We start from the raw sequence: 113,320 nt of genomic DNA, 5'->3' as shown, positions 1-113,320 counted from the left end.
AGGAATCCGCCCAGGTTGGACACCGGGAGGGACACCAGCGCGAGGAGGATCGCCGCGACACCCGCGAACGTCCGTACGTGCTTCTGGAACCAGAGGCTGATCCCGAGGACGATGAGGAGTACGCCGATGATCAGGGAACCGGCGCCGGCGGTGGTGGACATCGCCAGTGTCAGGTGGCCGAGCTGAAGGTTCGCGTACGGGAAGTAGGCGATCGGAAAACCGCCGAACACGATGAACAGACCGGCCCAGAACGGGCGGTCGCTCCTCCAGTTGCGGAAGTTCCGCCGGAACACCTGAAGGTAGTGCTCATCGTTCTGGCCGGGCGCGGCAGGAGTCTCGGCGCTCATGGAAACAGCTCCCTGGAACGGCTTTGCTGTGAGAAGTACGCGTTGAGTGCTCCGCGTACGGCGTGCGGAGCGGGGCGGGCGAAGCGGCCTGAGCCTCCTCGCCCGCCCCAGGGGTGCTTAGTAGCACTCCTTGACGCCGGCCTTGACCGACATCTTCAGACCGCTGAGCTTGAACGTGCCGGCGGTGGTCGCCCACGCCGTCTGCTTCACGTCGGTCAGCGTGGCCGACTCGGCCTGCTGGGCGAACCCGTAGGGGTTGGCCTGCTCGCCGCCGCCCTTCATGCCCGGACCCTTGGCGGTGTCCTTGGCGGCGACACCGATGTCGATGCCGCGGAACGTCGCGTTGGCCTCGAGGTCCTCGACGTCGATGTACAGGTTGTCAGCCTCGACCGGCGTACCGTTGCCGCCGGCCTTCAGCACGAGGCTGACGGAACCGAAGAACGGGACGTCCGGGGTGACGACCGACTGGCACATGTTGGTGATCTTGGCGCTCTTGAACGCCGAGACCGCGACGGGGTGAGCCGTCTTGTCACCCTTGAGGGTGTAACCCGAGTCGATGGCTCCGTACTGCGCAAAGCCCGTACCGTCGAGCCGGTCGGCCGACACCTTGAACGACTGACCGGAAACGCTGAACGATGCGGCGAGAGCGCCCTGCGCGAGGGCGACACCTATCGCAGCCGTCGCGGCCACGCTGGGCACCATCACGACCGCGAACCGCTTCCATCTGGTTCCGCCACGCACCTGGGACTCCATATTTCCTCCTTCTCGGACGTACATCTCCTGGCCCTGACTGCCACGTTGCGGCGGCTCAGCCGGGCAGGGATGGGAGAAGTGCTACGTCCTCGGGAAGGAGAGCGCCTGTACCCAAAAGTGCGATTGCACCTGAATCACCGGCGATCACCCCCGAGCGACAACCACTGGTCGCGCCTGACACACATCACGCACAACCTGCTGGACAGGCTCTGCCGGACGGCAAAGACCCCCCTGCCCAAGAACCGACCGCACTGCCGTCGGCCCTACTCGGTGGGGACCCAGAAAGTCCGCCGACCCGATTGGCTGTCGGGGGTGCGGGAATGGACCGAGCGTCGCCGATCGTGGTGCATTCTCGCCGCGCGCACAAGGGGGTTCGTTACTGGCTAGTAACGGCCGGATAACCGAACAACGACCCGTCGGTATCGGGTGGCGACGCAGGGTGGTGCCACGAGGGGTGACACAACGGTTTATTGATGGACGGAACCAGACAGTTCAACGCCCTCGACTTACTACGAGTAACAGCGGCCGCGTTTACCAAGTTTTGGTAAAGCGCGGCCACTTGCCCCTCTGTCAGCCAATCTTTCACCTGGGCATCACAGGCCCTGGCGTTTAGCGACAGGTCAGAACAGGGCCCTGGCCAGCGCCCTGCGCGCCGCGACGACGCGCGGGTCGTCGGCCCCGACCACCTCGAAGAGCTCCAACAGCCGGAGCCGTACGGCGTCCCGGTCGTCGCCCGCCGTGCGCCGCACCGTGTCGATGAGCCGCCCGAAGGCGTCCTCGACGTGGCCTCCGACCAGGTCCAGGTCGGCTCCCGCGATCTGCGCCTGCACGTCACCGGGCTTCTCGGCGGCGTCCTTGCGCACCTGCTGCGGATCGAGACCCTGCACCCGCTGGAGCAACTCGGCCTGGGCCAGGCCCAGTTTGGCCTCCATGTTGCCCGGGTCGTCGGCCAGGACGTTCTTGTAGGCCTGGACGGCACCGCCGAAGTCGCCCGCGTCCAGCGCCTGTACGGCGGCCTCCAGCAGCGCGTCGTACGGTCCGGCCGGCATCTCGGGCTCGGTGACCCCGCCCGGTTCGGCGTCCCCGTCGACCGTCAGACCGGTCAGACCGAAGCGCTGCTCGGCGACCTGCACGAGCTGGTCGAGGGTCCCGCGGATCTGCGCCTCGGCGGCGGCCCCCTGGAAGAGCGGCAGGGCCTGACCGGCCACCACCGCGAAAACGGCCGGAATCCCCTGGACCCCGAACTGCTGCATCAGCATCTGATTGGCGTCGACGTCGATCTTGGCGAGCACGAACCGCCCGTTGTACTCGACGGCCAGCCGCTCGAGGACCGGGCTCAGCTGCTTGCAGGGCTCGCACCACTCGGCCCAGAAGTCGATGACGACCGGCACCTCGGTGGAGCGCTGCAGGACATCCTGCTCGAATCCCGCCTCGTCGACGTCGATGACAAGGCTCGCGGGAGTCACGGCCCCGCCTCCGCCGCCCTGCCTGGCCGCTTCGGCGCGCGACTGCTCCGCCTTCGACTTGGCCTCCTGGGCCGCCTTCACCGCGGCGAGGTCGACGACTCCGCTCATGGACATGTTCCGTGGCTGCATGAGTACATCCTCCCCCTTCCTCGCGCACGTGTGAAAAGCGTTGTGAAAGCCAGGCCCTGTCAGGCCTGTTCGGCGCCGGGTCCCCACCTGACGCCTGTGCGGTTGTCGCCGCGGTCGAGCTTTCGCTACGAGTCGTAGCGTAACTGTACGGAGACCTGCCCGTGTGCCGTCTTCCGGTGATCTCCCTCACGGCTTCACAGAACCGCCGGATATCGACGGTGAAGGGGCCGGATATGGTCACTGACATGCAATGTCGCTCCTCGGCCGCCCGCACGGGCCGCCCCCGCAGCGCCGCCGCGGACGCCGCGATCCTGGAGGCGACACGCGCCGCGCTGGTCGAACTGGGCTGGTCCAAACTGACGTTGGGGTACGTGGCGACCCTCGCCGGGGTGGCCAAAACGACCCTCTACCGCCGCTGGGCGGGCAAGAACGAGCTCGTCGTCGACGCGGTGGCCGTCCTCTTCGACGAGCTGGAACTCCCCGACCGGGGCAGTCTGGCCGCCGACATCGAGGGTGTGGTGCTCCAGTTCGCGGCGATCCTGGACCGCCCGGAGGCGAAGACGGCGCTGATGGCCGTGGTGGCGGAGTCCACCCGCGACGAACCGCTGCGCGAACGCATCCGCACCTCCATCGTCGACCGCCAGAAGCGCCTGGTCATGGAGGGCCGCGCCCGCGCCCAGGCCCGGGGCGAACTCCCCCCGGAGACGGACCCGGCGGCCGCCGCCCGCACCGCCGACCTGATCTTCGACGTGGTCGCCGGAGCGGTGGTCCATCGCACCCTGGTCAGCGCGGAACCCGCGGACGAGGAGTGGGTGCGCTCGTTCACGCGGATCCTGCTCCTCGGCCTGACCGGAGCGACCGCCGAGGGCTGAACGCGTCCGGCCCCCGCCGCCCGCGAGGGCGCCGGCTCCCGGGCGTTCGGGGCCGGTCCCGGGGCAGAGGCCCCGGACGCGGGACGGGCAGGGGCTACGGGGCCACGGGGCTACGGGGCTACGGGGCCACCAAAGACGCCCGGGCTCCCGGAGGCGCCGGCAGGGGCCCTGCGGGGCTGCGGGAGTGCGCGAGGGGCGTCTCTCGGCTCAGAAGCCCGCCGGCTCCGTGTACACCCCCCACTCGTCGCGGAGGACACCGCAGATCTCCCCCAGCGTCGCCTCGGCGCGGACCGCCTCCAGCATGGGGGCGATCATGTTCGAGCCGTCGCGCGCGGCCGCCAGCATGGCGTCCAGCGCGCCGCGCACGGCGGCCTCGTCACGGCCTTCCTTGCGCGAGGCCAGCTCCCGCACCTGCTCGCGCTCCACCTCGTGGCTGACCCGGAGGATCTCCAGATCGCCGGTCACGGACCCGTGGTGGACGTTGACGCCGACGACCCGCTTGTCGCCCTTCTCGACCGACCGCTGGTACTGGAACGCCGACTCGGCGATCTCCCCGGTGAACCACCCGTCCTCGATCCCGCGCAGGATCCCGGAGGTGATGGGACCGATGGGGTGCTGCCCGTCGGGGTGCGCCCGCAGTCCGCGCTCCCTGATCTGCTCGAAGATCTTCTCCGCGTCGGCCTCGATCCGGTCCGTGAGCTGCTCGACGTACCAGGAACCGCCGAGCGGGTCGGCGACGTTGGCGACGCCGGTCTCCTCCATGAGCACCTGCTGGGTCCGCAGGGCGATCTCCGCGGCCTGCTCGGACGGCAGGGCGAGCGTCTCGTCCAGGGCGTTGGTGTGCAGCGAGTTGGTGCCGCCGAGGACCGCCGCGAGCGCCTCCACGGCGGTACGCACGACGTTGTTGTACGGCTGCTGGGCCGTCAGCGAGACTCCGGCGGTCTGCGTGTGGAAGCGCAGCCACTGCGCCTTCTCGGAGGTGGCGCCGTACACGTCCCGCATCCAGCGGGCCCAGATGCGGCGGGCCGCACGGAACTTGGCGATCTCCTCGAAGAAGTCGACGTGCGCGTCGAAGAAGAAGGAGAGACCGGGGGCGAAGACGTTCACGTCGAGCCCGCGGGAGAGTCCCAGCTCCACGTAGCCGAAGCCGTCCGCCAGCGTGTAGGCGAGCTCCTGCGCGGCCGTGGAGCCCGCTTCGCGGATGTGGTACCCGGAGACGGACAGCGGCTTGTACGCGGGGATCTTCTCGGCGCAGTGCTCCATCAGGTCGCCGATGAGGCGCAGGTGCGGCTCGGGCTGGAAGAGCCACTCCTTCTGGGCGATGTACTCCTTGAAGATGTCGGTCTGGAGGGTGCCGTTCAGCACGGAGGGGTCGATGCCCTGGCGCTCGGCGGCCACCAGGTACATGCAGAAGACCGGCACCGCGGGCCCGCTGATGGTCATCGACGTCGTGACGTCACCGAGCGGGATGTCCTGGAAGAGGACCTCCATGTCGGCCGCCGAGTCGATCGCGACACCGCAGTGCCCGACCTCGCCGAGCGAACGGCGGTCGTCCGAGTCGCGGCCCATCAGGGTGGGCATGTCGAAGGCCACGGAGAGGCCCCCGCCGCCGTTGGCGAGGATCTTCTTGTAGCGCTCGTTGGTCTGCTCGGCGTTGCCGAATCCGGCGAACTGCCGGATGGTCCACGTACGCCCTCGGTAGCCGGTGGCGTAGAGCCCGCGCGTGTAGGGGTACTCGCCGGGCCAGCCGATCCGCTCGAAGCCGTCGTAGTTGTCCCCGGGCCGGGGACCGTACACCGGCTCCACCGGATCACCGGAGAGCGTGGTGAAGTCGGCCTCGCGCTTGCGCGAAGCGTCATAGCGGGCCTGCCAGCGTCGGCGGCCTTCCTCGATGGCGTGAGCGTCCATACCCTCGAATTTACTAGGACGTCCTAGTAAATGTCGATGGCAAACCGCCGCACGGTCCCGTACGGCGGTTTCGGGTCAGGCCTTGGCGACCGCGGGAGAACCCTCCGCGACCTGGGATTCCAGCTCCTGGCTGATGCGGCGCTCCACGAAGAAGGCGGCCGTGGGAATCGTGCCCGCCAGCAGCACCCAGAGCTGCTTGCCGACCGGCCACTTCGCCTTGGAACCCAGGTCGAAGGCGAAAATCAGGTACAGGACGTACAGCCAGCCGTGCGCGATGGCGACGACACGGGTGAAGTCCGCGGCGCCGTCGACGCCCAGGCCGTACTTGGCGATCATGCCGAGGCACAGCAGGACCAGCAGCACGCCGGTGACGTAGGCCATGACGCGGTAGCGGGTCAGCACGCTCTTCTTCATGGCTACGAGGGTAACGACCCCTTTTGCGCGATCTTCGCGCGCCCCCGCGCCCCGCCGCCCGCCCCGGGCCCGCGTCGCCCCACCGGGCGCCGGACTACTCGCTGTCGAAGTCGTGCGCGGCGACCCGCAGGGGCCGCAGCATCGCGAAGATCTCCCCGCACTCCTCGGCGTCGTAGACCCCGAGTCCGAAGTCCATCGCCATCAGGTCGCGGGTGGCCGCGTCGCAGACCTCGCGGCCCTTGTCCGTGATGGAGGCGAGGGTGCCCCGCCCGTCGTTGGGGTTCGGGCGCTTGTCGACGAGTCCCGACCGCACCAGCCGGTCCACCGTGTTGGTGACGGACGTCGGATGCACCATCAGCCGTTCACCGATCTTGGACATCGGGAGCTCGCCCGCCTTGGAGAAGGTGAGGAGCACCAAGGCCTCGTAGCGCGCGAAGGTCAGTCCGTACGGCTTGACGACCGCGTCCACCTCGGCCAGCAGGATCTGGTGGGCCCGCATGATCGAGGTGATCGCGGCCATGGACGGCACGGAACCCCAGCGCTGCTTCCAGTGTTCGTCGGCGCGGGCGATGGGATCGAAGGCAAGACTGAGCGGCTTCGGCACGCCAAAGACCTTACCGGCCGGTCACATCGTGGTCAGCCCCGTCTCGCGTTTCGGTATCCGCCCCCGCGACGGCCGGGAGCGGGACCCCCTCGGCCGGCCCGGTCCCCGTACCTCCCGGGCCTCACCCCGCACCCCGCATCTCTCCCTGCCCTTCCGCCCGTTCGGCACGCCGCGCCGCCACCGCCAGGCCCCCACAGACCGCGGTCCCCAGCACGCCCGCGCCCACGACCGTCGCCCGCGCACCGGCGAACTCCGCCACCACCCCCGACAACGCCATCCCCAGCCCCTGAACCGTCATCAGACCGGCCGAGTTCAACGTCATCGCGCGCCCGAGCAGTTCGTCCGGCACCGCCCGCACGAACCACTGGTCCAGGCCGAGGGTGTACGCCGATCCGGCACCGGCGAGCACCAGCAGGACCAGCGACCAGCCGAGACCGGGCCGCAGGGCGTAGCCGGCGTAGGGCAGCAGTGTCACGCAGACCAGCGGGAGCGTGAGCCGGTTCCGGGTGGCCGGCCGCAGCCGCGAACCCGCGAACAGCTCCCCCGCGATCGTGCCGACCGGCAGCGCGCACATCAGCAGACCGAGCCCGGTCGAACCGGCCCCGATGCCGTCGGCGTACGGCGCCGCCAGCGCCTCCGGGGCGACCGCGAACATCGGCGGCACCCAGAACAGGAGGAGCAGCACGCGGATCCGGCGATCGGCGAGCACCTGACGGGCGCCACCGAGGGAGTCCCGTACGAGCGCCTGTCCCCGGTGCGCCCGCGCGGGCCGCCGCCGGGTGCCGAACCGCAGCAGCACGGCGGAGACCAGGAACGTGCAGACCGTGACGAGGAGCGCGTGGCGGGGCGACACGACGGTGAGCAGCAGCCCGCCCGCCCCGAAGCCGGCCAGCAGCGCGCTCTGCGACACGATCCGCAGCAGGGAGCGGCCGAGCACGAACAGTTCGCCGTCGCCCAGGACGTCGGCGAGGGTCGCCGTCCGTGTCCCCTGGAAGACCGGAGCGACCAGGGCGAGCGCGGCCCGCATCGCGAGCAGCACCGCGATGGGCGCGCCCGGCACGACCATCACGGCCACACATCCCGCGCACACCAGATCGCACACCACCAGGACCCGGCGGGCCGGGAAGCGGTCCGCGACGCCCGCGAGCAGGGTCCCGCCGACCAGATAGGGCAGAAAGCCGAGCGCGAACGTCAGGGCGCTCAACAGCGGGGAGCCCGTCAGGTCGTAGACGAGGACGGAGAGCGCGATCTCGCTGACGACGAGGCCGAGCAGCGAGAACGCGTGCGCGGCGAAGACGGCACGGAACTCGGGCACGGCGAAGACGGGCCCGTAGCCGGTGGGCGGCGGGGCTGTCTCCGGGGTGCTCTTCGGGGCGTTCTGCGCGGGGCGCGCCGGCGCGGGCACCGCCGTCGTGCCCTTCTTCTCTGCTTCTGGCATGGGCGACAGCGTGCCCGGACGCGCTGCGGGCGCCGTAGAGTTTCGGTGTCAGCCGAATCTTCTGGGGTCGCGTCATGCCGTCACTGCTGCACTTCGGGGAGGACGACCTCCTCAACTGCCGCTTCGCGGTGTCGCCGCTGTGGGAGACGCAGGAGGCGGTCCGTACGCTCAACCGGCCCGCCCGGTACGGGTATCACGCGCACTGGCTGCGCCGCATGCGCGCGGCGGCCGCCGGGCTCGACCTCGCGCCGCTCTGGCTGCTGATGCCACAGCGCGGATACTCCCCCGACTGGCTCGGCCCGCCTCCGCTCGGTCCGGCGGCCACCTTCGAGGAGGAGATCGCCGCGGTGCGCTCGGCCGATCCCGAGGTGGCCCGCGAGGAGAGCGCGCGCTCCCTCGCCGACACTCCGGGTGCGCTGGCCTCACCGCACGGCCGGGCCCTGCTGGCCGATCCGGTGCGCATGGTTCGGGAACTGACCGACCTGCTGGAACTGGCCTGGCACACCCTCGTCGAACCCGACTGGCCCCGGCTGCGCGCCCTGCTGGAGGCCGACATCGCCTTCCACTCGCGGCGGCTCGCGCAGACCGGCCTCGGCGGACTGCTGCCGGAGATCGACGGGCGGTTCGGCTGGCGCTCCCACACCCTGACCGTCGAGGTCGGGGGCCGGCACGAACGGCACCTGTCCGGACAGGGCCTGGTCCTGATGCCGAGCGTCTTCTCCTGGCCGGACGTGATCAGCGGCTTCGAACCTCCCTGGCAGCCGACGCTCGTCTACCCGGCACGCGGCATCGGCGGCCTGTGGGCCGAGCCGACGGACCGCGCTCCCGACGCGCTCGTCCGGCTGCTCGGGCGCGGCCGGGCCGCCGTGCTCACCGCGCTCGACGAGCCGGGCACCACGACGGCCCTCGCCCACCGGCTGCGTCTCGCGCCGTCGTCGGTCTCCGCGCATCTCGCCGCCCTGCGCGACGCGGGTCTGCTCGTCTCGCGCCGGTACGGGCACCAGGTGCTGTACGAGCGGACGCCGCTCGGGATCGCGCTGGCCTCGGGCGGCGACTGACCCGGGGACGCTCACCACGCCACGCCGCTTCCCTGCCGCAATGTCCGATTGTGCAACGATTGGTGACTGGTCGTCACCTTCGCGCAAGGGAGCAGCATGCCCCGGCTGATCCACACCCTCGCGGCACTCGCGGTGCTCGGGCTCGTGGCGGGCTGCTCGCCCGCGCCCGAGGTCGCCGAGGCCTCCGTCGTCGGCGCCGCCTCGCAGCAGAGGGGCGCCGCCGCCCGCTCCCCCTTCTGGGTCGACCCGACCGGCCCCGCGGCGCAGCAGATCCAGCTGTGGCAGCGGCAGGGCCGTGCCCAGGACGCCGCTCTGCTGAAGCGGATCGCGGACGAGCCCGTCGCGCTGTGGCCGGCCGGTGAGACCGATCCGGGCCCGGCGGTCCGCTCGGCGACCGCGTCCGCGACCCGGGAGGGGCGAACGGCGCTGTTCGTGGCGTACGACATCCCGCACCGGGACTGCGGCCAGCACTCGGCGGGCGGAGCGGCGGACGCGGACGCCTACCGGCGGTGGATCGGCCTGTTCGCCGACGCCCTCGGCGACAGCCGGGCCCTGGTGATCCTGGAACCGGACGCGATCGCGCACATCGTGGACGGCTGCACGCCTGTCGAGTACCACGCCGAGCGCGAGCAGTTGCTGAACGAGGCGATCACACGGCTGAAGCGCCAGCCGCGCACCAGGGTGTACCTGGACGCCGGGAACCCGGCCTGGATCCGCGATTCCGGGCAGCTGGTCGAACCCCTGGCACGCGCCGGTATCGCGAACGCCGACGGCTTCTCGCTCAACGTCTCCAACTTCCAGACGGACACCACCGCCAAGCAGTACGGACTCGGCCTCTCCGGACGACTCGGCGGCAAGCACTTCGTCGTCGACACCAGCCGCAACGGCAACGGCCCGCTGGAGGGCGTCTGGTGCAACCCGCCCGGCCGGGCACTGGGCACCCCGCCGACCACCACCACCGGGGAGCCGGCCCTCGACGCCTACCTGTGGATCAAGCGGCCGGGCGAGTCCGACGGACCGTGCGGGGGCGGACCGGCGGCCGGACAGTGGTGGCCGGACTACGCCCTGGAGCTGGCGCGCAACTCCGTCACGTGACCTGGATCCACTTCGCCTCGGACGGCGTTCCCTGGTCGTCCGTCACGAAGAGCATGTACCAGCCGGGAGGCACCAGCGTGGGGTCCCTCGGCACGTCGACGGTGACCGAGTTCCCGGTCTTCGTCAGCCCCAGCTCGATCGACCGCTGCTCGACGTCCGTGGTGTGGGTGACGGCGCTGGGGCGCATCAGCCGGGCCTTGGCGACCCGTTCCGGACGGTCGGTGGCGAAGGTCGCCCGGTGGCTTTGGTCGAGCACTTCGGGCCCGTGGCCCAGCACCGGACGGTTCTTGCCGTTCCTGTGCAGGGCGGGCGGGGTGAAGACCTCCATGCGCTGTTCGAAGTGGCCCAGTTTGGTGTTCCGCTGGTCGTCGAAGAGCGGGTCGGAGCCGAAGGTGGCGACGCGGCCGTCGGGCAGGAGCAGCGCCTCGGAGTGGTAGTTGCGGCCCACCCGCGGTGACGCCGCCTCATGGAAGACATTGCCCTTGGGGTCGTAGAACTGCGCCTTGAGGATGTTGCTGGCGCTGCGGCCGCGGTAGTCCTCGGAGCCGTTGGTCGTGAAGACGGAGTCGTCCGGCATGATCACGCTGTTCAGATAGCGCGTGCCCTGGGGAAGATCGGGTCCGTCCTGGAAGGCCGGGCTGTCCTTCTTGAGGTCGACGACGGCGGTGCGCCGGGTGGACTTCTTGGACTCGCCGACACCTCCGCCGCCGAGGATCATCACTTTCTGGTCCTGGGCGGGCGGGAGCAGGAGCGAGGCGGAGGTCTCCGTCTCGTCGGCGTCCCGCAGCCCGGGCACCTTTTCGAAGGTGTTGGTCCTCAGGTCCCACAGGCCCGCCTCGCGGCCCCGGTCGGCGGGTCCGTATCCGGCGTTGGAGGCCGGGTAGAAGAGTTTGCCGCCCTTGGTGAGGAAGAGCGCCGGGTAGGTGGGGAAGTAGCGCTGGGGACCGGGACTCCACTTCTTGGTCCTCGGGTCGTAGATCTCGTTGTCGCCGGGGTCGATGACCCCGACGTCGTCGAGGCCGGAGACGGCGAGGACCCGTCCGTCGTCGAGTCCGACGAGGGTCGGGTACCAGCGGGCCTTGTCCATCGGGTCGACGGGGATGTACTTCTCGGCCTTCGGGTCGAACTCGTAGGCGGCCCTGATGCCCTGGAAGTCCTGCTTCTCCAGGGTGATCCTCTCCGAGAGGCCGTACGTGTTGACGGCGTCCTCGCCCCGCAGACCGACGATCTCGTACTGGGCCTGCCGGTCGGTGACGGACCCGGGCCCCTCCTCCTCGGCCTCCACGAAGACGCGGGCCTCACCGGCGGTGACCTTGGTCTTCCAGGGCTGCATGACGCCGGCCCGGTCGTAGGTGATGATCTGGTTCCGCCGGGCCCTCGGGATCGTCACGTCGAACCTGCTGGTGTAGTCGACACCGGCGGGTGAGCGGAAGACGGTGCCCTTCTTGAGGACGACGGCCTTGTCGGGGTTCTCGTTCTTCACGCGCATGCCGCCGCCGGCCCGCCCGACCTCGCCGTCCAGCCGTTCGTAGCGGGCGGTGCCGCCGGCCACGAGCATGCGGCCGTCGGGGAGCTGGGCGTGTCCGGAGCAGAAGAAGTCGTCCGGGGTGGGGACCTTCTTGAAGGTGTCCGTCCTCGGGTCCCACAGGACGGTGTCGAAGGACCCCTTGTCGAACTTCTTCTGTTCGTTGCCCGACCCGGCGACGATGAGCACCTTCCCGGTGTGCAGCAGGGCCGCGTGGATCGCGTTGGTGCGGTAGCGCTCGGGGATGTCGATCTGGCTCCAGGAGCCGTACTTCGCCTTGTAGGCGGGCCGGGAGATCTTGTACTCGTAGTACTGCTCGTCGGCGAAACCGAGCGCCGCAGGGGCGTTGAGTCCCGCGAGGACGGCGATTCCCGCGATGCCGAGCACCGTCTTCTTCGTCTTCTTCGAGGGCCGGTACGCCATGGTCTAGGTCCCTCCTGTCGTGGAGCCGGTGACCGTGATGGAGGTGCCGCCCGCGGCCGGTGCCGCTTCGTGGCTGTCGGGAACCCGGGCGGGGGCGCGCCGTGTCGGCCGGGTCCGGCGCTCCCCGACGAGGGTGCGGCCCCACACCGCGACCGGTGCGAGGGAGATCGCCATGGCCAGCAGCGCCCAGGTCCGCATGGCCGCGTGGGTGTGCCCGAGGACCACAGACGCGCCGAGCGAGACGGCGAGGAGTCCGGCCCAGCCGAGGTGGATGCGGAAGGTCCGGAGCCGGTCGGGGCTGGCGTCGCCGCCCTTGGGGGTGACGACGAAGCGGCTGGGGCGCCGGAGCAGGGCCTCGCCCAGCGACTTCAGATAGATGGGGGCCGACAGGGCCGACATCGCCATGCCGGCCAGGCCGCCGGACCCCTCGGGTTCGTGCGGCGAGACGTTGTGGCGCCGGTTCCACAGGTACAGGCCGATCTGGAGGGCGGCGGCGTCGCTGTAGAGCATCAGCCACACGGAGGCCGTGACCTGTGTGCCGGAGGCCCCGAACCAGAGGAACAGGAAGCAGCTGAGGATGCCCAGCAGCCAGTTGACGGCCGTCATCGGGTAGTAGACGAGCATCAGGGTGTACGAGAACAGCCGGCCGGAGGGCATGGTGAACGGCGCCTTCCAGTACTGCTTGAGCAGGGTCTCGTAGGTGCCGCGCGACCAGCGCATCTGCTGGGTGAAGAAGTCGGTCCAGGAGGAGGGCCCCTCACCGACGGCGAGGACGTCGGGTGTGTAGACGGACCGCCAGTGCCGGCCCGTCCTCGGGTTCCGGTGCAGGTGCAGCTCGAACCCGGTGGCCATGTCCTCGGTGATGGAGTCGTACAGCCCCCCGATCTGCTTGAGGGCCGCGATGCGCACGACGTTGTTGGTGCCGACGAACATGGGCGCGCGGTAGCGGTTGCCGGCCCGCTGGATCAGGGCGTGGAAGAGGAACTGCTGGGACTCGGCGGCCTTGGTGACGGGGTTCTCGTAGTTCCCGTACACCTGGGGGCCGACGACGAACGCCACGTCGGGGTCCCGGAAGTAGCCCATCATGCGCTCGAGGAAGCCCGGCAGCGGGACGTGGTCGGTGTCGACCGAGGCGAGGAAGTCGTACGCGTGACCGTGGAGGGCGAGCCACGCGTTGTAGTTGCCGTGCTTGGTGCGGGCCTTGTGCCTCCCTTCGGGGCGGTTCCACTCGGGCACTCCGTTGCGGGTGAAGTGCCGCACCCCGAGTTCGGCGCACAGGGCCCTGGCCCGCTCGTCGTCGCCCTCGTCGAGGAGCCAGATGTCGAGGGGGCCGGTATGGGTGATCCCGACCGCGCCTTCGAGCGTGGCGCGGACCGTGGCGAGGGGTTCCTTTCCCGGGACGTAGGTGGTGAGGAAGGCGACCCGGGTCGCCTGTGCGGGGACGACGGGAACGGGGTCGCTCGCGACCATCGTCGCGTGGGCGATGCTCATGACGTTGACGACCATGAACAGCTCGATCAGACCGATGGCTATGAGCATGGTGACGTCGAGGCCGATCAGCCATCGCTCGCCGCCCTCGCGCTCCACCCAGTGGGTGGGCCAGACGAGATAGACGAGGAGCGCGCCGGTGAGGAGGGGCGCGAGCGTCATCAGCAGGACGGCTCGTATTCGGTGGGGTTCGCGCGACAGGAGCTTGGTGTACTGCACCCGGTAGGCCGTACCGGACGAAGGCTGGGTCAGAGGTCCGGCGAGTCGGCTGTAGGTGTCGTAGTCGTAGCCCTCGGGCCGCACATCGCCCTCCAGTGGTTGAACGTGTCAGGTGATCGTTCTGGCTGGTACCCACACATAAGTGGAGTTTTCCTGACGTGTCGAACGGGGCGCGTCCGAAGGGGTACCCGGGGCGTGCGGGCGAGTGGTCTTTCGTACCTGAGGCGCCGTCACCGCCGTCACCGCGGCCCCCGTCACGGTCCGGGCGCGAAAAACCCCGGTCCAGGGGACCGGGGTTCTCGGGTGCGGGCTCCGCGCCCGGGGATCACGCCGACAGGTGTCGTTCCACCGTCTCGACCTTGGAGGTGAGACCGTCCGTCACGCCGGGGCGGATGTCCGCCTTGAGGACGACCGAGACGCGGGGCGCGCGTTCCTCGACGACGGCGACGGCACGCTTGACGACGGCCATCACCTCGTCCCAGGGACCTTCGATCGTGGTGAACATCGCGTCGGTGCGGTTGGGCAGGCCCGATTCACGGACGACCCGGACGGCGTCGGCGACGTACTCCCCCACGTCCTCGCCGACACCGAGCGGTGTCACGGAAAAGGCGACGATCACGCGTTCACGACCCCTTCCTTGCGGGCGCGGGACGCGATGACCGCGTCCTCGGCCTCGAGCTTGAGCTTGCGCTCGGCGAAGAAGCCGCCGGTGGGCAGGACGGAGAGGGCGAAGTAGAGGACGCCGGTGCGTGCGCTCCACCGGGCCCGGTTCCAGGCGTCCGCCCAGAAGATCACGTACAGGATGAAGAGGACACCGTGGATCGCGCCCATGACGGGCACGGCGTTGAACTCCGTGGTCCGCTTCAGCACCGAGCAGACGAGCAGCAGCAGGAAGGAAACGGCTTCGGGGGCCGAGACCAGGCGGAGGCGGCGGAGTGCGGTGGCGGTCTTTATGTCCACGGGTCACCTTCGGTGGGAGTTTCGCTGTCGGGGGGAACGCTGCTTTGTGAACGCAAGCACAAGCGTCCCGGCCATTGTGGCATCCGGAGCGCGGGATCCCGGGCCCGGGGCCCTCGGGGTCGTCTCAGGGGTGACATCCGCCCGGAGGCTCTGTCGGCCGTCCGGCGCTGCGGCTACCTTCACAGCGTGGCGATGTTTCGACTTCAAGGCAGCAAGGTGCTGGCCGTCGACATGACCGGGGACGCCGTGAAGGCGAAGAACGGCTCCATGGTCGCGTACGACGGCCAGATGGCCTTCAAGAAGCTCAGCGGAGGCGGTGAGGGGATACGGGGGATGGTGACCCGGCGCCTCACCGGTGAGCAGATGACGATGATGGAGGTGAAGGGGCACGGCACGTGCTGGTTCGCGGACCGGGCCTCGGAGATCAATCTGGTGGGTCTTCAGGGGGACAAGCTGTACGTGGAGTCGAGCAATCTGCTCGCGACGGACGCCGGTCTGCGCACGGGTACGACGTTCACGGGGCTGCGCGGCGCCTCACAGGGCAACGGTCTGTTCACGACCACCGTCGAGGGCCACGGCCAGGCAGCGATCATGTCGGACGGTCCCGCGGTGGTGCTGCGCGTCAGTTCCCAGTACCCGCTGACGGTCGATCCGGGGGCGTACATCGCGCATCAGGGCAATGTGCGGCAGTCACTGCAGTCCGGTGTGACGTTCCGCACGCTGATCGGCGAAGGCGGCGGCGAGGCGTTCCAGATGCGCTTCGAGGGCGACGGGCTGGTCTACGTCCAGCCCAGCGAGCGCAACACGATCGCGGGGGATGTGTGACATGCCGTTCCGCGAGGTGAATTCGAAGATGGTCGAGGCGACGGTGGTGCCGGGCCAACGGCTGTTCAGTCAGCGCGGGGCGATGCTCGCGTACAAGGGCGAGGTGTCGTTCACGCCCAACATGCAGGGCGGGCAGGGCGGTGTGATGTCGATGATCGGCCGCCGGCTGGCCAACGAGGCCACTCCCCTGATGACCGTCGAGGGCGCGGGCACGGTGCTCTTCGGGCACGGCGGCCACCACATCCAGGTGATCAGCCTCACCGGTGACACCTTGTACGTCGAGGCGGACCGGCTGCTGGCCTTCGACGGGACGCTGGAGCAGGGCACGATGTTCCTGGGCTCGCAGGGCGGCGTGATGGGCATGGTGCGGGGCCAGGTGACGGGCCAGGGGCTCTTCACGACCACGCTCAAGGGGCACGGCGCGGTGGCCGTCATGGCGCACGGCGGTGTCTTCGAGGTCCCGATCACTCCGCAGCGGGCGGTGCACGTCGACCCGCAGGCGTACGTGGCGCACCACGGCGACGTGCGCAACAAGCTGTCCACGGCGCTGGGCTGGCGCGACATGGTGGGCCGCGGCTCGGGTGAGGGGTTCCAGCTGGAGCTGAGCGGAAGCGGTTCGGTGTACGTCCAGGCCTCGGAGGAGAAGCTGTGAGCGGGTACGGAGCCCCGGGCGGCCCGGTGATCCACGATCCGATGTCGCTGCCGGTCGACGACAACGTCAACAACTACACCTTCTGCGTGGAGCTCAAGGGGAGCCAGTGGTTCCTGCAGAAGGGCAAGATGATCGCCTACTACGGGTCGATGGAGTTCAACGGCATCGGGCACGGCCGTCTGGACCGACTTGTCCGTACGTCGTTCCATTCGCCTCTGCACGCAAGCGACTGGGTCGTGGCGGAGGGTTCGGGCAAGATGCTCCTCGCCGACCGGGCCTTCGACGTGAATTCGTACGACTTGGACGAGGGCAACCTGACCATTCGCTCCGGCAACTTGCTCGCTTTTCAGCCAAGTCTGGCACTGAAGCAATCGATCGTGCCGGGGTTTCTGACACTGATCGGAACCGGCAAGTTCGTGGCCGCATCCAACGGTCCGGTGGTGTTCATGGAACCCCCGATCCGGGTGGACCCGCAGGCCCTGGTCGGATGGGCGGACTGCCCGTCCCCGTGCCACCACTACGACCACGGGTACATGACCGGCGTGATGGGCGGTCTACGTGCGATGACGGGCCTCGGAGGGGCTTCCGGGGAGGAGCACCAGTTCGAGTTCGTGGGGGCGGGCACGGTGCTGCTCCAGTCCACCGAGATCCTGATGGCGGAGCAGGCCACGGGGGCGGTCCCGCACCAGGCCGGAGTACCCGGCGCGGGAGGGGTGCCCGGTCAGCACGGGCAGCAAGCCGGCGCACCGCGCCTTCCCGGACAGCTGGGGGACCTCCAGCGTCGCTTCGGGCTGTGAGCGGTAGTCTGCGGAGTGTGACATCGAACGCGTGCGCGCAGTCACACCACCCCTCACTAGTTCGCCTTTCAACATTTTAGGTAGACTTCACATATGGAGACCGAGACGGCCACGCGCTGGCTGACCGATGCAGAGCAGTGCGCCTGGCGCACCCACCTGGAGGTCAACAGGCTGTTGACGTACCAGCTCGAAAGGGATCTTCAGCCGTTCGGGCTGACGATGAACGACTACGAGATTCTGGTGAACCTCTCCGAGTCGGAGGGCGTACGCATGCGGATGAGCGACCTGGCATCCGCCACCCTCCAGTCCAAGAGCCGCCTCTCGCACCAGATCACCCGCATGGAGAACGCGGATCTGGTGCGCCGGGAGAACTGCGAGTCCGACCGGCGAGGGCTGTACGCGGTCCTCACCGAGCACGGCATGGAGACGATGAAGAAGGTCTCGCCGCACCATGTGGCGTCCGTACGGAGGCACTTCATCGATCTGCTGTCACCTGAGGCGCTGGAGGACCTGCACAAGTCGCTGCGGCCGATCGCCGAGCACCTGCTGGGACAGCGCGGCAAGCCGTAGCCCCCGTCAGGAGGCCCGGCGCGGCAGCCGGAGCTCGAAGAGCGCTCCGCCGGCGGGCGCCTCACCGACCGTGAGCGTCCCGCCGTGCCGCACGGCTACATCCCGGGCGATGGCGAGGCCGAGACCGGCTCCGCCGTCGTCCCGGCTGCGGGCGTCGTCCAGCCGCACGAACCGCTCGAAGACCCGATCGCGCTGACCGGCGGGGATCCCGTCCCCGTCGTCGGCGACGGTCAGCACCGCCCACGCGCCGTCGCCGCGCACCCGCACCTCGACCCGTTCCCGGGCATGCCGCAGCGCGTTGTCCAGCAGATTGGCCAGCAGCCGCCCCACCTGCCCCCGGGACCCGGACACCTCCAGGGCGTCCTCGGCCGCGACCGCGACCCCGGCCCTGCGTTCACCCTCCTCCGCCGCGAGGACCCCCAGATCGAAGCGTCCGTCCACCGGCCGCTCCCCCGCGTCCAGCCTGGCGAGCAACAGCAGGTCCGCGGCCAGCCGTTGCAGTCGTACGGTGTCCTCGACCGCGCCCGCCACGTCCAGCAGCTCCGGATGGGCGGCGCCCACCTCGAGCTGGGTCCGCAGCGAGGCGATGGGGCTGCGCAGTTCGTGCGAGGCGTCGGCGACGAACCGGCGCTGCCGCTCCACCGAGGCCTCCAGCGCGGCCAGCGTCTCGTTCGTGGTCCGGGCCAGCCGGGCGACCTCGTCGTGCGCGGCGGGAACGGGCACGCGCCGCGCGAGGTCCTGCGAGGCGGTGATGGCGGCCATCTCGCCGCGGATCCCCTCGACGGGACGCAGGGCGCGCCGGGTCACCCGCCAGGTCACCCCCGCCACCGTCGCCAGGAGGAGCGGCAGGCCGATCAGCATCGCCGTCAGGGCGGTCCGGACGGCTCCCTGTTCGGCGGCGAGCGGGGCGCCCGCCCGCACGGTGAGGGTGACGTCCTGGGGGGTGGTGACCTCGACGGCCGCGAACCGGTACGCCGCGGTGTCGCCGTCGACGGTGGCGGTCCCCTGGCTGTTGCGCACGTCCTCGGAGATCTGCCCCACCGCGGGATCGTCGTCGTCCCGCGCGGCGTCGTCCCCGCCACCGCTCTTCCCGCTGCCGCCGCCCCGGCCGCTCCGCCTGCCGTGGTTGTCGTCCTCACCGTCGTCGTCCCCGCCGTCGTCGTCCCCGCCGTCGTCGTCCCCGCCGTCGTCGTCCTGGGCGGTCGCGGACGGGACCGGGCTCGCGCTCGGACTCAGGCTCGCGACCGGGTCCGGCCGCACCGCGGCGATCCCCGTGCCGTCGACGCTCTCCAGGTCCTCGCTCGCGGCGACCAGCCGTCCCTCCTCCTCGGCCACCTGCACCGGGTGCTCCTCGGCGTCGCCGAGCTCCAGGTCCCCGTAGGCGATGCCCGCGGCCAGCTGCGAGGCCACGTGACGGGCCGCCGAGTCGGCCTGGGCGTCCGCCTGGTCGACGAGATCGGCTCGGAGCGAGAGGAGCACGGCGGCGCCCGCGGCGGCGAGGGCGACGGCGACCACGACGGTGGCGGCGAGGGTCGCCCTGGCACGTACGGACCCGAACAGGCGCCTCACCGTGCGTCCAGGCGGTAGCCGGCCCCGCGCACGGTCCGGATCGTCTCGGCGCCGAGTTTGCGGCGCAGCGCGCTGACGTAGACCTCGACGATGTTGGGGTCGCCGTCGTAGGCGAAGTCCCAGACGTGTTCGAGGATCTCGGCCTTGGAGACGACCTCGCCGGCCCGCAGCACCAGATGTTCGAGGACGGAGAACTCCTTGGTGGTGAGCGCGACTTCGTCCCCGTCACGCAGCACGCGCCGGGCGGCGGTGTCGACCTCCATGCGGCCGAGGACACGCACGGGAGAGGCCCCGGCCTGCCCGCGTCGCCGCAGCAGCGCCTTGATACGGGCGACGAGCACCACATAGGAGAAGGGCTTCGTCAGATAGTCGTCGGCGCCGGTGTCGAGCCCCTCGGCCTCGTCGTACTCGCCGTCCTTGGCGGTGAGCATCAGGATCGGGACGTCGTGCCCGGCGGACCTGAGCGCGGCGCAGACACGGTAGCCGTTCATGCCGGGCAGCATGATGTCGAGAACGACGAGGTCGTGGTGTCCCTCGGAGGCCCGGTGCAGGCCTTCGAGCCCGTCGTGCACGACGTCCACGGCGTAGCCCTCGGCCCTCAGACCCCTCGCGAGCGACAGGGCGAGCCGCTTCTCGTCCTCCACGATCAACAGGCGCATGGGCACAGGGTCGCAAACCGAACCTGAAGACGCCTTCAGGTTTCTTCAGGCTGCCTTCAGCGTCCGTCCCTCAGATTGGTCCCCGTCGAAGCGCACCAGCGGAACGTCCTGGACGAAGCAGCTGAAACCAGTGGACAACGGGAGGATCTCCATGAAGCGCAACATCGTCATCGCCACGGTCGCGGCCGCGACCCTGATCGCCGGAGGCACGGCGACGGCCCTGGCCGTCACGGGGGACGACGCGACGGCACCGGCGAAACGGTCGAGCGTACAGCCGGGGACGGACGACGCCCGGGACACCCCGGATGCCGGACGCACCGCATCGCCCTCGCCCGCGGCCACGGCCACGAGCGCGGGAACGAGCGCGGCCGGCCGGTCGACCCTGACGGCGGCGGACGCCGTCGCCCACGCGCTGGCGCACACGCCGGGCACCGCCGTCGGCGCCGAACTGGACGACGAGCACGGCGCCGTGATCTGGGAGGTCGAGATCATCGACCCGGCCGGCGCCCGGCACGACGTCCGGGTCGGCCCGTCCACCGGCAAGGTGCTCGGCTCCCGGACCGGGCACGAGGACGACACCGCCCGGATACGGGCGACGCTCACGGGCACGTCCGTCTCGTTGGCCGAGGCCGCCCGGACCGCCGCGGCCGAGGGCACGGTCACCTCGATCGACGTCGACGACGGGACACACGCCTGGGACGTGGAGACCCTGACGCCGAACGGCATCGAGCAGGAGTGGCGGATCGACCTCCGCACCGGCCGCATCACACCGGACCACGGATCGGACGACAGGTCGCACGACGTGTCCGACGAGCGGACGGCACGCGGCTCGGACGACCGGACGGTGCACGGCTCGGACGACGGGGCCGGACACACGTCGCACCACGGCGCGGGGCACGGGTCGGACGACGGACCGGAGCGGGGGTCGGACGACGACTGACCGGACGGGCCGGGCCGGGCCGGGCCGAGCCAGGCCGAGCCAGGCCGAGCCAGGCCGAGCCAGGCCGAGCCGGGCCAGGCCGAGCCGGGCCAGGCCGAGCCGGGCCAGGCCGAGCCGGGCCAGGCCGAGCCGGGCCAGGCCGAGCCGAGCCGAGCCGGGCCGAGCCAGGCCGAGCCGGGCCAGGCCGAGCCGGGCCAGGCCGAGCTGAGCCGAGCCGAGCCGAGCCGGGCCGAGCCAGGCCGAGCCGGGCCAGGCCGAGCCGGGCCAGGCCGAGCCGGGCCAGGCCGAGCTGAGCCGAGCCGAGCCGAGCCGAGCCGGGCCGAGCCAGGCCGAGCGCGCACGATGCGCACGATGTGCACGATGCGCACGGACATCGTGCGCGCCCGGCCCGCCGCTCCGCCCCGCGGGTGCCGCCTGTGCTCCGGGTGCGGTCCTGCCGACGCCGCCCTCCTCACGGGGCGGCCCTCCCGGCAGGGGGCGGCCACCGATGGACGCTGCCCGCCCGGCCGGTGGTGCCCGGCATCCGCGAGCGCCCCACCCGTATGCGGGTGCAGGTGCGGCACCGCACGGGCCGCTCCGCCCGCACGTCACCCCCGCAGGAAGCCACGATGAGCGCGGCGGTCAGACGCTGCTCGGCTCGGCCTCGGCCGGGGCGGTCCCGCCCGCCGGTACGGGCGCTCTCGGCGGGGTCCGCAGCGCGATCAGGCCCGCCGCCAGCGCCACCGCGCCGGAGAGCGCGAAGCACCAGCCCAGGGGCACCCGGCCCACCAGCAGGCCCGCACCGGCGGCGCCACCGGAACTCCCCGCGTTCACCGCGGTGTTGACCCAGGCGCCGGCCTGGATGCGGAAGCCGGTCGGGGCGGCCGCGTCGGCGATCAGGTAGGACGTCGTCAGGGCCGGGGCGACGAAGAATCCGGCGCAGGCGACGGCCAGGGTCAGGGTGGCGAGGCCCGGCGCGAGGGCGGCGGCGAACAGGGCGAGGCCGAGACCCGCGGCCAACGCGGGCAGCCGTACGCCCGGGGACATCCGCCAGTCGACCGCGCCGTTCAGCAGGCCGCCCAGCGCGCTGCCCAGCGACAGTGCGGCGAGCGCCCAGGCCACCACGCCCGCTCCGTGATGACGTTGCTCGGCGAACGCCATGACCAGGAGGTCGACGGCGCCCAGGGACAGTCCGACGCCGAGCGCGACGACGACGGGCTGGGCGAGGGCACGTCCGCCCCGCCACCGGCGGCCGCCGTGCGCCGCCTTCGTCGCGGCCGGACGGACGCCCGCCACGACCGGGGAGAGGACGAACGCCAGGGTTCCCGACCACACCAGCAGTGCGCTCAGCGCGACCGCGGCGGCCGGCGGCGCCGCCTGCACGACCGCGCCGACGAGCAGCGGCCCGGAGACGAAGAGGATCTCCTCCACGACACCGTCCAGACTGTAGGCACGCTGCAACAGCCGTTCGTCCTGGACCACTTCGCCCCAGACGGCACGCATCGTGGGGCCGAGCGGCGGGGTGCAGGCGCCCGCGGCTACCGCCAGCGCGCCGATCGCCGCGGCCGGTGCGCCGGGCCGCCAGGCCGTGGCCGTGAAGGCCGCGAGCAGGCCCGCGTAGAGCGAGGCCATGGGGATCAGGGCACGGCGGGCGCCGTGCCGGTCGATCAGCGCCGCTCGCGCGGGCGACAGGAACACACTCGTCGCGCCGAACAGGGCCATGACCGTGCCGGCCACGGCGTACGACCCGGTGGCGCGGGTGGTGGTGAGCATCATGGCCAGCGAGACGACGCCGTACGACAGGCGGCCGGTCATGGCCGCGACGAAGGTGCGGCGGGCATGGGGAATGCGGAAGAGCGCGGCGTAGGACGGCCGCGAGGGTGACGCAGACATGGAAGGAGTCCTCAACTGCGAGACGGGACAGGGTCGCCGGAGTGCCGCGACGCCACGGCCGGAGTGCCGTCCGTGCGTCGCGGGCCTGGGCGGGCCCTATGCCAGGAGGAGGAACATGCCGCTCAACGTAACAGCGGGCGCGGGGAGTCGGCCAGGCGTTTTCCCGAACCCCGCTGCGCACCGCACGGTCGGCCCGGCGGGTCCCGGTTCAGGGCGGACAGCGCGAAGGGCGCCCGTTCCAGGAGGGAACGGGCGCCCTTCGCGTACGACGGCCGAGAGCCGCGCGGGATCAGCCCCGGAGCGCGCGGTACGCGCTGCCGGGTACGGCGTCGCTCAGGCCTCCGTGAGGCCCTCGACCAGCGAGTCCGCGGCCCGGTAGGGGTCCAGTTCGCCCGCCACGATGCGCTCCGCGAGGGCGCTCAGGCGGCGGTCTCCGTGGAGGTCGCCGATGCGCCGGCGCAGTGCGGTGACGGCGATCGTCTCGACCTCCTGGGACGCCCGGGCGAGCCGGCGCTCGGCCAGCACGCCATGCTCCTCCATCCACGCCCGGTGCTTCTCCAGGGCCTCGACGACCTCGTCGATGCCCTCGCCGCGCGCGGCCACCGTCTTGACGATCGGCGGGCGCCAGTCCCCGGGACCCCGGGACTCACCGAGGCCCAGCATGTGGTTGAGCTCGCGGGCGGTGGCGTCGGCGCCGTCGCGGTCGGCCTTGTTGACGACGTACACGTCGCCGATCTCCAGGATTCCGGCCTTGGCCGCCTGGATGCCGTCGCCCATGCCGGGGGCGAGGAGGACGACGGAGGTGTCGGCCTGGGAGGCGATCTCCACCTCCGACTGGCCGACGCCCACCGTCTCCACCAGGATCACGTCGCAGCCCGCCGCGTCCAGGACGCGGATCGCCTGGGGGGCCGACCAGGCCAGTCCGCCCAGGTGGCCGCGCGTCGCCATCGAGCGGATGTAGACGCCCGGGTCCGAGGCGTGGTCGGACATCCGGACGCGGTCGCCGAGGAGCGCGCCCCCGGAGAAGGGCGAGGACGGGTCGACGGCCAGCACGCCGACCCGCTTGCCCTGGCGCCGGTAGGCGGTCACCAGGGCAGACGTCGAGGTCGACTTGCCGACGCCGGGCGAGCCGGTGAGGCCCACCACGTACGCGTTGCCGGTCAGCGGCGCGAGCGCCGCCATGACCTCACGGAGCTGCGGTGCCGCACCCTCCACCAGGGAGATCAGCCGGGCCACGGCCCGCGGCCGTCCTTCTCTGGCCTGGGTCACCAGCGAGGAGACGTCCTGCATCACAGCTCCGTTCACGAGAGGTCGTCGGTCGAACGCGGGTCAGGCCTTGGCCACCCGCACGATCAGCGCGTCGCCCTGACCGCCGCCGCCGCACAGGGCGGCCGCGCCCACGCCGCCGCCGCGCCGCTTCAGCTCGAGGGCGAGGTGCAGGACGACCCGCGCGCCGGACATGCCGATCGGGTGGCCGAGGGCGATGGCGCCGCCGTTGACGTTCACCTTTTCCGTGGACACCCCGAGGTCCTTCATTGACTGGACGGCGACCGCCGCGAAGGCCTCGTTGATCTCGATCAGGTCGAGGTCCTCGACCTCCAGGCCCTCCTTCTTCAGGGCGTGCAGGATCGCGTTCGAGGGCTGCGACTGGAGGGAGTTGTCCGGCCCCGCCACGTTGCCGTGGGCGCCGATCTCCGCGATCCACTCCAGACCCAGCTCCAGCGCCTTGGCCTTGCTCATCACGACCACGGCGGCGGCGCCGTCCGAGATCTGGGACGAGGTGCCGGCGGTGATGGTGCCGTCCTTGGCGAAGGCGGGACGCAGCTTGCCGAGCGACTCGGCGGTCGTCTCGGCGCGGATGCCCTCGTCCTTGCTGAAGACGACGGGCTCGCCCTTGCGCTGCGGGATCTCGACGGGTGTGATCTCCGCCTCGAAGATGCCGTTCTTCTGGGCGGCGGCCGCGCGCTGGTGGGAGAGGGCGGCGATCTCGTCCTGCTCCGGGCGCTGGATCCCGAGACGGGTGTTGTGCTTCTCCGTGGACTCGCCCATGGCGATGTTCTCGAAGGCGTCCGTCAGACCGTCGTACGCCATCGCGTCGAGCATTTCGATCGCGCCGTACTTGTAGCCCTCGCGGGACTTCGGGAGCAGGTGCGGGGCGTTCGTCATGGACTCCTGGCCGCCGGCGACCACGATGTCGAACTCGCCGGCGCGGATCAGCTGGTCCGCGAGGGCGATGGCGTCGAGGCCGGAGAGGCACACCTTGTTGATGGTGAGGGCCGGGACGCTCATCGGGATGCCCGCCTTGACGGCGGCCTGGCGTGCCGGGATCTGCCCTGCCCCGGCCTGGAGCACCTGGCCCATGATCACGTACTGCACCTGGTCGCCGCCGATGCCCGCACGGTCGAGGGCGGCCTTGATCGCGAAGCCGCCGAGGTCGGCCCCGGAGAAGGACTTCAGCGAGCCCAGCAACCGCCCCATGGGCGTTCGGGCGCCCGCGACGATCACCGAGGTACTGCTGTTCGTTCCAGACATGAGGTGCGATCCCCTTACCGGCTTGCACAGCCGAGGAGTGAACGAGGGTTTACTGAGAATGTACTGAGCGGTAGGCCACCCGTCATCCGGCCCGCAGTGTGATCGCGCGCACGTTGCGTAACCACGCCGGGAGCGCTGCACTGACTAGATGCTGACGCGAATCGACCACATCGGGATCGCCTGTTTCGACCTCGACAAGACTGTTGAGTTCTACCGTGCGACGTACGGCTTCGAAGTCTTCCACTCCGAGGTAAACGAGGAGCAGGGTGTCCGGGAGGCCATGCTCAAGATCAACGAGACGTCCGACGGCGGCGCCTCCTACCTCCAGCTGCTCGAACCCACCCGCGAGGACTCCGCCGTCGGGAAGTGGCTGGCCAAGAACGGCGAGGGCGTGCACCACATCGCCTTCGGCACCGCGGATGTCGACGGTGACGCCGCGGACATCCGGAACAAGGGCGTCCGAGTGCTCTACGACGAGCCCCGGACCGGTTCCATGGGGTCCCGGATCACTTTCCTCCACCCCAAGGATTGCCACGGAGTCCTGACAGAACTGGTCACTTCGGCGGCGGTTGAGTCACCTGAGCACTGACCTCCGTATATCTGGGCCGGTAGGGTTGGGGGCGGCCGTCACCTTTCGCGGGAGACGGCCGCGGTCCTGACGCCTTCCGGCGCGCAGGACCAAGGGCCGGGGTCCAGGTTTCGGGGGGCGAGCGTCGGGGCAGCAGCCCGTGCTCCGCCGTTGATCTGACACCATTCCCCGGGGGCCCCGTTCGGCGGATGGACGGTGCTCGTTCGGAATTACTTGCGACCAGGGGACGGATGGGACCGCGCAGTGCGGGGCTACGAACGCCAGGAGCGAGAGCCGGCGGCTGACGTCGACCACCTCTCTCGGTTCGAGGCCGAGATGGAGCGGCTGAAGACCGAGCGGGAGAAGGCCGTCCAGCACGCCGAGGACCTCGGCTATCAGGTCGAGGTGCTGCGCGCCAAGCTGCACGAGGCGCGCCGCAGTCTGGCGACCCGTCCTGCCTACGACGGGGCCGACATCGGCTATCAGGCCGAGCAGCTGCTCCGTAATGCCCAGATGCAGGCCGATCAGCTGCGCACCGACGCCGAGCGCGAGATCAGCCAGGCCCGGGCACAGACCCAGCGCATCCTCCAGGAGCACGCCGAGCAGGCCGCCCGGCTCCAGGCGGAGCTGCACCAGGAGGCGGTCACCCGTCGCCAGCAGCTCGACCAGGAGCTGGCCGAACGCCGGCAGACCGTCGAATCGCACGTCAACGAGAACGTGGCGTGGGCGGAGCAGCTGCGCGCCCGCTCCGAGTCACAGGCCCGCCGTCTCCTGGAGGAGTCGCGTGCCGAGGCCGAGCAGGCGCTGGCCGCGGCCCGCACGGAGGCCGAGCGCGTCGCCGCCGAGGCGCGCCAGCGGCTCACCAACGACGCCGAGTCGGCCCGCGCCGAGGCCGAGGCGCTGCTGCGCCGGGCCCGCACGGACGCCGAGCGGCTGCTGAACGCCGCGTCGACGCAGGCCCAGGAGGCCACCGACCACGCCGAGCAGCTGCGCAGCTCCACGGCGAACGATTCGGACAACGCCCGGCGCCAGGCCACCGAGCTGAGCCGGGCCGCCGAGCAGCGGATGAGCGCCGCCGAGACCGCGCTGCGCGAGGCGCAGGCCGAGGCGGACAAGGTCCTCAACGAGGCCAAGGAAGCCGCGGCCAAGACGCTCTCCGGCGCCGAGTCGGTCAACGAGCAGCGCACGCGGACGGCGAAGGAGCAGGTCGCCCGGCTGGTCAGCGAGGCCACCAAGGAGGCCGAGACCACCAAGTCCGAGGCCGAGCAGATCGTCGCGGACGCCCGCAGCAAGGCCGAGACGATCGTCGCGGAGGCCGAGGAGAGCGCGCGCAGCCTCACCGCCGAGGAGACCGCCTCCCAGCTCGCCAAGGCCGCCCGTACCGCCGAGGACGTGCTCAACCGGGCGTCCGAGGAGGCCAAGAGGACCACGAAGGCGGCGTCCGAGGAGGCCGAGCGGATCCGCACCGAGGCGGAGACCGAGGCCGACCGGCTGCGCGCCGAGGCGCACGACATCGCCGAGCAGCTCAAGGGCACGGCGAAGGACGACACCAAGGAGTACCGCGCCAAGACCGTCGAGCTCCAGGAGGAGGCCCGCCGGCTGCGCGGTGACGCCGAGCAGCTGCGCTCGGACGCCGTCGCCGAGGGCGAGCGCATCCGCGCCGAGGCCCGGCGCGAGGCCGTCCAGCAGATCGAGGAGGCGGCGCGGACCGCCGAGGAGCTGCTCGCCAAGGCGAAGGCGGACGCGGACGAGCTGCGCCAGGCCGCCACGGCGGACAGCGAGAAGGTCCGCACCGAGGCCATCGAGCGCGCCACGACCCTGCGCAGGCAGGCCGAGGAGACGCTGGAGCGGACCCGCGCGGAGGCCGAGCGGCACCGCGCGGAGGCCGTCGAGCAGGCCGAGACGATCGCGGCCGACGCGGAGCGGGCCGCCGAGCGGCAGCGCGAGGAGACCGAGCGGGCCATAGCGGCCCGTCAGGCCGAGGCCGCCGAGGGACTGGCCCGGCTGCACACGGAGGCGGAGGAGCGTCTCACCGCCGCCGAGACGGCGCTGACGGACGCGCGCGCCGAGGCCGAGCGGATCCGTCGCGAGGCCGCCGAGGAGACCGACCGGCTGCGTTCGGAGGCCGCCGAGCGGCTCCGTACGCTCCGGGCGCAGGCCGAGACGGAGGCCGAGCGGCTGCGCAACGAGGCCGCGGCGGACGCTTCGGCGTCCCGCGCCGAGGGCGAGACCATCGCCGTACGGCTGCGTTCGGAGGCGGCGGCGGAGGCCGAGCGCCTGAAGTCGGAGGCCCAGGACAGCGCCGACCGGGTGCGGAGCGAGGCGCAGGCCGCGGCCGAGCGTCTGGCGGCCGAGGGTGCCGAGACGCTGGCCGCCGCCCAGGAGGAGGCCGCACGGCGCCGCCGCGAGGCCGAGGAGACCCTCGGTTCGGCGCGCCAGGAGGCCGACCAGGAGCGTGAGCGGGCCCGCGAGCAGAGCGAGGAACTCCTCGCCTCCGCGCGCAAGCGGGTCGAGGAGGCCCAGACCGAGGCCGTACGGCTGGTCGAGGAGGCCGACCGGCGCGCGACCGAGATGGTCTCCAACGCCGAGCAGACCGCGCAGCAGGTGCGGGACTCGGTGGCGGGGCTGCACGAGCAGGCGCAGGAGGAGATCACCGGGCTGCGCTCGGCCGCCGAGCACGTGGCGGACCGTACGCGGACCGAGGCGCAGGAGGAGGCGGACCGGGTCCGCGCCGACGCGTACGCCGAGCGCGAGCGGGCGTCCGAGGACGCGTCGCGGGTGCGGCGGGAGGCGGCCGAGGAGACGGAGGCCGCGAGCTCCCTCGCGGAGCGCACGGTCGCCGAGGCGATCGCGGAGTCGGAGCGACTGCGTTCGGACGCCGCCGACCACGCCCAGCGGGTGCGCACCGAGGCGTCGGACGCGATCGCGAACGCCGACCAGGACGCCTCGCGCACCCGTGCGGACGCCCGGGAGGACGCGAACCGGATCCGTTCGGACGCGGCCGCGCAGGTGGACACCCTCATCACGGAGGCGACGGCGGAGGCCGAGCGGCTCGGGACCGAGACCGCGGCCGAGGCCGAGCGGGTCCGTACCGAGTCCGTGGCCAAGGCCGAGCAGCTCATCTCGGACGCGACCGGTGACGCGGAGCGGCTGCGTGCCGAGGCCGCCGAGACGGTCGGTTCCGCGCAGCAGCACGCGGAGCGGATCCGTAGCGAGGCCGAGCGCGTCAGGACGCGGGCGGCCGAGGAGGCCGAGCGGCTGACGTCGTCGGCGCGCGAGGAGGCCGAGCGCACGCTGGACGAGGCCCGCAAGGAGGCCAACAAGCGGCGCTCCGAGGCGGCCGAGCAGGTCGACACGCTCATCTCCGAGACGGCGTCCGAGGCGGACAAGCTGCTCTCCGAGGCGCAGCAGAGCGCCCAGAAGACGACGGCCGACGCCGAGTCGCAGGCCGACACGATGGTCGGCGTGGCGCGGGGCGAGGCCGAGCGGCTCGTCTCGGAGGCGACGGTCGAGGGCAACACCCTGGTTGAGCGGGCCCGTACGGACGCGGACGGGCTGCTGGTCGGCGCGCGCCGGGACGCCACGGCGATCAGGGAGCGCGCCGAGGAGCTGCGGGACCGCATCACCTCGGAGATCGAGGATCTGCACGAGCGGGCCCGCCGTGAGTCGTCCGAGGCGATGAAGAACGCGGGCGACCGGTGCGACGCGCTCATCAAGGCCGCCGAGGACCAGCTCGCCGAGGCCGAGGCGAAGGCCAAGGACCTGGTGGCGGAGGCGAACTCCGAGGCGAGCAAGGTCCGTATCGCCGCCGTGCGCAAGGCCGAAGGACTCCTCAAGGAGGCCGAGCAGAAGAAGTCCTCGGTCATCGGCGAGGCCGAGAAGATCAGGTCCGAGGCCATCCAGGAGGCGAAGGCCGCCGTCGAGGAGGGCAAGCGCGACCTGGAGGTGCTGGTCCGCCGGCGCGAGGACATCAACGCGGAGATCTCCCGTGTCCAGGATGTCCTGGAGGCGTTGGAGTCCTTCGAGGCGCCGGGTGCCAAGGACGGCGGGGTGAAGGCGGGGGCCGCCGCGGGTTCCACCCGTTCGGGTGGCAAGACGTCGGAGGGCTAGCCAGATGCACAGGTTCCGTACCTAAAAGGGACCTTTGTCACAGGCTCTGGCAAGCCATCCGACAGCTAGCCACCCAAAAGGAGTGTCATTCTCCAGATCAAACACGTATCCGCTCGATGACACACCGCATTGACCCCTAGGATTCCCCTATCACCTCACCGGTCTCATTCGACAGGAACCCCATGAGCGACACTTCCCCCTACGGCTTCGAGCTTGTGCGGCGTGGATACGACCGCGCTCAGGTGGACGAACGCATTTCTAAGCTCGTCTCCGACCGTGACAGCGCTCTGGCCCGTATCACCGCCCTCGAAAAGCGCATCGAAGAACTCCATCTCGAAACGCAGAACGCCCAGGCCCAGGTCAGCGACGCGGAGCCGTCGTACGCCGGTCTCGGCGCGCGCGTCGAGAAGATCCTCCGCCTCGCCGAGGAGGAGGCCAAGGACCTGCGCGAGGAGGCCCGTCGCGCGTCCGAGCAGCACCGTGAGCTCGCCGAGTCGGCCGCCCAGCAGGTGCGCAACGACGCAGAATCGTTCGCTGCGGACCGCAAGTCCAAGGCGGAGGACGAGGGCGTCCGGATCGTCGAGAAGGCCAAGAGCGACGCCTCTCAGCTGCGCTCCGAGGCGCAGAAGGACGCCCAGTCCAAGCGCGAGGAGGCGGACGCCCTCTTCGAGGAGACCCGTGCCAAGGCCGCCCAGGCCGCCGCCGACTTCGAGACGAACCTCGCCAAGCGCCGCGAGCAGTCCGAGCGCGACCTGGCGTCGCGCCAGGCCAAGGCCGAGAAGCGCCTCGCGGAGATCGAGCACCGCGCGGAGCAGCTCCGCCTGGAGGCCGAGAAGCTGCGCACGGACGCCGAGCGCCGCGCCCGCCAGACGGTGGAGACGGCTCAGCGGCAGGCCGAGGACATCGTGGCCGACGCGAACGCCAAGGCCGACCGGATCCGCTCGGAGTCCGAGCGCGAGCTGGCCGCCCTCACCAACCGCCGCGACTCGATCAACGCGCAGCTCACGAACGTCCGCGAGATGCTCGCGACGCTCACGGGTGCCGCGGTGGCCGCCGCGACCGGCCCGGCCGAGGACGAGCCGATCTCGCGTGGGGTTCCGGCGCAGCAGTCCCGGTAACCGCGCAGTCCGACACCAGGGCCCGCTCCCCCTTCGGAGGGTGCGGGGTCCTGTCGTACCGTCAGGCCCTTCCGCCCGGAGCGCGCCCTGTCGTGTCGTCCGGCCCACCGCTTCCCCTTCCGAGGGGTGCCTCCGCGCCGCGGCGGCACCCCCGTGACGAGCCTCTCGACCGTCTCCCCGCTCAAGTGGCAGGCCCCAGGGGGCCGTCTTAGCGTGGCCGCATGATCGAGCTCGAGGGGCTGACCAAGCGGTACGGCGAGAAGGTGGCGGTCAACAACCTCACCTTCGCCGTCAGACCGGGCATCGTGACCGGCTTCCTCGGCCCCAACGGCGCCGGGAAGTCCACGACGATGCGGATGATGCTCGGGCTCGACCGTCCCACGTCGGGCGACGTACGGATCGACGGAGAGCACTACGACCACCTCAAGGACCCGCTGAAGTACATCGGCGCCCTGCTGGACGCCAAGGCCATGCACGGCGGCCGCAGCGCCTTCAACCACCTCCTCTGCCTCGCCCAGAGCAACGGCATCCCCAAGGCGCGCGTGCACGAGGTCCTCGACACGGTGGGCCTCACCCCGGTCGCGAGGAAGAAGGCGAAGGGGTTCTCGCTGGGCATGGGCCAGCGGCTCGGCATCGCGGGCGCGCTCCTCGGCGACCCGCGGATCCTGATGTTCGACGAGCCGGTCAACGGCCTCGACCCCGAGGGCATCCACTGGATCCGCAATCTGATGAAGTCCCTCGCGGCCCAGGGCCGTACGGTCTTCGTCTCCTCCCACCTCATGAGCGAGATGGCGCTGACCGCCGACCACCTCGTCGTCATCGGCCAGGGCAGGCTGCTCGCCGACACCTCGATGGCCGATTTCATCCAGCAGAACTCGCGCTCGTACGTCCGTATCCGTTCCCCTCAGCGCGAGCGGCTGCTCGACGTGCTGCGGGGCGCGGGGATCACCGTCGTACAGACGGGCAGCGGCGCCCTCGAGGTGGACGACGGCAAGCCGGAGCACATCGGTGAGCTGGCCGCGCGGCACCAGATCGTGCTGCATGAGCTGAGCCCCCAGCAGGCCTCGCTGGAGGAGGCGTTCATGCAGCTGACCGCGGAGTCGGTGGAGTACCACGCGCACTCCGACGCGCCGAGTCCGTCGATCCCGCCGATCCCGCCGGGCCCGCAGAATCCGCAGAGCCCGCCCACCGCCCCGCAATGGGGCGGCGACTGGAAGAAGGGCTGACGATGGCGGCCACCCAGGTCCTCAAGTCCGAGTGGACCAAGATCCGCTCCGTGGCGTCCACGGTGTGGACGCTGAGCCTCGCGGCGGTCGTCACGATCGCCCTGGGCATCCTCATCTCGCTCCTGTCCAAGAACGAGTGGGACAAGATGAGCACGAGGGACCAGCTCTCCTTCGACCCGACGTTCATCAGCTTCGCGGGCATGAGCCTCGGCCAGCTCGCGATGATCGTCTTCGGCGTGCTGGTGGTGGGCAACGAGTACAGCACCGGCATGATCCGGACCTCGCTCGCGGCGGTCCCGCAACGCGGCACGTTCCTCTTCAGCAAGGTCGCGGTGGCGGCCGGTCTCGCCCTCGTCGTCGGCATGATCACCAGCTTCATCACCTTCTTCCTGGGCCAGGCCGTGCTCGGCACGCACAGGGCGTCGATCAGCGATCCGGGTGTCCTGCGCGCGGTGATCGGCGGGGGGCTCTACATGACGCTCATCGCCGTCTTCTCGATGGGTGTCGCGGCGATGCTGCGCAGTCCGATGCTCTCGCTCGGCATCCTGATGCCGTTCTTCTTCCTGATCTCCAACATCCTGGGCGCGGTGTCCGCGACGAAGAAGGTCGGCCGCTACCTCCCCGACCAGGCCGGCAGCAGAATCTTGCGGGTGGTGACTCCCCTGGACGACACCCCGTACGGTCCCTGGGGCGGCCTCGGAATCATGGTGCTGTGGGTGGCCCTGGCCCTGATCGGCGGCTACACGCTGCTGAAGAAGAGGGACGCCTGAGCCCTCTCTTGCGGATCTTGCCTGACCCGCGGCGCTCCCCCGGCTACCGCTGGGAGGTGCCCCCGGGCACCGCGGGCGGCGTATCCGAAAGAGACGGCCTGGCTAGTCGGGCCCGGTCCAGTCGAAGGTGATGTGCTTGCTGGACCGGCCTTCGCGGCTCCACAGGAAGCCGTGAGCATCGGCGCGGTCCGCCGTCGAGCGGCCCCAGGTCGCGACCTGGCCCGGTCCGGTCTCCGCACCCGGCAGGTTGGTCGACTGGACGCGCGCACCCTCCGGGGTCGTGGGTCCGGTGAGCGCGACCGCGCTCGCCTCGACCCGGCCCGGTACCAGGGCCCGCCAGCTCGCGAGGTCGTCGGCGACCTCGACCTCGATGGGGGCGAACTCCATGCCGCGCATTTCGGCGCCCATCATGCTCACCATCTGGGCCGGCCAACTGCCCGCCTGCCCACCGAAGATCATCTGAAGCGCCTCGCGCTGGGGTTCGTCGGCGCGCTCGTCGACGAAGACCGCGGCGTACGTGTCCGAGTGCTCGGCCCAGATGTTGCCGACGAACGAGGCCACCATCAGCACGTTCAGGCCGTCCAGCCGTACGTCACCGTAACGGCCCTCGCGGATGTGCCAGGCCAGGATGCCGTCGCAGTCGCCGTGGGTGGGCAACTGCGCGAACGAGCAGGGGCAGGGCACGTTGCACTTGCAGGTGTCGAACCAGTCGCCCGCCGCATGCCACCGGGGAACGGTCGCCGTCGTCTCGGACATCTCCCTGCCTCCTCGTGACCGTGCCGGGACGTCGGTCTCGGGAGGACGGCGAACCCCCGGGAGCCATCACCGGCCCACGCCCGGGTCGTACGGATATATCCCGATTGTCCCACCGCAGGGGTCACCCGGGGGAGGTGCTTTCCGCGTACACGCTTTCCCGCGCGCACGCGCAGGTCCGCCGTGATCTGCTGGAGGTGTGCGCCTCGACCGGAAGGCCCTGTCACCCCCTCTGCGTCCGGCGAATCTACTGTCGGCCCGGCAGCTGGCGTTCGCCTGGTCCGTGATGGCGGCGATCGCCCTCCTCGCCTGGGTGCTGGTGGTCGACCAGGCCCGTGACATGGGGGTCGAGCCGGGAACCATGGGTATGGGCGTCCCGCTGTTCCTGCTGCTGTGGCTGGTCATGATGATCGCCATGATGTTCCCGTCGGTGGCCCCGGTGGCCCTCACCTGGGCGCGGGCCATCGGGCGCCAGTCGCCCACGGGAGTCGTACGGGTGGCTCGTACCGCCCAGTTCGTCGGCGGGTACCTGCTGGCCTGGACGGTCTTCGGCCTGATCGCCTACGGGCTCTTCGCCGGGACCGGGGCCCTGGTGGACGAGCACCCGGGCGCCGGGCGCTGGATCGGCGCCGGGGCCTTCCTGGTCGCCGGGCTGTACCAGTTCGGCCCGTGGAAGGACCTCTGCCTGCGGCACTGCCGGAGCCCGATGGGCCAGCTCGCGCGCTACGCGGGTCTCCGGCCCCGGGCCCGCGATCTGCGGGTCGGGGCGCACCACGGGGCGTACTGCGTGGGCTGCTGCTGGGGGCTGATGGTCGTGCTCGTCCCGCTGGGCGTCATGAACGTCCTGGCGATGGCCGCGGTGGCCGTGGTGATCTTCGTGGAGAAGCTCTGGCGGCTGGGCCCCGTCTTCTCACAGGTCGTCGGGGCCGCCTTCCTCGTACTCGCGGTACTGAGCCTCTTCCAGCCCTGGCTGCTGCCGGGCCTGATCCCGCCGCAGTCGCCCATGACGGAGATGCTCAGCCCCTAGGCCTGCGGCCTGGGCGTCAGGGCCGGGCCGGCCGGCCGGGCTCGTCGCCGTTCGGCCGGGGAGGGATGAGACCGTCGAAGTCGGACCAGCCGTCCCAGCGCCACACGTCCTGGTCGAGGTCCGGCTGGAGCGGCACGAAACGGCCGAGCTCGAAGTCCCCGGCCTCCAGGTCGAACCAGCGCTCGTCGGCGACCTCGGTGCCGAGCCCGACGGTCCGGGCGGTCAGCCGGACGAGCAGCTTCACGCCGTGCGAGCCGGACAGGTCCTTGCCCTGGATCCTGCGGAACGGCAGGCCGGTCACCGGCGCCTCGACCGGTATCCACACCGTGAAGGGCGCACCGCGCTCGACCGCGAGCCAGCTCCGCTCCTCGGCCGGCTCGCCCTTCGCGTCCAGGACCCTCAGCCACTGCTTGTAGATGACGAGGCTGCCGTCGTGCGGGGAGCGCTCCAGGTAGCGCAGATGCGCGCGGGCCCGCAGGTCGACGACGGACAGATTGTCGAAGCGGTTGTAGAACCGGACGGCGATGATGGCGTCGTCGCTGTCCGCGTGCTGCCGCGAGTAGCCCGGGAAGTCGGCGGTCCAGGCGTGCGAGATGCTGGCCCGCCGCCGCCAGACGAAGGGCCGCAGCGCGAACATCTTGATCAGGACGATGCCGAGCAGCACCGCGGGTACCAGCGAGCCGGTGACGGAGGCGAGCGTGGCCAGCAGTTGGTGAGCGGTGCTGTCCGGTTCGGGTTCGAGATTGTCCGTGCCGACACAGGCCCGCAGCACGGTCAGGCTGAGGTCGAAGAGCCGCTCCTCGTTCGAGAACCGCTCCGCCATCGAACGCGGCGAGTGCTCCGTCAGCGTCCACGCCGCCGCCACGACCACCGAGAGTCCGGCCAGCGCGCCCAGCGCCATCAGGAGCAGCGCGTGGACGGTGCGTCCCGCCATCCACCAGCGTACGGACGTGCGATAGCGCGGATGCGCCCGTCCCCGTCCGGGTCCTCCACCCCGCCCTGCCCCGCGCCACATCGAGCTCAACTTGCTTCCCCCGTAGCCGACTTCGCCCCACTCGTACAATGGGGAGAGCATGATTCCCGGTGTCGGTCAGGGCCAACCCGGCTCGGCCGGGGGAGACCGGGACCCGCCCCGGGTACAACTCGCGTGAAAGGCTGTGCCCGTATTCGCGCGACCACCCCCGAAGGGCGTCACCGTGACGACGAAGGACCGAAGCCTCGAGGCGCTGGGCCTGGACGACGTGCCCGCGAAGAAGCCCCTCACCTATCCCGGCCGGCCGACCACCGAGCCGTCCCTGCTGACCGGCGGTGAGCTGCTCCAGCTCGACGTCCGGCCGCTGCGGCTCGGCGAGTGGTACGTGGAGGAGCGCCAGGAACAGCAGCGACTCGACGAAGCCCTCGCCGACCTGGGCCAGGTCGGCACCGGGCGGCGCCACCCGGTCATCGCCGTCGGCTCGAACGCCTCCCCCGGGCAGGTCGCCCACAAGCTGACCCGGCTCGGCATCCCGGCGACGGTGCCGATGATTCCGGTGCGGGTGGGCGGGATCGCCGTGGGCTGCTCGGGGCACATCAGTCCGGCGGGCTACGTGGCCGGGACGCCGTACGTGGACCGGACCGCCGAGACGACGCTCGTGGTGACCTGGCTGGACTCGACCCAGCTCAAGGCCGTCGACGACACCGAGTTCCCGGACTACCGGCGGGCGATACTCCCCGGCGACGAGTTCACGATGACGATGCCCTCCGGGGAACGGCTCGGCGGCGCGTACATCTACTTCAGCGCGCACGGCGTGCTCGCGGAGCCGGAGACCGGGCGGCCCCGCCAGGGCGGAGGCGACCAGTCCGAGCTGCTCGCCTCCCTGCTCGCCGCCTCCGCACGGCTGCGCGAGCTGCTCGGACCCGACCCCGCGTCCTGGGTGCGCGAGGCCGGGGCCGACCGGTCGCTGCGCGAGAAGGGCACGCTGATCTTCGGCCAGGAGGGCTGGGTGCTGCCGCAGACCGACTTCCTGCCGTACGTCGACGAGTCGGCCGAACTGCGCCTGTACGACGACCTGCCGCCGCTCGACGATTCCCTGCCGCACCCGCCCTGAGCATTCCCCGGTGATCAGGTGGGCGCCCATTCCCTTTCCGGCCTGACCAGGAACGACGAGTACCTGACAGGACACGCGTACGAAATCCCGCCCCTTACTGGATCTTTCCCCGGCCTGCCGGGCGCGGTTTTACTCTCTCTTGAGTGGAACCGTCAGCGCCCGGTTATCCTCCTAACCCTTACGGGGGCGTGCGCCCCGACGTCCTGAACCTTTCGATGGGTGCGGAGAATGATCGAGGCAGTCGGCCTGACGAAGCGCTACGGCGCCAAGACAGCCGTGTACAACCTTTCCTTCCAGGTGCGGCCGGGTGCCGTCACCGGTTTCCTCGGGCCCAACGGCTCGGGCAAGTCGACGACGATGCGCATGATCCTCGGCCTCGACAACCCCACCGCCGGGCGGGTGACGATCGGCGGCCACCCGTACCGCAAGCTGCAGAACGCTCCCCGCCAGGTCGGCGCACTCCTCGACGCCAAGGCCGTGCACGGTGGCCGGCACGCCCGCAACCACCTGCTGTGCCTGGCCCAGCTGTCGGGCATCCCGGCCCGCCGCGTGGACGAGGTGCTCGGCGTCGTGGGCCTCCAGGACGTGGCCAAAAAGCGCTCCAAGGGCTTCTCCCTCGGCATGGGCCAGCGCCTCGGCATCGCCGCCGCGCTCCTCGGCGACCCCCAGGTACTGCTCTTCGACGAACCGGTCAACGGCCTCGACCCCGAGGGCATCCTCTGGGTGCGCAACCTGATGAAGTCCCTCGCGGCGGAGGGCCGTACGGTCTTCGTCTCCTCGCACCTGATGAGCGAGATGGCGCTGACCGCCGACCACCTCATCGTGATCGGCCGCGGCCAGCTGCTCGCCGACCAGAGCATCAAGGAATTCATCTCGCACAACTCGGCCGACTTCGCCCGGGTGCGCACGCCGGACACCGAGCCGCAGCAGCGCGAGAAGCTGACCGCCGCGCTGACCGAGGCGGGCGGACAGGTGCTGCCCGAGCAGGACGGCGCGCTGCGCATCACCGGGCTGCCGCTCTCCCGCATCAGCGACCTCGCGCACTCCGCCGACGTCCGCCTGTGGGAGCTGTCGCCGCACCAGGCCTCGCTGGAGGAGGCGTACATGCGGATGACGCAGGGCGCCGTCGACTACCGCTCGACCATCGACCAGAAGGCCGGGCTCCAGCAGCAGCTGCCGCCGGGCGCCATGCCCCCGCCGCAGATGCCGGTGGCGGGCCAGGGCCAGCCGGGCTGGTACGCGCCGCCGCCGCCCCAGCAGGGCGGGCAGCCCTTCGCCATGCCGCAGGGCCAGCCGCAGGCCGGCCCGTACGGCGCTCCCGCGGCCCCTGGCGCGGCCCTGCCGGGCCCGTACGGCGCTCCGGTCGCCCCCGGCGCGGACGTCAACCCGTACGCCCACGCGGCCCCCCAGGCCCCCGCGGGCCCCCCGGCGCCCACCGCCGCCGCTCCCGCCCCGGCCCCCGCGCCCGCCGCCGACCTGACCAAGCCCGAGGACGCCCGATGAGCACGCCCCAGCCCCCGATGCCGCAGCAGGCCGCCGCTGCCCCCGACTGGCAGGCGCCGCCCGGAGCTTCGTACACCTCGCCGATCCCCGTCACCCGCACCCACCTCGGGCACGCGCTCCACTCCGAGTGGACGAAGATCAAGTCGGTGCGCTCCACGCTGTGGACGCTCGGGATCTTCCTGCTCCTGGTGGTCGGCATCGGCTTCCTGGTCGCCGTGCAGACCACGAACGAGGACTTCGGCGACGTCCCGTACACGATCCCGGCGTTCTTCGGCCTGATGCTCGGGCAGATCTGCCTGATCACGCTGGGCGTGCTGGTGGTCTCCTCCGAGTACGGCACGGGCATGATCCGGACGACGTTCACGGCCTCGCCGCAGCGGCACCGGGTGCTCACCGCCAAGCTGGTCATCTTCTTCGCGGTGGCGTTCAGCGTCTCGGCGTTCGCGATCGGGCTCGTCGGCCTGTTCACCGAGGGGATGCACAGCGACGCCTCCGACGACGCCTCCCAGGTCGCCTGGGGCGGCACCGTCGTGATGGGCGCGCTGTACGTCTCCCTGCTCGGCGTGCTCGCCCTCGCGGTGGGCTCGATGCTGCGTCACTCGGCGGGCGCGATCACCACGATGCTCGGCGTCGTGCTGGTGCCCGCGATCATGCCCGCGTTCCTGATGATGTCCGAGAGCCTGCGGACGATCGGCGAGAAGATGCAGGAGTACAACGCCCCCAACGCCCTCGCCCACGTCTTCCGGCTGGACACGGAGAGCGGCAACGGCAGCGCGCAGCTCGGCCTGCTCGCCGGAGTGACGGCGGCGGCGGTCGTCGGCGCCTTCGTGCTCCTGGAGCGCCGGGACGTGTGACGACCACGTCCGGACGGCCTGAGGCCGGACCGTCCGAAGTCGCCTAGAACCTGGGCGCGTTACGGGACCGCTGCACCCGCGAGGTGCGGCGGTCCTTCGCGTTCCAGCAGGCCTTGTGCCAGTGGCGCCGCTCGTCGACGCCCGAGTGCTCCGGCCAGGCCACCACATGCGGAACCCCTGACGGGATCAACTGGTCGCAGCCGGGGCAGCGGTAGGTCTTGCCCTGCGCGCTCGCGCCCGCCACATGGCGCACGCTCCACTCCTCGCCCTGCCAGCTCTCCGTGGACTGCCAGCCGCCGTAACGGTCCGACGGGTCCTCCCCGCCGCTCCTGCCGGACGATCCGGCGTCCTTCGGACGGTTGCGACGCGGGGACAAGGGACACCTCACGGAGCTATACAGGGAGCAGGGTTCACGTCCAGCCTACGCGGCGCGCACAGGGGTACGCGTACTCCGCCGGCCCGCCCAGATCCCCCATCGGACAGCCCAATTCCCAGACAATCCGCAAATCTCTCCGCAAGGCCGTGTCTTCGGCACGTGTCACGCGGTTATGCCGGGCGGGGGAGCTCCTTGTCGGAGCCGAGGAAGCAGGAAGTTCGATGCACGTTGGAAGCTTTGTACTGGCCGCCCAGTTCCCTGGACAGGGCCAGGGGGAGGCCCTGCACCGCGCGGCGCGGTCGGCCGAGGCCGCCGAGGAGGCCGGGCTCGACACCGTCTGGCTGGCCGAGCACCACTTCGTTCCGTACGGGACATGCCCGTCGGCCGTCACACTCGCCGCGTATCTGCTCGGCCGCACCAGCCGGATCCGCGTCGGCACGGCGGTCAGCGTGCTGCCCACCGTGCACCCCGTGGCGCTCGGCGAGCAAGCCGCACTGCTGCACATGATGTCCGGCGGACGGTTCTCGCTGGGCGTCGGACGCGGCGGCCCCTGGGTCGATCTGGAGGTCTTCGGCGCGGGCCTCGCCGCATACGAACAAGGGTTCCCGGAATCGCTCGATCTGCTGATGCAATGGCTGCGCGAGCCGTCCGTCGCCGGCACCTCCGAGCGGTTCTCGTTCCGTGAGGTCCCCGTCGTCCCGCGCCCCTCGGAGTCGCTGAGCGGCGCTCCGGGTCCCGAGGTCGTCGTCGCGTGCACCTCACCGGCGAGTGTTCGGCTCGCCGCCGAGCGCGGGCTGCCGATGCTCCTCGGCATGCACGTCGGGGACGAGGAGAAGGCCGAAATGGTCGCGCTGTGGCGGCAGCACGCGCGCGCGGCGGGCCGCCCGACGGACGAGATCCTCGCGGCCTCCCATGTCTCCGCCGGTGTCTGCCAGATCGCGGACCGCCGCACCGACGCCGTCGAGACGCTCGTCAAGGCGATGCCGGGCTGGCTGAAGCAGGGCCTGGACGCCCATGTGACGGTCGACGGCCGCCCCCGCTCGATGCGGGACCCGGTGGCGTACACCGAACTGCTCTGCGGGCTGCACCCGGTGGGCACGCCGCGGCTGTGCGCGGACCGGCTCGCGGCGACCTCGGAGCGGACCGGCATCTCGCGTTTCGCCCTGCTCGTCGAGGGATCGGGCGACCTGGCGGCGACCGAGGAGAACGTACGACGGCTCGGGGCCGAGGTGCTGCCCCACCTCGGGTGAGGGCGCGAAGTCCGGCCCAGCGGGCCGGACACGCGGGGAGCTTGCCGCCCCAGTACCAATGCACCTCCCGCGTACGGAGCGGCAAGCAATGCGGCATCAGTGCGTCAGCAGTCCCTGAATTCCGGGGACTGGTTCAGCAGCTGACTGCGAACCGAGGTGAAGCGTGCCAGCGTGTCGTCCACCGAGTCGTCCAGCGGGAACACCGCCACCCGGTGGCAGTTCTGGAAGGCCAGCCGCACTCCGAAGTGCCGCTGCAGCGCGCCGCGTATCGCGTCACTCGCGAGCGCACGCAGCAGCTGGCCACGTGCCTGCTCGTCCGGCGGGGGCGTCTGGTTGTCGGCGAAGTTGCCGCCGTCCACCTTCAGCTGGGCCACCAGGGAGCTGATCATCTCCCATGCGTAGGGCAGGGAGGTCCGGACGCAGTCGACGAATTCAGCTTCATCGACCTCGCCTCGCTCGGCCTGTTGGAGTAGGGCCGGTGAGACGTCGAGCGACATGGGTTCTCCTCTCGCACCCCCATACCTCGGGGGTTGCCGGACAGGGATGGGGAATTCGCGATATCGAACACGCTGAGTACACGCATCGCGACCTCCCGTTCATACGGTAAGCATCGCCAGGTAACGGCACCAGGAGAATGCGCACATAGCGAACGCCTAGTAGGCCGACAATCAGCCACGACCGAACAGGGAACCTTCAGGATCAATGGGGTGACCCGCGAAAACACCGGTCGCGCGTCACGATGGGAGACGAGAGCACAAAAGGGGCGAACCATTGCTTCTCCGTCGGGTGGGGCCACCGGGTCGGGCGGGAGAATCGCGTGCACCACCGCCGGTCGAGTAGCGTTGCCGACCATGCGTCTCGTCATTGCCCGCTGTTCCGTGGACTACGCGGGCCGGCTCACCGCCCATCTCCCGTCGGCCCCTCGCCTCATCCTCGTGAAGGCGGACGGAAGCGTCTCGATCCACGCGGACGACCGGGCCTACAAGCCCCTCAACTGGATGTCGCCGCCCTGCACGCTGAAGGAGGGGGCCGGCGACGAGGAAGGCACCTGGACCGTCATCAACAAGGCGGGCGAGAAGCTCATCATCACGATGGAGGAGATCCTCCACGACTCCTCGCACGAACTCGGTGTGGACCCCGGCCTGATCAAGGACGGCGTGGAAGCACACCTTCAGGAACTGCTCGCCGACCGCATCGAGACGCTCGGCGAGGGCTACTCCCTCATCCGCCGTGAGTACATGACGGCCATCGGTCCGGTCGACATCCTGTGCCGGGACGCCGAGGGCCGGACCGTCGCCGTGGAGATCAAGCGACGCGGCGAGATCGACGGCGTGGAGCAACTCACGCGCTACCTGGAGCTGTTGAACCGCGACCCGCACCTCGCGCCGGTCCGCGGCATCTTCGCCGCCCAGGAGATCAAGCCGCAGGCCCGCGTGCTCGCCACCGACCGCGGCATCGGCTGCGCGGTCCTGGACTACGACGCCCTGCGCGGCATCGAGGACGACAAGCTCCGGTTGTTCTGACCCCACCACGAGGGTCCGCGGGCTCCGCGGCCCGCACGACGGCCGCCGGGCCCGCTCCGGCGCCATGTACGACCGGCGCGGGAGAGGGCCGGGTCCGTCACCGGACCCGGCCCTCTCCCGTCTCGTACGGTCGGCTCACCGCCCGGGCGGTCAGATCAGCGCGCCGTCCGGCGACGTGACGATGCCGCCGCTCGCCGGCCCGCTGTTCTCCGGCCCACTCGCCGACGCGCTGCTCGGCACGGGGCCGCTCGCGGAGTCCGAGGTGGACGGACTCGTCGAGGTGCTGGCCGACGGAGACGTGGACGGCGAACCCGACGGCGACTTCGTGGGGGACGAGGACGGCGAACCGCTCGGCGACCTCGTGGGGGACGACGACGGCTTGGTCGTCGGCGACTTCGAGGGGGACTTGGACGGCGACTTCGAGGGCTTGCCCGACGTGTGCGTCCCGCTCGGGCCGGCGGACGGCTCCTGGCCGGCCGGGGGCGTCGGATCGTCCGAGGTCCCGTACGAGCCGTCGGGCCCCGGATCGGTGGGCGTGGCCACGGCGCCGGTGGCGGAGTCGTCGCCCTTCTTCGCCTTGTCCGCGCCCAGGCTGTCGTCCTGGCTGCCCTGGGTGGCCGACGGGTTGACACCGACCTTCTCGGACGGGGTGTCGTTGCTGTGGTCCGAGGTCGCGCCGAGGGTCACCACGGTGCCCAGGACGGCGACCAGGAGCGCACCGGCGCCCGCGGCCACCAGATTGCGCCGGGTGCCGGTGACGAGTCGGCCCGCGACCCCCTGCCGCTTCGTCCCGGGGGTGCCGGGACCGGCGGCGAGCACCGTCACACCGTCGCCGGACGGGTCGGTCCGGGGGAAGGCGGCCGGTACACCGCCGGGCGGCGACATCGACTCCTCGTGGCGCGCGTCGGGCACCTCTTCGCCCGCCGGGGTGCGCCCGCCGACGATGTGCAGGGTTCCGGAGCGGTCGGCGACCAGCGCGAGGGCGCGGCGGCCGGCGGTGGTGCCGCGCTTGTCGGCGAGGGCGCCCCGCAGGGCGATGGAGGCCTCCAGATCGGTGCGGGACCGGTCCAGCTGGCCGCCGCAGAGCGCGAGGATCCCCAACTCGTGGTGGAAGTAGGCCTGTTCACCGACCTCGCCGGACAGCCGGGAGGCCTCGGCGCCGAAGCGCAGGGCGCGCTCCCAGGCGCTCCAGTGCTGTCCCGCGGCGAAGGCGGGCGCGGCCGTGCGGGCCAGCTGGACGGTGACGGTCTCGTCCTGCTCGTCCAGCGGGGCGGTGGTGACCGGGACGAGCACGTTCAGGGCGGCGAGCAGCGCGTCGGCCTCGGCGCAGACCCGCTCCGGGGTGACCGAGGGGTGCCCGGCCCACCAGGTGTAGTGCCGGGCGGCGGCCAGCGCCTGGTCCTGGAGGGTGTCCGCGTACCCGGACGCCTCCAGCTGGGCCTGCACTCCGGCGGCGAGCCGGTAGCGGGAGCCGACCGGGGAGACCAGCGCGCAGCCCGCCAGTTCGGCGAGCGCGGCGTCGGCGTGGGTGTCGCCCACGAGCGCGGGCAGGTGGGCCTGGTGGGGCACCTCGCCGCCGAGCGCGACGGCGAAGCGCAGGGTGGCGCGCGCCGAGTCGCTCAGCCGGGAGGCGAGCAGCGCGGCGGGCGCGGCACCTTCGGCGAGGGACGGCAGCGGCACGTCGTGGCCGTCGCCGGCCTCGAAGGGCGCGTCGACCGGGACCTCCTGGAAGACGCCGTACTCGTCGAAGGCCTCCTCGCCGGCCTGTAGCCGGTCGCGCTGCCGCAGCAGCGCTCCGGCCTGCATGAAGCGCAGGGGCAGTCCCTCGGACTCGAACCAGAGGTCGCCCGCCCAGTTCGACTCGTCCTCGGTCAGGACGCGCCCGACGGCGCGCTCCAGCAGTTCGAGACCGCCGCTGCGGTCGAGGCCGCCGAGGACGACCTCTTCGAGGCCCGCGTCGGCGGACGGGGCCGGGATGTCGGGGGTGGCGGCGATCACGAAGGCGCACTCGGGGGTGGCGTCGAGGAGCTCGTCGAGCGCGCTGCCGCCGATCTCCGCGTCGTCGAGGACGACGACCGCGCCGATCTCGTGGACGAGCCGGAGCAGTTCGTCGTGGTCCGGGCGGTACAGCGGGGCTTCGTAGACGGCGGTGAAGAGGTCGTGCAGCAGGTCGCTCGCCGTGCGCCGGTAGCCGGAGAGACGGATCACGCCGTCGGGGGCGAGGTCCGCGCAGTCGTCGGCGACGGCGTCGAGCAGGACGGTCCGGCCGGAGCCGGACGGGCCGGTGAGCCGCACCGAGCGCCCGCGCGCGAGGAGGCGTACGAGCCGCTCGCGGTCCTCCTGGCGTTCCAGGAGCGGCAGCCGGGGCTGTGCCGGGCCGGCCGGAACGGGCGGCCGGGCCGCGCGGGCCAGTTCGGCGCGTTCGGCGGCGGCGTGCCTGACCGGCGGCTGCGGTCGCTCGTGCGGCGGGCAGTTCTCTATCTCGCTGCCGTCGACGGGGTTGACCGTGAGCAGGAAGTCGCCTGTGACGAGCTGGACCGTGCGGGCGAGCACGGGCTTGTGCTGGCTCAGGTCGGCGGCCAGTGGGTCGCGCGGCGGGCGCGGGCGAGGCGCCTGGCCGTCGTCGTCACGACCGTACTCTTCGGAATCCCGGTTGTTCGGGTCCATGTTCCAAGCCCCCCAAAAGCGTCGTGTGCCGATGCCCTCCCGGCCTTGCTGCACACCGCTCTGTCGCTTCTGGTCCGGTGCCCGCTCGTAGGGTTTCGGTCGGCGGGCAGCCGAACCCTAAACCTTCGCACAGTATCTCCGAACAGGCGGGGTACCGCGCCGTCCGAACCGTCACAGCTTCGTGAGGATTGTGCACGTGGTGCGCTTCGTACGCCGGTCAGGGCGCGTACGCGGTCGCACACGCGGAGCGAGCGGGGCGCGCGCTCGGATCACACACGGGGCAGGGACTCGACCCCGATACCACCCTCGATCGCCAGGATCCGGTGCAGCCGGGTGGCCACCAGCAGGCGCTGCATCTGTGGTGGTACGCCGCGCAGCACGAGCCGTCGGCCGCACCGCCCGGCGCGTCGGTGGGCTCCCATGATGACACCGAGGCCGGTGGCGTCCCAGGAGTCCAGCTCGGACAGGTCCAGCACCAGGTCGCCGGCTCCGTCGTCGACGGCCGAGTGCAGGACCGTACGGGCGTCCGCCGCGCTGCGTACGTCGAGGCGGCCCCCGACGACCAGCTCGGCGTGGTCGCCCCTGATGTACATATGCGCTCCCCGAGAATGCGTCTCGTAACTCCGCGTGTGTCTGTTTCCGCGTCTTCGCGTCTGCATGTTGTGCATGGTCTGACTGCCTGAGGGCCGCAGAGGTTGCCGTCTGTAAGCGAACCGATACCGAATTCACCTCATGGGGTGACACCCGAGAGGCGCGTGCGGCTTCCGTGACGGATGCGGCGACCGGTTTCCGGTCGCCGCGTGATCATTCAGTGCTTGTAGAAGCCCTGCCCGCTCTTGCGCCCGATGTCACCGGCGTCAACCATCCGGCGCATCAGCTCCGGCGGCGCGAACTTCTCGTCCTGGGTCTCGGTGTAGATGTTGCCGGTGGCGTGCAGCAGGATGTCGACGCCCGTGAGGTCGGCGGTGGCCAGGGGACCCATGGCGTGGCCGAAGCCCAGCCGGCAGGCGAGGTCGATGTCCTCGGCGGTGGCGACGCCCGACTCGTACAGCTTCGTCGCCTCGACGACGAGGGCCGAGATGAGACGGGTGGTCACGAAACCGGCGACGTCACGGTTCACGACGATGCAGGTCTTGCCGACGGACTCGCTGAACTCCCGCGCGGTGGCGAGCGTTTCGTCGCTCGTCTTGTAACCGCGGACCAGCTCGACGAGCTGCATCATCGGCACCGGCGAGAAGAAGTGCACGCCGACGACCCGCTCCGGGCGCTCGGTGGCCGCCGCGATCTTGGTGATCGGGATCGCGGAGGTGTTGGAGGCGAGCACGGTGTCCGGACGGACGATCTTGTCGAGGGCCTGGAAGATCTCGTGCTTGACCTCGAGCTTCTCGAAGACCGCCTCGACGACGATGTCCGTGTCGGCGGCCGCGTCCAGATCGGTGGTCGCCGTGATGCGCGCGAGTGCCGCCTCCGCGTCCGCGGCTTCCAGCTTGCCCTTGCTCACGAACTTGTCGTACGAGGCCTTGATGCCGTCGAGGCCACGGTTCAGTGCCTCGTCGGTGACATCGCGCAGGACGACGTCCCAGCCCGCCTGTGCGGAGACCTGGGCAATGCCGGACCCCATGAGTCCGGCTCCGATGACGGCAAGCTTCCGTGCCACTCCGACTCCCCTTAATCCACTGCTCGAGTTGGCTCTTTCGGCGGACCCTAGCGCCCGTGAGGGCCTGTGTGACCGGTAAGTAATGCGCGTCACGTCTCATCTGACGGACGTCACACCGACGCCGGTCATTCGACCGCCCGTACGGCGTAGTTGAGGACCTTCCGGCTCAACAGGTCCTCCATGTCGTCGAGGAGCACGAGGATCTCTCGTGACACTTCGTCCGGTTTTCGACCGGCCATCATCTCGCGGCCGATGGCCGACATCACGGTCTGGTGCACCCAGTTGATCTGGCCGGCGACGAGGCCCGGCAGCGAGTCCTCGGGCGGCGCGCCCGTCTCCTCGCGCAGCGCCTCCTCCAGGTTGACCAGAATCTCCTGCCCGATCGCCCACAGCCGCGAACGGAGCGCGGGAGCCTCGTGGATGACCTGCATGAAGCGGGCATAACCCACCATCAGGCCGAGTCGGGGCGAAACCGCCTCGACCTCCTCGCGCAGTTCGCGCAGGACGGCGGCGGCGGCCGACTCGCCCTTCGGCCGGCCGCGCACCCAGCGGGCCAGTCGGTCGACGACACCCATGGAGCGGTCGAGGAAGAGGTCCTCCTTGGCCGGGAAGTAGTTGTAGACGGTGTTCACGGAGACGTTCGCGGCGTCCGCGACCTCCGCGACCGTCACCGCGTCGAAGCCCCGCTCCAGGAACAGTCCCGTGGCGACATCGGAGATGTACTGCCTGGTCTGCCGCTTCTTCCGTTCCCTGAGTCCCTCAGCCATGTCCGCATCGTAGCTTTCGCTGGACAGCCTGAAATCTTGGAGTCATTGCAAAATTACAGGGACTCTGTTTTTCTTGGCGGCATGCCAATCATCAGTACGGCCGGTCTGGCCCGCACCTTCCGGACCAAGCGCGGCCCGGTGGAGGCGGTGCGCGGCATCGACCTCACGGTGCGCCCCGGCGAGATCCTCGGCTTCCTCGGCCCGAACGGCGCGGGCAAGACCACCACGCTCCGAATGCTCACCACCCTGCTCGCGCCCACCGGCGGCGCGGCCACCGTCGCGGGCTGCGACCTGGTCACCGATCCGGCCGGAGTACGCCGGGCCTGCGGCTACGTGGCCCAGTCGGGCGGCGTCGACCCGCACGTGACGGTGCGGGAGGAACTCGTCACCCAGGGACGGCTCTACCGCCTGCCGAGACCGCGGGCGGTGGAGCGGGCCGAGGAGCTGGCGCACGAGCTCGGCCTCACCGAGCTGCTCGACCGGCGAACAGCCGCGCTCTCCGGGGGACAGCGGCGGCGCCTCGACATCGCGCTCGGCCTCACCCACCGTCCCCCGGTGCTCTTCCTCGACGAACCGACGACCGGCCTCGACCCCGGCAGCCGTGCCGACCTCTGGGACCTCGTCCGCCGGCTGCGCGACACGTTCGGCACCACCGTCTTCCTGACCACCCACTACCTCGACGAGGCGGACGCGCTCGCCGACCGGCTGGTGATCGTCGACCGGGGCGTGGTCGTCGCCGACGGGACGCCCGCCGCGCTGAAGCTGGCCCACGGCGGCTCCCTCGACGCGAGCCTCCAGGACACGTTCCTCACCATCACCGGCCGCGGCCCCGAGCCGGCCGGCTCCGCCCCCGTAGCCGTATAGGACGTAGCGACCGATGCTTCTCCACGACACCGCGCTGATCTTCGGGCGCTACGCCCGGCAGACCCTGCGTTCCCGCTTCGCGATGCTCTTCGGCGTCCTGATGCCGCTGCTCCATCTGCTCTTCTTCGGCCCGCTCCTGACCGAGCTGCCGCTCGGCGCCCGGGGCACGTCCTGGCAGGTCCTGGTCCCCGGGCTGCTGCTCCAACTCGGCCTGTTCGGAGCCGCGTTCGCGGGCTTCACGATCATCATCGAGAAGAACCTGGGCATCGTGGAGCGGATGCGGGTCACCCCCGTGAGCCGCCTCGCGCTGCTGCTCGGCCGTGTGCTGCGGGACGCCGCCGTGTTCGTCCTCCAGGCGGTGCTGCTCGTCCTGGCGGCGCTGGTGATGGGCCTGCGCGCGCCGCTCGCCGGCGTCCTGATCGGCTTCGCGTTCGTCGCCCTGCTGACCCTCTCGCTCGCCTCGCTCTCCTACGCCCTCGCCCTGAAGGTCCGTACGCCCCAGGAGTTCGGACCCGCCGTCAACGCGCTGACCATGCCGTCCATGCTGCTGTCCGGCCTGATGCTGCCGATGACCCTGGCCCCCGGCTGGCTGGACGTCCTCTCGCACCTGATGCCGTTCCGCTATCTGGTGGACGCGGTGCGGGACGCCTACGTCGGCTCGTACGCCACCGCGCACATGCTGTACGGCGTGCTGGTGGCCCTCTCCCTCGCCGCGCTCGCCGTGACAGTGGGCACACGGGTCTTCCGGAGGGCCGGGGCCTAACTAGGCTGACCCCATGGTCAATCTGACGCGCATCTACACCCGGACCGGCGACCAGGGCACCACCGCCCTCGGTGACATGAGCAGGGTCGCCAAGACCGATCTGCGGATCTCGGCCTACGCCGACGCCAACGAGGCGAACGCGGTGATCGGTACGGCGATCGCGCTGGGCGGCCTGGAGGCGGAGGTCGTCCAGGTCCTCACCCGCGTCCAGAACGACCTGTTCGACGTGGGTGCGGACCTGTCGACGCCGGTGGTCGAGGACCCGAAGTACCCGCCACTGCGCGTGGAGCAGTTCTACATCGACAAGCTCGAGGCGGACTGCGACCTCTTCAACGAGCGGCTGGAGAAGCTCCGCTCCTTCATCCTGCCCGGCGGCACCACCGGCGCGGCCCTCCTCCACCAGGCGTGCACGGTCGTACGCCGCGCCGAGCGCTCCACCTGGGCGGCGCTGGAGGTCCACGGAGAGGCGATGAACCCGCTCACCGCCACCTACCTCAACCGGCTCTCCGACCTTCTGTTCATCCTGGCGCGCACGGCGAACAAGGACGTGGGCGACGTGCTGTGGGTCCCGGGCGGGGAGCGCTAGCCGGCACAGGACGGGGGACGCACGTGGCGCGTGCGTCCCCCGTCCTCAGCCCTTCGTGACGCGCCGCACCGGCTCCCGCTCGCCCGCCGGTGCTCTCTTGGGCCACAGCAGATACGTCAGGGCGATCACCCCGTGGATCGCGGCCGCGCGCAGGGCCGTCCACTGGAAGCCGCGCAGCGACTCCGTGGCGCCGTCGCCGACGTACCGGACGGCGCCCTCCAGCAGGGCGCAGGCGACGGCGGCCGCGAACACCGTGCGCAGCCAGAGCCGGCCTTCATGGGCGGCGCGGGCCATGCCGTGGCGGGGCGGCCCCGGCGGGCGCGGGCCGCCCGCGAGGCGGTGGGCGGCGTACCCGTCGAGCCGGCGGACCGTGTAGGGGCCGTAGGAGACGGTGAAGCCGATGTACAGCGCGGCCAGGCCGTGTTCCCAGCCCGGTTCGGCGCCGTTCCTGAGATCGACCGCCGTCACCGCGAAGAGGACCAGTTCGAGGACGGGCTCGCACAGCAGCAGCGCCGCACCGGTACGGCGCCGGTTCAGCAGGTAGCGGACGGCGAGGCCCGCCGCCAGCAGCACCCAGAAGCCCACCTCGCAGGCGATGATCAGTCCGACGACCACGGTTCGCTCCTCTCGCTCACCGCTCCAGGCTCGCGGGCACGGCCGCCCGTTACGTCGTCGGCGATGACGAGGCCCGACTGCGACTTTCGATGCAGTGGCAGGTCACCCGTGACGGGGAGGCCGGGGCGCCGACCGCCGTGTTGGATGGGTGCATGGCCCCGCGACTCCCCCGCCCGCACCGCGACGACGTCCGCATCGCGGTGGGCGGGCTGCTCGGCGGACTCTGTCTGTGGGGCGTCGGCCTGTACAGCCGCACCGCGGACGACGCGCTCGCGCGTGTCGACCAGGGCTGGGCGGTGCTCGTCCCGCTGGCCGTGATGTCCGGCTGCGAGCTGTTACGCCGTTCCCGCCCGCGCACCGCCCTGCTGACCGGCACCCTGGCCCTGGTCGGGGACCTGCTGACGCGGGGCAACCTCGCCACCGTCGTGATGTTCACGGACCTGGTGTACGCGGCCGTGCTGTACGGATCGCCCGGTTCGGCCCGGCGCATCCCGCGGATCACCGGGCTGGTCACGGTGATCGCCACGGTGTGGCCGGTCGCCGCCTGGCACAGAGCCGAGGGACTGCTGATCGGAGCGTTCACCGGCCTGGTGACGTTCACCCCCGCCGCCACCGGCTGGATCGTCCGCAACCACCGTGACACCGCCGACGCCGAGCGGCTGCGCGCCGAACAGACCGCCCTGCTCGCCGAGATCGACCGGACCCAGGCCGTCACGGCCGAACGCGCCCGGATGGCACGGGAGTTGCACGACATGGTCGCCAACCATCTCTCGGCGATCGCCATCCACTCCACGGCCGCGCTCTCGCTCGACGACCCGAGGACCTCGCAGGACGCCCTCGCCGTCATCCGGGAGAACAGCGTCGAGGGCCTCGCCGAGATGCGGCGGCTGATCGGCATCCTGCGCGACGACAGCGGCGACCGGGAGCCCGCGGCGGCGCCCACGCTCGACGGTCTCGAAGCGCTGCTCGCGGGCGCCCGTACCAACGGGCTCGACGTGACGCTGGAGGCGGCGCACGGGGAGCGGCTGCCGGCGCCGGTCGAGCTCGCCGCGTACCGGATCGTCCAGGAGTCCCTGACCAACGCCCTCAAGCACGCCGCACCGGGCCGGGTGACCGTCGCGCTCATCCGGGCGGACGACGCGCTGACCGTGCGGATCACCAGTCCCTACGGCGACCGGGACGGCCCGCGCGCCCCCGGTTCGGGAGCCGGTCTCGTCGGGATGCGGGAGCGGGCCACGCTCCTCGGGGGCACCTTCGAGGCGGGCCCCGGCGACTCCCCCGCCGGCCGGACCTGGACCGTCCGCGCCGCTCTGCCCCTCACCCGGGGAGAACCCGTCACCCGAGGAGAAGAAGCATGATCCGTGTCCTCGTCGCCGAGGACCAGTCCGCGGTACGCGCCGGACTCGTCCTCATCCTGCGCAGCGCGCCCGACATCGAGGTGGTCGGTGAGGCGGCGGACGGGGAGCGGGCGGTGGCCCTCGCACGCGAACTCCGGCCCGATCTCGTCCTGATGGATGTGCAGATGCCGCGCCTGGACGGGGTGTCCGCCACCCGGCAGGTGGTCGCCGAGCGGCTCGCCGACGTCCTCGTGCTGACCACCTTCGATCTCGACGAGTACGTCTTCGGGGCGCTGCGCGCGGGCGCGTCCGGCTTCCTGCTGAAGAACACCGACGCGCGGGCTCTGCTGGAGGCCGTTCGGACGGTGGCGCGCGGCGAGGGCCTGATCGCGCCGGCCGTCACACGCCGGCTGATCGCCGAGTTCGCGGCGAAGCCCGTACGGGAGCCGACCGCCGATCCGGCTGCCCTGGACGCGCTGACCCGGCGCGAGCGCGAGGTTCTTTCCTGTCTGGGTGAAGGGCTGTCGAACGCGGAGATCGCGCAGCGGCTCGAGATGGCGGAAGCGACGGTGAAGACGCACGTCAGCCGACTGCTGGGCAAGCTGGAACTGCGCAGTCGGGTCCAAGCTGCGGTCCTCGCACAGGAGTTGGGGATCTGAACCGAACTGGACGCACTGGTCCAGACCTATTGACCTGTGGTCCAGACCTTTCTATTCTCGCCCCACTGCGCTTAGACATGCCCACGACACCCCCAGCCCAGGGAGCGCGTCGCCGGCCGGAGCGCGAGCGCGCGCACGCCCCCCACGGGCCGAGCACGGTCGCGGTCCCCCACCCCCTGCGGCACCCCCGAGGCAACAGACGAAAGAGGAGAGGCGTCATGCGCTTCCGGCAGAGAGCCAGACACAGAACCGTGGCGGGGCTCACCACCCTGCTCCTCCCCCTCGCCGCCCTGGTCGGCCTCGCGGGCCCCGCCCAGGCCGCCACCACCGCCACCGCCACGTACGCCAAGACCCAGGACTGGGGCACCGGCTTCGAGGGCAAGTGGACCGTCAAGAACACCGGTACCACCGCCATCAGTTCGTGGACGATCGAGTGGGACTTCCCCTCCGGAACCTCCGTCACCTCGGCCTGGGACGCGGACGTCACCAACTCCGGCACCCACTGGACCGCCAAGAACAAGTCCTGGAACGGCAGCCTCGCCGCAGGCGCCTCCGTCTCCTTCGGATTCAATGGCGCGGGCTCCGGCTCCCCCAGCAACTGCACCCTGAACGGCGGCAGTTGTGACGGCGGCCCCACCGTCCCCGGTGACAACCCGCCCTCTGCGCCCGGCACCCCCAGCGCCTCCTCCATCACCGACACCTCGGTGAAGCTCTCCTGGAGCGCGGCCACCGACGACAAGGGCGTCAAGAACTACGACGTCCTGCGTGGCGGCGCCAAGGTCGCGACCGTGACGACGACCTCGTACACGGACACCGGCCTGACCGCCGGCACCGACTACTCGTACACCGTCCAGGCCCGTGACACCGCCGACCAGACCGGCCCGGTCAGCGGCGCGGTCGCGGTCCACACCACCGGTGGCGGCACCAACCCGCCGCCCACCGGCAACGCCGTCAAGCTCGGCTACTTCACCGAGTGGGGCATCTACGGCCGCAACTACAACGTCAAGAACCTGGTGACGTCCGGCTCGGCCGCGAAGATCACGCACATCAACTACGCCTTCGGCAACGTCACCGGCGGCAAGTGCGCGATCGGCGACTCCTACGCCGACTACGACAAGGCCTTCACCGCCGACCAGTCGGTCAGCGGCGTCGCCGACACGTGGGACCAGCCGCTGCGCGGCAACTTCAACCAGCTGCGTGAGCTGAAGGCCAAGTACCCGAACATCAAGGTGCTGTGGTCCTTCGGCGGCTGGACCTGGTCCGGCGGCTTCGGTGAGGCGGCCAAGAACCCGGCGGCCTTCGCGCAGTCCTGCTACGACCTGGTCGAGGACCCGCGCTGGGCCGATGTCTTCGACGGCATCGACATCGACTGGGAGTACCCGAACGCCTGCGGCCTGACCTGCGACACCAGCGGTGCCGCGGCCTACAAGAACCTCATGCAGGCCCTGCGCGCCAAGTTCGGCACGAGCAACCTGGTCACCGCCGCCACCACGGCCGACGGCACCTCGGGCGGAAAGGTCGACGCCGCCGACTACGCGGGCGCCGCGCAGTACGTCGACTGGTACAACGTGATGACGTACGACTTCTTCGGCGCCTTCGACGCGGACGGCCCGACCGCCCCGCACTCCCCGCTCACCTCGTACAGCGGCATCCCGCAGGCCGGGTTCACCACGGCCGACGCGATCGCCAAGTTCAAGTCCAAGGGGGTGCCTGCCAGCAAGCTGCTGATCGGCATCGGCTTCTACGGGCGCGGCTGGACCGGCGTCACCCAGGACGCCCCGGGCGGCACCGCCACCGGTCCCGCGCCGGGAACGTACGAGCCGGGCAACGAGGACTACAAGGTCCTCAAGACGTCCTGCCCCGTCACCGGCACCATCGCCGGCACGGCGTACGCCCACTGCGGCAGCAACTGGTGGTCGTACGACACCCCGACCACCATCGGAACGAAGATGGCGTGGGCCAAGACCCAGGGTCTCGGCGGCGCGTTCTTCTGGGAGTTCAGCGGCGACACCAGCAACGGTGAACTGGTCAGCGCCATCAACACCGGCCTGAACTGACCCGCCCCACCCCGCACGAACGCCGCGGGCAGACCTCCGGGTCTGTCCGCGGCGTTCTTTTTCTGCTCACCCGACATCGCCGGCCGGCCGCAGGGTCAGGCGACGTTCACCCTTTGCCCGGGCGGAGCCGCCTCCAGCCAGGCGAGGAATCCCGTCAGCGCGTCCTCGCTCATCGCCAGCTCGAGGCGCGTCCCGCGATGGAGACAGGCGAGGATGATCGCGTCGGAAAGCAGCGCGAGCTCCTCCTCGCCCTCCGCGGCACGGCGGCCCGCCACCTCGATCGCCGATCGTTCCAGGACGCGGCGCGGGCGGGGGGCGTAGGAGAAGACGCGGTACCACTCGATGCGGTCGCCGTTGTAGCGGGCGACCCCGTAGCTCCAGCCCTTGCCGCTGAGGTCGCCCTTCTCGGGGACGTCCCAGCGCAGACTGCAGTCGAACGTTCCGCCGGAACGCTGGATCAGCCGGCGGCGGAGGCCGAAGACGAACAGCCCCACCACCACGAGCGCCACTACGATTCCGCACACAGTCAGAGCGAGGACCATCGACACCGACCTCCTCGTCTCCTAGGTAACGGAAAAGGAAAAACTTCCGGATTTGCCTCAGCCGCGGCCAGGGCCGGAGTGATCCGGTCCCAGCCGCGGCTGAGGCAAAGCTTCACACAGTGCGTCCCCAGTGCCTAAAAGCCCGGGGTCGCACCGATGGTCAGCGGGTCGCCACCGCACGCAGGCGGACGTCCGCGCGGCGCTCGGCGGACGCGTCCGCGTCCGACTTCGCGCGCTCGAGCGCCCGCTCCGCACGCTGGACATCGATCTCGTCCGACAGCTCGGCGATCTCGGCCAGCAGCGACAGCTTGTTGTCAGCGAATGAGATGAAACCGCCGTGCACCGCGGCGATGACCGTTTCACCATCACTCGTACGGATGGTCACCGGGCCCGACTCCAGCACACCGAGCAGCGGCTGGTGACCGGGCATGACGCCGATGTCGCCGGACGTGGTACGCGCGACGACCAGGGTGGCCTCGCCGGACCAGACACTACGGTCCGCGGCGACGAGCTCGACGTGCAGCTCAGCAGCCAAGGTGGGCTCCTCGGGTCACCACCCGGCGTTGCTGCCGGGTGTTGGGTCAAAGTCTAGTAGGCGTACGGAGGGGGACGGACCGCACCCCGCGAGGCGCGGCCGCGCCCCCCTCACTCAGAACACGAGGTTCAGGAGACGCCGAGCTCCTTGGCGTTGGCCTTGAGGTCCTCAATGCCACCGCACAGGAAGAACGCCTGCTCCGGGAAGTGGTCGTACTCGCCGTCGATGATCGCGTTGAAGGCCGCGATCGACTCGTCCAGCGGGACGTCCGACCCGTCGACGCCGGTGAACTGCTTGGCGACGTGGGTGTTCTGGGACAGGAAGCGCTCCACGCGACGGGCACGGTGGACGGTGAGCTTGTCCTCCTCGCCCAGCTCGTCGATACCGAGGATCGCGATGATGTCCTGAAGGTCCTTGTACTTCTGAAGGACCGACTTGACGCGCATCGCGGCCGCGTAGTGGTCCGCCGCGATGTAGCGGGGGTCCAGGATGCGGGACGTGGAGTCCAGCGGGTCCACGGCCGGGTAGATGCCCTTCTCGGAGATCGGACGGGAGAGAACCGTCGTCGCGTCGAGGTGGGCGAACGTGGTGGCCGGGGCCGGGTCGGTCAGGTCGTCCGCGGGGACGTAGATCGCCTGCATCGAGGTGATCGAGTGACCACGGGTCGAGGTGATGCGCTCCTGGAGGAGACCCATCTCGTCGGCCAGGTTCGGCTGGTAACCCACCGCGGAGGGCATACGGCCGAGCAGGGTCGAGACCTCGGAACCGGCCTGCGTGAAGCGGAAGATGTTGTCGATGAAGAACAGCACGTCCTGCTTCTGCACATCGCGGAAGTACTCCGCCATGGTCAGACCCGCGAGGGCCACGCGCAGACGGGTGCCCGGGGGCTCGTCCATCTGGCCGAAGACAAGCGCCGTCTTGTCGATGACGCCGGACTCGGACATCTCCTCGATGAGGTCGTTGCCCTCACGGGTGCGCTCACCGACACCGGCGAACACGGAGACACCGTCGTGGTTGTTGGCGACGCGGTAGATCATCTCCTGGATGAGCACCGTCTTGCCGACACCGGCACCACCGAACAGACCGATCTTTCCACCCTTGACGTACGGGGTGAGAAGGTCGATGACCTTGACGCCGGTCTCGAACATCTCGGTCTTCGACTCGAGCTCGTCGAAGCGCGGGGCCTTGCGGTGGATGGACCAGCGCTCGCCCGAGTACTTCTCTTCGCTGTTCAGCACGTCACCGAGGGTGTTGAACACCTTGCCCTTGGTGAAGTCGCCGACGGGGACGGTGATGCCGTTACCCGTGTCGGAGACCGCGGCCTGGCGGACCAGACCGTCGGTGGGCTGCATGGAGATCGTGCGGACCATGCCGTCACCCAGGTGCTGGGCGACTTCCAGGGTCAGCGTCTTCTTCTCGCCGGCGTTGGCCGGGTCGGCCACCTCGACGTGAAGGGCGTTGTAGATGTCCGGCATCGCGTCGACGGGGAACTCCACGTCGACGACCGGGCCGATGACCCGGGCGACGCGGCCCGTGGCAACGGCCGTCTCAGAAGTCGTCGTCATTACTTGTCACTCCCCGCGGTCGCGTCGGCAAGGGCTGCGGAGCCACCGACGATCTCGCTGATTTCCTGGGTGATTTCGGCCTGGCGGGCCGCATTGGCAAGTCGGGAGAGCGTAGTGATCAGGTCTCCCGCGTTGTCGGTGGCCGACTTCATCGCGCGGCGCGTGGCGGCGTGCTTGGAAGCAGCCGACTGGAGCAGCGCGTTGTAGATACGGCTCTCGACGTAGCGCGGCAGCAGGGCGTCAAGGACGTCCTCCGCCGACGGCTCGAACTCGAACAGCGGAAGGATCTCGCCCTTGGGCGCTTCCTCCGCCACCTCTTCGAGGCGAAGCGGCAGCAGGCGGCCGTCGATGGCCGACTGCGTCATCATCGAGACGAACTCGGTGTAGACGATGTGGAGTTCGTCCACGCCGCCCTCCGCCGTCTCCTTCTCGATCGCCTCGATCAGCGGACCCGCGACCTTCTTCGCGTCCGCGTAGGTGGGCTCGTCGGTGAAGCCCGACCACGACTCCGCGACCTTGCGCTCGCGGAAGTTGTAGTGGGCCAGACCGCGGCGGCCGACGATGTACGTGTCGACCTCCTTGCCCTCGGCCTCAAGACGGGCGGTCAGCAGCTCCGCCGCCTTGATGGCGTTGGAGTTGAAGGCGCCGGCCAGTCCGCGGTCGCTCGTGAGGAGCAGCACCGCGGCACGGGTCGCCGTCTCCGCCTCCGTCGTCAGCGGGTGCTTGGTGTTCGAGCCGGTGCCGACCGCCGTGACCGCGCGGGTGAGCTCGGTCGCGTACGGCGCGGAGGCCGCCACCTTGCGCTGCGCCTTGACGACGCGCGAGGCGGCGATCATCTCCATCGCCTTGGTGATCTTCTTGGTCGCGGTGACGGATCGGATGCGACGCTTGTAGACCCGGAGCTGGGCTCCCATGAGTCAGGTCCCTTCCTTACGTCACTTGGCAGCGGCCGGAGCGTCCTCGCCGAGAAGCTTCCCGTCCGAGGTCTCGAACTGCTTCTTGAAGTCCACGATCGAGTCCGCGATGGCGGTGAGGGTGTCGTCCGACATCTTCCCGCCCTCCTTGATGGAGGTCATGAGGCCCTGCTCCTTGCGGTGCAGGTACTCCAGGAGCTCCTTCTCGAAGCGGCGGACGTCGGCGACCGGTACGTCGTCCATCTTGCCGGTGGTACCGGCCCACACGGAGACGACCTGGTCCTCGGTCGGCATCGGCTGGTACTGAGCCTGCTTGAGCAGCTCGACCAGACGCTGACCGCGCTCCAGCTGCGACTTCGACGCGGCGTCCAGGTCGGAACCGAAGGCGGCGAACGCCTCCAGCTCGCGGTACTGGGCGAGGTCGAGGCGGAGCCGGCCGGAGACCTGCTTCATCGCCTTGTGCTGGGCGGAGCCACCGACACGGGAGACCGAGATACCGACGTTCAGGGCCGGACGCTGACCGGCGTTGAACAGGTCGGACTCCAGGAAGCACTGGCCGTCGGTGATGGAGATGACGTTGGTCGGGATGAACGCCGACACGTCGTTCGCCTTGGTCTCGACGATCGGCAGACCCGTCATCGAACCGGCGCCCAGGTCGTCGGAGAGCTTCGCGCAGCGCTCCAGCAGACGGGAGTGCAGGTAGAAGACGTCACCGGGGTAGGCCTCGCGCCCCGGCGGACGGCGGAGCAGCAGGGACACGGCGCGGTAGGCGTCGGCCTGCTTCGAGAGGTCGTCGAAGATGATGAGGACGTGCTTGCCCTCGTACATCCACTGCTGACCGATGGCCGAACCGGTGTACGGCGCCAGGTACTTGAAGCCGGCCGGGTCGGACGCCGGGGCGGCGACGATGGTCGTGTACTCGAGCGCGCCGGCCTCTTCGAGGGCGCCACGCACGGAGGCGATGGTCGAGCCCTTCTGACCGATGGCGACGTAGATGCAGCGGACCTGCTTCTTGGTGTCGCCCGAGCGCCAGTTGTCGCGCTGGTTGATGATCGTGTCGACGGCCAGCGCGGTCTTGCCGGTCTGACGGTCACCGATGATCAGCTGACGCTGGCCACGGCCGATCGGGGTCATCGCGTCGACGGCCTTGTAGCCGGTCTCCATCGGCTCGTGCACCGACTTGCGGACCATGACGCCCGGGGCCTGCAGCTCGAGGGCGCGGCGGCCGGTGGTCTCGATCTCGCCGAGGCCGTCGATCGGGTTGCCGAGCGGGTCGACGACGCGGCCGAGGTAGCCCTCGCCCACGGCGACGGACAGCACCTCACCGGTGCGCTGCACCGGCTGGCCCTCTTCAACGCCGCTGAACTCGCCGAGGACGACCGCGCCGATCTCGCGCTCTTCCAGGTTCAGCGCGAGGCCGAGGGTGCCGTCCTCGAACTTCAGCAGTTCGTTGGCCATGGCCGAGGGCAGACCCTCGATCTTGGCGATACCGTCGCCGGCGACGGTGACCGTACCGACCTCCTCGCGCGAGGCCGCGTCCGGCTGGTACGACTGGACAAAGTTCTCCAGCGCGTCCCGGATCTCCTCCGGCCGGATCGTGAGCTCCGCCATCTGGGTTCCCTGCTCTCCTTGTTGGGCCCGAAGTTTCACTTGGGGGGATGGGGACTCCCCCCTATGAGAGGTGAATCCTCTGCACGGCCCAACATGGGCCGTAATTGCGTACTGCTTATGGGATTACTAGCTCGCCATGCGGCGGGCGGCGTCCTCGAGACGGTCCGCGAGGGAACCGTTGATGACCTCGTCGCCGACCTGCACCCGGATCCCGCCGAGGACATCGGGGTCCACGTCGAGGTTGAGGTGCATCGGGCGGCCGTAGAGCTTCGCCAGAGCGGCGCCGAGGCGCTGCTTCTGTCCGTCACTCAGCGGCACCGCCGAGGTGACCACGGCGACCATGCGGTTGCGGCGCTCGGCGGCGAGCCTGGACAGGGACTCGAGTCCCGCTTCCAGGCTACGTCCGCGAGGCGCGGTCACAAGGCGCGTCACCAGACGCTCGGTCGTCACGTCGGCCCGGCCGCCGAGCAGGCTGCGCAGCAGCTCGCTCTTGGCCGCCGTGGTGGCGGCCCGGTCGGTCAGCGCGGCGCGCAGCTCGGTGCTCGAGGCGACGATCCGGCCGAAGCGGAACAGCTCGTCCTCGACGTTGTCGAGCGCGCCCGTCCGCTGTGCCGCCGTGAGGTCGGCGGTGGCGGTGAGCTCCTCGAGGGCGTCCACCAGGTCGCGGGGCTGCGACCAGCGGGAACGCACCATGCCGGACACCAGGTCGGCGGCGGTGCCGCCCACCTGGGCGCCGATCAGACGCTGGACCAGCTCGGCCTTGGCCTCGCCGGACTGCGCCGGGTCGGTGAGGACCCGACGCAGCGACACCTCGCGGTGGAGCAGCGCGGTGACCGCGGCCAGCTCGTCGGCGAGCTGTGCCACGTCCACGGACGTCGAGTCCGTCAGCGCGTCGAGACGCTCACGTGCGGCTGCGGTTGCCTCGCGGCTCGCTCCGTGTGCAGTCATCGAGTCGCCTCGGCCTTCTCCTCAAGCTCGGAGAGGAAACGGTCGATGACGCGGCTCTGCCGGGCGTGGTCCTCGAGGGACTCGCCGACCAGCTTGCCGGCCAGGTCGGTGGCCAGGTGGCCGACGTCCTGGCGCAGCGCCTGAGCGGCGGCCTTGCGGTCGGCCTCGATCTGCGTGTGACCGGCGGCGACGATTTCCTCGCGCTGCCGCTGGCCTTCCGCGCGCATCTCGGCGATGAGCGTGGCGCCCTGCTCCGTGGCTTCCTGGCGCAGGCGCGCGGCCTCGTGACGGGCCTCGGCGAGCTGAGCCTTGTACTGCTCGAGAACGCTCTGGGCCTCGGTCTGCGCGGCCTCGGCCTTTTCGATACCGCCCTCGATGGCCTCGCGACGCTGCTCCAGAACCTTGTTGATGTTCGGGAGAAGCTTCCAGGCCAGGAAACCGAAGACGATGACGAAGGCGAGCAGGCCGATGACAAGCTCGGGGATCGGCGGGATGAGAGGGTTTTCCTTCTCCTCGGCCGCCAGAATGAGCAAGTGGCTCATGTCAGTGCCTTTCGTCTAGTGGGCTGTCGCTGATCGGGTGGATCAGGTGCCGTAGACGAACGGCATGACCAGACCGATGAGGGCGAGCGCCTCACAGAAGGCGAAGCCGAGGATCTGGTTGGCGCGGATCAGACCGGCGGCCTCAGGCTGACGGGCGAGCGCCTGGGTGCCGTTACCGAAGATGATGCCGACGCCGACGCCGGGGCCGATGGCCGCGAGGCCGTAACCGATCGAGCCGAGCGAGCCGGAGACAGCGGCAAGGGTCTGGGACATGCCAGTTCTTCCTTTTCTTTACGGACCGGTGGGGGTTGGCCACCGGACGACTGCGGGGTCGAGAGGACGGGCGCTCAGTGGTGCTCGGCCAGCGCGCCCTGGATGAAGGTGCAGGTCAGCAGCACGAACACGTACGCCTGCAGGGCCTGGATGAACAGCTCGAAGGCCGTCATGACGATGACCATGACGAACGAGACGCCGGCGTAGGCGATCCCGAAGCCGTTGAGCAGGTACCAGGACGCGATCGTGAACAGCAGCAGCAGGGTGTGACCCGCGAACATGTTCGCGAAGAGTCGCACCGCGTGCGTGAACGGCCGGACGATCAGGTTGGAGAGCAGCTCGATGAACATGGCCAGTGGGAGAACCGGGCCCAGCGACTTGTCGTAGCCGCTGAAGTTCTTGAACGCTCCGACGAATCCGTGGCGCTTGAACGTCAGGGACACCCAGACGATGTAGACGATCAGGGCGAGAACCGCGGGGTAGGCGATGATCGCCGTGACCGGGAACTGCGCGACCGGAATGATCGACCAGAGGTTCATCATCCAGATGAAGAAGAACAGCGAGACGACCAGGGGTACGTACTTCTCGCCTTCCTTCTTGCCGATCGTCTCGTAGACGACGCCGCGGCGGATGAAGTCGTAGCCGGCCTCGGCGACCATCTGCAGCTTGCCCGGGACGACCTTCGGCTTACGGAAGGCGGCCCAGAAGAAGCCGACGACGATAACCGAGCCGAGCAGCGCCAGGAGCATCGTCTTGTTGAAGTACAGGTTGCTGTCCGCGTCGCCCCAGAGGGGCTCGAACAGGAACGAGTGCAGGCCGGGAGCCGGGAAGCCACAGCCGTCGAAGATGTGGCAGTCGGTCTCGAAGGCGAGCACCTGCGTCGGGTCAGCACTCACCGCGGGCTCCTTCAGCGTGGCGCATAGGTACGGCAACCTCGTTGTGTCGGCGCGGCGCACGGCCGCGGTTCGGCACTGGACTGGTGTTACGGATGTGGGGGCGGCTGTGGGGCATCAAGCCTCGCGATTGAGCAGGCGTCAGCTCAGATGCCCGCGCCCGCGATGCCGCAGTTGGCACCGGACGATAGCAGGATCTCTTCGGCCCACTTATCCCGGCCCTACCCCTCACGACGAGTGGCCCTTCTTTTCGGGCTTGTCGCCCTTCGAGGAGTCCGGTTCGACGTAAAGAACCTTGGCCTTCATCTGGGCACGCGCCTGTGCGCCGATCCACACGAGAGTGGTGGCGACCAGGGTGAGCGCGAAGGCCTTGGGGTTGAACAGCGATGTGTTCTTGAACGCGGCGACAAAGATGAACAGCAGAAGAATCTGCGCCGTGTAGAGCAAGAGGCCCATCGCCTGGAACAGGTGCGGAAGCGATTTGGCAGTGCGCTGCAGAACGTAGAGCCCGAGCCCCATGAAGAGGAGCACGACCAGCGTCGCGACGACCGCCCCGATCGCTCCCTTGCCGCCGGCGACCACACCACTGACGACGGCGGCAATCGCGCCGACGGCAGCTGTGGGCACAGCGGCCTGAAGGAGAATCCGGGCGTCATTGGACGGCATGGCGGCAACTCCGCTTGCTAAGGGGGGCGTGTCGTCATGGACGAGCGTAGACCCGGGCCGAGAGAGAACCTCACGCCAAGGGACCGTCGTACTGGGGTCCTTCGGCTCTGCCCTGGGTTCTCGTGAACCGTATCACAAACTATTTGATGAGGTCTTTACCTGGTGGTGTGCCAACTGTCACACATGAGAGTGAAGGCGCGCGTCTGTGCATCCCGAGAACCAACTTGTCTGGTATTGGGATGCTTTGCTACCCCACGATTTGGTCACGCGTTAGTCAGATTCTTACCTTCGCGTCAGCGCGAGGACTCGGCCTCACGCCGGTCCAGGAGTCGCGAACGGGTACCAATCGCCGTCGCTCCGTTGACTCCTGAGACTCCGGCGGCCACCGGAGCACGGTGCTCACGCGCCTCGTCCGGCCCGTCGGCGCCCGCCGTCTCGTGGGTGACGGACACCGCCGCCCCGGCCGCCGCGGCGGCCCTGCGACGGCGGTAGCGCGGCGGGACGAGGTGCTCGGCCCAGCGCGGGGCGCGCGGCGTGAAGCGCGGCAGCAGGAGCAGCACGAGCCCGACGGCGCTGAGCGCCGCGATGACGAGCACGCTCCACATGGCCCCGGAGTTGACCGAGTACGCGAGGGCGCCGAAGGAGATCAGCGCCGACCAGAAGTACATGATCAGGACGGCCCGGCTGTGCGAGTGGCCGACCTCCAGGAGGCGGTGGTGCAGATGGCCCCGGTCGGCGGCGAACGGCGACTGCCCGCGCCAGGTGCGCCGCACGATGGCGAGCACCAGGTCGGCGGCCGGGATCGCGATGATCGTCAGCGGCAGCAGCAGCGGGATGAACACCGGCACCGTCTGGTGCACGGTGTTGCGCTCGGAACCGGAGAAGAGGTTCATCACGTCGGGGTCGATCTGCCCGGTGATGGAGATCGCGCCGGCGGCCAGCACGAGCCCGATGAGCATCGACCCGGAGTCGCCCATGAAGATCCGCGCGGGGTGCATGTTGTGCGGCAGGAAGCCCAGGCACATGCCCATCAGGATCGCCGCGAACAGCGTCGCCGGGGCGGCCGCCTCGATGCCGTACGAGTACCAGATCCGGTAGGCGTACAGGAAGAACGCGGCGGACGCGATGCACACCATGCCGGCGGCCAGTCCGTCGAGGCCGTCCACGAAGTTGACCGCGTTGATGGTGATGACGACGAGCGCCACCGTCAGCAGCGTGCCCTGCCACTGGGTCAGCGCGACCAGCCCGACCCCGGGGATCGGCAGCCACAGGATCGTCAGACCCTGGACGACCATCACACCCGCGGCGATCATCTGGCCGCCCAGCTTGATCAGGGCGTCGATCTCGAACTTGTCGTCCAGCACGCCGATCAGCCAGATCAGGGCCGCTCCGGAGAGCAGGGCGCGCGGTTCGTTGGAGTTCGAGAAGACCGCGTTGAGGTTCGTCAGGTGATCGGCGACCAGCAGGCCGGCGCACAGTCCGAAGAACATCGCGATGCCGCCGAGCCTCGGCGTGGGTTCACGGTGCACGTCGCGCGCCCGGATTTCCGGCATGGCTCCGGCCACGATCGCGAATTTCCGTACCGGCCCTGTCAGCAGATACGTCACCGCGGCCGTGATGCAGAGCGTCAGCAGGTATTCACGCACGGGCTTCCCCACAGGTCTCGCTGGCCATCACAGCCCCACACCCTAGCGATGCACGCATACGGTTGAGGACTTCCAGGTAGCGACGATGGTTGCACGAGTGGCTGTGCAGCCCGGTACGCGTACCCCCGATCAGTCCGGATAAGGCGGAAATCTTCCCGTCAGCTCCCGCACTTCCTCACGCGCTGTCCTGCCGTCGATCTCCTCCCGCAGCACCCCCGCGAACAGCGCGGCGACCCGTGCCATCTCCGCCTCCCCCATCCCCTGCGTGGTCAGCGCCGCGGTGCCGAGCCGCAGACCTCGGGCGTCACCGTGAGGCAGCGCACAGGTGTCGAGGACCATACCGGCGGCGGCGAGCCGGCCACGCGCGGTGCGCCCCTCGACACCGAGCGGCGCCGGATCCGCGGCCAGCAGATGGGTGTCGGTGCCGCCCGTGGTGATCACGAGCCCCTCCGCGGCCAGCCCCTCGGCCAGCACCCGCGCGTTCGCGACCACCTGATGGGCGTACCCCGTGAACGCCGGGGTCGCCGCCTCGCCGAACGCGACGGCCTTGGCCGCGATGGTGTGCATCTGCGCACCGCCCTGGGTGAACGGGAAGACGGCCCGGTCGACGCGCTCCGCCAGCTGGCTCCCGCACAGGATCATGCCGCCGCGCGGTCCGCGGAGCACCTTGTGGGTCGTCGCGCACACGACATCGGCGTACGGCACCGGATTGGGCGCCGCTCCCCCCGCGACGAGCCCGATGGGGTGGGCGGCGTCCGCGATGAGATAGGCGCCGACCTCGTCAGCGATCTCCCGGAAGAGCGCGTAGTCGATGTGCCGGGGGTAGGAGATCGATCCGCAGACGATGGCCTTGGGCCGACGGGCGCGGGCCAGGGTGCGCACCTGCTCGTAGTCGATGAGCCCGGATTCGGCCTCGACCCCGTAGCCGACGAAGTCGAACCAGCGGCCGGAGAAGTTCGCGGGCGACCCGTGGGTCAGATGGCCGCCGAAGGGCAGGCCCATCGCCAGCACGGTGTCACCGGGACGCAGCAGGGCGGCGTACGCCGCGAGGACGGCCGAACTCCCCGAGTGGGACTGGACGTTGGCGTGATCGGCGCCGAAGAGGGCTTTGGCGCGGTCGATGGCGACACGCTCGGCGACGTCGACGATCTCGCAGCCGCCGTGGTGGCGGGCGCCGGGATACCCCTCGGCGTACTTGTTCGCCAGCGGCGAGCCGAGCGCGGCCAGCACGGCGGGCGAGGTGAAGTTCTCGGCCGCGATCAACTGCAGCGTGGTCGACTGCCGGTCCAGCTCACCGAGCAGGATCTCGGCGAGCTCGGGGTCCTGACGGCTCAGGACATCCGCTTCGAGCGTGGTTGCGACCGGCATGGTGGACTCCGGGCCTCGGCGGGGACGCTTAGGTCCAATGTAGAACCGGGACCGGTGGGACGCCCGGTGTCACGTCCGAGCGGGTACCCCTGTCAGAGCGGTGACGACCGGATCCAGTGCCTCGTTGATCTCGTCCCCGATGGACCGGAAGAACGGCAGCGGCGCCCCGTAGGGGTCGTAGACCTCGTCGGCCTCCGCGGTCGGGGCCAGCAGCCAGCCGCGCAGTGCCGCGGCGGCCCGCACCAGGGCGACGGCGCGTTCGACCACGCCGTCCTGGAGGGGCGGCAGGGTCGCCGTGTCTATGGCGCGGACCAGGCGGGTGAACTCCTTCAGGGTGAAGGTGCGCAGGCCCGCCGAGTGGCCCATGGAGATGACCTGGGCGCGGTGGTCGCGGGTGGCCGTCAGGACCAGGTCGGCGCGGATGACGTGGTCGTCGAGCAGCTCGCGCCCGACGAAGCCGGAGGGGTCCGCGCCGAAGTCGGCGAGGACGGTCTCGGCGTTGGCCTCCATGGGCGCGCCCTCATGGCCCCAGGTGCCGGCGCTCTCCACGATGAGGCCGCCCCACAGGGGGTCGCCGAGCCGGTCCGCCAGGGCATGCCGCGTCAGCCGCTCGGTGATCGGCGAGCGGCACACATTGCCGGTGCTGACGTGGAGGATGCGGAAGGACCCCCTGGGGGACCCACCGGTCCCCGTGATCCCCGTGCCTATCCATCCACGCCCCGCGTCAGGGGCTGTCAATTCGCCACCTCGAGGTCGGGTACGACCTTCCGGAGCTCCTCCGCCGACAGTGCGCCCGCGCGCAGCAGCACGGGCACCTTGCCGGTCACGTCGACGATGGAGGAGGGCACGTTGCCCGGGGTCGGACCGCCGTCCAGGTAGACCGAGACGGAGTCGCCGAGCATGTCCTGCGCGGCGTCGCAGTCCTCCGGCGCGGGGTGGCCCGTGAGGTTGGCGGAGGAGACGGCCATCGGGCCGACCTCCGTGAGCAACTCGATGGCGACGGGGTGCAGCGGCATGCGGATCGCCACCGTGCCCCGGGTGTCCCCGAGGTCCCACTGGAGGGACGGCTGGTGCTTGGCGACGAGCGTCAGGGCGCCCGGCCAGAACGCGTCGACGAGCTCCCAGGCCATCTCGGAGAAGTCCGTGACGAGGCCGTGCAGGGTGTTCGGGGAGCCGATGAGGACAGGGGTGGGCATGTTGCGGCCCCGGCCCTTGGCGTCCAGCAGGTCGGCGACGGCCTCGGAGGTGAAGGCGTCGGCACCGATGCCGTAGACGGTGTCCGTCGGGAGGACCACCAGTTCGCCACGGCGGACGGCGGACGCTGCCTCACGCAGACCTGTGGTGCGGTCGGTCGCGTCGTTGGTGTCGTATCGCCGTGCCATTTAGCGGGCCTCCTCATACACGTACTGCTGGCTGGGGGTGCGGGGAAACGCGATGCGCGCGCACACGACGGCGCGGTGCGCCGGAACACCCTGGGCGGTGCTCACGGCATCGCCTTGCGGGCGGTCGCGAACCGCGGCCGGTTGTTGAGGTCCGGGTGGTCGGCCGCGTCGGCCCAGCCCCGCTCCTCGGTGAAGATCCACGGCACCTGGCCGCCCTGGGTGTCGGCGTGCTCGATGACGACGACGCCGCCGGGGCGCAGCAGGCGGTGCGCGGTGCGCTCGATGCCGCGGATGAGGTCGAGTCCGTCCTCCCCCGAGAAGAGGGCGAGTTCGGGGTCGTAGTCCCGGGCCTCCGGCTGCACGTACTCCCACTCGGTGAGCGGGATGTACGGAGGGTTGGAGATCACCAGGTCGACCTGGCCGTCGAGGTCGGGGAAGGCCGCGAGGGCGTCTCCCTGGCGCAGGTCGACCCTGGACCCCTCGACGTTCTTGCGCGTCCACCGCAGGGCGTCCTCGGACAGCTCCACGGCGTGCACACGGGAGCGCGGGACCTCCTGCGCGAGGGCGAGCGCGATGGCGCCCGATCCGGTGCACAGGTCGACGATCAGCGGTTCGACGACGTCCATCGCGCGGACGGCGTCTATGGCCCAGCCGACCACCGACTCGGTCTCCGGGCGGGGGACGAACACGCCCGGCCCCACCTGGAGTTCGAGGTAGCGGAAGTAGGCGCGCCCGGTGATGTGCTGGAGCGGCTCGCGGGCCTCGCGGCGCGCGGTCACCTCCCAGTAGCGGGCGTCGAAGTCCGTGTCCTTGACACTGTGCAGCTCGCCCCGCTTCACGCCGTGCACGAAGGCGGCGAGCTCCTCCGCGTCGTTGCGCGGCGAGGGCACGCCGGCGTCGGCCAGCCGCTGGGTGGCCTGGGCCACTTCCGCGAGCAGCAGGTTCACGCTGGTCCTCCGGGGCTGAGCTGTTGTCGTTTGCTGTTATGCGTTGGCGAGCTTGGCGGCCGAGTCCGCGTCGACGCAGGCCTGGATGACGGCGTCGAGCTCTCCGTCGAGGACCTGGTCCAAGTTGTACGCCTTGAAGCCGACGCGGTGGTCCGAGATGCGATTCTCCGGGAAGTTGTACGTACGGATCTTCTCGGAGCGGTCGACGGTGCGGACCTGGCTGCGGCGGGCGTCCGCGGCCTCCCGCTCCGCTTCCTCCTGCGCCGCCGCGAGGAGCCTGGAGCGCAGGATACGCATCGCCTGCTCCTTGTTCTGCAGCTGGCTCTTCTCGTTCTGGCAGGAAGCGACGACTCCGGTGGGAATGTGCGTGATGCGCACCGCGGAGTCGGTCGTGTTGACGGACTGGCCGCCGGGGCCCGAGGAGCGGTAGACGTCGATACGGAGATCGTTCGCGTGGATCTCGACGTCGACCTCCTCGGCCTCGGGCGTGACGAGCACACCGGCGGCGGAGGTGTGGATGCGGCCCTGCGACTCGGTCGAGGGCACCCGCTGCACGCGGTGCACACCGCCCTCGTACTTCAGCCGGGCCCAGACGCCCTGGCCGGGCTCGGTGGCACCCTGGCCGCCCTTGGTCTTCACCGCGACCTGGACGTCCTTGTAGCCGCCGAGCTCGGACTCGGTGGCGTCGATGAGCTCGGTCTTCCAGCCGACGCGCTCGGCGTAGCGCAGGTACATGCGCAGCAGGTCACCGGCGAACAGGGCGGACTCGTCGCCTCCGGCGCCCGCCTTGATCTCCAGGATGACGTCCTTGTCGTCGCTCGGGTCGCGCGGGACCAGCAGCAGGCGGAGCTTCTCGGTGAGCTCCTCGCGCTGCTTCTCCAGGTCCTTGACCTCGGCCGCGAAGTCGGGGTCGTCGGCGGCGAACTCCTTCGCCGTCCCGATGTCGTCCCCGGTCTGCTTCCAGGAGCGGTACGTCGCGACGATCGGGGTCAGCTCGGCGTAGCGCTTGTTGAGCTTGCGCGCGTTGGCCTGGTCGGCGTGCACCGACGGGTCAGCGAGCTTCTTCTCCAGATCGGCGTGCTCGCCGATCAGTTCCTCGACCGCCTCGAACATCTCCGGCTCCAATGGACTGTCCCCCGCTCCATGACGGGCTCGGGGACGTAGGTACGGCGTGGGGGTCCCCCTGCTCGAACGGGTTCGAGGGCCTGGGGGCGGGGGCTGGACCGCAAAGCGCCGGTCCCGGCGTCCCCGTGCAGGGGACACCGGAGACCGGCGCTGTGGGCTCGCTACTTGTTGGCAGCTGCAGCCTTGCCGAAGCGGGCCTCGAAGCGGGCCACACGGCCACCGGTGTCGAGGATCTTCTGCTTGCCCGTGTAGAACGGGTGGCACTCGGAGCAGACCTCGGCGCGGATGGCGCCGCTGGAGATCGTGCTCCGCGTGGTGAACGACGCGCCACAGGTGCAGCTGACCTGCGTCTCGACGTACTCGGGGTGGATGTCGCGCTTCAAGGTGTCTCCTAGATTCGGGAGGGCGCCGGGTCGCCGCCGCGGGATGCGGGTGCGTGAACCGGGACCGACGTACCAGTCTGCCAGCACTGGCCGTATCCCCCAAAACGGGGGGACGCGACGATCTATTCCCAGGGGCTCCGCGGGCAGGTCAGCCGGGGCTGACGACGCCCTTCGCGGTGCCGGTGGCGGTGCCCTTGGTGGCCGCCTTCGGGATCGGCCGGTCGTCCTTCAGCGCCTTCCAGACCAGCGCGGCCTTGTCCTTGTCGACCAGGACGCGGTTGGCGTCGGCGCTGTCGTACTGGACCGGCATCGTCACCATGGTCATGTGGGACGAGCTGATGCCCTTGAGGCCGCTCGCGAAGGAGGCGAGGTCGGCGACGGTGCCGATGTCGGAGTCGGTGGTGACCGTCTTGGTCGCGGTGTCGGCGAGGTCGTACAGCTTTTTCGGGCTGGACAGGATCCCGATGTGCTTGACCTGGTCGACGAGCGCCTTCATGAACGCCTGCTGGAGCTGGATGCGGCCGAGGTCGGAGCCGTCGCCGACGCCGTGCCGGGTGCGGACCAGGCCGAGTGCCTGCTTGCCGTTGAGTTCGTGCGATCCGGCCGTCAGGTTCAGATGGCTCTCGGGGTCCTTGATGTCCTTGGTCGTGGTGACCGTGACGCCGCCGAGGTCGTCGATCAGCTTCTGGAAGCCGCTGAAGTCGACCTCGAGGTAGTGGTCCATGCGGATGCCGGTGACGGACTCGACGGTCTTCACCGCGCAGGCGGCGCCGCCGGTGGAGTAGGCGGAGTTGAACATCACGCCGGAGGCCGCGTCGTGACGGGTGCCCTCCGCGTCGACGCAGGACGGCCGCTCGATGAGGGTGTCGCGGGGGATGGAGACCACGCTGGCCTTCTTGTGGCCCTTGTACACGTGGACGATCATCGCGGTGTCGGAGCGGGCGCTGCCGTCGTCGGTGCCGCCGCCCAGCTTCTTGTTGCCGCCGGAGCGGCTGTCGGAGCCGAGGACCAGGATGTTCTCGGAGCCGTTGTCGACCTTCGTGGGCCGTTCGCTGCCGAGCGCCTGGTTGATGTCGACGTTCTTGAGGTTGCCGTTGAGCTTGAAGTACAGGTAGCCGGCTCCGGTACCGCCGAGCACCACGACGCCCGCCGCGGTCCAGGCCGTGACGAGCAGGGCCTTGCTCCGCGTGCTGCGGGTCTTGCGGCGACGGCCCTTGGCCCGGGACGGGGTGCTGTTGCCGGGGTCGCCCGGTATGGCGGGCTCCGGCGTGCTCTCGGCAGGCATGTGCTCCTCGGTTTCCTTTGCGGTCGGTTACCCCCAGCTATCAGGGCTAGGCCCATCCGGTCGTGACGAGGCGTACCGCTCCATGGTCACTCCGTACGGTCAGACTGGGAAACCCGGGAAAGGGTTGCACAACGCAGCGTGCCCACCGCGTAACGCGATGGGCACGCTGCGTGTTCGGCGAGACCGGGAAATGCCCGCTCACCTGCGGTGTCAGCCGAAGATGTCGTACTCCTGGAAACCGGTGCCGACCGAGATCCGCGTGGCGAAGATCTCGCTGGTGGCCTTGCCGGTACCCGGGTACAGGTACAGCGTGCCGCCGGACGTGCGGGCCAGGAAGTCGGCCTTGCCGTCGCCGGTCACGTCACCGACGGCGTCGAAGGCGTTGTAGCTGCTCCACGTGCGCACCTTGATGCGGGTGGAGAAGGCTCCGCTGCCGGTCTTGCCGGTGCCCTTGTACAGGTAGACGTACGAGCCGGTCTTGCTGCGCGCGATCAGGTCGGCCTTGCCGTCACCGGTGAAGTCGCCGTGCCCGCGCACCGAGTTGTACTGGCTCCAGCCGGTGCTGACCTGGACACGCGACGAGAAGGTGCCGTTGCCCTTGCCCGGGTACTGCCACATCACTCCGGAGGAGTCGACGGAGAGCATGTCGGGCAGGCCGTCGCCGTTGAGGTCACCCGGCGCGATGATGCGCTGACGGGTACCCCAGCTGCTGAAGATCTTGTCGGTGGCCCAGTCGTCGATCGACCTCAGGTAGTGCATCCAGTAGACGTCTCCGCTGCCGCTGTCGCGCACCACGAGGTCCTGGTAGCCGTCACGGTTCAGGTCGGTCTGGAGGACGACGTTGACGCCGTCCCAGCCGCCCCACGACACGCGCGCGGCGAACGAGGTGCCCTTGGAGTCCTTGGAGTAGCCCGTCTTGGTCGACGCGTTACGGACCCACAGGTCGGCCTTGTGGTCGCCGCTCAGGTTGGTGTCCTCGACACGCGGGTAGGCGGCACCGACGTAGGTGCTGACCTTCGAGAAGACGCTGTACGCGCCCTTCTTGACGCAGTCCTCGACACCCCAGGAGACGACGCCGACGATGCGCCCGTTGACGATCAGCGGGCCGCCGGAGTCACCGTTGCAGGCGGTGGTGGTGCCGGTGTCGGTGCCGGTCGCCTTGGTGCCCGCGCAGACCATGTGGCCCTCGATGAAGTCGTCCTCACCGAGGACCGACTGCATGGCCGTGTTGCACGTGCTGTCCGAGTTGATCGGCAGCGTGGCCGTCTTCAACGTGTCGGAGATGTCGTCGGTGGTGGAGCTGGTGCGGCCCCAGCCGTAGAGCGTCGCCTTGGTGCCGGACGCGTACGACGCGGTGTCACCGGACGTCGTCATGCGGATCGGCTTGGCGGAAACGGGGTTCGCCAGCGTGATGACCGCGATGTCGTTGTCGATGGTCGTCGAGCTGTACGACGGGTGGTTCCACTGCCGCCAAGGAGCGCTGACCGTGGCCCCTTCCGGCAGAGTGCTGCCGCTCGCCAGCTGCGAGGTGCCGGTGATGACGGCGCCGTTGGCCTTCCAGTCGTAGCCCTTGACGCAGTGCGCGGCGGTGAGGATCTTCGTCGGCGACACGACCGAGCCACCGCAGAAGAAGCCGATCTCGTTGGCCTCGTCGTAGTACCAGAGCTGGGCCATGAACGGGGCCGTGCTGATGCTGGTCGTGGTGCCGCCGATGATCTTCGGGTCGATCTTCGCCGTGCTCGTACCGGCGCTCAGCGACGACTTCTGGGTCGTCCGGCCCGCGATGTCGTCACCGGCGACGGCCCCCGCCACACGCTTCTCCAGCTCGGCCAGGGACGGCGTCGAGTGGGCGGGCCGCACGGTCGGAGTGGGCGGCGTCGTGCTGGGCGCGGCGTTCGCGGACGACATCAGAAGCGCACCGGCGACCGCGGCGGCGAGGCCGGCTGCGGCGACCGGCACGGCGATCCGTATACGGCGTCTGTGCCGACCGCCTCCGGACGTGGACGTATCCACTCAAGTCCCCCCTCAGAGTCAAGAGTTCAGATCTGCTTCAGCAGAAGTTCAAGGGCGCGATCGTACACGTGTCCCGGGCAGCACAAAGGACCGCCCCCGTCACGTGCGTGACGGGGGCGGTCCCTGGTGGTTCTTGCCCTGAGGACTCAGTCGTTGCTGTTGCCCGGCGACGGCGTCGTCTTCTGGATCTGGAGCAGGAACTCGGCGTTCGACTTCGTCTGCTTCATCTTGTCGAGCAGCAGCTCGATCGCCTGCTGCTGGTCGAGCGCGTGGAGCACGCGGCGCAGCTTCCAGGTGATGGCGAGCTCGTCGCTGCCGAGCAGCAGCTCTTCCTTACGGGTACCGGACGCGTCGACGTCCACCGCCGGGAACACGCGCTTGTCGGCGAGCTTCCGGTCGAGCTTGAGCTCGGCGTTGCCGGTGCCCTTGAACTCCTCGAAGATGACCTCGTCCATGCGCGAGCCGGTGTCGACGAGCGCGGTGGCCAGGATGGTCAGCGAGCCGCCGTCCTCGATGTTGCGCGCGGCACCGAAGAAGCGCTTCGGCGGGTACAGCGCGGTCGAGTCGACACCACCGGACAGGATGCGGCCGGAGGCCGGGGCGGCGAGGTTGTACGCACGGCCCAGACGCGTGATCGAGTCGAGCAGCACGACGACGTCGTGGCCCAGCTCCACCAGACGCTTGGCACGCTCGATGGCGAGCTCGGCGACCGTGGTGTGGTCCTCGGCCGGGCGGTCGAAGGTCGAGGAGATGACCTCGCCCTTCACCGACCGCTGCATGTCGGTGACCTCTTCCGGACGCTCGTCGACCAGGACGACCATCAGGTGGCACTCGGGGTTGTTGTGCGTGATCGCGTTGGCGATCGCCTGCATGATCATGGTCTTGCCGGTCTTCGGCGGGGCCACGATCAGACCGCGCTGGCCCTTGCCGATCGGTGCGACGAGGTCGATGATCCGGGTCGTCAGCACACCCGGGTCGGTCTCCAGGCGGAGCCGGTCCTGCGGGTACAGCGGCGTCAGCTTGTTGAACTCCGGTCGCCCGCGCCCGGAGTCGGGGGCCATGCCGTTGGTCGAGTCCAGGCGCACGAGCGCGTTGAACTTCTCGCGGCGCTCGCCGTCCTTGGGCTGACGGACCGCGCCGGTGACGTGGTCACCCTTGCGCAGGCCGTTCTTGCGGACCTGGGCGAGAGAGACGTAGACGTCGTTGGGACCCGGCAGGTAGCCCGACGTACGGATGAACGCGTAGTTGTCGAGGATGTCGAGGATGCCCGCGACGGGGATCAGCACGTCGTCGTCGGCGACCTGCGGCTCGGCGATCTCGTCGCGTCCACGGCGCCCACGGCGGTCCCGGTAACGGCCGCGCCGGCCGCGGCGGCCGCCCTCGAAATCGTCGTCGTCCTGCGGACCGTTGTCGCGCGGTCCGTTGTCACGCGGTCCGCTGTCGCGCGTCTGCTGGCGGTCCTGACGGCCGCCGCCCTGCTGCTGACGGTCCGGACGGTCCTGGCGCTCCTGACGGTCCGGGCGCTGCTGCCCGCCGCCCTGGCCGCCCTGCTGCTCGTCGCCCTTGTTGCCGCGGCGGTCGCGGTCACGGCCGCCCCGGTCGCGGTCACGGCGCTCACGGCGCTCACGGCGGCCGTCGGCACCCTCGGCGTCGCCCTGCGGCTGCGCCTCGGCCTTCGGCTCGCTCTTCGCCTCGGCGGTGACCGTCTCGGGGCTGCCCGCGTCGGCGGTGGCACGGCGACGGCGGCGCTCGGCGGGGGCGTCGTCTCCCCCGCGCTCGGCGTCGCTCGTGCGGGAGGGGCCGCCGGCCGGCTGGCCGGGGATCTCGATCTGCTGCTGGGCCACGGCCTTCTCGGCGGCGACCTTCTCGGCCTTCGTCTCGGCCGGGGAGGCGGCCTCGTCGCTCGTGCGGGCCTTCGAGGTGGTCCGGCGCTTCGGCTTGGTCTCGGCGGCGTCGTCGGATGCCGACTTGGCCGGAGCACCCCCTCCCGCCTGCGCCTCCTTGATGACCTCGATCAGCTGGCTCTTGCGCATACGCGCGGTGCCCCTGATTCCGAGGCCGGATGCGACCTGCTGCAGCTCGGCCAGCACCATGCCTTCGAGGCCGGTACCGCGGCGTCGCCTGGAGCCGGCACCGGTGGCAGGCGCGGAGGCGTCCGTGGCGGGCGCGGCAGCGGTCTCCTCGACACGTGCGCCCATCAGATCGGTGGTGTCGCTCACGAAGGGTCCTTCCCTGGAGCGGACGTCGGCCTGTCTGGCTCGGCGACCGGTTGTGCTGTCCGGCTTTGGTCCTTGCTATGTGGACCGTGCCGGGGCGGTGGTCCGCCAAAGCGGCGGAAGACATATCTGGTGATGACGATTCCGGAGCCGTGGCACTGAGGTTCGGTGTCATCGGCTCGGTCACGCCGGTTCCGGAGCGTGCTCAGCACTGCTCAGCGCATAGCACCCAATGCAAGGCACAAAGCAGTTTGGGAGGCTCCCGGAAGAATGGGTGTCCCGGACGGGGACGCGAAGCACCTCGCCATGGTGGGGTCGGGTGCAGACTTGAGGTTAACACTACCGGATCCAACAAACATTCCCCCTCTCCAAATCCGGCAACCGTGCGTCGTCAATTGACCCCGACAGGTGCGAGCGGCAACACGCACGCCCCCTGGGCGTCGAGGTCCAGACGGTTGGCGGCCCAGCTCTGACCTGCGAGATCGGCCACCTTGTCGGCCGACGCCCGGTCCGCCAGCGCGAGGACCGTGGGTCCCGCGCCGGAGATCACCGCCGGGATGCCGTCGGCGCGCAGGCGCTCCACGAGAGCCGCGCTCTCGGGCATCGCCGGAGCACGGTATTCCTGGTGCAGCCGGTCCTCGGTCGCGGGCAGCAGCAGCTCGGGGCGCCGGGTCAGGGCCTCGACGAGCAGGGCGGCGCGCCCCGCGTTGGCGGCGGCGTCGACGTGCGGAACAGTGCGCGGCAGCAGGCCGCGCGCGGTCTCGGTGAGCACGGGCTTCCCGGGCACGAAGACCACCGGAACGATGGAATCGGCGGGCTCCATCCTGATCGCCCGCGCGGCGCCGGACTCCATCCAGGAGAGCGTGAAACCGCCGAGCAGACAGGCCGCGACGTTGTCGGGGTGCCCCTCGATCTCGGTCGCGAGCTCGAGGAGCGCGGTGTCGTCGAGCCTGCTGTCCCCGCCTATCGTCACCGCGCGGGCGGCGACGATGCCGGCGCAGATGGCGGCGGAGGAGGAGCCGAGACCCCGGCCGTGCGGAATGCGGTTGGCGCAGACGATCTCGAGGCCGCGCGGCTGTCCGCCCAGCAGATCGAAGGCGGTGCGCAGGGAACGTACGAGGAGATGGTTCTCGTCGCGCGGCAGCGTCTCGCTGCCCTCACCCGCGATGTCGATGTGCAGCCCGGAGTCGGCCACCCGGACGACCACGTCGTCGTACAGCCCCAGTGACAGGCCGAAGGCGTCGAAGCCCGGGCCGAGGTTGGCGCTGGTGGCGGGGACGCGCACCCGGACGGCGGCGGCGCGGAACGCTGGACCGGCCATCGCTCGATGACTCTCCTTGAGCTGCGTGATGTACGAGATTTTCGAAGAACTGCGACATGAACTGACTGCGACAGACGGGCACGAGGACCCGGAGGCCGCAAGGACGGCGCGGCACCGCGGCATATGCGGCGGGCGGGTTCGGTACAGCCTATCGAAGGAAGGTTCTGTGGCGACATAGGGCGCACAGGAGGCGCACGATGCGTGTCGTAAGCCCCCCGTGCACCCCCCGGCGGGTCGCCGTGGGGCAACCCTCCGGAGGGCGGGCGGATTCCGTCTGCTTTCCGACGGTTTTCCGCCCGCCTTCGGCGCGTTCTGCCATGTTCGGCGCGTTCCGCCATGCCCGACGGCGCCGGCCGGCCCCGCCTGGCGGGTTCACGCCTGGCGGTTTTACGCCAGTCCGAGCCGCTCCGCCGCCGTCGCCGCGTCCACCGGGACCGTGACCGGCTGCGGGGCGCCCGCGACGGCCCAGTCGGGGTCCTTGAGACCGTTTCCGGTCACGGTGCAGACGATGCGCTGCCCCGGGTCGACCTTGCCCTGCTCGGCGGCCTTCAGCAGACCGGCGACGGACGCGGCGGACGCGGGCTCGACGAAGACACCCTCCTGAGCGGCCAACAGCCGGTAGGCGCGCAGGATCTCACGGTCCGTCACCTCGTCGATGAAGCCGCCCGACTCGTCCCGCGCGGCCAGCGCGAACTTCCACGAGGCCGGGTTGCCGATCCGGATCGCGGTGGCGATCGTCGACGGGTCCTTGACGACCTCGCCGCGCACGATCGGCGCCGAACCGGACGCCTGGAACCCCCACATGCGCGGGGTGTGCCGGGCGATGCCGTCGGCGGCGTACTCCGTGTACCCCTTCCAGTACGCGGTGATGTTGCCCGCGTTGCCCACCGGAAGGACATGGATGTCGGGCGCGTCGCCGAGCATGTCCACGATCTCGAAGGCGGCGGTCTTCTGGCCCTCGATGCGCACCGGGTTGACCGAATTGACCAGCGCCACCGGGTAGTTGTCGGACAGCGAGCGCGCCAGCGTCAGACAGTCGTCGAAGTTGCCGTCGACCTGGAGGATCTTGGCGCCGTGGATGAGGGCCTGGCCCATCTTGCCGAGCGCGATCTTGCCCTGCGGCACGAGGACGGCGCAGACCATCCCGGCGCGCACGGCGTAAGCGGCCGCGCTCGCCGAGGTGTTGCCGGTGGAGGCGCAGATGACGGCCTTCGCGCCCTCCTCCTTCGCCCGGGTGATGGCCATGGTCATACCGCGGTCCTTGAAGGACCCGGTCGGGTTGGCACCCTCCACCTTGAGGTGGACCTCGCAGCCCGTGCGCTCGGAGAGCACCTGCGCGGGCACGAGCGGCGTGCCGCCCTCACGGAGCGACACGACCTGCGTGCTGTCGGACACCGGAAGCCGGTCCCGGTACTCCTCGATGATTCCGCGCCACTGGTGGGTCATTGCTGGTTACTCTCCTTCAACCCGCATGATGCTGGCGACACCCCGCACGGTGTCGAGGCTGCGCAGCGCCTCGACGGTCCCGTTCAGGGACGCGTCGGACGCACGATGAGTGACGACGACGAGGGAGGCCTCGCCGTCCTTGCCCGACTGACGCACGGTATCGATGGACACCCCGTGCTCGGCGAAGACGGTGGCGACCTGAGCGAGAACGCCAGGTTTGTCGGCCACGTCGAGGCTGATGTGGTAGCGCGTGACGACCTCGCCCATGGGCGAGACGGGCAGCTGGGTGTACGCGGAGTCGCCGGGCCCGGTGGCACCGCCGAGCCTGTTGCGGCAGACGGCCACCAGGTCGCCGAGGACGGCGGAGGCGGTCGGGGCGCCGCCCGCGCCCGGACCGTAGAACATCAGCTGACCGGCGGCGTCCGACTCGACGAACACGGCGTTGTACGCGCCGCGCACGGAGGCCAGCGGGTGGGTCAGCGGGATCATCGCGGGATGCACGCGCGCGGTCACCGATCCCCCGTCGGCGGCCCGCTCGCACAGGGCGAGCAGCTTGATGGTGCAGCCCATCTCCTTCGCCGAGGCGAAGTCGGCGGCGGTGACCTCGGTCATGCCCTCGCGGTAGACGTCGTCGAGGCGCACCCGCGTGTGGAAGGCGATCCCGGCGAGGATGGCGGCCTTGGCGGCGGCGTCGAAGCCCTCGACGTCGGCGGTCGGGTCGGCCTCGGCGTACCCGAGCGCGGTGGCCTCGTCGAGGGCCTCCTGGTAACCGGCCCCCGTGGAGTCCATCTTGTCGAGGATGAAGTTGGTGGTGCCGTTGACGATGCCCATCACCCGGTTGATCTTGTCGCCGGCGAGGGACTCGCGCAGCGGCCGGATCAGCGGGATGGCACCGGCCACGGCGGCCTCGTAATAGAGGTCCCTGCCGTGCTGCTGCGCCGCCGCGTGCAGGGCGGCACCGTCCTGGGCGAGCAGGGCCTTGTTCGCGGAGACGACGGAGGCGCCGTGCTCGAACGCGGTGGTGATCAGCGTACGGGCGGGCTCGATGCCGCCGATGACCTCGACGACGACGTCGATGTCCCCGCGCTTGACGAGGGCGGTGGCGTCGGTGGTGACGAGATCGGGGTCGATGCCCTCGCGCACCCGGGAGGGCCGGCGGACGGCCACGCCCGCCAGCTCGACGGGGGCTCCGATCCTGGCCGCGAGGTCGTCGGCGTGCGTCGTCATGATGCGCGCCACCTCTGAGCCGACAACCCCGCAGCCCAGCAGCGCCACCTTCAGCGGACGCGTACGCATCATCCGACCTCGTTTCCTCATACCGTCTTCGGTTGGACCAGTCTCACTCACCGGACGGGAGTTTCTACCCTTCGTCCGGATCGTGAGACGTCTATTTCATTTTTCTGCTAGGTGACGACAGGAGATCTTCCGCCCGTTAAACGCGGGTACCTCCGATCGCCCGCCGTCACCACCAGGCACCCGCCGTCACAAACGGGCAACCGACATCACACCCGAGGCATCCGGCGCCACACCCCAGCATCTGGCGTCACGCCCGTGCAACTGGAGCATCTGGCGTCACGCCCGTGCCTCTGGCGCCTCACCCCTCACTCCCTCACCCCACGTCGAGACGCAGGAGGTCCTCCTCCGTCTCGCGGCGGACGATCACCCGCGCCGCGCCGTCCTTCACCGCGACGACCGGCGGGCGCAGCGCGTGGTTGTAGTTGCTCGCCATGGACCGGCAGTACGCGCCCGTCGCCGGGACGGCGATGAGGTCGCCCGGGGCCAGGTCGGCGGGCAGGAAGGCGTCCTTCACGACGATGTCACCGCTCTCGCAGTGCTTGCCGACGACGCGCACCAGCATCGGCTCGGCGTCCGAGGTGCGCGAGACGAGGGCGACGCTGTACTCGGCGTCGTACAGCGCGGTCCGGATGTTGTCGGACATGCCCCCGTCCACCGAGACGTACGTCCGCAGACCGTCGAGCGGCTTGATGGTGCCGACCTCGTACAGCGTGAACGCGGTCGGGCCGACGATGGCGCGCCCCGGCTCCACGGAGATCCGCGGCGTACGCAGCTTCGCGGCCTCGCACTCGCGCGTCACGATCTCGCTCAGCGCCTTCGCGATCTCGTGCGGCTCGCGGGGGTCGTCGTCGCTGGTGTACGCGATACCGAGGCCACCGCCGAGGTCGATCTCGGGCAGCTCGACGCCGTGCTCGTCGCGCACCGCGGCCAGCAGCGCGACGACCCGTCGGGCGGCGACCTCGAACCCGGCCATGTCGAAGATCTGCGACCCGATGTGCGAGTGGATCCCCACCAGATCGAGCGCGTCGAGCGCGAGCGCCCGCCGTACGGCCTCGGCGGCCTGACCGTCGGCGAGCGCGATCCCGAACTTCTGGTCCTCGTGCGCCGTCGCGATGAACTCGTGGGTGTGCGCCTCCACGCCCACCGTCACCCGGATCTGCACCCGCTGCCGCTTGCCGAGGGACTGCGCGATGTGGGCCACCCGCACGATCTCCTGGAAGGAGTCGAGCACGATCCGCCCGACGCCGGTCTCGATGGCCGTACGGATCTCGTCCTCGGACTTGTTGTTGCCGTGGAAGGCGATGCGGTCGGCGGGCATCCCGGCGGAGAGCGCGGTCGCCAGCTCACCCCCGGAGCACACGTCCAGGTTGAGCCCCTCCTCGTGCAGCCACCGCACGACGGCGCGCGACAGGAAGGCCTTGCCCGCGTAGAAGACGTCGGCGTCGTGCCCGAACGCGGTGCGCCAGGCCCGCGCCCGCTCCCGGAAGTCCGTCTCGTCGACGAAGTACGCCGGCGTGCCGAACTCCTCGGCGAGCGCGGTGACTTCGAGCCCTCCGACGCTCACGACACCGTCGCCCGTACGGCTGACGGTGTGCGACCACACCTTCGGGTCGAGGGCGTTGAGGTCGGCGGGCGGCGCGCTGTAGTGGCCCTCGGTGAGGACATCGGCGTGACGGGGCCCGGCGGGGTGTGCGGAACGACTCATGTCTGTAGAGCTTTCTGCTGTGTCATCTGTGTCATCTGGTGATCAGAGATGTTCGGGTGCGCTGATGCCGAGCAGGGACAGGCCACCGGCCAGCACCGTCCCGGCGGCTTCGGCGAGCGCGAGCCGGGCACGGTGGGCGGCCGAGGGTTTCTCGTCGCCGAACGGCAGCACGACATGCTGGAAACCGAGAAGAGCGTCCGCGGTGACGACAAGATGCCGCGCCACCCGATCAGGCGCCCGATCCCGCGCGGCGACCCGCAGGACATGCGGATACTCGGCGAGAGCGACGAGGAGCTCGGCTTCGTGGGGAGGGGTGGGGAGGACGAGGGTGCCGGGGGTGGGGGTGCCGGGGGCGGGGGTCGCGGGGGCGGAGGTCCCAGGGGCGGGGGTCGCGGGGGCGGAGGTCCTGGTGGAAGCGTGTGGGCGGCGAGCGTCGGTGAGGGCGCCGGTGTGGACGACGGGACCGTCCGTGGGGCGGTCCGCAGGGTGCGCCCCCAGCGGGGCCGGGGCACGCGTGAAACCGAGGGTGGCGGCGTTACGGCGGAGGGCCCGGGTGCGGGCGTGGGCGTAGCGGACGCGGAAGAGAGGGTTGCTCTCGCGCTGGAGAAGGTGGTCGGCGCTGATCCGGGGCCGATCGTGGGGCGCCGGGTGAAGCAGCGCCCAGCGGGCGGCGTCGAGGCCGAGCGGGGCGGGGTTCTCCGGCGCGGGCACGGGCCGCAGGTTCACGGGCTCGGCGTGGCGGACCTCGGCGCGCCCGCCCTGGGTGGCGACGATCCGTACGAGGGTGTCGGCGACGACCTCGGCCCGGGTGTCGTAGGGCACGCGCAGCTCGACGACCTGCCCGGTGAGGGTGTCACCGTGCCCGTACCGGGTCCCCTGCTCCAGGATCTCTTCCACCAGGGCGGCGGACGCTCCACCCCCGAGGGTGATGTTGAGGAAACCCGGTCCGGTGACGACCACGTCGGCGACACCGGGGGCATCCGCGATGTGCGGCCGAAGAACGCCGGCGACCTCCCGGGCCGGCAGCTTGGCCGGACCGGCCAGCCGCAGCGCGATGTTCGTCGCGTAGTCCCCACATCCGCCCGGCCCGGGCGGGGTGACCGCAGCGCTCGCGGGAACGGAGACGGACAGTTCCCCCACGTCGACAGCACGACGCACCGCGCGCAGCACGGTACGGGAGAGCTCGACGGGAGTCACGGGACAAGCCTAGGGGAGGAGGGGGGTGGGTAAGCGAGCCAGTTTGGGCGATGGTCCGGGATGTGGACGGGAGGGGAGTGGGCGGGGCGGGTGTCAGGGGGCCTTTCGGGGTGGACTACAGGCGCATCTCAGTGATCGGCGGGTCCGGCATGGGCCGTAGGCCGAGGGGAGCGTGCGCTGAGCTCAACGGCTGACTGCGCGGAGCGGGATACAGGGTGAAGGGGAAGCGGGATACAGGACGAAGGGAACGGGCGCTGGACACCCAGGCCGGCCGGACACCGGGAGGTCGGGTTCCGGGAGGCCGGATCGGGGGAGGTCGGATCCCGGGAGGTTGGATGCCGAGACGGGGACTGATCGGAACGCCGCCCCCGCCCGCCGCTCGCCCCTCGGTGCCAGAGCGAGCGGGCACATCTCAGCAATCAGCCGGTCCGGCACAACTCGGCAGGTGGGGCGCCGTGCTCCGAGGCCAGGCGCTCACCGTAAACGCCCTCCAGGCCCGGCATTACACCCTCGGCGACGGAGGGGCGCCAGAGGAAGGGGACGAGCCTCATCGATTTGCGGGTCAAGCACAGCCCAGCGACCGGGTTGCTCCACGCGAGTCGGGCCGGCCTGACCATCTGATCGGGGCGCCAAGACGACCAACCCCCAGGGTCGGACTCAATGACCGGTGCGTCCCGCACCCTCGGTCTCCTCGACGGCGCCGCCCACGACACCACCGCCCACCTCACGCCGCTCCATCAACTGCCGCACGAGCCGCACGAGTTCGGAGGGCTCGAAGGGTTTGGCGAGAAAGGCGTCGACACCGACGTCGAGCCCGCTCTCTACCTCGTACTGAGTGCAGGCGCTGACGATGGCGATGGGAAGACTCCGCGTCCGGGGATCAGCACGCAGCCGAGCGGCGGTTCGCAGTCCGTCGAGCCGAGGCATCACGACATCGAGTGTGACGACATCGGGCCGAACCTGGTGGACGACGTCCAGACACTCGGCACCGTCAGCCGCGGTCACGACCTCGAGACCCTCCAGCTCGAGATTGACCCTGATCAGCTGCCGGATGACCTTGTTGTCGTCCACAACAAGCACTCGGCCGGACGCGCCTGGCACAACTCGAGAGTAGGTGCGCGCCCACCGCCGCGTCCGGGTTTTCCCCACTTCCACCCCGTGCGGACCCCGTCACCCACGGCAGCCACAGCCCCACTCCCGCGAGCGCTCCCCCACTCCCCACAACGCCACCCGCCGCGACCAAAACACGTGGCGATCACCCCGGAAAGAGCTGGTAGGGTTCTACCCGTCGCCGCACACAAAGCGCCCGACACGCCCCCGTAGCTCAGGGGATAGAGCAACGGCCTCCGGAGCCGTGTGCGCAGGTTCGAATCCTGCCGGGGGCACCCCTTATGAGGTGCCTAAAGACCCCGTCACCAGCGGAAACGCTGAGGCCGGGGTCTTCGCGTATCTACAGTCATGCGCAGGCGGACGCCGCCGAAAGCAGCCGTTTGCCAGTGATCACGTTGTAATGACGTGTTGATCTTGAAGGGCTTCGCGGCAGGTCAGAGGGCCTGCGCCCCACCTCCGAACGAAGCTCTGTGGACCATACGTGGACGGGCGCGAGCCCCGGACCGTTCCCAGTCCGGGGCTCGCATTCGCCAGGCGTGCGGTTGATCAGTCTGTGGTGTCGTCCTCCTCCCCCAATCCCTGCATGATCCGGTCGTTCATCTCCTGCTCCTGGCCGTCGATGCACTTGGCATAGATCTTCAGAAGGACGTCCACCGAGTGGCCCGCGCGTGCGGCGACCTCCGGGGCCGGGACACCGGAGTTGAGCCACTGGGAGACGCCCGCGTGACGCAGGTCGTACGGCCGGAAGGCGAGGACCGAGGCCACTTGATCGGGGACGAGGGCGAGTTCCCGCGCCTGCTTCCACGCACGCGAGTACGAGGAGGCTGCGATCACGTTGCCCCGCTCACTGGAGAAGAGCCGGCCCTCCTTCGCCGTGCCGAACTCCTTCAGGTGCTCGCGCAGTAGTCGCACCAGCGGAGGTGGAATCGGCACGATGCGCACCTCGCCCTGGGCCCGCTGCTTCAGCCCCCGCCGGTCATGCGCCTCGCCGGAGTCGGTCCACGCCTTCCCCGCCGAGGGACGCGTCTCCGCCAGCTCGATACGTCCCCAGCCCGACGCCGGAAGCGTGCAGTCGGATCGCCGGAGCCCGAGTGCCTCGCCCGGCCGCATGGCCGCGTAGTACAGGCATCCAAAGAACGCCCGTAGCCTCCGGCCACTTGCCCGCTCGAAGCCGCCCACATAAGTGAGCGCGGTCAGCAACTCCCGAGCCTGCCGCGGATTGACCACCACGCGCCGGTCGACTTCCTGTACCGCGCGCTTGCCACGCTTGCGCCGGACCCGACTCAGCGGGTTGGACGTGAGGTGCTCCAGCTCCACCGCGTATTCGAGCGCGTTGAAGACCACAGCCCGTCTACGCCGATACGTCTGCGTCGCCGCAGGTTTGCCATCCAGCCTCCGCCCCAGTCCGTCGATCAGCTCATGGACACGGGCGATCTCTTGCAACTCTCCGACCGGAAGCGACGCTTTCTCGATCCAGCGGACAGCCGAGGCGATCTCCTCCGGCCGCTCCCGGTCCCTGCGGGGCAGAGGCAGGACGTACGAACGGAGAGCGCGACGCAACGCCTCCGGGGCCGGCCGCCCCCGTCCCGGCTTGACGAGGACGGGAACGACCGTCGCCAAGGCATCGGTCATGCTGTCCCGATGCTTGGCAGATGCCTCCGACCACCGGGCATCGACGTACTTGATCGCCAAGTCGAGGAAGGACAGAGCCGCCTTCCCACCGCGCAGGGAGTCGGGCAGACCCGTCACCGTGTCGAACGGCTCGCCCTTGTCCAATGCCCGCACCAGCTTGGCCCGGAAGCGATCGGCCAGCGCCTTGGTCTTGTGCGACTCACTGAACGGCTGACTGTCGACCACCCAACGCACGAGGTAAGTCGGCTTCTTGGTGGTCTTGTTGACCGACAGCTTCCAGACGGAAGCCTTGTAGGACTTCACGACGCCACCCCCTCCGCCCGCTCTTCCAACCAGCTGCTGAGCACGTCTCGCCGGACCCGCAACTCGCCGTTCGGCAGCCGTATGCAGGCCGGGGCGATGCGGAGCTCCCGCCAGCGATAGAAGGTTCGCCGGGAGATGCCGCCCAGCTCGTCGAGGACCTGCCTCACGGTGAGCAGTTCGGCCGGCTTCGCACGGTTGTCACGCACCATGGGAAGCACCGCCCTCCCGGACAGAGGCAGCAAGGAGCGCCGCCTCCGGCGAGTAGCCGCGCCCGGCATAGCGCCACTGACCAACCGTGACGGTTGACCTCAAGTCGATGCCGAGGGCGGTTCGCTGCTCCTCCGCGCGATGTTCTGCGCGGGCCTGCCGGAGTGCGGTCAGGGTGGTGGAGTAGCGGCGCGACTTGCTGGAGAAGTGGCCGCCGTATCCGAGCATGTGCGCCCAGCGCCGTAAGCCGAGCGGCTCGAAGTCGGGCAGACCACCGAGCCACCAGCACGTACCGATCATGCGGAGCACGTGGGCGCGTACGGGCAACAGGACAAAATCCCGAGGCCCATGGATACGGCCATCCACCGCGCCTGCTGTCTCGGCCCCCTTCGTCGCGTACTTGGCGATGTAACCGGCCACGGCCGACGAGGTCAGCCGCTCCCCCGCTCCGAAGGCGAAGATAGGACGTACGTCGATCTGCTGCCCGAACCGCAGCAAACGCGGGCCGACGATGTCCGGTCCGGGAGCCAGGAGCCGCACCCTCTCGGCAGCACCGCGGACAGCCTCCGAAAGCAGGGCAGTCGTGGCCCAGCCCGGCGGAGTCGAGTTGGCCCCCTCCCGGCCGTCGAGGCGGATGACGGCATGGAAGTGGACCAGTCCGCGCCGTTGGTACTCGGCGACCTTGGCGTACGACAGCCGGGCGCTCTCGCTGAACTCCCCGCGGGAGAGCCCAGCCGTCCGGGAGATCTTGCGGCGCAGCTCCAGGACGAAGCGGTGCCAGAGCCCACCTGATTGTGCCTGCCAGAGCACAGCTCCGGCGTAGTCGTAGCAGCGCGGGCAGAGAGGCTCCCCGAGCTGCGGGTCGTCGTCCGCGTGCCGTGCGTGGCACCCGGCCGGCGATCCGTGCGGACAGAGCGCCCCAGACTTGCGGGGTCGGCAGGCCCGTACGCGGCCGTCGCGCTCCCGACGAGTGTGGACCGGGCCGAAGCCAGGAGCGGTGAGCGTCGCGAACACCCGAGGGTGGCCACCGACTTCCTCCCCCACGTTCTTGCCGCCGACCAGTCCGGCACGGATCAGTTGGTACGTGTCCGCCTGGTAGATGCGGGCGCAGGTCGGGCAGACCGTCGCCCGGCGGTTGCCGCATTGGGTGAGCAGTCGGCCGCCGTAGACGTTCGAGTCGTACGAGAGCAGGGCCTCGCCGGTCGATGAGTCCACGACCGTGGCGGTGCCGACGAGGTGAATCGGGTTGGTGCAGCCGCCGAGACGGATGATCTGGCGTCGCCAGGCCGCGAAGCCCGGCTCTCCGGCCCTGTCGATCAGCGCGGAGACGTCCTTCGGGACAGTCGGGGAAGGCTTGGTCATTGACGGCCACCGCCGCCGAACGCCTGCCACATGACGGCAGAGATCCCTTGAGGTCGAGTCTTTGCGCTGAAGCGAAGTGTCGGATCGGTGAGCCAGAGGGCGGCAGCGTGCGCCGGGCAGAGCCAGCGTTCGAAGCCGTCGAGTCCGACGAGAACGACCTGTTCCCGTCCGACGCAGGTCGGCTGTTCTCTGTCCCGCAGCTCGCATTCGAGCGGAGGGGATTTGCGCGGACGATGCGCGGTGGACAAAGTGAGGGTGCTCCTTTCACTGCTCACGTGGCGGATGGAGTGGGTTCCTGACGGGGTCGGGTTTGGCGACTTCGCGCCCCGTCGGGAGCCCGTTGTGCGGGTGTTGTTCAGCTGAGGCCGTGCGGGATGGGTCAGAAGCGGAGCCCTCCGAGGAAGGCGCCCAGGCCGGCGAGAACCGTGGCCACGAGGGGCGCGGCCATCGTCCGGGCGAGCAGGAAACCGAAGGCCGAGCAGAGCAGCAGGTCGGCCCAGCGCAGGTAGCGGATGCGCAGCAGGAACCAGATGAGCAGTCCGAGCAGCAGCACCGCCGAGACAGACACGAGCACGGTGGACCCCCTTCACTTCGCGTCCAGCAGTTCGGGAAGGTGCGGGGTGAGGTGCGCGTACTCGGCTGCGATGGCTTCCGCGTCCGCTTCGGTGATCAGGTGGGAGCGGGCGCGTTCCCAGCCGTCGCCGGAGGCCAGCACCGCGGTACCGGCTTGTTCCGGCGTGATCGCCTGCGCTGCTTTGTGCGCGTCCGGATTGAGGTCACCGAGGGCCATCTCCGCTGTGCCGGGGTCGGCGACGCGGTGGCAGACTCGCCCGCCGAGCTGGGCGCGTAGGGCTGTGACTCCGGGCCCCAGGTCGGATCCGACGCGTTGGCCAGCGACGACGAGGAAGACGCCGAGTGCCGCGCCGAGTTGGGCGAGCCGGATCAGCGCCGTACCGGCCGCGTGCGCTTCGTCTTTCTCGTTCCTGCTCGCGATGAGGAACAGTTCCGCGATCTCGTCGACGATGACGACCACCGGGACCGGCCGCTCCTGTTCCGGGAGGCCCCAGATGTTCCGAACGCGAGCCGCACGGCAGGCGGTCATGCGGTCGAGGGTGAGATCGACCAGCGCGGCCAGGAGCCTGACGGCTTGCTCACGGTTGGTCGCGAGCGCCGATAACCGCGGTTCGTACAGCGACAGTTCCATGCCGCCCTTGCAGTCGACGCCGACCAGGGCGACGGGTTGCGGAGCCAGGCCCGCCACGAGCGCGTTGATCAGCGTGGACTTCCCAGAGCGGGTGGCGCCGACGATCAGCCAGTGCGGTATGCGACGCAGGTCGATCACCCAGGCGGCGCCGGTCTCCAGTGCCCCGACCGCAACGCGGAGAAGGTGCACGGGCTCACGCTGTTTCGGTATGCGCGGGTACGCCAGCGGGTCAGTGACGGAGGCCGTGATGCGGACCGTTCCCGGCTTCTGGGGAGCGACCCGGACGGCGTGCATCCCCCAGGCTTCAGCCATGGCGGGCGCCGCTTTGACGAAGTCGTTGGGCACTTGGCCCGGAAGAAGACGCGCTAGTAGCCAGAAGCCGCCGGCCGTCGGCCGTATGAACCCGAACCGGGGCACCAACGGCTGAGGGGGTGGCGCCCCCTTGCCGACGAGCCCGGACACGACGGTCAGAGCAGGACGGCGACTCACAGCCAGACCGCACCCGGCCATCAACGGCCGCCACGTACGGATGACGCGACAGCATGCGACCGGGAGCCCGACTAAGAGCCACCAGGCAACGGGGTAGCGGCGGTGCAGGGCCGGGCCTGCGAGAAGCAGGCCCGACACCAGCACTGCGGCCACCACCAGGAACGAGCTCGGCCAGGTCGTCCCGGCCGAAGCGGTGGAGGCCAGGATCATCACTGCGCGGCCCCCTTCCCGGACGGAGCCGGAGCGTTCAGGGGCCGGATCTCCGCCGCGCGGAAGGCGACGCCGTGCCGGCCGTCGTTCTCCCACGGCGTGGCCACCAAGTCCCGTACAGCCACGGGCATGCCGAGCTGCACGCCGCTGGGCTCACCGGGGACGTTCACAGTGACGACGTCGGCGGACGCGCCCGACATCAGGCACAGGCCGACCTGGTACACGGTCTTGCCCGTGTCACGGTCAACGCGGAGCTGACCGGTCTCACGGTTCGCGATCCGCGGAGCGGGGGGAACGGCACAGATGATCCCCGTGAACTTCGCGGTGTCGATCGGAAGGCTTGCCACTTGTTTGGACTCCTCATCCATCGCACCCGAAGGCCGATCCTTCGGGTTGCTTTACAACCCGTACTACGGGTTCGGAATCCAGAGTGACCACCCGTAGTACGGGTTGTCAACCGTCTTGGGATGAGGGACGCTGTTCACCGCAACGCACAAGCCGTCCACGACGGCGCACAGCTGATCGGGAATCACGGCCACGGAGGGCCTGCATGCCGCCACAGAACACGCAGCCGAAGTACCGGCAGATCGCCGAGTACCTGCGCGAAGGCATCCTGAACGGCACGTACCCCGCCGGCCAGCCGCTCCCCTCCGAGGAAACACTGGCCAAGCAGTTCGGCGTGACGCGCCCTACGGTCCGTCAGGGTCTGACCGAGCTGCGGGCATCCGGTCTCGTCGAGGTCATCATGGGACGGGGCACCTTCGCCCGCTCACCCCAGACCCGCCCCAGCCACACGCGCCCGCGCGGCATCCGCCGCACGCCAGACGGAGGCTACGTCGAGGCCGACGGCATCCGTTGGGCCAATGCGGAACCCCCGGTGGCCACCCGCACGGATGCCCCGCTCGCACTCGCCGACCTGTTGCGCATCCCGCCGGGCGAGCCGATGTTCACGTACGACGCGCTGCAGAGCGCCGACAACGGCCGCCTCCGCCAACTCCACCGCACGTACGTGCCGTTCTCCGTGCTGATCGACACGAAGTACGAAGAGGAAGCGCCCCCGCCGGCCCCGGAGCTCTACGCAGCGCTCGCCGACCTGGGCCATGAACTCCACTTCACGGAGTACATCCGCACCCGCATGCCCCTCCCGGACCAGGCCCAGGCCCTCCGCCTCCCTGAAGGCGTCCCGCTGCTCCACATCATCCGCGTAACACTCACCGCGGCAGAGAAGCCGCTCGCACTGGAGGAGTTCCACCTCCCAGGCGACGACTTGGAGCTCTCCTTCAGGCTGTAGCAGACGCCCAGTTGGCTCAGACTTTCTCTACTGGTTCAAGGCGGCTCGCTCCGCTCCCCGCGCGCGACCCGGCCCCCGGCCGGGCCTGCGCTCCTGCCTCCGTCCCGCTCCAGCCCGGCCGGCGCCCGAGCCGCGCGCACAGCAACCAGGCACCTGATACTGGAATAGAGCTACGTCGCGGTTGGGCGGTCAGCTCCACGGACCTCGCGGAATCACGCCAAACGATCCCCACAACACCAAGTGACCGATTACCCTGTGTGGCACATCCGACTGCATGACAATTGATCCTCGCGCATAGCGTAGCAAAATAGGTACACCGTTGTAGCTGAACTCGTTTACCAAACTCTCTGCAGTGCTTACGGGGTATCACGTGCCAAAATCGACGTCATCGCAGACTCAAAAGGTATCGTGAAAACAGAATCAGGAGAGGAGTAGGCGTGAGTGTTGAAGTGATCGCTCGGCTCTGCCTCGGCGCGACGGCGGATGACAGGGAGATCGAGGAGACGGCTCTCAGGTTGAGAGAGGAGATTCTCGAGGGAGCGGCAGATGACGTGCAGCCGAACACTCGACGAGCGCCAGACGGGACGAAGCCCGGAGACCTACAACTCTGGGAGACGTTGGTTATCACTTTGGCTGCCTCAGGTGGCGTGCTTACCACGCTGATCACATCGGTGAGTAGTTGGCTGGCACGACAGCGCGAGGAAACGGCAGTTGTACTAGAAATCGACGGCGATTCGATCACCTTGCCGGGAGCAACCGAGGCGGAACGCCAGCAACTGGTAGAAGCATTCATCAAGCGCCATGGCTGAAAAAAATACTGGCGGTAGATTTGCGCTAGTCATTGCAGCGGACAATTTCAAAGACCCAGGGCTGAGGCAGTTGCGGGGCCCGCAGGCCGACGTCCAGGCTTTGGCGGAAGTGTTGAGCTCGCCAGAGGTTGGCGGCTTTGAGGTGCGGACCATCGTTAACGAGCCCTCCCACAAAGTGCGGCGAGCTGTGGAGGAATTCTATTCGGCACGACGTCGGGACGATCTGCTGCTTTTCTATTTCTCAGGACACGGGCTGAAGGATTTTCGCGGGCAACTGTACTTTGCCATGCCAGATACCGAACGCAGGTTTCTTCAATCGACAGCAGTGTCCGCGCAGTTCATCGGCGAAATGATGAACGAGTGCGTCACGCGCACCCAGGTAGTACTACTTGACTGCTGCCATAGTGGCGCATTTACCCGAGGCATGGCGGCAAAGGCCGATTCCGCCATGCACACGGCAGAGCGGTTGGGAGGGCAGGGTCGAGTAGTACTCACCGCCTCGGACGCAATGCAGTACGCATTTGAGGGTGACGATCTAACCGGGCAAGGCGTTGGTTCTGTTTTCACCAGAGTGTTGGTGCAGGGGCTTAAAACTGGTGACGCGGATATAAACCAAGATGGAGAGGTAGATATCGACGAGCTCTATAGTTATATCTACGATCACGTAGTGTCAGAGAATCGATCCCAGCAACCGCAGAAATGGGCCTTGGATGTCAAAGGAAAAGTCATTGTAGCCCGGTACTCTATCGCTCCACCATCTCTTCCAGTGGAGTTGCAAGTGGCTCTAGAAAGTCCCTTTGTTGGCATCCGTTTTGGCGCTGTAGAAGAACTCGGCTCGCTACTGAACAGTGAGCATCTTGACATCACTGAAGCAGCGCGTAACGCCCTCAAGGCATGTGCGGATGACGACAGCAAGCGAGTCTCCGGAGCCGCCCTTTCGCTCCTGGAAGGCACATATGAACTGTCTGCTCAGACGGCTTCGCCATCTGCATCATCCGATTCCAATGGACACCCTCTGGACTTTTCTCCAAAAATAATTGAGCGACACATTAAAGGCCCGCAGCTGATCAAAATCCCAGGGAGGGACTTCCCTGACTTTGAGATCAGCCGATATCCCGTAACCAATCAAGACTTTTACTATTACGTAGTAGCTTCAGGACGCCGCCCTCCGAAGCACTGGGGCGGGGACCATCCATCCGAAAAGATCGCAGACCATCCTGTCGTCTGGGTAACCTGGGCGGCAGCAAGGGGGTACTGCACATGGCTCAGTTCGGAGCTTGGTGTTCCTTATCGTCTACCCGCGGCAGCAGAGTGGAAGAAGGCCGCGCAGGGAGAGGATCACAGGATCTTCCCTTGGGGAAATGAATGGGATCCGAAGCGCTGTCACCACAAGTCACGAAGTACAGCCCCCGTAACCCGATTCTCGCCTGCCGGAGACAGCCCTTACGGGGTTTCCGACATGAGTGGAAATGCACGCGAATGGGTTTCGGATATCAGAGTATATGCCCGCAGCGAGTACATTGTTGTGTGTGGTGGAGGTTTCCTTGATCGAGAGCCAGAAGATTTCCACTGTTCCAAAACGGCGACGGTAGTTGGCGACGCCAAGGCGAGTATCGGTTTCCGGCTTGCGATCGGGGCAAAACCATAATTTCGGGAGAACACCAGGGGACCGCGCCAGCGATCGACCACTAGCGAACTTCACTCCGCCACAGGTCAAACAACAACCCATCTAGAACAGCAAGGCTTCCGGCCTGACATCTAGACGTACAACGTGCCTGGTGGATCTCGTCACGGGCGGCCGTCACGTCTGTCTCTGGTCGACGACACAAGCCAATAGCGTGGCTGAGGCCGGCGGGGGTGCAGCGAGACACACCCGCGCCTGGTCGGTTGGCGCGCCCGCCGTCGTGGCTGACTTTCGTCGGCTGGGGTTCGTGCCACTACCGTGCCAGATGCAGGGGTCAGTCACGGTCAACACCGGTGCTCCGCGGTCGAGTACCCGCCCGCTACCTCAGCCATCGAAGTCGCAGCTCAGGCGCGAGATCCCCAGCCTCTCTCCTAAAGTGGTTGTCCGCCCCTGTCACTGAGCCCACACCCGCTGGAACACTTCGGCCGGGACGGCTTCCAGCGGCTCCTCTTCCAGGTCGATCGTTTGGTCCGTCAGGAAGCCGTGCTCGTCCTCCAAGTGCTCCCAGCTGTACCGGTGGAGTCGGCCGGCCGGAGTCAACTCGGCTTGCCTGATGGTGACCAACTCGCCGCGGTCGGGTGCGGCCTCGAAGTACCACAAGCCGCCCTCCTCGTCGGCGTGGCGGAAGTGGTGCCGCAGGGTGGCCCCCTCATCGAGTGCTCGGTAGTACGCCATGATCTCTGTCGCTATGCGCCCGAGGTCAGTCACGAGGTCATCGTGCCAGCGGGCACATACGGAAGCACAGCGGGAACGGGGGAACTGTGAGTAGGAGACGCTACGTAGCCCGGGGTGTGCCAGGCGGATACGGATCTGGGACAACCGAGGACGTCGATGGTGGGGGGATCTCTATGAGTTGTGTCCTGACGATCTCGTGGCCGAGCTGAACGGTCAGGCGGATCCTGCACGGATCACTGCGCAGATGAAGCGCTACAGGGCGCAGAAGCGGTAGGTACGGCCGAAGCGGGGATGACGGATGCGCGCACCACAAGCGCACCAGATCGGGCGGGGAACAACGGGAATCACGGTGAAAGCAGCCAAGCCCGACGGGACGAAGCCCCCGTGGCTGAGGCCGGTAGGGGTTCAGGCAGGCACACGCGTGCGTGCTCGGTCGGCGCACCGCCATCGTGGCTGACTGTCGTCGGCTGAGGTTCTGCCACTGCCGTGCCAGATGCAGTGGTCAGCCACGGTCAACAGGGGTGTCTCGCGGTTGAGTTCTCGCCAACCCAACCAGGCGTCGAAGCTCCAGGTCAGCGACCCCACTCCCCAGCCTCTCTCCTAGAGTGGTTGTCGTCCGCTCACTAACAACGGCTAACACAATGAGGTGGATCAGTCCTGGTGACCGTGTCCGGGGCGGGAGTTGAGCGTTCGTTCCGGTGTGGGTACGTCACCGTGGATCGTGTCGGATGAACTGTGGGACCGCTTGGAGCCGCTGCTTCCGCAGCGCGAGCGACGCTTTCGGTATCCGGGCCGCAAGCCGTTGCCGGACCGGGAGGTGCTGTGCGGGATCCTGTACGTGTTGCACACGGGGATCCAGTGGGAGTACCTGCCCAAGGAGCTGGGCTTCGGCTCGGGCATGACGTGCTGGCGCAGGCTGCGGGACTGGAACGAGGCCAGTGTCTGGCAGCGGCTGCACGAGGTCCTGCTTGCTGAGCTGAACGCGGCCTTACGGCTGGACTGGTCTCGCTGTGTGGTCGACTCCTCCCACGTCCGGGCGCTAAAAGGGGGCAGCACACGGGCCCGTCGCCGGTCGACCGGGGCCGGGCCGGCTCGAAGCACCACTTGATCACCGACGGGCACGGCACCCCGCTCGCGGTCCTGCTGACCGGCGGCAACCGCAACGACGTCACCCAACTGATCCCGCTACTCGATGCGATCCCGACCGTCCGCGGCCGGGTGGGTCGTCCGCGCCGCAAGCCCGACTCGCTGTTCGCCGACCGCGGCTACGACCACGACATCTACCGCGACCAGGTCCGCGATCGCGGCATCGTCCCGGCCATCGCCCGCCGCGGCACCCGGCACGGCACCGGGCTGGGTACCTACCGGTGGGTGGTCGAGCGCACCTTCGCCTGGCTGCACGGCTTCCGACGCCTGCGCATCCGATGGGAACGCAGGGCCGACATCCACGAGGCGTTCCTCAAACTCGCCTGCTGCCTGATCACCCAGCGACAACTCAGCTCATTGTGTTAGCCGTTGTACTAATCGTTCCTCTGTTCGGCCCAACCCCGGGTCGCTGAGGTTCTCGCGCGAACCTAGCGTCTCCACTAGGGCCGGACGCCAGCCGGACGACCCCGGCTCACCGCCCAGAGCCTGCGGTCAGGAGGAGCGCAATGAGCCGGGTACCAAGGGGCAGCGAAGAAGAACCTGGCCCGACGCACGAAGAGATCCAGGCCAGGATCGGGAAGCGCCTGGACGATGTTGCCAAGATCCTGGCTGGCGCCCTCGTCGCCGTTGCCGGCGTCATGACCCTGCTTGGCCTCAGCAGCGACGTCGTGTTCGTTGCCCTCAACAACGACTCGTGGCCCATCTATGTGGCCTCGCTCTGCGCCATCCTCGCGATCGTCTGCAGCATTGTGGCTCTGCTCGTCCACCCCACACGGCGGGGCAACCTGTGGGAGACCGTTGTACTCATTCTCGGGGTGATTCTCTATATGGTGGCACTGAGCGTGGCGGTTATCGGCGCGGCCAAGGCTGCTGGGGGAAACGGGCGGCCGACCATCACCAACATCAAAGTCGACGGCCCTCGGTCCAATCTAAAATTAAGTTTCGATGTTCATGCTGACGGCGTCGAGACGGGGGCCAGCATTGACGTGTTTGTAAACGCTGTCAGGGCCGACTTGTCCGAGCCTGTTGGTGAGTCGGTCGATGCCTACTCAAGTGAGCTCAGACCCAACGACAAGGGCGTGGTCGAGCAGCAGGTCAGTATGCCGATGTCCCTTCCACCACAGGCCGCAGGCATCAGCATCATGGCCCTCAATGCGGGCGACGGAATCCAGGACGAGTGTGGCTCGCTCACACAGCGCGGGCCAGCGTGCGCGAGGTTCCGGGTTCCCTAGCAGCACGGGATCGCATCGAGCAGAGGGATCAGCTGAGTGACGTCGTAGCGGCCCCGGACACGGCCATCAGGACTGATCCACCTCATTGTGTTAGCCGTTGTAAGTCCACACCCGCTGGAACTCTTCGGCCGAGATGGTCTCCAGCGGGTCCTCTTCAGATATCGCTTGGTCTGTCAAGAAGCCCAGCTCGTCTTCCAGGTCTTCCCAGCTGTACCGATGGAGTTGCTCGGCCGAGGTCAATTCGGCTTGCTTGATGACGATCAACTCGCCGCGGCCGGGTACGGCGTCGAAGTATCACAAGCCACCCGATGCAAGGCTGGTCAGAGCCCCCCGAATGGATCACGATCGGTTCCGCTTCATAACCCTGACCTGTGATCTTTTCCATGAATCATGGCATTATCCCGCTTCGGCACCGATAACGCACCCCAGGAGACTGTCACAGAGCCCTCTTCACCCGATCGGAGTAATGAAGCTGGTTTACCTGTGGCGTCATTTCGACGAGAGCGCGAGACTTGAATGAACTGATGGAGGTAGCCATGCCCGTTAACAGAAGTGCCAAGTTTCACGAAGAGCGAAGGTATGGCATGCCCTTGGATCACGATCCACGCACACCATTCGAGCGCGATCGTGATCGAATATTGTACTCCTCTGCGTTTCGGCGCTTGGCCGGAGTGACGCAGGTAGCCGCAGTCAGGGAACTCCACCTATTGCACAATAGGCTGACGCACAGCCTGAAGGTTGCCCAGGTTGGGCGACGCATAGCCCAGTATCTATGCATGAAGCACAGTGACTTTGCTGAAAATGTTCCGGGAGGTCCTATAGGATTCCCTGACATTGTTGAGTCTGCCGGTCTGGCCCACGACATCGGTCATCCTCCATTTGGGCATACAGCTGAGGCAGTACTCCAAACCAAGATGTCTAAGTATGGTGGGTTTGAGGGAAACGCGCAGACGTTTCGAGCTATCACCAAACTCGCAGTTCATGCGCACGTAGACCACGGATTGAATCTCACTAGGGCATCCCTTAACGGTGTGCTGAAGTACCCGAGATACAAAGGAGAAGAGAAGTCTGATTCTGCAGATCTGCAATGGCCTTACCGGCAAAAGGGAAGTAAATGGGGGGTCTATGAGAGCGAGCAGCACGACTTTGACTTCGCCCGCGAAGGAGAAGAGGTAGCGGGAAGGCGCAGCCTCGCCGCAGTCCTGATGGATTGGGCGGACGATATTTCCTATGTAGCACATGACCTTTATGACTACTTCCGGGGCGGCCTCATGCCCCTGCATCTACTGCACAACGAGTGTTCAAGCGAATTCATGGACTTCGCTCGATCGCGCAGAGGGAAGGATGGGTACGACCGGTTTGACGAGGACGCCTTCAGTCAACAATATACGGAGCTTAAGCGAATCATGCCGGACCGTAAATGGAGAGATACACGGGACGATCGAAAGATACTAGATCGATTCCAGCATGATCTACTTAACCTGTTCCGTTTCGCGATCACCCCGGTTGAGGTGGACGGCAACTGGGAGCTGAATATCGATGACGTGGCCGAATATCAGGTCGAGGTCATCAAGGAGTTGACCTTCTTCTACGTCATCATGCGTCCTGGGTTGGCTATGGTGCAGCATGGCCAAAAAAAGATCATCGCGTGTCTATTCGACGATTTGATGGAGATGTTTTCGAGTCACCGAAACGGAAGAGTGGAGCCAAATCATCCGGTCCCTGCACTCCTAGATGATATCTATGACCGCATGGTGAAGCACGAACAGATCAGCGGATTTTCTCGAAGTGACGAAAATCGGCGTGCAAGATCAGTGTGCGACTTCGTTTGCGCACTCACAGAGGATCAGGCGATTAACCTGTATGAACGTATAACAGGCAACAGTGTGACCCAAGGCTCTATATTTGGCACGTGGTTCTAGCCTGTCATCCGCTGGCGAGGTCCCAGTGGGCTTCGACGACCACCACACCATCCTCCCGCACCGGCCGTTGCGGTACAGCAGCGAAGTACAGCAACCGCCGTGACCTCAGCCGACCGCCGACAACCGTCGATGGCTGACTGACCAGCCCACCAGACCTCAACGACCTCCCAGCCGAGAGTTCGGGACGAAGAGGTCGTGCCATCCGCGTGCCAGATCGTACGGGGAGCCGCGGGGAACACCGGGGAATCGAGGAACCCGCCATCAGGCGTCGACGTCCTTCCACCCCAGGTCAGCCCCTCAGAAGGCCCTAAATCACCTCAGCTTCCCAAGCTGAGAGCGTGACGGGTGCACATCGAGTGGCCGCATCGCCCCTGTTTCCAAGGCGTGTTGCCTTCGGTGTGTCAGCAACGGCCATCTGCACAGGTGCAGCCCGTCGTCACCGTTCCGTCACAAGTAGTCGCCGCACGGAACCCTGCCGCTCTCCCGCCCTATCTGCACTCACGCACCACGACCACGCGTACCGCGGGGCAACAACCGACGACCGAAACCCGCGGACGAGACGACTCAGGGGGACGACAACATGCGTCACAGCAACGGCATTCGCAGGGCGGCTCTGGCGACGACGGCGGTCACGGCCGTCGCGGCGGCGGTGACCGGCATCCTGCCCGGCACCGCCATGGCGGCGAGCACCACCACTACCTCTACCCCGCCGCCCGCCTGCCCGGCCTCCGCCCTCCAGGTCAGCGCCTGGCAGGCCGCCCACCCGCCCGTCGGGACCGGGACCGGGGCGGCGGTCGTGCAGTTCACCAACGTCTCCCGGAAGACGTGCCTCCTGAAGGGCCATCCGACGGTCGCGGGCGCCGGCAACGGCTCCCCCGCCCACAACACCCCGCTCAAGGTCACCCCCACCGGCAGGGCGGCCACCGTGACGGTCCGGCCGCACGGCAAGGCGTGGGTGAAGCTGACCTTCGTCCAGGTCCAGGGGGAGGGCGACGGCTACTGCGTGTCGGGCAAGACCCCGGCGGCGTATCCGACGATGGTCATCGGGCTGCCGCACTCCGGGAAGCACCAGGTCGCCCTGAACGACGGGTGGTGGGCCGAGTGCGACAACAAGGTGACCGTCACCCCGGTCTCGGCGGTCAAGCCTTCCTGACCCCCCGTCCCCACAAATCGAGCAGCCTGCATGACGATCGCAAGGCTCTGACCTACATGTTTACGAGGAACTGCACATAAGTGCAGGTCAGCGACTCAATGCACCTTCGGTGCGCTGAGTCGCTGACCTGCGGTGATCAAACTCCGATGACACAAACTCGCGTCCGTCAAAGTCCGATGGCAAACGGTCAAGATCCAGTGGCGCAGGACAACCCAGACGCACCTTCGGCGGCACGCCTCGCCCCCAACCCGCGCCGAAGCCGAGACCGCGTTGGCGAGCCATCTCTGAGCGCTCACCTGGGCAGGAGCACGCGACCGGCCAATCGCCACCGTCTCAGTTTCCGTCTCATTCACCACCGTTCACGGATGTTCAGACGAGACCACAAGCCCACTCCCCCAAGCCGACCAGCCGCTCATGAACGCAGGTGAACGTCCCCGAACGCGGCCCAAGACCCCATCAACACAGTTGGAATGCGTGTTGGTGGGCCTTCGGGATGCCAGACACGACGACCGGCAGCACGCCGCTTGAGGCGATGGAGGGTTGCCGTCGATGTTGGCGAAGAAGCCCACCGCAGCCCCTGGCTGCGCTAGAAGTCTTCCATGCGCAGTCTCTTGCAAAGGCTCGTCGAGAGTCGCGCGTGGCGGGTCGCTCGGGTGGTTGCCTACTCCGTGGCAGGCCTTGTCAGCGTAGGGATCTTCGTCGTCCTCCCGATCACCGCCCAACTCAGCGGGTGGAACGATGATGACGCGGATCGGCCGGTCGGCTCTGGACCACCACCCGTCACGTACATGCCAGTTCGCTGGACCGGTCAGGGTTACGAGTGCGCAGACGGATGGCCATCAGACTCCATCGGCCGCCAAGGAGCCTGCAGCCATCACGGAGGCGTTGTCTCCGTATTTGAGGGAGACGACGGAACAATCCTCAGGTGCGGAGACGACGAGCACGCACCTCGCCCAGACGAACAACAACAGCAGATCGAAAACTATGGGCGCGTCGTCTGTGTGTTCAGGTGACATCGGGTCTAGCGCGGGTGATCACGGACGCACCACAAGCGCAGCAGATCGAGCGGGGAGCAGCGGGGAACCGCGGTGAAAGCCGCCGAGGCCAGCGGGGCAGCACCCAGACTGTTCGCCCAGGTCAGGAAACGAACCCGCTGCAAATGCCCGCAGCTTCCCAAGCTGATGGCTCAGGCACTGTCGTCATGGGCCGGCCGTCACGGCTTGCTCTGGTCGACGGCACCGACGGCGTGGCTGAAGCCCGCGGGGGTGCAGCGATGCATACGCGTGCGTGATCGGTCGGCGCACCCGCCGTCGTGGCTGACTGCCGTCGGCTGAGGCTCAGACGGGGTGCCTCGAAGGTGCTGGCCGTCAGTCGAGTGCGGCCGTGCGACCGGCGCTGTGTGACAGAGCAGAGAGGCAGTGGCCCTCCAATCAACGGGCCTGAAAATGAACCTGCCAGTGACACCGCCAGCTAGAGGCGTGCTGCAACGAGGCCCCAAGCCAGCTCAAGGGCCAAGTCGGCTCAACTCAGCAGTCCGCCAATGGCATTGGCGAGGGCCTCACCCCCTTGCTGGACTGCGGTGCCGACGACTAGCGCGGGCAGCGCCTGCGCGATCCCACGCAGTGTGCCGACCTGCGGCGCATCAGAGGCCGCGAGCGCGGTGTCGACGGTGTCCGCCATCGCGCGCAGCACCGTGGTGTTCTGCAAGTCCACCTCGTTCCGGTTGATGTCCGAGCGGAACGACGCGAGGAGACCACGCACCGCGTCGATATCGACAGTGCCTTGCACCGAAGCAGACTGATGGATGTTGGAGATGTTTTGTCCCACGACGTTCTGAAGCGGTGCGTTGTTGCTGCCGCCGATGCTGATGCCCGAGCCGTGGCCCGGGTCCGGCTCGGGGCGACGCCGTCCCACAACCATCACTTGCCTCCTTGGGTCTTGTTGTCCTGGCCTATACCGCTATTGCCACTACCGACAACGTTTTGGATGGGGGCGTTGTTGTCCCCGTAGATCAGGATGTTGTTGGTCACGGTGGCTACCTGCCGTTCGTACGCGGCCAAGTCGATCCCCTGCTCATCGAGATAAGTGGCAACGGTCCGGAACACACAGGACTGCATCAACACGACGTGCCGCTTGGCGTCGTCGCTCTGGTGCATGTCGCTGACTTCTTCAGTCGAGTACCGGTCGCGCAGGCTCACGGGATCCGCTTCCTCGGCACGCCCTTCGGTCTTCTCTCCGAGGCGGGCGACCAGCCTCCACAACGCCACGGGGCCAGCGGTGGCGTCAAGGAGCGAGTGCGTGGCAAGCCAGCCGAGCAGGCGCATTCCGCGCTTCTTGACGGGCGCCGCGGTCACCCGCAGTTCGTTGTAGAGGGGCGTCATCACCTGCGGACGCACGGTCAGCCGCAGCTCACCAGCCTCCAGCGCAGCATGCACGAACACGCTAACCACGACCTGCCCGTCCCAGCTGATGCACTGCGCCCGCAGATACAGCCGCACCGGCATGCCGGAGGGTGATCTGCGCCCGAGACCTCGCAGGTCGGGCTGCTCTACCGTCGTCTCGCGGATCCGCTGCAGCCACAGGGCTGACGGAAGGCCATTCACGTGCTTCATGGAGAATCCCGGAAGTGGGTCAGTGATCTCCCGGGCGCCACGGCCCAATTCATTCAGCGCGGTACCCACTCGTCGCAGGAGTTCCGCTTCTCCGAACGGCTTGACCGACTCTTCAGAGTCCTTGGGCTTCAGGGGAATGTTGATGCGCGCTGCTCCCCAGACATCACGCCCGGCGCCCACGAAGCGTTCCAAGGTGTCGTACGGCAGTTCGGTCCGCGTCTGATCCTTCCCGATCTCGGCCATCCTGAGGTTGGCCTTCGGCGCAGTCCACGGCAAGTGTTCGGACGAGGCGCCCTCCCGCACCAGCACAGCGAGCGCAGCCCTCGCCGCGAGCCGATCACCAGCGCACACAAGTGCGGCCATGACCAGCAGAGCGAAGGGCAGCAGGGCCAGTCCGAGCCGCAGCTTCCACACCTCGCTGCCGGCGGGATCGTATGGCAGAAGCGCCAGCAGCCACGGCATCAGCAGCACGGCGTAAGGCAGCCGCGGGAAGCGCGCCAGCCGGGTCAGTTTGCCCTTTCGGGCCGCACGGAAGACAACCCACCGCACGGCCAGGGCGACAAGTACTGCAGCAGCCCAGATCGCAGCGGCCCACGGCGCCATATACGCGGCCAGCACGGACAGCAACAGGACGCACGCACGCCGCATCCACCGGCGCCTTCGGGCGCGAAGGCTGTGCGCCATGACTGGGACGAGGTCGAACCCGTACGACGGCACCGGCAGCGGCGGCCCGTGCAGCACATGGTCGACGACCCATTGCGCGCTCGGCTCTCCCAACGGAGGGCAATCGTCGCTCCCCTCCAGATAGATGGGTCTCCGAGTGCTGCGACGCGGCTTCTCCGGCGCACTCTGCTTGCCTCGGATCTTGCGCCACCACGCCTTCAAGGGCTTCACGCGATCCGGGCGCGCGTAGACCGCCTGACACAGGAACCGCGTCACCTCGGACGATGTGGGATCGACCTCCGCGGGTCGGTTGGCTCCAGCGGCAGCACAGTTCGCTTGAACCGGAACAGCAGGCCAGTCGGCCTCATCCGTCCGCGCCCTCCCCCGAGCACGCAGACCCCACCCGATCGACATCCCGCTCCCCCGCTCACTGATAGGCGGGCATCCTCACGGTGGACAGCAAGAAGCGCCAGACCGCAAACGCGACAATGTGCGCAACGCCTCCGGATGATTCATATTGGCCGAAACCGCTTCTGGGGTGCCGAGACGTTCTGGCCAGCCTCTTGAGATCCGCAAGAGTCTTCACTGCTGAGGCTCACTGCCACACGTAGGTGCCCCCTGCGGTCTCTAGCCAGGAAGCGCTTGGAGAGGTCCGTGCCAGACCTGTGCCAGATTGTGTGGGGAACAACGGGGAGCACCGGACACAGCGTCGGCAGCCAACCAGGCGACGCCGCTACTCCACGGCAGGTCAGCCGGGCAGCCACCCCTAGACCACACGAGCTTCCCAAGCTGAGGGTCCCGGCCGTCGTCACGGACCGGCTAGGGCAAGAAGACCCGCCCGAATCCATGACGGAGCCAGCGCCTTCCACCTGATTGCCTTCATCTCTGAACGCGAGTGAGATTCGGCAATTTCCTGATTCAAGATCACATATATCTGTATCGATCTAAAGTTCAGCGAATTTATGTTCGATTCTGGAGGGTCTTGATTGCGGGTACCAGCCTCCGCTTTCATGGCCCGTAATGCGGTAGGGCTCCAGCCCCTCCCCCGATACCTTCCCGCGCCCATTCACAGGCGCGGGCAGGGGTCTCTATAAAAAAATCCTTCGATGGCGCGGTAGTCATATGCCACTGGCGTGAAAGCCCACGTGACAGCTAGCCCTCAGCGAAGGAACGCCATCGAGACCCCTAAGCGAAAAGGTCATCCACATCGTATCGTTGCGAGTGCTGCCGGTGCTGTCCGTCGTGCTGCTCTCGGCCCCTGCGTGGCTTACGTTTCCGTTTCTTTCATCAGAGCGGCGGCGGGCTGTGCTGGACCTCGTAAGGGAACTCATCCGCTGGACGCACAACCATAGGTAGTGAGCTAGGAGGTCTGTGGTGGTGGCGGTCTCACCGCCATCACCACAGATCCAGAAATGCCTAACCGATTCATACGCCCAGGTCAGCGATCCAAGAAGTGCAAGCCGAAGAACCCCGACGCCGCCCTCGCCCGGCCGTTCGCCCTGGTCAGCTCTCGCATCGCCCCCAAATGCCGCAGCGCCCCAGGTCAACGACTCCTCCTGTGGGGCCTCCAGAAGGCCTGCCAGCACTCACAGCCCGTGTTGGTCTGCCGCTTCGTCCGGGCTGCGGCGCTGGGGCGCCGGTCCCGGCCGAAGTGGCAGACAAGTAGGCAATGAGGTACAGCGCGCGCAACAGAGAGCCCCGCACATCAGCCGTCGGGGGAACGGCGACGTGCGGGGCCGTGCCAGCCGGTCGCGGGAGCCTGCTCGAACCGCGAGCGACCGGGGTCTCTGAGGCGAAGTAGTCAGGCCTACGCGTTGAGTCGGGAGTCCCCCGCCTCTTGCGGCAGCGTCTCGGTCCTCATCGGCATCTCCGACGCGAGGCCCGACACGATCAGCTCGGCCAGTATCAGCGCCGCTTCGGGCCGGACGATTCCGAGGTGTACCAGGCCGTCGCCCGAGACGTTCACGTCGGCCGTGAGGCCGGGGAAATCCGATTCCAGTCCCAGGGAGGTCAGTTCAGAAGCCAGGGTGTCTGCGCTGCGACGGGCCTGTGCCCAGCCGCGGACGTAGGGCACGCCGGGCATCAGGTTCTCGGCGCGTTTGGCGACGACTCCCCGTCGGTCGGTCATGACGTCAGTCCTCTCCTGCATCGTGTTCGGCGACACCGTCGCCGCTCTCTTCAAGGCGTTGCGACACTGAGGCCAGGGCCAGCCGCAGCAGTTCCGCCAGACGTTCCGCGGTGGCCGGCGAAACCCGACCCAACTCGACTAAGCCGTGCCCGAAGGCGTTCAAGTCGGCACGCAGGTAAGGAAAGTCCTTCTCCAGACCAGCACGAAGCAGGGCATCGCGGAGAGCGGTCGTAGCGTCCCGCGCGGCATACCAATCGTCGCTGTCCAAGGGCGACCAAGTAGCGGCGTCATGCCGCCGGACGGCGTCATCCCGCATCTGTCGTCGTCCTCTCGAAGCCCCGGAGTGCGAAGTCGGCGGCAGAGGGGTAGCGCTCGCTGTAGCTGTCCACACGGGCAAGCAGCTCGGCGGAGGCGATCAGCATGGTCGCGAGGGCGACCGGACGGAGCGGGTTGACGATGGGCCGCCGGGTGGGAGCCCGAAGCCACTGGTAGCGGTCACCGGTCAGGGGCATGGGGCCAGGGACGACGACCACCGAGCCTTGACTCAGGTAGCGATACGGCGGCGGAGCTCCCACTTCCTGAGCGAGATGGTGAGAGAAGGTCTCCTCACTCCGCGAGCCAAGGAAGAAGCCCACTCGCCGGGCCTTCTGGTCGAGTACCACGGGACCGAACGGAAGCCCCCGGCGCAGAAGTTGGTCGAAGACTTCCATGCCGACCCGCTGGTCGACCGTCACCACGTCAAAGAACCGGCCTGCCGCGAGCACGTACAGTGCGCGTGGGTCGTCCGCCCAGGTCGCCCGGCAGGCGGCCGGATCGTCGGCCGCCGCAGAGAGCCATTCGATGCCCCTGGTGGTCATCCTCTGCACGTCATCTCACCTCGGTCAGTCTCAGTCGCGGCCGCAATGCCGCTCGGCCTCCAGACTCACGTTCGCCACCCTGGCCAGGGCAGATGACGAGAGGTGACGGGGGATGACGCGTCGCGCGTGGACGCGTCATCCCCTGTCTTGGCTCAATCGCCGCCGATCTGCGACTACTTGGAGCATCCGGACATGAACCGCGCGTACATTCGGTCGTAGGCATCAGAGTCGTGCGCCCCAGTGGTCGCAGCAGTTCATCCCGTGGGAGAGGACGGTTACGTCTTCGATGGAATCGACCAGCGTTCGCTTACGGCAGGCCCGTACGAATCGCGGGTGGAGTCAGCCGCGGTTGGTGCGGGAACTGCGTCAGGCTGCGGCCCGCCGTGGGCACCAGCTCCCGGCGGACGCCAGCGTCAAGCGGCGTATTGCCAGTTGGGAGAACGGCCACAGCGTTCCTGACGACTTCTACGGGCCTCTCCTGTGCGAGGCATACGGCCTCAGCGCGGCCGAACTCGGGCTGAACCACGAGGGCGGACGGGATACGTCGCTCATGGACGCCAGCTATCCAGCGAGCCCCGACGACGCAATCGAGGCAGTCGGCCAGCTCTGGCGTGCCGATCTCAACCGGTACGAGCCCCTCTTACAGGCCGAGCCGTCCGAGCCCGCATGGAACGAAGCGTCCCTCCGGTGGCTCGTGGCGCCCGAGCCGACCGTTCCCCGGCAGCGCCAGGATGGAATCCGCGTCGGTCTCGGAGACGTAGCCGCCATCAAGACCACCGCGGACATGTTCGCCGAACTGGACGACCGGTTCGGCGGCGACCACGCACGGCACGCGGCGATCCAGTACCTCAGCACCGAAGTCGCGCCGCTCCTCCGCGGCCAGTACACCGAGCAGGTCGGCCGAGCCCTGCTCTCCACCACGGCGGAAGCAACACTCCTGGCCGGTTGGATGTCCTACGACGCCTGCCGCCACGGCTTGGCACAGCGGTATTTCCTCCAGGCTCTCCGCTTGGCCCAGGACGCCAACGACCGCCGGCTCGCCGGAAGCATTCTGTCGGCCATGAGCCACCAGGCGACATTCCTCGGTCGCTACACGCAGGCCGCGACGCTCGCCCGTGCGGCTCTCATGGGCATCTCTCCGGTGGCCACACCCACGCTTCGGGCCCAGTTCCACGCCATGGAGGCCCGCGCGCTTGCCCGCACCGGGGACGTACGAGCCTGCGAAGCCGCCTTGAGCGCCGCCACGAAAGCACTGGAGGGCCGGAACAACGACGACGAGCCCGAATGGATCAGCTACTTCGACGAAGCCGAGCTTGCCGCGGAGGCAGCCCACTGCTTCCGCGACGTCAACAGCGCCCGGCAAGCCGTCGCCCACGCCGAGAACGCGATGAGCGGCAGCCATGTACGGAGCGACTTCTTCGCGACCATGGTTCTCGCCGACGCCCACCTACGTGCCGGGGACGTCGAGGAGGCTTGCCGCGTGGCAGTCGATGCGCTTGACCTGGGCGAACAGCTCAAGTCGGCACGATGCGTCAGTTACCTGGCCGAGTTCCGGCAGAACCTCTCAGCGGTCGACGACAGTCCGGGCGTCCAGGCATTCGCTGAGCAGGTCAGAGAGCACAGGCTGTGGATTGCCTCAGTCGATCACGTCGGTGTCTGAGCACAGATCGCCGCTCGTTCAGATCGGTTCCCACTCGTCTCGACCCTCTCCTGTGCGGAGAGACCGCATTCGCCGAGCAAATTCGGCGGCAGACCGCTCGCTCGTCGCGACCTGGTGGCCGAGCCAGGCAATCATCATCAGCTCGCGTAGGTCAGCGAGCATCTCGTAGCCCGGCCAGTTCATCAGGTCGAAGCCGTACCGGTGCACGAACTCGGCGTACTCCGCCTTGGTGTGCCAGCCGTACCGGTCGTAGAAGATCGCCGTCTGAATCAGGTCCCACTCACGCGGCGCGAGGGCGAAGCCGTCCAGGTCGATGAGCACAGCGTGCCCGTCCCGATGGCGGAGGATGTTCCCGATACTGGCGTCACCATGGATCATGCCGAAGGGAAGAACGAAGTCCAGCCGGTCGTAATCCTTGGCAAGCCTCGCCGCTCGCTCCTCCAGGAACGTCCGGTCCTCCCCCGCGATGCCGTCGAGCCCTTCGAGCGACGCCGCCAGCTTGGCCAGCGGATCGAAGTACGGCAACCCCAGGAACTCAGGCTCTTCGAGCCAGTGCAAGCGGCGTACGAGGTCAGCCAGCTCACCGACCGTCGCGTACTCCTCGCTCTCCTGGACGCTCTCCCAGAAAGTGACCACCAGGCCGCCGACGACGAGCGGTTGGGCGATGGATGCCGGCACACGCGTGGCCGGGAAGTCCTGCGCCTCAAGCCACCGCGCCACACCCACGGCCCGTGCCATCTCCGCTTCAACCGCCGGATCACGCGCGATGCGGACGATGACGGGTAACGACACAAGGCGGTAGACCGCATTCGATCCAAGCCGCAGCAACTCGGCCCCGCGGTGGTCTAGTCCGGCGGTCGCGCATGCCTCCCGGAGGACTGGCTCCAAGCCCTCCGCCGTGAACTCCGTGCCGCCGCCGCCCGTTCCCTCGCCGCTGCCCGAGATCATGCTTCGACCATACGGCCCGCACCGACCGCCCAACAGGCCGCCCGCGTAATAGGGGCGTAATGACCTTACTCAGCGCTCGCCCGATCGGAGCCTCCGCTGCAGGTCAGAGCAGCGAAGGCCCTGCGGTCTCACCTGGGCTCCGGAGCCGTGTGCGCAGGTTCGAATCCTGCCGGGGGCACCCCTTATGAGGTGCCCAAAGACCCCGTCACCAGCGGAAACGCTGAGGCCGGGGTCTTCGCGTATGTGCAGGCAGATGCAGCCCGAGGCAGCTCTGTGCCGAGGTCTGTGGATGACGTGTGGAGGGGATCTTGAGGCATCGGCCCAGGCCGTTGGGCGCAAAGAGCGAGGCCCGCTCCTCCGCTTCCTCCACCCTCTCCCCCGGATCACCGATCACCAAGGGCCGCACCGTCGATGCGCCCGCTCCGCGGTCAGGACGTACAGCCGGGGACCGAGCCGACCGGCCGGCAGTTGTTGGGGGTGTTGTCGACGATCCGGCTGTTGACGAGGTTCAGGACGCTGGGGGACGGCGCTTGCCAGATGCCGCCGCCGTTGAGGGCGGTGTTGTGCTGCACCACTGTTTTCGTCAGCGTGCTGGTGCCGTCGTTGGCGATACCGCCGCCCATCTGGCCCGCGCGATTGTCGGCGATGGTCGTCGAGGAGATGTCCATCGGGGCGCGGTCGTTGTAGATTCCGCCGCCCTGCTCGAAAGCGCGATTGCCGCCGATGTACGACTTCTTGATGGTCAGAGAGGCCCCGGCGGTGAAGATGCCACCCCCAAGTTGCGTAGCCTGATTCCGCTCCACTTTGGTGTTGTCGAGCAGGGTGGTGCTGCGCGGCCCGTTGTAGATGGCGCCTCCCCGCTGTGCCGCGCTGTCCCGCAGAACGCTGTCATGGACTTCGAGGGTGCTGCCCTGGTTGACGAAAATGGCGCCCCCTTGGTTTGCCGTGCTGTTGGTCACCGTGCTGTGCCGGAGGATGAGCGTCCCTCCGTCGGTGGGCAGGTAGGTGCCGGCGTAATCGAGGTAGCCGCCACCGGTCGCCGTGACACCGTCCACGGTCAGGCGCCCGTTGGGACCGTCGATCTGCGCGATGCGGAAGGCGTCGGAGGCGTCGGGGTCCCGTCGGATGGTGGTGTTGTGACCCAGCAGGGTGACGGTGCCTGTGATCTGCGGCAGGGCGTTTGCGCCGAGCCCGCCTGTGGACGCGGGGGTTGTGACGTTGTAGACGCATTTGGGCGCGAGCCGGATGGTGTGCGGTCCGGTGTTGTTGTTCGCGGCGACGATCGCATTGTTGAGCGCGGTGACGTCACAGGGGATGGACACCTGGGGTTCCGCGCTTGCCGCGCTTCCCATGCCGAGCACAGCCGCAATCGACACAGTCACGGCCACGGCGCTTAGTTGACGTCTGAGCATTTCTTCTCCAGATCGCGTTGCGTGATCAATTGATCACCTTCAGCGACCATGACCAGATTTCCGCGAGCTCGCAACCTGTCATTCGCGGCAAAGGCAGGACCGGCGGCCAGGTATCGGCGCGCCCCAGCCGGCATGCGCGGTCGGCACGTCGACGGGCGCACCGGCGGCGGTGGCACAGGCCGAAGGCGGCTGAGAAGCCGGTGGGTACGGAGGTGGTGACCGCAGGGTCGTGCCCTCAGTCACTCGTCCTCGCGAAGCAGGTCCTCGATGTGCCGGCTGGCGACGTCCTGCCGTCCGTTGAGATCGCGAAGTCCCTCTCCCGAAAGCCCTTCTTCTCACCCTTGCGGCCGTGGTGCACCAGCATCCGGGAGCCCGGCCGGGTGCGCCGGCCCGACCTGCGGCAGACCAGGCCGGCGAGCGAGGTGCGTCCCGAGCCCGCGGCCCTGACCGTGCCGCGGGGCGTACGACCGCGTGGCCACCAGGTGTCGTGTCTATTTCGGCGGCCGGAGCATCCGGCCGCCGAAACGTCCGCGAAGCACAGCCACGCGTCCTGGTCCGTCCCCCGTCTTTCCACCCGGGGCCAGGCTTCCCTGATCCAGGTGGCCCCGACGTCGTCCTCGCGTTCAGCAGACCAGCGTATGGACACCTGCACCATCCAGCCCATCCGGTGCAGGGTGTGCCAGGTCTGCGCCTGGCCGAAGCGGACATGGAAGCGCCTCGCGATCACCCCGGCCGGCACCCACCGCTGGTCCTCCCCGCAGTCGTGCGCGGTCGGCCCCTTTTCCAGCTCGGGCCGGTCGTTCTGCGACGGACCGGCTTCCTTCGCAAGGGCCGTCCCACGGCGGCACATGCTTGGCGTTCGGCCACGGACCGGGGCGTTACGACTCCACAGGAACTGAGACGCCGGCTTCCAGACCGTTCTCCGCAGCCCGGATCGCCGCTTCAGGCCGCTGACCCGGGATGTGGTCGTCAACCACCGGCTTGCCCATCGCTGCGGCGATGTGTCCCTGAAGCACCTTTCGCCGTTCTTCGAAGAAGACGTCGAAGTCGTCGGCCCGCATCAGTCCGGGGTCCGCGAGGTGTGTTCTGATGCGCTGCTCGACGCCCTCCGGACTGGTCTCGGCCGCCTTCGCGAGCCGCTGCAGATACTCGGACGGTGCGTGGCCGCCGATGATCCGGTTGGTGCGTGCTGTCAACGGCGCCTTGTTGACAATGGAGTTGTAGACGGAGCGCTCGTAACCGTTCTTCTGGCACCAGACCTGCGGGAAGATGTGATGGATGTCCATCGCCTCGTCGAAGTAGACGTTGACCTCCGCCTTTTCCCCCGTCCGCCAGTCCGCGGCGCCCGCCTTGAGCAGGAGCGCGTAGATGCCCTTGTACGCGGCGCTTTGCCGGGTCCGCAGGGTCAGCAGGCGGCTCGCCGCGAATTGCGCCTGTGTGACCGTACGAGGTTCGTGCGTCGACCCGTGAATCCAGTCAACGACGTCGGGGAGGTCGAGGTTGAACCGGGTCTCGGTCGTACCGCCGTACAGCTCACCGAACACTCCGCACCAGTACCAGCGAGCCAGTTTCTCCTGCGCACCCGCGGTCTCCGAGTCCTTGCCGGCGAGGGCGAAGATTGCGGCCAGCGGGATCAGTTGTGTGCCGTACGGAAGGAAACGCGTATCGAAGACGAACTGCTGGCGCAGAAATTTGGCGGCGGCCTTGAAGCCGGCGACGACGTCGGGTGCGTATCGCCGGTAGTCCTCCAGGCTGAGCACGAGCATGTCCTTGCGCTTGCAGCCGATACGCGGCAGGCGCTCTTCGTCCGTGCCGGCCTCTTCCTCTCGTCGCCGCCGCTCGGCGGTGGCGAGGAGAGTGACCGCCTGGAGGAAGTCGGTGTTGGAGACGTCCCTCAGGATGGCGTATTCGGGGGCCTCCCAGGCAGAACGGCACTCATTCCAGTGACGCCGCAGATCGAACTCGTCGGCAGCGTACGTCGCTGTCAGCAACTCGAAGACGGTGAGGGTGACTCCGCCCGTGTTGACCTTCTCGAAGACCTGGCAAACTGCCTGACGTGGGGTTCCCTTGCCGAGTTCGATGACCGGGAAGTGGTACAGGTCGAATGAACGGATGAAGCCGTCCCGGAATCCGTACCAGAGTTCCATCGCATCCGGTGCGAAACCCCAGTGGCGGGCGAAGCCGTCGCCCCAGGAGTTGTCGAAGAGACATCGCAGCGGGAAGACGCGGTGCTGGTACTCCAACTCCCGTGTCGAATAATCCTCCAGGACCTCACCTCGGAAGTTGACCACCTTGCGCGACGGAGGGATGAGACGGATCGCGTCCTCACGGTCCTCGTTCTCGTCGAGTGCCTTGACCATGTCGACGTAGAACCAGCCGCCCACCCGGCGCTTGCGCTCGTCCTGGGTTTCTACCGGGCTGTCCATCGCAAGCGACTGGAAGAGCGAAGTGAGCCGCTGCTGACCGTCGAGGACCAGCGACTCCGGTTGCACTTGCTCGCCCGGGAGCGCCCCCTCGATCGGCCTGTACTTGAACCGGACGTCCCCGCCGCCCTCAAGCAGCATCACGGTCCCGATCGGGTAGTTGAGGGACACCGAGGCCAGCAGACTCGCAATGTTGGGCCAGGGCCAGACCCAGCCACGCTGGAACTCAGGCAACTGGATCTTCCCCGCCTCGACCTGCCGCAGCAGATCCCGCAAAGGCCGCTTGTCGATGCTGAAAGTCTCGGTCGCCACGTCTACTCCTTGTGCAGCACAACACGTTCGTCGGCACTCGGTCGCCAGGTCCTGGCGGATGGGGAGCGTCCAGGTCCGCCCGGCTCCTGTCCTCACCGACCTACCGGCCTATGGCTTGCATCTCCCACACTGCCGGAGCTTCTGCGCTTCGGCCCCCTTCTTGGTCATTTCGGTGACCTCCAGGGGGTGTCCCTGGTGTCCTGCCTGCTGTGTGGGCATGGCAGTTGCCATCTGTGTGCCGATACTCCCGGCAGTCCCCGGTGCAGTACGTGTGTCTGGCCGACCGAAGATCTTTTTCGTAGCACTTGACCGCGTACATCCACCGTAGGCAGACGTGGTACCGGTGAGCAGTCCAGCAGCCGTCACACCAGACCCGCCTGGCAGTCGCACTGGCCGATTCGTGCCGACTCGTAGCCCGCGAGACACGTCGGCGTTCGGACTGGCGCGAGGAGGTGCGCTGCTGCCGTACGCGGGAGTACGTCGGGCGTTTCAGACACTTGAGTGTCCGGTACTCGATGAGATGTCCTGCGGCTCCGCGAGCAACTCCGTTGCCGGTGCTTCCCTTTCGGGGTGGGATGGATCTACACAGAGGTCCGCCGTCGCCGTGTTCGTGGTCGGTCGGCCATGGACCTGGCGGGCTCAAGCGCGAGTTCGGGCGCCGACAGCGACGAGTGAGACCCGGTCTCGCTCGGACGGTCCGCGGCTTGGTGGCACGGCGGGTGGGTCAGAGGGGCTGGAGCCGGGTGTGCAGGAGGCAGAATTCGTTGCCTTCCGGGTCGGCCAGGACGTGCCAGTTCTCGGCGCCGGTCTGGCCGACGTCGGCGGGTCTGGCGCCGAGGGCGAGCAGCCGTTCCAGCTCGGCGTCCTGGTCGCGGTCGGTGGCGTTGACGTCGATGTGCAGCCGGAGTTTCCCGGTCCGCGGGGCGCTGCTGGGGCTGAGGATGAGGGTGGGCTGCAGGCCCCCGAAGCCGACGTCGGGCGGCCCGATCTCGATGCTTCCGTCGTCCTCCCGGCCGAGTTCGACGTAGCCGAGGACCTCGCTCCAGAACACGGCCAGCCGGTCGGGATCGGCGGCGTCGATGACCAACTCACTGATGCGGCATGCCATGCCCGTCAGTGTACGGAGGCGACCCGAGAAGCGATCGTCCATCGCGTGCTGGAGGGTGACGCGGATGCCGCTGCGGTTGGGGCATCCATGGCGACTTCCGCTGCATGAGCGGGATGGCGGCATCCGCGTCGAGGCGACGCGAACGCTGCGCGATCGAGGAGAACGCCCTCGGAACGGGCTACCCCCAGACGGACTGCCCGAGCGGCCGAGCGCCCGAGAAGCGAGCGCCCGAGTGTTGAAGCATGCGAGCAGGCATCCTTCGGCCCCCTGCAACCGCTGGTCCCGGCGCCGCCTCTTACTGAGAAGATCGAGGCGCGAACCATCAGGGGGAGATCCGTGACCGTCGTTGTGCTGCTTGGGATTCTGCTGCTCGTCATCGTGGGATGCGTGTGCGTGTACCTGGATGCCAGAGGCGATGGCCGCCGTTGGGTGCGCGTCGTGGCGGTCGTGACCATCGCGGCCGGCGAAGTGCTGAGCCGTTCCGGCAAGCGCGGTCGCAGCAGCGGTGGCGGGGGCAGCGGGGGCGATGACGACTGAGTACCGCGTGCGCAGCGCCCGAGGGCTTCTGTAACTGCGGGCGGCCGTCTCCTGGAGCCGTTTTGGCCTCGGGGGCGGCCGGGCGATCCGTACCCGTCGGCTCGTCAGTTCGTTGTCCGTCAGTTCGTTGTCCGTCAGTTCGTTGTCCGTCAGTTCTTCG

Annotated in this window: 102 protein-coding genes, 1 tRNA gene and 2 pseudogenes (1 of these 105 cut by a window edge); 36 read left to right on the top strand and 69 right to left on the bottom strand. The window is 69.0% G+C overall.

What is annotated here, in order from left to right; genetic code table 11:
• The 3 genes from OG788_RS30670 to OG788_RS30660 form a co-directional block, all read right to left on the bottom strand.
• A protein-coding gene (locus tag OG788_RS30670) for a DUF6114 domain-containing protein (RefSeq protein WP_406374543.1) crosses the window boundary here: on the bottom strand, positions 1-347 show its 5' portion. 232 nt of this gene lie to the left of the window's left edge; 347 of the gene's 579 nt are visible here — the first part of the coding sequence; it begins with the start codon at positions 345-347; its stop codon lies beyond the left edge, outside the window.
• A 117-nt stretch (positions 348-464) separates the two neighbouring features.
• On the bottom strand, positions 465-1,100 hold the full coding sequence (locus OG788_RS30665; protein ID WP_356469925.1) for a DUF6230 family protein: 636 nt from the start codon (positions 1,098-1,100) through the stop codon (positions 465-467).
• A gap of 620 nt (positions 1,101-1,720) precedes the next feature.
• Positions 1,721-2,695 (bottom strand): tetratricopeptide repeat protein, encoded by a 975-nt coding sequence (locus tag OG788_RS30660; protein ID WP_406374542.1) that lies wholly within the window; start codon positions 2,693-2,695, stop codon positions 1,721-1,723.
• A gap of 245 nt (positions 2,696-2,940) precedes the next feature.
• Here OG788_RS30660 and OG788_RS30655 point away from each other — a divergent pair, with 245 nt between their 5' ends.
• The gene (locus OG788_RS30655; protein ID WP_406374541.1) at positions 2,941-3,567 is read left to right on the top strand and encodes a TetR/AcrR family transcriptional regulator; all 627 of its coding nucleotides are present in this window, start codon (positions 2,941-2,943) and stop codon (positions 3,565-3,567) included.
• A gap of 207 nt (positions 3,568-3,774) precedes the next feature.
• Here OG788_RS30655 and OG788_RS30650 read toward each other — a convergent pair whose 3' ends face one another.
• The 4 genes from OG788_RS30650 to OG788_RS30635 all read right to left on the bottom strand — a co-directional run bounded on the left by OG788_RS30650 (position 3,775) and on the right by OG788_RS30635 (position 7,931).
• Positions 3,775-5,475 (bottom strand): methylmalonyl-CoA mutase family protein, encoded by a 1,701-nt coding sequence (locus tag OG788_RS30650; protein WP_351543611.1) that lies wholly within the window; start codon positions 5,473-5,475, stop codon positions 3,775-3,777.
• 75 nt (positions 5,476-5,550) lie between these two features.
• Positions 5,551-5,889: a DUF3817 domain-containing protein gene (locus OG788_RS30645; protein WP_351127865.1), complete on the bottom strand. Its 339-nt coding sequence runs from the start codon at positions 5,887-5,889 to the stop codon at positions 5,551-5,553.
• 94 nt (positions 5,890-5,983) lie between these two features.
• Positions 5,984-6,493 (bottom strand): MarR family transcriptional regulator, encoded by a 510-nt coding sequence (locus OG788_RS30640; RefSeq protein WP_356751495.1) that lies wholly within the window; start codon positions 6,491-6,493, stop codon positions 5,984-5,986.
• Positions 6,494-6,614: 121 nt separating this feature from the next.
• Positions 6,615-7,931 carry an MFS transporter gene (locus OG788_RS30635; protein WP_406374540.1) on the bottom strand — a complete coding sequence of 439 codons (1,317 nt, stop codon included), beginning with the start codon at positions 7,929-7,931 and terminating at the stop codon, positions 6,615-6,617.
• A 74-nt stretch (positions 7,932-8,005) separates the two neighbouring features.
• Here OG788_RS30635 and OG788_RS30630 point away from each other — a divergent pair, with 74 nt between their 5' ends.
• Both OG788_RS30630 and OG788_RS30625 read left to right on the top strand, forming a co-directional pair.
• Positions 8,006-8,989 carry a DUF5937 family protein gene (locus OG788_RS30630; protein WP_406374539.1) on the top strand — a complete coding sequence of 328 codons (984 nt, stop codon included), beginning with the start codon at positions 8,006-8,008 and terminating at the stop codon, positions 8,987-8,989.
• A 96-nt stretch (positions 8,990-9,085) separates the two neighbouring features.
• Positions 9,086-10,084 (top strand): glycoside hydrolase family 6 protein, encoded by a 999-nt coding sequence (locus OG788_RS30625; RefSeq protein ID WP_406374538.1) that lies wholly within the window; start codon positions 9,086-9,088, stop codon positions 10,082-10,084.
• Here the strand turns inward: OG788_RS30625 and OG788_RS30620 are convergent.
• From OG788_RS30620 to OG788_RS30605, 4 genes are all read right to left on the bottom strand, one after another.
• On the bottom strand, positions 10,077-12,032 hold the full coding sequence (locus OG788_RS30620) for a galactose oxidase-like domain-containing protein (protein ID WP_406374537.1): 1,956 nt from the start codon (positions 12,030-12,032) through the stop codon (positions 10,077-10,079). The two genes, OG788_RS30625 and OG788_RS30620, sit on opposite strands and share 8 nt — an antisense overlap.
• 3 nt (positions 12,033-12,035) lie before the next feature.
• On the bottom strand, positions 12,036-13,823 hold the full coding sequence (locus OG788_RS30615) for a glycosyltransferase family 2 protein (RefSeq protein WP_406374536.1): 1,788 nt from the start codon (positions 13,821-13,823) through the stop codon (positions 12,036-12,038).
• A gap of 241 nt (positions 13,824-14,064) precedes the next feature.
• Positions 14,065-14,358, bottom strand: a complete 294-nt coding sequence (locus tag OG788_RS30610; protein WP_351543590.1) for an MTH1187 family thiamine-binding protein — start codon at positions 14,356-14,358, stop codon at positions 14,065-14,067.
• Positions 14,355-14,699: a DUF3817 domain-containing protein gene (locus OG788_RS30605; RefSeq protein ID WP_351543587.1), complete on the bottom strand. Its 345-nt coding sequence runs from the start codon at positions 14,697-14,699 to the stop codon at positions 14,355-14,357. Before OG788_RS30605 ends, OG788_RS30610 begins: the two co-directional genes overlap by 4 nt.
• A 192-nt stretch (positions 14,700-14,891) precedes the next feature.
• Between OG788_RS30605 and OG788_RS30600 the strand changes: the two genes are divergently transcribed.
• The 4 genes from OG788_RS30600 to OG788_RS30585 all read left to right on the top strand — a co-directional run bounded on the left by OG788_RS30600 (position 14,892) and on the right by OG788_RS30585 (position 17,543).
• Entirely contained in the window at positions 14,892-15,524 is a 633-nt protein-coding gene (locus tag OG788_RS30600) for an AIM24 family protein (protein WP_266765854.1), read from the top strand.
• A gap of 1 nt (position 15,525) precedes the next feature.
• Positions 15,526-16,176 carry an AIM24 family protein gene (locus OG788_RS30595; protein ID WP_351543584.1) on the top strand — a complete coding sequence of 217 codons (651 nt, stop codon included), beginning with the start codon at positions 15,526-15,528 and terminating at the stop codon, positions 16,174-16,176.
• Complete coding sequence (locus OG788_RS30590; RefSeq protein ID WP_266762881.1) at positions 16,173-16,973, top strand: AIM24 family protein; 801 nt, start codon at positions 16,173-16,175, stop codon at positions 16,971-16,973. Before OG788_RS30595 ends, OG788_RS30590 begins: the two co-directional genes overlap by 4 nt.
• Before the next feature lie 93 nt (positions 16,974-17,066).
• Entirely contained in the window at positions 17,067-17,543 is a 477-nt protein-coding gene (locus OG788_RS30585; protein WP_103550943.1) for a MarR family winged helix-turn-helix transcriptional regulator, read from the top strand.
• Between the two features lie 6 nt (positions 17,544-17,549).
• On the opposite strand, the gene OG788_RS30580 is transcribed toward OG788_RS30585, so the two are convergent.
• Positions 17,550-19,112, bottom strand: a complete 1,563-nt coding sequence (locus OG788_RS30580) for a sensor histidine kinase (RefSeq protein ID WP_406374535.1) — start codon at positions 19,110-19,112, stop codon at positions 17,550-17,552.
• Complete coding sequence (locus tag OG788_RS30575) at positions 19,109-19,771, bottom strand: response regulator transcription factor (RefSeq protein ID WP_356751476.1); 663 nt, start codon at positions 19,769-19,771, stop codon at positions 19,109-19,111. The genes OG788_RS30580 and OG788_RS30575 overlap by 4 nt, the downstream gene beginning before the upstream one ends.
• A gap of 151 nt (positions 19,772-19,922) precedes the next feature.
• Here OG788_RS30575 and OG788_RS30570 point away from each other — a divergent pair, with 151 nt between their 5' ends.
• Positions 19,923-20,711 (top strand): PepSY domain-containing protein, encoded by a 789-nt coding sequence (locus OG788_RS30570; RefSeq protein ID WP_406374534.1) that lies wholly within the window; start codon positions 19,923-19,925, stop codon positions 20,709-20,711.
• Positions 20,712-21,332: 621 nt separating this feature from the next.
• Here the strand turns inward: OG788_RS30570 and OG788_RS30565 are convergent.
• From OG788_RS30565 to OG788_RS30555, 3 genes are all read right to left on the bottom strand, one after another.
• Positions 21,333-22,583, bottom strand: a complete 1,251-nt coding sequence (locus tag OG788_RS30565) for an MFS transporter (RefSeq protein WP_406374533.1) — start codon at positions 22,581-22,583, stop codon at positions 21,333-21,335.
• A 333-nt stretch (positions 22,584-22,916) separates the two neighbouring features.
• Complete coding sequence (gene meaB, locus OG788_RS30560; RefSeq protein ID WP_266762870.1) at positions 22,917-23,873, bottom strand: methylmalonyl Co-A mutase-associated GTPase MeaB; 957 nt, start codon at positions 23,871-23,873, stop codon at positions 22,917-22,919.
• 39 nt (positions 23,874-23,912) lie between these two features.
• Positions 23,913-25,115, bottom strand: coding sequence for an acetyl-CoA C-acetyltransferase (locus OG788_RS30555; protein ID WP_406374532.1), 1,203 nt, complete (start codon positions 25,113-25,115; stop codon positions 23,913-23,915).
• A gap of 148 nt (positions 25,116-25,263) precedes the next feature.
• Between OG788_RS30555 and mce the strand changes: the two genes are divergently transcribed.
• The 5 genes from mce (at position 25,264) to OG788_RS30530 (ending at position 32,907) form a co-directional block, all read left to right on the top strand.
• Positions 25,264-25,704 carry a methylmalonyl-CoA epimerase gene (mce, locus tag OG788_RS30550; protein ID WP_351543558.1) on the top strand — a complete coding sequence of 147 codons (441 nt, stop codon included), beginning with the start codon at positions 25,264-25,266 and terminating at the stop codon, positions 25,702-25,704.
• A 243-nt stretch (positions 25,705-25,947) separates the two neighbouring features.
• Entirely contained in the window at positions 25,948-29,793 is a 3,846-nt protein-coding gene (gene scy / locus OG788_RS30545) for a polarized growth protein Scy (protein ID WP_406374531.1), read from the top strand.
• Positions 29,794-29,975: 182 nt separating this feature from the next.
• Positions 29,976-30,911 (top strand): cellulose-binding protein, encoded by a 936-nt coding sequence (locus tag OG788_RS30540; protein WP_351543551.1) that lies wholly within the window; start codon positions 29,976-29,978, stop codon positions 30,909-30,911.
• A gap of 221 nt (positions 30,912-31,132) precedes the next feature.
• Positions 31,133-32,137, top strand: a complete 1,005-nt coding sequence (locus OG788_RS30535; RefSeq protein WP_406374530.1) for an ABC transporter ATP-binding protein — start codon at positions 31,133-31,135, stop codon at positions 32,135-32,137.
• A gap of 2 nt (positions 32,138-32,139) precedes the next feature.
• Positions 32,140-32,907 (top strand): ABC transporter permease, encoded by a 768-nt coding sequence (locus OG788_RS30530; protein ID WP_351543541.1) that lies wholly within the window; start codon positions 32,140-32,142, stop codon positions 32,905-32,907.
• Between the two features lie 102 nt (positions 32,908-33,009).
• On the opposite strand, the gene OG788_RS30525 is transcribed toward OG788_RS30530, so the two are convergent.
• Positions 33,010-33,663, bottom strand: a complete 654-nt coding sequence (locus OG788_RS30525; protein WP_406374529.1) for a DUF1326 domain-containing protein — start codon at positions 33,661-33,663, stop codon at positions 33,010-33,012.
• A 196-nt stretch (positions 33,664-33,859) separates the two neighbouring features.
• On the opposite strand from OG788_RS30525, the gene OG788_RS30520 reads away from it, so the two are divergent.
• Positions 33,860-34,687, top strand: a complete 828-nt coding sequence (locus OG788_RS30520) for a DUF2182 domain-containing protein (protein ID WP_406374528.1) — start codon at positions 33,860-33,862, stop codon at positions 34,685-34,687.
• Positions 34,688-34,703: 16 nt separating this feature from the next.
• Here OG788_RS30520 and OG788_RS30515 read toward each other — a convergent pair whose 3' ends face one another.
• Positions 34,704-35,621: a hypothetical protein gene (locus tag OG788_RS30515; RefSeq protein ID WP_351543532.1), complete on the bottom strand. Its 918-nt coding sequence runs from the start codon at positions 35,619-35,621 to the stop codon at positions 34,704-34,706.
• 262 nt (positions 35,622-35,883) lie between these two features.
• Here OG788_RS30515 and OG788_RS30510 point away from each other — a divergent pair, with 262 nt between their 5' ends.
• The 3 genes from OG788_RS30510 to OG788_RS30500 all read left to right on the top strand — a co-directional run bounded on the left by OG788_RS30510 (position 35,884) and on the right by OG788_RS30500 (position 39,131).
• Positions 35,884-36,774 (top strand): hypothetical protein, encoded by an 891-nt coding sequence (locus OG788_RS30510; RefSeq protein WP_406374527.1) that lies wholly within the window; start codon positions 35,884-35,886, stop codon positions 36,772-36,774.
• A 228-nt stretch (positions 36,775-37,002) separates the two neighbouring features.
• Complete coding sequence (locus tag OG788_RS30505; RefSeq protein WP_406374526.1) at positions 37,003-38,277, top strand: ABC transporter ATP-binding protein; 1,275 nt, start codon at positions 37,003-37,005, stop codon at positions 38,275-38,277.
• Entirely contained in the window at positions 38,274-39,131 is an 858-nt protein-coding gene (locus OG788_RS30500) for an ABC transporter permease (RefSeq protein ID WP_406374525.1), read from the top strand. The genes OG788_RS30505 and OG788_RS30500 overlap by 4 nt, the downstream gene beginning before the upstream one ends.
• 43 nt (positions 39,132-39,174) lie before the next feature.
• Here the strand turns inward: OG788_RS30500 and OG788_RS30495 are convergent, their stop codons facing one another.
• Positions 39,175-39,507 (bottom strand): ATP/GTP-binding protein, encoded by a 333-nt coding sequence (locus tag OG788_RS30495; RefSeq protein ID WP_266762853.1) that lies wholly within the window; start codon positions 39,505-39,507, stop codon positions 39,175-39,177.
• 221 nt (positions 39,508-39,728) lie between these two features.
• Here OG788_RS30495 and OG788_RS30490 point away from each other — a divergent pair, with 221 nt between their 5' ends.
• On the top strand, positions 39,729-40,757 hold the full coding sequence (locus OG788_RS30490) for an LLM class flavin-dependent oxidoreductase (protein ID WP_406374524.1): 1,029 nt from the start codon (positions 39,729-39,731) through the stop codon (positions 40,755-40,757).
• Positions 40,758-40,861: 104 nt separating this feature from the next.
• On the opposite strand, the gene OG788_RS30485 is transcribed toward OG788_RS30490, so the two are convergent.
• Positions 40,862-41,254 (bottom strand): SCO5389 family protein, encoded by a 393-nt coding sequence (locus OG788_RS30485; RefSeq protein WP_266762851.1) that lies wholly within the window; start codon positions 41,252-41,254, stop codon positions 40,862-40,864.
• Positions 41,255-41,608: 354 nt separating this feature from the next.
• Here OG788_RS30485 and nucS point away from each other — a divergent pair, with 354 nt between their 5' ends.
• Positions 41,609-42,280, top strand: a complete 672-nt coding sequence (gene nucS, locus OG788_RS30480; protein ID WP_266762850.1) for an endonuclease NucS — start codon at positions 41,609-41,611, stop codon at positions 42,278-42,280.
• Positions 42,281-42,430: 150 nt separating this feature from the next.
• Here the strand turns inward: nucS and OG788_RS30475 are convergent, their stop codons facing one another.
• The 4 genes from OG788_RS30475 to OG788_RS30460 form a co-directional block, all read right to left on the bottom strand.
• Complete coding sequence (locus tag OG788_RS30475; protein WP_406374523.1) at positions 42,431-44,947, bottom strand: ATP-binding protein; 2,517 nt, start codon at positions 44,945-44,947, stop codon at positions 42,431-42,433.
• 269 nt (positions 44,948-45,216) lie between these two features.
• Positions 45,217-45,540: an STAS domain-containing protein gene (locus OG788_RS30470; RefSeq protein ID WP_261707178.1), complete on the bottom strand. Its 324-nt coding sequence runs from the start codon at positions 45,538-45,540 to the stop codon at positions 45,217-45,219.
• A gap of 215 nt (positions 45,541-45,755) precedes the next feature.
• Entirely contained in the window at positions 45,756-46,604 is an 849-nt protein-coding gene (locus OG788_RS30465; protein ID WP_351543511.1) for a 3-hydroxyacyl-CoA dehydrogenase family protein, read from the bottom strand.
• A gap of 125 nt (positions 46,605-46,729) precedes the next feature.
• The gene (locus OG788_RS30460; protein WP_406374522.1) at positions 46,730-47,371 is read right to left on the bottom strand and encodes a TetR/AcrR family transcriptional regulator; all 642 of its coding nucleotides are present in this window, start codon (positions 47,369-47,371) and stop codon (positions 46,730-46,732) included.
• Positions 47,372-47,452: 81 nt separating this feature from the next.
• Between OG788_RS30460 and OG788_RS30455 the strand changes: the two genes are divergently transcribed.
• The 3 genes from OG788_RS30455 to OG788_RS30445 are packed head-to-tail and all read left to right on the top strand — an operon-like array spanning position 47,453 to position 49,584.
• The gene (locus tag OG788_RS30455) at positions 47,453-48,235 is read left to right on the top strand and encodes an ABC transporter ATP-binding protein (RefSeq protein WP_406374521.1); all 783 of its coding nucleotides are present in this window, start codon (positions 47,453-47,455) and stop codon (positions 48,233-48,235) included.
• A 13-nt stretch (positions 48,236-48,248) separates the two neighbouring features.
• Positions 48,249-48,998 (top strand): ABC transporter permease, encoded by a 750-nt coding sequence (locus OG788_RS30450; RefSeq protein ID WP_406374520.1) that lies wholly within the window; start codon positions 48,249-48,251, stop codon positions 48,996-48,998.
• Positions 48,999-49,011: 13 nt separating this feature from the next.
• Entirely contained in the window at positions 49,012-49,584 is a 573-nt protein-coding gene (locus OG788_RS30445; protein WP_356751441.1) for a cob(I)yrinic acid a,c-diamide adenosyltransferase, read from the top strand.
• A 45-nt stretch (positions 49,585-49,629) separates the two neighbouring features.
• Here the strand turns inward: OG788_RS30445 and OG788_RS30440 are convergent, their stop codons facing one another.
• Positions 49,630-50,199: a hypothetical protein gene (locus OG788_RS30440; protein WP_406374519.1), complete on the bottom strand. Its 570-nt coding sequence runs from the start codon at positions 50,197-50,199 to the stop codon at positions 49,630-49,632.
• Between the two features lie 152 nt (positions 50,200-50,351).
• On the opposite strand from OG788_RS30440, the gene OG788_RS30435 reads away from it, so the two are divergent.
• The 3 genes from OG788_RS30435 (at position 50,352) to OG788_RS30425 (ending at position 54,252) form a co-directional block, all read left to right on the top strand.
• On the top strand, positions 50,352-51,557 hold the full coding sequence (locus OG788_RS30435) for a sensor histidine kinase (protein WP_406374518.1): 1,206 nt from the start codon (positions 50,352-50,354) through the stop codon (positions 51,555-51,557).
• On the top strand, positions 51,554-52,195 hold the full coding sequence (locus OG788_RS30430) for a response regulator transcription factor (RefSeq protein WP_356751435.1): 642 nt from the start codon (positions 51,554-51,556) through the stop codon (positions 52,193-52,195). The genes OG788_RS30435 and OG788_RS30430 overlap by 4 nt, the downstream gene beginning before the upstream one ends.
• A gap of 218 nt (positions 52,196-52,413) precedes the next feature.
• Complete coding sequence (locus OG788_RS30425; RefSeq protein ID WP_406374517.1) at positions 52,414-54,252, top strand: glycosyl hydrolase family 18 protein; 1,839 nt, start codon at positions 52,414-52,416, stop codon at positions 54,250-54,252.
• A gap of 95 nt (positions 54,253-54,347) precedes the next feature.
• Here OG788_RS30425 and OG788_RS30420 read toward each other — a convergent pair whose 3' ends face one another.
• The 26 genes from OG788_RS30420 to OG788_RS30295 form a co-directional block, all read right to left on the bottom strand.
• Positions 54,348-54,794 carry a DUF2550 domain-containing protein gene (locus OG788_RS30420; protein WP_356751431.1) on the bottom strand — a complete coding sequence of 149 codons (447 nt, stop codon included), beginning with the start codon at positions 54,792-54,794 and terminating at the stop codon, positions 54,348-54,350.
• 160 nt (positions 54,795-54,954) lie between these two features.
• Complete coding sequence (locus OG788_RS30415) at positions 54,955-55,329, bottom strand: F0F1 ATP synthase subunit epsilon (RefSeq protein WP_266762837.1); 375 nt, start codon at positions 55,327-55,329, stop codon at positions 54,955-54,957.
• Between the two features lie 128 nt (positions 55,330-55,457).
• Positions 55,458-56,894 (bottom strand): F0F1 ATP synthase subunit beta, encoded by a 1,437-nt coding sequence (gene atpD, locus OG788_RS30410; protein WP_351543483.1) that lies wholly within the window; start codon positions 56,892-56,894, stop codon positions 55,458-55,460.
• On the bottom strand, positions 56,894-57,808 hold the full coding sequence (locus OG788_RS30405; RefSeq protein WP_351543480.1) for a F0F1 ATP synthase subunit gamma: 915 nt from the start codon (positions 57,806-57,808) through the stop codon (positions 56,894-56,896). Before OG788_RS30405 ends, atpD begins: the two co-directional genes overlap by 1 nt.
• Before the next feature lie 21 nt (positions 57,809-57,829).
• Entirely contained in the window at positions 57,830-59,419 is a 1,590-nt protein-coding gene (gene atpA / locus OG788_RS30400; RefSeq protein ID WP_351543477.1) for a F0F1 ATP synthase subunit alpha, read from the bottom strand.
• A gap of 126 nt (positions 59,420-59,545) precedes the next feature.
• A complete protein-coding gene (locus OG788_RS30395; RefSeq protein ID WP_351543474.1) occupies positions 59,546-60,367 on the bottom strand; it encodes a F0F1 ATP synthase subunit delta in 822 nt (273 codons plus the stop codon).
• Complete coding sequence (locus tag OG788_RS30390; protein ID WP_351543471.1) at positions 60,364-60,909, bottom strand: F0F1 ATP synthase subunit B; 546 nt, start codon at positions 60,907-60,909, stop codon at positions 60,364-60,366. The genes OG788_RS30395 and OG788_RS30390 overlap by 4 nt, the downstream gene beginning before the upstream one ends.
• A 42-nt stretch (positions 60,910-60,951) precedes the next feature.
• Positions 60,952-61,182, bottom strand: a complete 231-nt coding sequence (atpE, locus tag OG788_RS30385) for an ATP synthase F0 subunit C (protein ID WP_028804225.1) — start codon at positions 61,180-61,182, stop codon at positions 60,952-60,954.
• A 74-nt stretch (positions 61,183-61,256) separates the two neighbouring features.
• A complete protein-coding gene (gene atpB, locus OG788_RS30380) occupies positions 61,257-62,078 on the bottom strand; it encodes a F0F1 ATP synthase subunit A (protein ID WP_351543467.1) in 822 nt (273 codons plus the stop codon).
• 225 nt (positions 62,079-62,303) lie between these two features.
• Positions 62,304-62,741 carry a hypothetical protein gene (locus OG788_RS30375; protein ID WP_351543464.1) on the bottom strand — a complete coding sequence of 146 codons (438 nt, stop codon included), beginning with the start codon at positions 62,739-62,741 and terminating at the stop codon, positions 62,304-62,306.
• A gap of 293 nt (positions 62,742-63,034) precedes the next feature.
• Positions 63,035-64,387 (bottom strand): MraY family glycosyltransferase, encoded by a 1,353-nt coding sequence (locus tag OG788_RS30370; protein WP_351543461.1) that lies wholly within the window; start codon positions 64,385-64,387, stop codon positions 63,035-63,037.
• A 129-nt stretch (positions 64,388-64,516) separates the two neighbouring features.
• Positions 64,517-65,755, bottom strand: coding sequence for a serine hydroxymethyltransferase (glyA, locus tag OG788_RS30365; protein WP_406374516.1), 1,239 nt, complete (start codon positions 65,753-65,755; stop codon positions 64,517-64,519).
• 69 nt (positions 65,756-65,824) lie between these two features.
• Positions 65,825-66,493 carry a protein-tyrosine-phosphatase gene (locus tag OG788_RS30360; protein ID WP_351543455.1) on the bottom strand — a complete coding sequence of 223 codons (669 nt, stop codon included), beginning with the start codon at positions 66,491-66,493 and terminating at the stop codon, positions 65,825-65,827.
• Positions 66,490-67,137: an L-threonylcarbamoyladenylate synthase gene (locus OG788_RS30355; protein WP_266762819.1), complete on the bottom strand. Its 648-nt coding sequence runs from the start codon at positions 67,135-67,137 to the stop codon at positions 66,490-66,492. Before OG788_RS30355 ends, OG788_RS30360 begins: the two co-directional genes overlap by 4 nt.
• Before the next feature lie 101 nt (positions 67,138-67,238).
• Positions 67,239-68,084 carry a peptide chain release factor N(5)-glutamine methyltransferase gene (gene prmC, locus OG788_RS30350; RefSeq protein WP_351543452.1) on the bottom strand — a complete coding sequence of 282 codons (846 nt, stop codon included), beginning with the start codon at positions 68,082-68,084 and terminating at the stop codon, positions 67,239-67,241.
• Between the two features lie 36 nt (positions 68,085-68,120).
• Positions 68,121-69,197 (bottom strand): peptide chain release factor 1, encoded by a 1,077-nt coding sequence (gene prfA / locus OG788_RS30345; protein WP_266762815.1) that lies wholly within the window; start codon positions 69,195-69,197, stop codon positions 68,121-68,123.
• Positions 69,198-69,370: 173 nt separating this feature from the next.
• Positions 69,371-69,592: a 50S ribosomal protein L31 gene (rpmE, locus tag OG788_RS30340; RefSeq protein WP_266762813.1), complete on the bottom strand. Its 222-nt coding sequence runs from the start codon at positions 69,590-69,592 to the stop codon at positions 69,371-69,373.
• A 148-nt stretch (positions 69,593-69,740) separates the two neighbouring features.
• Positions 69,741-70,877 (bottom strand): LCP family protein, encoded by a 1,137-nt coding sequence (locus tag OG788_RS30335; RefSeq protein ID WP_406374515.1) that lies wholly within the window; start codon positions 70,875-70,877, stop codon positions 69,741-69,743.
• Positions 70,878-71,087: 210 nt separating this feature from the next.
• Positions 71,088-72,785, bottom strand: coding sequence for a trypsin-like serine protease (locus OG788_RS30330; protein ID WP_406376887.1), 1,698 nt, complete (start codon positions 72,783-72,785; stop codon positions 71,088-71,090).
• A gap of 251 nt (positions 72,786-73,036) precedes the next feature.
• Positions 73,037-75,109 (bottom strand): transcription termination factor Rho, encoded by a 2,073-nt coding sequence (gene rho, locus OG788_RS30325; protein WP_406374514.1) that lies wholly within the window; start codon positions 75,107-75,109, stop codon positions 73,037-73,039.
• A gap of 388 nt (positions 75,110-75,497) precedes the next feature.
• Complete coding sequence (gene thrB, locus OG788_RS30320) at positions 75,498-76,427, bottom strand: homoserine kinase (RefSeq protein WP_351543444.1); 930 nt, start codon at positions 76,425-76,427, stop codon at positions 75,498-75,500.
• Between the two features lie 387 nt (positions 76,428-76,814).
• Entirely contained in the window at positions 76,815-77,873 is a 1,059-nt protein-coding gene (gene thrC, locus OG788_RS30315) for a threonine synthase (RefSeq protein WP_406374513.1), read from the bottom strand.
• A gap of 6 nt (positions 77,874-77,879) precedes the next feature.
• Positions 77,880-79,172: a homoserine dehydrogenase gene (locus OG788_RS30310; protein WP_356751405.1), complete on the bottom strand. Its 1,293-nt coding sequence runs from the start codon at positions 79,170-79,172 to the stop codon at positions 77,880-77,882.
• Between the two features lie 310 nt (positions 79,173-79,482).
• On the bottom strand, positions 79,483-80,874 hold the full coding sequence (gene lysA / locus OG788_RS30305; RefSeq protein WP_406374512.1) for a diaminopimelate decarboxylase: 1,392 nt from the start codon (positions 80,872-80,874) through the stop codon (positions 79,483-79,485).
• 42 nt (positions 80,875-80,916) lie between these two features.
• Entirely contained in the window at positions 80,917-82,071 is a 1,155-nt protein-coding gene (gene nrtL, locus OG788_RS30300; protein ID WP_406374511.1) for an ArgS-related anticodon-binding protein NrtL, read from the bottom strand.
• 657 nt (positions 82,072-82,728) lie between these two features.
• Positions 82,729-83,226 carry a response regulator gene (locus OG788_RS30295; protein ID WP_351543424.1) on the bottom strand — a complete coding sequence of 166 codons (498 nt, stop codon included), beginning with the start codon at positions 83,224-83,226 and terminating at the stop codon, positions 82,729-82,731.
• Between the two features lie 158 nt (positions 83,227-83,384).
• Here OG788_RS30295 and OG788_RS30290 point away from each other — a divergent pair.
• Positions 83,385-83,456, top strand: a tRNA-Arg gene (locus OG788_RS30290).
• A 271-nt stretch (positions 83,457-83,727) separates the two neighbouring features.
• Here the strand turns inward: OG788_RS30290 and OG788_RS30285 are convergent.
• From OG788_RS30285 to OG788_RS30255, 7 genes are all read right to left on the bottom strand, one after another.
• Positions 83,728-85,116, bottom strand: coding sequence for a tyrosine-type recombinase/integrase (locus OG788_RS30285; protein ID WP_406374510.1), 1,389 nt, complete (start codon positions 85,114-85,116; stop codon positions 83,728-83,730).
• A complete protein-coding gene (locus tag OG788_RS30280) occupies positions 85,113-85,325 on the bottom strand; it encodes a helix-turn-helix transcriptional regulator (RefSeq protein WP_406374509.1) in 213 nt (70 codons plus the stop codon). The genes OG788_RS30285 and OG788_RS30280 overlap by 4 nt, the downstream gene beginning before the upstream one ends.
• Complete coding sequence (locus tag OG788_RS30275; protein WP_406374508.1) at positions 85,315-86,685, bottom strand: replication initiator; 1,371 nt, start codon at positions 86,683-86,685, stop codon at positions 85,315-85,317. Before OG788_RS30275 ends, OG788_RS30280 begins: the two co-directional genes overlap by 11 nt.
• A complete protein-coding gene (locus tag OG788_RS30270; RefSeq protein ID WP_369484117.1) occupies positions 86,682-86,933 on the bottom strand; it encodes a hypothetical protein in 252 nt (83 codons plus the stop codon). Before OG788_RS30270 ends, OG788_RS30275 begins: the two co-directional genes overlap by 4 nt.
• A gap of 131 nt (positions 86,934-87,064) precedes the next feature.
• The gene (locus tag OG788_RS30265; protein ID WP_150216197.1) at positions 87,065-87,259 is read right to left on the bottom strand and encodes a hypothetical protein; all 195 of its coding nucleotides are present in this window, start codon (positions 87,257-87,259) and stop codon (positions 87,065-87,067) included.
• 12 nt (positions 87,260-87,271) lie between these two features.
• Positions 87,272-88,588 carry an FtsK/SpoIIIE domain-containing protein gene (locus tag OG788_RS30260; RefSeq protein ID WP_406374507.1) on the bottom strand — a complete coding sequence of 439 codons (1,317 nt, stop codon included), beginning with the start codon at positions 88,586-88,588 and terminating at the stop codon, positions 87,272-87,274.
• Positions 88,588-88,935 (bottom strand): hypothetical protein, encoded by a 348-nt coding sequence (locus OG788_RS30255; RefSeq protein ID WP_406374506.1) that lies wholly within the window; start codon positions 88,933-88,935, stop codon positions 88,588-88,590. Before OG788_RS30255 ends, OG788_RS30260 begins: the two co-directional genes overlap by 1 nt.
• A gap of 203 nt (positions 88,936-89,138) precedes the next feature.
• Between OG788_RS30255 and OG788_RS30250 the strand changes: the two genes are divergently transcribed.
• The 3 genes from OG788_RS30250 (at position 89,139) to OG788_RS30240 (ending at position 92,336) form a co-directional block, all read left to right on the top strand.
• Positions 89,139-89,879 (top strand): GntR family transcriptional regulator, encoded by a 741-nt coding sequence (locus OG788_RS30250; protein ID WP_406374505.1) that lies wholly within the window; start codon positions 89,139-89,141, stop codon positions 89,877-89,879.
• Positions 89,880-90,316: 437 nt separating this feature from the next.
• The gene (locus OG788_RS30245) at positions 90,317-90,688 is read left to right on the top strand and encodes a hypothetical protein (RefSeq protein WP_406374504.1); all 372 of its coding nucleotides are present in this window, start codon (positions 90,317-90,319) and stop codon (positions 90,686-90,688) included.
• Positions 90,681-92,336, top strand: coding sequence for an SUMF1/EgtB/PvdO family nonheme iron enzyme (locus OG788_RS30240; RefSeq protein ID WP_406374503.1), 1,656 nt, complete (start codon positions 90,681-90,683; stop codon positions 92,334-92,336). Before OG788_RS30245 ends, OG788_RS30240 begins: the two co-directional genes overlap by 8 nt.
• 429 nt (positions 92,337-92,765) lie before the next feature.
• Here OG788_RS30240 and OG788_RS30235 read toward each other — a convergent pair whose 3' ends face one another.
• Positions 92,766-93,080 (bottom strand): hypothetical protein, encoded by a 315-nt coding sequence (locus tag OG788_RS30235; protein ID WP_406374502.1) that lies wholly within the window; start codon positions 93,078-93,080, stop codon positions 92,766-92,768.
• 53 nt (positions 93,081-93,133) lie between these two features.
• Here OG788_RS30235 and OG788_RS30230 point away from each other — a divergent pair.
• The 5 genes and pseudogenes from OG788_RS30230 to OG788_RS30210 all read left to right on the top strand — a co-directional run bounded on the left by OG788_RS30230 (position 93,134) and on the right by OG788_RS30210 (position 98,500).
• Positions 93,134-93,321 (top strand): annotated as a pseudogene (locus OG788_RS30230) (hypothetical protein).
• Positions 93,322-93,747: 426 nt separating this feature from the next.
• Positions 93,748-94,559, top strand: a pseudogene (locus tag OG788_RS30225) (IS5 family transposase).
• A 140-nt stretch (positions 94,560-94,699) separates the two neighbouring features.
• Entirely contained in the window at positions 94,700-95,425 is a 726-nt protein-coding gene (locus OG788_RS30220; RefSeq protein WP_406374501.1) for a hypothetical protein, read from the top strand.
• Positions 95,426-95,949: 524 nt separating this feature from the next.
• Complete coding sequence (locus OG788_RS30215) at positions 95,950-97,347, top strand: deoxyguanosinetriphosphate triphosphohydrolase family protein (protein WP_406374500.1); 1,398 nt, start codon at positions 95,950-95,952, stop codon at positions 97,345-97,347.
• A 580-nt stretch (positions 97,348-97,927) separates the two neighbouring features.
• On the top strand, positions 97,928-98,500 hold the full coding sequence (locus OG788_RS30210) for a DUF4232 domain-containing protein (RefSeq protein ID WP_266760355.1): 573 nt from the start codon (positions 97,928-97,930) through the stop codon (positions 98,498-98,500).
• Between the two features lie 1,521 nt (positions 98,501-100,021).
• On the opposite strand, the gene OG788_RS30205 is transcribed toward OG788_RS30210, so the two are convergent.
• The 5 genes from OG788_RS30205 to OG788_RS30185 all read right to left on the bottom strand — a co-directional run bounded on the left by OG788_RS30205 (position 100,022) and on the right by OG788_RS30185 (position 104,760).
• A complete protein-coding gene (locus OG788_RS30205) occupies positions 100,022-100,420 on the bottom strand; it encodes a hypothetical protein (RefSeq protein ID WP_406374499.1) in 399 nt (132 codons plus the stop codon).
• Positions 100,420-102,051, bottom strand: coding sequence for a hypothetical protein (locus OG788_RS30200; RefSeq protein WP_406374498.1), 1,632 nt, complete (start codon positions 102,049-102,051; stop codon positions 100,420-100,422). Before OG788_RS30200 ends, OG788_RS30205 begins: the two co-directional genes overlap by 1 nt.
• Positions 102,052-103,582: 1,531 nt before the next feature.
• A complete protein-coding gene (locus tag OG788_RS30195) occupies positions 103,583-103,903 on the bottom strand; it encodes a hypothetical protein (RefSeq protein WP_406374497.1) in 321 nt (106 codons plus the stop codon).
• 4 nt (positions 103,904-103,907) lie between these two features.
• Positions 103,908-104,219, bottom strand: a complete 312-nt coding sequence (locus OG788_RS30190) for a hypothetical protein (RefSeq protein WP_406374496.1) — start codon at positions 104,217-104,219, stop codon at positions 103,908-103,910.
• Positions 104,209-104,760 carry a bifunctional DNA primase/polymerase gene (locus tag OG788_RS30185; RefSeq protein WP_406376886.1) on the bottom strand — a complete coding sequence of 184 codons (552 nt, stop codon included), beginning with the start codon at positions 104,758-104,760 and terminating at the stop codon, positions 104,209-104,211. Before OG788_RS30185 ends, OG788_RS30190 begins: the two co-directional genes overlap by 11 nt.
• Before the next feature lie 286 nt (positions 104,761-105,046).
• Here OG788_RS30185 and OG788_RS30180 point away from each other — a divergent pair, with 286 nt between their 5' ends.
• Positions 105,047-106,420, top strand: a complete 1,374-nt coding sequence (locus tag OG788_RS30180) for a hypothetical protein (protein ID WP_406374495.1) — start codon at positions 105,047-105,049, stop codon at positions 106,418-106,420.
• 18 nt (positions 106,421-106,438) lie between these two features.
• Here the strand turns inward: OG788_RS30180 and OG788_RS30175 are convergent, their stop codons facing one another.
• From OG788_RS30175 to OG788_RS30155, 5 genes are all read right to left on the bottom strand, one after another.
• Positions 106,439-107,368 (bottom strand): phosphotransferase family protein, encoded by a 930-nt coding sequence (locus OG788_RS30175; RefSeq protein ID WP_406374494.1) that lies wholly within the window; start codon positions 107,366-107,368, stop codon positions 106,439-106,441.
• A gap of 428 nt (positions 107,369-107,796) precedes the next feature.
• Positions 107,797-108,780: a hypothetical protein gene (locus OG788_RS30170; RefSeq protein ID WP_406374493.1), complete on the bottom strand. Its 984-nt coding sequence runs from the start codon at positions 108,778-108,780 to the stop codon at positions 107,797-107,799.
• A 235-nt stretch (positions 108,781-109,015) separates the two neighbouring features.
• Positions 109,016-109,630 carry a winged helix-turn-helix domain-containing protein gene (locus tag OG788_RS30165; protein ID WP_406374492.1) on the bottom strand — a complete coding sequence of 205 codons (615 nt, stop codon included), beginning with the start codon at positions 109,628-109,630 and terminating at the stop codon, positions 109,016-109,018.
• A gap of 28 nt (positions 109,631-109,658) precedes the next feature.
• Positions 109,659-111,515, bottom strand: coding sequence for a DUF262 domain-containing protein (locus OG788_RS30160; protein WP_406374491.1), 1,857 nt, complete (start codon positions 111,513-111,515; stop codon positions 109,659-109,661).
• Positions 111,516-112,239: 724 nt separating this feature from the next.
• Positions 112,240-112,623: a VOC family protein gene (locus tag OG788_RS30155; protein WP_406374490.1), complete on the bottom strand. Its 384-nt coding sequence runs from the start codon at positions 112,621-112,623 to the stop codon at positions 112,240-112,242.
• Positions 112,624-112,959: 336 nt separating this feature from the next.
• On the opposite strand from OG788_RS30155, the gene OG788_RS30150 reads away from it, so the two are divergent.
• Positions 112,960-113,160 carry a hypothetical protein gene (locus tag OG788_RS30150; protein ID WP_406374489.1) on the top strand — a complete coding sequence of 67 codons (201 nt, stop codon included), beginning with the start codon at positions 112,960-112,962 and terminating at the stop codon, positions 113,158-113,160.
• Positions 113,161-113,320 lie beyond the last annotated feature (160 nt).

It is taken from the genome of Streptomyces sp. NBC_00647 (genome assembly GCF_045207245.1).
GTDB lineage: Bacteria > Actinomycetota > Actinomycetes > Streptomycetales > Streptomycetaceae > Streptomyces.
Note: the sequence above shows the minus strand (reverse complement) of the source record. Positions and strands in the feature narration are given on the sequence as shown.

What these genes read in the sequence shown, in the direction of transcription:
- OG788_RS30665 (WP_356469925.1), bottom strand. Translation starts at nt 1,100, where the DNA reads ATGGAGTCCCAGGTGCGTGGCGGAACCAGATGGAAGCGGTTCGCGGTC.
- OG788_RS30660 (WP_406374542.1), bottom strand. Translation starts at nt 2,695, where the DNA reads ATGCAGCCACGGAACATGTCCATGAGCGGAGTCGTCGACCTCGCCGCG.
- OG788_RS30655 (WP_406374541.1), top strand. Translation starts at nt 2,941, where the DNA reads ATGCAATGTCGCTCCTCGGCCGCCCGCACGGGCCGCCCCCGCAGCGCC.
- OG788_RS30650 (WP_351543611.1), bottom strand. Translation starts at nt 5,475, where the DNA reads ATGGACGCTCACGCCATCGAGGAAGGCCGCCGACGCTGGCAGGCCCGC.
- OG788_RS30645 (WP_351127865.1), bottom strand. Translation starts at nt 5,889, where the DNA reads ATGAAGAAGAGCGTGCTGACCCGCTACCGCGTCATGGCCTACGTCACC.
- OG788_RS30635 (WP_406374540.1), bottom strand. Translation starts at nt 7,931, where the DNA reads ATGCCAGAAGCAGAGAAGAAGGGCACGACGGCGGTGCCCGCGCCGGCG.
- OG788_RS30630 (WP_406374539.1), top strand. Translation starts at nt 8,006, where the DNA reads ATGCCGTCACTGCTGCACTTCGGGGAGGACGACCTCCTCAACTGCCGC.
- OG788_RS30625 (WP_406374538.1), top strand. Translation starts at nt 9,086, where the DNA reads ATGCCCCGGCTGATCCACACCCTCGCGGCACTCGCGGTGCTCGGGCTC.
- OG788_RS30620 (WP_406374537.1), bottom strand. Translation starts at nt 12,032, where the DNA reads ATGGCGTACCGGCCCTCGAAGAAGACGAAGAAGACGGTGCTCGGCATC.
- OG788_RS30600 (WP_266765854.1), top strand. Translation starts at nt 14,892, where the DNA reads ATGTTTCGACTTCAAGGCAGCAAGGTGCTGGCCGTCGACATGACCGGG.
- OG788_RS30595 (WP_351543584.1), top strand. Translation starts at nt 15,526, where the DNA reads ATGCCGTTCCGCGAGGTGAATTCGAAGATGGTCGAGGCGACGGTGGTG.
- OG788_RS30585 (WP_103550943.1), top strand. Translation starts at nt 17,067, where the DNA reads ATGGAGACCGAGACGGCCACGCGCTGGCTGACCGATGCAGAGCAGTGC.
- OG788_RS30575 (WP_356751476.1), bottom strand. Translation starts at nt 19,771, where the DNA reads ATGCGCCTGTTGATCGTGGAGGACGAGAAGCGGCTCGCCCTGTCGCTC.
- OG788_RS30570 (WP_406374534.1), top strand. Translation starts at nt 19,923, where the DNA reads ATGAAGCGCAACATCGTCATCGCCACGGTCGCGGCCGCGACCCTGATC.
- OG788_RS30565 (WP_406374533.1), bottom strand. Translation starts at nt 22,583, where the DNA reads ATGTCTGCGTCACCCTCGCGGCCGTCCTACGCCGCGCTCTTCCGCATT.
- meaB (WP_266762870.1), bottom strand. Translation starts at nt 23,873, where the DNA reads ATGCAGGACGTCTCCTCGCTGGTGACCCAGGCCAGAGAAGGACGGCCG.
- OG788_RS30555 (WP_406374532.1), bottom strand. Translation starts at nt 25,115, where the DNA reads ATGTCTGGAACGAACAGCAGTACCTCGGTGATCGTCGCGGGCGCCCGA.
- mce (WP_351543558.1), top strand. Translation starts at nt 25,264, where the DNA reads ATGCTGACGCGAATCGACCACATCGGGATCGCCTGTTTCGACCTCGAC.
- OG788_RS30540 (WP_351543551.1), top strand. Translation starts at nt 29,976, where the DNA reads ATGAGCGACACTTCCCCCTACGGCTTCGAGCTTGTGCGGCGTGGATAC.
- OG788_RS30535 (WP_406374530.1), top strand. Translation starts at nt 31,133, where the DNA reads ATGATCGAGCTCGAGGGGCTGACCAAGCGGTACGGCGAGAAGGTGGCG.
- OG788_RS30530 (WP_351543541.1), top strand. Translation starts at nt 32,140, where the DNA reads ATGGCGGCCACCCAGGTCCTCAAGTCCGAGTGGACCAAGATCCGCTCC.
- OG788_RS30525 (WP_406374529.1), bottom strand. Translation starts at nt 33,663, where the DNA reads ATGTCCGAGACGACGGCGACCGTTCCCCGGTGGCATGCGGCGGGCGAC.
- OG788_RS30515 (WP_351543532.1), bottom strand. Translation starts at nt 35,621, where the DNA reads ATGGCGGGACGCACCGTCCACGCGCTGCTCCTGATGGCGCTGGGCGCG.
- OG788_RS30505 (WP_406374526.1), top strand. Translation starts at nt 37,003, where the DNA reads ATGATCGAGGCAGTCGGCCTGACGAAGCGCTACGGCGCCAAGACAGCC.
- OG788_RS30500 (WP_406374525.1), top strand. Translation starts at nt 38,274, where the DNA reads ATGAGCACGCCCCAGCCCCCGATGCCGCAGCAGGCCGCCGCTGCCCCC.
- OG788_RS30490 (WP_406374524.1), top strand. Translation starts at nt 39,729, where the DNA reads ATGCACGTTGGAAGCTTTGTACTGGCCGCCCAGTTCCCTGGACAGGGC.
- OG788_RS30485 (WP_266762851.1), bottom strand. Translation starts at nt 41,254, where the DNA reads ATGTCGCTCGACGTCTCACCGGCCCTACTCCAACAGGCCGAGCGAGGC.
- nucS (WP_266762850.1), top strand. Translation starts at nt 41,609, where the DNA reads ATGCGTCTCGTCATTGCCCGCTGTTCCGTGGACTACGCGGGCCGGCTC.
- OG788_RS30475 (WP_406374523.1), bottom strand. Translation starts at nt 44,947, where the DNA reads ATGGACCCGAACAACCGGGATTCCGAAGAGTACGGTCGTGACGACGAC.
- OG788_RS30470 (WP_261707178.1), bottom strand. Translation starts at nt 45,540, where the DNA reads ATGTACATCAGGGGCGACCACGCCGAGCTGGTCGTCGGGGGCCGCCTC.
- OG788_RS30460 (WP_406374522.1), bottom strand. Translation starts at nt 47,371, where the DNA reads ATGGCTGAGGGACTCAGGGAACGGAAGAAGCGGCAGACCAGGCAGTAC.
- OG788_RS30455 (WP_406374521.1), top strand. Translation starts at nt 47,453, where the DNA reads ATGCCAATCATCAGTACGGCCGGTCTGGCCCGCACCTTCCGGACCAAG.
- OG788_RS30450 (WP_406374520.1), top strand. Translation starts at nt 48,249, where the DNA reads ATGCTTCTCCACGACACCGCGCTGATCTTCGGGCGCTACGCCCGGCAG.
- OG788_RS30445 (WP_356751441.1), top strand. Translation starts at nt 49,012, where the DNA reads ATGGTCAATCTGACGCGCATCTACACCCGGACCGGCGACCAGGGCACC.
- OG788_RS30435 (WP_406374518.1), top strand. Translation starts at nt 50,352, where the DNA reads ATGGCCCCGCGACTCCCCCGCCCGCACCGCGACGACGTCCGCATCGCG.
- OG788_RS30430 (WP_356751435.1), top strand. Translation starts at nt 51,554, where the DNA reads ATGATCCGTGTCCTCGTCGCCGAGGACCAGTCCGCGGTACGCGCCGGA.
- OG788_RS30425 (WP_406374517.1), top strand. Translation starts at nt 52,414, where the DNA reads ATGCGCTTCCGGCAGAGAGCCAGACACAGAACCGTGGCGGGGCTCACC.
- OG788_RS30420 (WP_356751431.1), bottom strand. Translation starts at nt 54,794, where the DNA reads ATGGTCCTCGCTCTGACTGTGTGCGGAATCGTAGTGGCGCTCGTGGTG.
- atpD (WP_351543483.1), bottom strand. Translation starts at nt 56,894, where the DNA reads ATGACGACGACTTCTGAGACGGCCGTTGCCACGGGCCGCGTCGCCCGG.
- OG788_RS30405 (WP_351543480.1), bottom strand. Translation starts at nt 57,808, where the DNA reads ATGGGAGCCCAGCTCCGGGTCTACAAGCGTCGCATCCGATCCGTCACC.
- atpA (WP_351543477.1), bottom strand. Translation starts at nt 59,419, where the DNA reads ATGGCGGAGCTCACGATCCGGCCGGAGGAGATCCGGGACGCGCTGGAG.
- OG788_RS30395 (WP_351543474.1), bottom strand. Translation starts at nt 60,367, where the DNA reads ATGACTGCACACGGAGCGAGCCGCGAGGCAACCGCAGCCGCACGTGAG.
- OG788_RS30390 (WP_351543471.1), bottom strand. Translation starts at nt 60,909, where the DNA reads ATGAGCCACTTGCTCATTCTGGCGGCCGAGGAGAAGGAAAACCCTCTC.
- atpE (WP_028804225.1), bottom strand. Translation starts at nt 61,182, where the DNA reads ATGTCCCAGACCCTTGCCGCTGTCTCCGGCTCGCTCGGCTCGATCGGT.
- OG788_RS30375 (WP_351543464.1), bottom strand. Translation starts at nt 62,741, where the DNA reads ATGCCGTCCAATGACGCCCGGATTCTCCTTCAGGCCGCTGTGCCCACA.
- glyA (WP_406374516.1), bottom strand. Translation starts at nt 65,755, where the DNA reads ATGCCGGTCGCAACCACGCTCGAAGCGGATGTCCTGAGCCGTCAGGAC.
- OG788_RS30355 (WP_266762819.1), bottom strand. Translation starts at nt 67,137, where the DNA reads ATGGCACGGCGATACGACACCAACGACGCGACCGACCGCACCACAGGT.
- prfA (WP_266762815.1), bottom strand. Translation starts at nt 69,197, where the DNA reads ATGTTCGAGGCGGTCGAGGAACTGATCGGCGAGCACGCCGATCTGGAG.
- OG788_RS30335 (WP_406374515.1), bottom strand. Translation starts at nt 70,877, where the DNA reads ATGCCTGCCGAGAGCACGCCGGAGCCCGCCATACCGGGCGACCCCGGC.
- OG788_RS30330 (WP_406376887.1), bottom strand. Translation starts at nt 72,785, where the DNA reads ATGTCGTCCGCGAACGCCGCGCCCAGCACGACGCCGCCCACTCCGACC.
- thrB (WP_351543444.1), bottom strand. Translation starts at nt 76,427, where the DNA reads ATGGCCGGTCCAGCGTTCCGCGCCGCCGCCGTCCGGGTGCGCGTCCCC.
- thrC (WP_406374513.1), bottom strand. Translation starts at nt 77,873, where the DNA reads ATGACCCACCAGTGGCGCGGAATCATCGAGGAGTACCGGGACCGGCTT.
- OG788_RS30310 (WP_356751405.1), bottom strand. Translation starts at nt 79,172, where the DNA reads ATGATGCGTACGCGTCCGCTGAAGGTGGCGCTGCTGGGCTGCGGGGTT.
- lysA (WP_406374512.1), bottom strand. Translation starts at nt 80,874, where the DNA reads ATGAGTCGTTCCGCACACCCCGCCGGGCCCCGTCACGCCGATGTCCTC.
- OG788_RS30280 (WP_406374509.1), bottom strand. Translation starts at nt 85,325, where the DNA reads ATGGTGCGTGACAACCGTGCGAAGCCGGCCGAACTGCTCACCGTGAGG.
- OG788_RS30275 (WP_406374508.1), bottom strand. Translation starts at nt 86,685, where the DNA reads ATGACCAAGCCTTCCCCGACTGTCCCGAAGGACGTCTCCGCGCTGATC.
- OG788_RS30260 (WP_406374507.1), bottom strand. Translation starts at nt 88,588, where the DNA reads ATGATCCTGGCCTCCACCGCTTCGGCCGGGACGACCTGGCCGAGCTCG.
- OG788_RS30250 (WP_406374505.1), top strand. Translation starts at nt 89,139, where the DNA reads ATGCCGCCACAGAACACGCAGCCGAAGTACCGGCAGATCGCCGAGTAC.
- OG788_RS30240 (WP_406374503.1), top strand. Translation starts at nt 90,681, where the DNA reads ATGGCTGAAAAAAATACTGGCGGTAGATTTGCGCTAGTCATTGCAGCG.
- OG788_RS30220 (WP_406374501.1), top strand. Translation starts at nt 94,700, where the DNA reads ATGAGCCGGGTACCAAGGGGCAGCGAAGAAGAACCTGGCCCGACGCAC.
- OG788_RS30215 (WP_406374500.1), top strand. Translation starts at nt 95,950, where the DNA reads ATGGAGGTAGCCATGCCCGTTAACAGAAGTGCCAAGTTTCACGAAGAG.
- OG788_RS30210 (WP_266760355.1), top strand. Translation starts at nt 97,928, where the DNA reads ATGCGTCACAGCAACGGCATTCGCAGGGCGGCTCTGGCGACGACGGCG.
- OG788_RS30205 (WP_406374499.1), bottom strand. Translation starts at nt 100,420, where the DNA reads ATGGTTGTGGGACGGCGTCGCCCCGAGCCGGACCCGGGCCACGGCTCG.
- OG788_RS30195 (WP_406374497.1), bottom strand. Translation starts at nt 103,903, where the DNA reads ATGACCGACCGACGGGGAGTCGTCGCCAAACGCGCCGAGAACCTGATG.
- OG788_RS30190 (WP_406374496.1), bottom strand. Translation starts at nt 104,219, where the DNA reads ATGCGGGATGACGCCGTCCGGCGGCATGACGCCGCTACTTGGTCGCCC.
- OG788_RS30185 (WP_406376886.1), bottom strand. Translation starts at nt 104,760, where the DNA reads ATGACCACCAGGGGCATCGAATGGCTCTCTGCGGCGGCCGACGATCCG.
- OG788_RS30180 (WP_406374495.1), top strand. Translation starts at nt 105,047, where the DNA reads ATGGAATCGACCAGCGTTCGCTTACGGCAGGCCCGTACGAATCGCGGG.
- OG788_RS30175 (WP_406374494.1), bottom strand. Translation starts at nt 107,368, where the DNA reads ATGATCTCGGGCAGCGGCGAGGGAACGGGCGGCGGCGGCACGGAGTTC.
- OG788_RS30170 (WP_406374493.1), bottom strand. Translation starts at nt 108,780, where the DNA reads ATGCTCAGACGTCAACTAAGCGCCGTGGCCGTGACTGTGTCGATTGCG.
- OG788_RS30165 (WP_406374492.1), bottom strand. Translation starts at nt 109,630, where the DNA reads ATGTGCCGCCGTGGGACGGCCCTTGCGAAGGAAGCCGGTCCGTCGCAG.
- OG788_RS30155 (WP_406374490.1), bottom strand. Translation starts at nt 112,623, where the DNA reads ATGGCATGCCGCATCAGTGAGTTGGTCATCGACGCCGCCGATCCCGAC.